The following is a 107,807-nucleotide window of genomic DNA, read 5'->3' on the forward strand; positions in this document are numbered from 1 at the left end:
ACGTGCGCGACGCTCAGCGCGCGCGGGGCGCCCGGGCAGGGCTGCGGGCGTTCGCGGTGCCGTTCCTGGTGATGGCGTTCAAGCACGCGGACGAACTGGGCGACGCGTTGACGGCACGAGGCGTGCGATGAGCGGCGGCCCGCGCGTGCTCGGCCCCACGGTGGACGACCAGACGCGCTGCATCCACTACCGGACACCGCTCGACGTGATCGCGATCCGGTTCGCGTGCTGCGGCGAGTACTACCCGTGCCACGCGTGCCATGCGGAGACCGCGGGACATCCGGCGCGGCAGTGGCCGGTCGCGGAGCGCGGCGAGCGGGCGGTGCTGTGCGGGGTGTGCACGGCGACGCTGACGATCGCGGATTATCTGGAGGCCGACTCGTGCCCGGAGTGCGGGGCGCGGTTCAATCCGGGGTGCAAGCTGCATACGGAGTTGTACTTCGAGGTGTGAAGGACCGGGGGCCCGGGCCATTCGTGCCGAATGTTGTGAAACGGCGCGGCAAAGCCGCGATTCGTGCCGAATCTGCGGGCTACAGCACCACCACGACCTTCCCGCACGCCCGCCCAGCGCCGACGTGGTCGATGGCCTCACGCGTCTGCTCCAGCGGATACGTGGTGTCGATGACCGGACGGAAGGCGCCCTCCCGGTAGAGGCGGGCGAGCTCGATCAGGTCCTCCTGGCGTTCGCGGGCCATCAGGCCGACCAGGCGCTGGCGGGAGGTCGTGTTCCTCAGGCCCGCCGCCGCGATGCGCTCCGTGCCGCCGAGGATGCTGCCGCCTGCCTCCCCGCCGACCAGGACGAGCGCGCCCTCCGGGGCGAGGCTCGCCCGCAGCGCGCGGAGCGGACGGTTGCCCGCGGTGTCGATGATCGCGTCCCAGACCCGGCCGAGGCCGAGCGGGTCGGTGGTCGTGTAGTCGATCGCGTCCGCGGCGCCCAGCTCGCGGACGAGCGCGGTCTTCGGGCCGCTGCACACTCCCGTCACCTCTGCGCCGCGCGTGACGGCGAGCTGCACGACGAAGTAGCCGACGCCGCCGGCCGCGCCCAGCACCAGCACGCGGTCGCCCTCCCCACCTCCGCCGCCGCCAGCGCCTGCAGCGCCGTGACCGCCGAGATCGGTATGGCTGCGGCCTCCGCGAAGCCGAGGCCGGCCGGGGTCGGGACCACCGCGGCACGCGGGGCGCGCACCCGCTCGGCGAGGGAACCGGCGGCCGAGCCGAACACCGCGTCGCCGGCCCGGAGGTCGTCGACCTCGGCTCCGACCTCCTCCACCACGCCCGCGAAGGCGGCGCCGCGCAGGCGCGACGACGGGCGGCGCATCCCGAAGCCCATCAGCCGCATCAGGTACGGGCGGCCGGTGGTGAGGTGCCAGGTGCCCGCGTCGATGCCGGCCGCCTCGACGCGCACGAGCACGTCGGCCGGGCCGATCGACGGGACGGGGACCTCCTCCACGCGCAGCGCAGCGGTGGTGCCGTAGGCGTCCTGGACGACGGCGCGCATCGTGGTGCTCATGACTCTCCCCTCACTCCTCGGGGTACTGGAACACATCGTCGAGCGGGACCCCGAACACCCGCGCGAGCTGGAAGGCCATCTCCAGGGACGGCGAGTACCGGCCCTGCTCGATGGCGATGATGGTCTGGCGGGTGACGCCGACGCGGTCCGCGAGCTCGGCCTGGGTCATCTCGCCCGCGCCGAAGCGGAGGGCCCGGATGCTGTTGGTCACGCGCGTGGGCTTCACCATGCCGGCAGCCCCCTGCGGTAGGCGACCAGCGAGGCGATCGAGCCGACGACGGCCGACAGCACGAACGCCGCGTAGACCGCGTTGGCGATCCAGAACCACGGGCCCTGGAACAGCGCCAGCACGAGCGCCGCCAGGGCGCCGGCGATGACGAACGCCTGGCCGACCCGCTCGCCGAAGACCTTGATCTCGCGGTCGCGCTGGTCGCGCTTGTCGGCCTCCCGCGGGTTCGCCGTGGAGATGGCGATCCGCGCGACGATGTTGGCCACGATCGAGCCGACGACCGTCCAGATCAGCAGCGGCACGTAGTCGCCGGGGCCGTTGACCGCGAGCAGGATCAGGTAGGTCGCGTAGCCGAGGACGGCGACGACCAGGTACGCCCACGCGTTCTTCTCGTCGAAGGACACCTCGCACCTCCATGTCAAAGATTATGTACATGGCGAGTGTAAAGCGAGCGTGACACCGTGTCAATGATCTTTTACACGACGAGAATCCCGGAGACGAGCGACCGCCGGGCGCCGCGTGCGCGCCCGGCGGTCGTCGTCCGTCAGGACCTTACTGCTGGTGCCCCACGGCCTTGCCGTTGGACATCTTCAGGTCGTTCCAGCCGATCACCGCGCCGGCGCTGTCCTGCGCCGACAGGGTGTAGTCGCCCTTGGCGAGCGGGTTCGGCACCGTCAGGTGCAGGACGCCGTCCGCCGGGACCTGGATCCAGCCGTCCCCGACAGGCTTGCCGGAGATCCAGACCGAGACCCACTGACCGGCGTACTTCGCGCCGACGGTGAGGTCGATCGGGTCGCCCGCGTGGTAGGCCTTGTCCTTGAAGCCGACCTTGCCCTGGAGGGACTTGGTCAGCGCGGACGCCGGCGCGGCCTTCGGGTCGGTCGTCGGCTTGCCGTCGGTCGGGGCGGCCTCCACCGTGAGCGGGATGCGCACGGTCGTGCCGGACTCCTTGGCCGTGAGCACCAGGGTGCTCGCACCGGCGGCCGAGGCCGGGACCGCGAAGGTCACGGTCGCGTTGCCCGCGGCGTCCACCGGCACGCTGCTGATGACCGCCGAGCCGCCCCAGCTCAGCTCCAGCGAGGTGTTCGCCGGGCTGCCCAGGCTGGTCAGGTTCAGCTTCTGCACTCCGAAAGTCACCTGCTGGCCGCGCGTCAGCGTCGTCGTCGGCACGTCCGTGACGGACACGCCGCGGCGGGCGAAGCTCGGCGACAGCGGGCTGTGCGCGGAGATGTAGCCGATCCACGCGTCCCGGTCGATCAGACCCGAGTCGCGCGTGTCGGTTCCGGCCGCGAACGCCCGGAAGTTGTCGCCGCCCTGCGCGAGGAACGAGAACGTGCCGATCCGGTACGACTTCGCGGGGTCGATGGGCGTGCCGTTCACGATGACGCTCGTGATGCGGTCACCCTCCGGCCGGGTGGCGTCATACGTGTAGCTGACGTTCTTCGACAGACCCAGGTTGAGGAACGGCCGGCTCGGCACGGTTCCGTCCGCGTTCCGCTGCCACTGCTGTTCGAGCGCCTGCGTGAACTGCGCTCCGGTGAGGGAGGTCGTCCACAGGTTATTCACGAACGGCAGCACGGCGTTCGCCTGCGCGTAGGTGACCGATCCGTCCGTGCCGTACAGCAGCTCGGCGCGGAGGCCGCCCGGGTTCACCACGCCGATCTCGGCGCCGCCGAGCTGGGCGGGCGACAGGGTCGACAGCAGCGAGTCGGCGACGAGGTTGCCCAGGGTGGACTCGCTCATCCGGTCGTCGCGGGCGCCGTTGATGTACGCCGTGGTGATGTCGGAGGTGACCGAGCCGACCTTCTGGTTGCCGATGACCGCCGCGTCGGCGAGCGCCTTGTCGACGATCGTCTTCACGGTCGCGACCCGCGGGTAGGCGGCGACGAGGCTCGCGTCGCTGTCCGTGGTGCGCGCCACGTTGCGGTCGGTGTGGCCGGTGACCTGCTTGCTGTCGCCGTCCACAGTCAGCGTGATCTGGCCGATGTTCTCGCCGTAGCTGCCGGTCTGGACGATCGGACGGGTCGCGCCGGCGACACCCGGGACCGGGCCCTCCCACGCGTACTGCTTGTGGGTGTGGCCGGTGAAGATCGCGGAGACCTTCGCGCTGGTCTTGGTCACGATGTCGGCGAAGGCTCCGCCGGCCGCGACCTCCTGGTCGAGCGTCGCGCCGTCCGGCGTGCCGAAGCCGGCGCCCTCGTGGTACTCGGCCACGATCACGTCGGCCTCGCCGTTGGCCGGGTCGCCGTCGGTGAGCTGGCCCGCCACGCGGTTCACGGCCTCCACCGGGTCGCCGAAGTCGAGCGTCGAGACGCCGCCGGGCGAGACCAGGGTCGGGGTCTCCTGCGTGACCGCGCCGATGACGCCGACCTTGAGTCCGTTGACGGTGAACACCTGGTACTCCGGGAGCGCCGGGGTCTTCGTGCCCTTCTGGTAGACGTTCGCGCCCAGGTAGCCGAACTTCGCGGCGTCCTTCACGCGACCGGTGAGGTCGGCGAAGCCCTTGTCGAACTCGTGGTTGCCCACGGCGCTCGTCTTCAGGTCGAGCGCGTTCAGCACGTCGATGGTCGGGACGTCGCCGGCCGAGGCCGACGCGAACAGGGAGGCGCCGATGTTGTCGCCCGCGGAGAGGAAGAGGGTGTTGCCCTCGCCGCCCTCGGCGCGCAGCTTCTCGACGGTGCCGGCGAACTTCACCGTGTTGCTGTCGATCCGACCGTGGAAGTCGTTGATGTTCAGCAGGCTGAGCGTCACCGGTGCGGCCTTGAGGCCCAGGCCGATGACGACCGGGTCGTGGTCGCTGGAGCGGTACGGGCCGGCCTCGTAGAAGTCGGTGACGTTGTAGTTGTAGCGGCTGTACTCCAGCGCCACCGACTCCACGGAGTTGATGTTCCAGACGTCCGCGCCCGTGATGGCCGCGTTGGCCGCCGGCGAGGCGAGCACGTGGTCGAGCGAGCCGACCGTGCCGCCGAAGGAGTAGGTCGCCTTCGACGTGCGGGTGCTGACCTGGTCGATGTAGCCGGCGTCGGTGAGGACCTTGATCGGGTCCTCGTTGAGGTAGGCGTTGAAGTCGCCGATCAGGAGCACCTTGTCGGAGCCCAGCGTGGCCGTGCGCTCGTTCGCGAAGGCGACGAGAGCGGTGGCCTGCTTGACGCGGGAGGCGTTGGACGCGCCCTGCCCGTCGCCCTGGTCGGCGTCGGCACCCGTCCCCGAGCCCTTCGACTTGAAGTGGTTGACGATGGCGATGAACGCCGACGAGTCCTGCGCGCCGACCTTCTTGAAGGCCTGGGCGAGGGGCTGGCGGGCGTTCGAGAACGCCGCGTCGTCGAGGATCTTCGACTCGCCGACCGGAGCCGCCGCGGCCTTCTTGTAGATGAAGGCCGTGCGGATGACGTCCTCGGAGGCCGGGAGCTTGGACGGCGAGGACACGAACGCCCAGACGTCACTGCCCGCTGCGGCGTTGAGCGCGGCGACCAGGGTCTTCAGCGCGTCGTCGCGGTTCAGGCCGAAGCGCGCCGAGTTCTCGATCTCCTCCAGGGAGACGACGTCGGCGGCGAGGGCGTTGATCGCGGCGACGATCTTGTCCTGCTGGCGCTTCAGGTTGGTCGCGTCGGCGGCGCCGCGGGCGTCGCAGCCGGAGTTGACGGTGATCTTGTTGCCGTCGCGGTCGGTGTAGAACGTGCAGCCGGTGAGCTGGTCGCCGGTGGTCGGGAAGTAGTTCAGCACGTTGAACGTCGCGAGCCGCAGGTCGCCTCCCACGTTGGCCGGGGCCGTGGTGCGGGTGTTGCCGAAGGTGACGGGCTGGAGGGTGGCCGCGTTCGCCGGCGTGAGCTCGGCGGTGGGCTGGAACTTCCAGGCGTCGTTGCGGTAGTCGAGGATGACCGGCGTGGTGAACGTGACCGGCGCGCCGACGCGGACCGGGCTGGTCAGCGACAGGTACGGCAGCGGCTTGGACTTGTTCGCCGAGCTGAGGAAGTTGGTCGAGGCTCCGTCGTCGAGGGTGACGGCGCGGGCCTTGTTGTCGGCGAGCGCCGCGGTGTACGCCGCGGTGCCGGGACGGGCGGTCTCGGTCGCCTGGACCAGCGGCTTGTCACCGGCCGCGAGGCCGATCTCGCCGTACTGGTTGGCCGAGTAGACGTCGGTGACGGTGAAGGCGCCCTGCGGTGCGATCAGCATCCCCTCCAGGCTCTCGCGCTGCGCGTCGGTGGTCGGGAGGCCGACGGTCGCGGGGGTCGGCGCGGTGACGGTGCTCTTGTCGAGCGTGTCGACCTTCGTCGCGGTGAGCTCGGTGAGGCCGTTGTACTCGCTGACGGCGCCGGTCACCTGCACGTAGTCGCCCACGGCGACGCCGGAGGCGGCGGAGGAGCCGAAGACGAAGAGTGCGTCGGACGCGGAGTGGGTCGCGAGGTCGATCGCGCCGCCCGTGCCCGGGGTCTGCAGGTAGAAGCCGTTGAAGCCTCCGGTCGGGTAGGCCGCGGTGACGACGCCGACGGTGCTGACCGTCTGGCCGGCCTTCGGGCTGGTGTCACCGGTGCCCTGGATGTCGGAGATGGCGATCGTGCCGGGCGGCCCGGGGTCGGTCCCTGTGCCGGGGTCGGTGCCTCCACCGTCGCCCGGGTTGCCCGGATCGGTGGCCGACGCGGTGTTCTGCGGGGTGATCGTCGCGCTCAGCGAGAGGTCCGCGGCGTTGTCGTCGGTGTCCGTGAAGGCGGTCCGGTTGAGGGACTTCACATCCGTGTTGCCGCTCGGGGCCGTCGCCGTCTTCGAGCCTTCGAAGGTGTTCGAGGTGCCGTAGCCGATCAGGTCGGCGACGTTGGCGTTGCCGGTGACGGAGCCGGTCGGGAGGGTCAGCGCGGTGGCCGACTTCGCCAGGATGAGGGTGCCGGAGGCGCCGGACGGGTTCAGCCCGTTGCTCGCGGCGTCGGGCGTCGGGAGGGCGGCGCCGGCCGTCCCGTTGGAAGACCCGGCGACGAGATAGTAGCCCTTGGCGGCGATCGTGCCGCTCAGCAGGACGACGCCGTTCGCCGCACCAGTGCCGGTCGCGGAGCGGTACTGGACGCTCCAGCCGGTCAGTGCGACGGGCTGGGTGCCCGGGTTGTAGAGCTCGACGAACTTGTTGGCATAGGCGGCTCCGGCGCTGCCGCCGGACAGGTACGCCTCGTTGATGACGACACCGGTGCCGTCTGTGCTGGCGAAGGCCGGCGTCGCGGCGAGGGAGCCGGCGGCGAGGCCTGCTCCGACGGCCACGGCGGTGGCGGCGCGCCACAAAGTGCGCAGTCTGGTTGACATTTCTCTCCTCGATCGGAAGGGGGAACTCGTTCGAGCCCGCGGTCACCGTAGGGATGGCGGAGAACCGCGCACTGTCTTGTGAGTGAACGTACAGAAAACTCGAACAGGGGTAGACCGCTCATTTGAGCACTCGTCCGGGGGACGGCCCGCGCCTCCCGCGGCAGGGCCGGCCCGGGTGGGCCATGATGGTGTGCATGCGGATCGACGAGATCGCCCACTTCCGGGCGCTGGCGACGGAGGGCCATCTGGCGCTGGCCGCCGAGACGCTCGGGGTCTCGCAGTCGACTCTCTCGCGCTCCCTCGCCCGGCTGGAGGCCGAGGCCGGCGTCGAGCTGTTCGACCGTCGCCGCGGGCACCTGGAGCTCAACCAGTACGGCGAGATCCTGCTGGCCCACGCGTCACGCGCGGAGGCCGAGCTGGAGACCGCCCGCGCCAGGATCGACGCCCTCCGCGACCCGGCCGCCGGGATCGTCTCCCTCGCCTACGTCTCGTCGTTCGGGAGCTGGCTGCTGCCGCGCGTGGTCAGCGAGTACCGCAGCCTGTTCCCCGACATCCGCTTCGCCCTGCGCGGCGGGACCGCGGACACCGTGCTCGACGCGCTGCGCGAGGGCTCGGCCGACCTGGCCTTCCTCAGCCCCGACCCGCGCGACGCGGACATCGAGTGGGTGCCGCTGACCGCGGAGCGACTGGTGCTCGGCGTGCCGGAGGGCCATCCCCTCGCCGCGCGCAGCGAGGCCTCGTTCGCCGACCTGTCGGCGGCGGAGCTCGTGGCGCTGCGACCCGGCTCGGGGCTGCGGACGATCGCGGACGCCTACTTCGCGGCGCACGGTGAGGTGCTGGCGCCGGTGATCGAGGTCACCGAGCTGTCGACGCTGCGCGCGCTCGTGCGCGACGGCGTCGGCGTCGCGCTCATCCCGGATACGCCTGCGGAGCCGGGGATCGTGGCGGTCCCGCTCGCCGACGAGGCGGAGCGGGTGATCGGGATCGCCCGCAACCGGACCCGCTCGCAGCCCGCGGCGGCGGAGCAGTTCGCGCGCTTCGTGCGCGAGGAGCTCACGGCGCTCTGAGGCGGCGGCACCCTCCATCGAAGGGCACGTTGTTGTCGTTTTCGGCGTTCGAAAGCGACAACAACGTGCCCCTCGGCGGGTGCGACTCAGGCGCCCGACGCGGCGAGCGCCCCCAGCACGCTCCACAGCCGGTCGATGTCGGCCGGCAGCTCGTCGAGGCGGCCGCGTTCCGCCGCGATCATGTAGGCGCCGAAGAAGCCTTGGACCGCCACCACCGCGACCTGGCGGGGGGTGAGTCCCTGGGGCAGCGACGGCTCCTGTTCGAGGTAGCCGGCGACGACGCTCACCCAGTGGTCGTAGGGGTCGGCGTCCGGAGCGGGCGGGAGGATGGTCTGCGAGAGCGCCATGGCAGCGCGCACCCGGACGTCAGACGCGAACACGGCGCCGACCCTCCTGGTCAGCTCGGCGGCGGCCGCCACGCCGCGCAGGCCGCTCGCGTCGACCTCGGAGACGATCGCCGGCCAGTTGCCGTACTTCTCCACGACGAGGGCCTTCGCCAGGTCGAGCTTCGAGCGGAAGTGGAAGTACACCGCGCCCTTGGTGAGCCCGGTGCGCTCGACGATCCGCTCCAGCCTGGCTCCGGCGTAACCGTGCTGGTCGAACTCGTCCGCGGCAGCCTCGAGGATGGTGGCGCGGCTGCGCTCGGCGCGCTCCTGACGTGGCATGCGGGGGTCTCGATCCGTTCGATGCGGCGGTCCCCCCAGCGGCCAACTCTAACCCGGGCGGACCCCGGACTGGGCACGTCGCTCGATTGCGCGGCGAGTCGTGTCGCGGCCGCCGCAGACGCGGTCGGCGCAGTCGTCCGTCGGCGCGGACGAGGACGCTGGTGCGCGGGACGGCATGCCGAGCGCATCCTGTTCTCGTAACTCTCGCGAGAGGAGGACCCCATGTCGATGCCGCCACCGCCCGCTCCTCCGCCGCCTCCGCCGTCCGGGCCGTCGCCGCTCTGGGCGCCGCTCTACGGCGCGAACATGGGCGACGCGATCCGCCGGTTCTTCACCAAGTACGCCGACTTCACCGGCCGGGCCAGCCGCAGCGAGTACTGGTGGTTCTTCCTGTTCGACGTGCTCCTGGCGATCGTCTACTGGACGTTCGTCGTCGTGATCGGCCGGCTGAGCGGGAGCCTCGGGATGACCGGCTCCACGCGCGCCGTCGGCCCGCTCTTCTGGGTGCTGCTGGCCGTCTGGATCGTGTGGGTGTTCGCGACCCTGGTGCCGCACCTGGCCCTGATCTGGCGCCGCCTGCACGACGCGAACCTGGCCGGCCCGTTGTACTTCATCTCGTTCGCGCCGTTCGGCTGGGTGGTGCTGATCGTGCTCACCGCGCTGCCGTCGAACCCGGTGGGGGCGCGCTTCGACCGGCCGCGCTAGGTCCGCCGCGTCGGGAGGTCAGCAGGAGTCTGCGAACAGTCGCCGCGGACGCTCCGGGTCGGCGTCGTCGAACAGCACGGAGGCGACCTCCCGCGGCGCGCCCAGCGGATCCTTGCGCCCGGTGGCGACGAACGACCAGTCGGCGTCGCGCTCCGGGTCGTGCTCGATCCAGACCGAGAAGTTCCAGAACCCGCGCAGGGTGTCGCCGAGGAGGCCGGGGCCGTCGACGACGAGGACGCCGTCCGGCGATGCGGTGCGGAACGGCGTCACCACATCGGTGCGGAGGCTGTCGGGGGTGGTGTGCGCCGTGGCGTGGGAGCGGTCGACCTGCTGGCCCGACGCGCGCAGGGCCTCGGCGAGCGCGTCCGCCGCCGCGGGGAGGTCGGCGCCGGCCACACCGGTGACCGCTATGAAGCGCGGCCCGCGCGTGTAGTGCTGGAGGAACTCGGCCGCGAGGCCGTCGAAGAAGGACGCGCGGTCGGTGGTGGTGCTGCCCATGCGGCGAGTATCCCACCGGGACGCCAAGGCTGCCATCCGGCAGACCGTACCGTTCACGCAGGTGCGCGGCCTACCCTGGAGGGGTTGCGGTCCTGGTGGGAGGAGAACGACATGGATGCGGGTCAGGGAGACGAGCTGCAGCCGCCCGAGGCGGTGCCGGAGCTTCCCGACGAGCGCGCGATGGGCATGATGAGCGTCTCGCCGCAGCGGGAGGCCGAGCTGGAGTCCCGGGCGCGCGAGTGGATCCGCGACCTGGCCGCCGCCGACCCGGGCAGCGAGGCCTTCCGCCGCAAGATCACCGGCTTCTCCCGCCTCGGCGACACGGAGATGCAGGAGTCGAGCGACGCCTCCCGGCAGCTGCTGAGCCGTCCGGCCACTGCACTGGCGGCGGCGCGCGGCAAGGCGGTGCGGACCGACCCGCAGTACGGCGTCCTGCGCACCCTGCAGGCGCTTCGCGCGACCGTGAGCGACTTCGATCCGCAGCACACCAGCAAGAGCTACCGGATGCTGGCGCGGATGCCCGGCGGCCGCCGCCTCCGCAAGTACGTCGAGCGGTTCGAGTCGGCCCAGAAGCAGCTCGACCAGATCGTGGTCTCCCTCGACCACGGCGAGGAGTGGCTGCGCCGCGACAACGAGGAGATCGAGAACGAGCGCACGGCGCTCTGGAAGACGACCGAGCGGCTGAACGAGTACGTCACGCTGGCCGCCGCGCTCGACCGCGCGACCGTGGAGCGCGCCGACGACCTCCGCCTCACCGACCCGGTGCGGGCCGCGACGCTGGAGAAGGAGGCGCTCTTCCCGATCCGCCAGCGCCGCCAGGACCTCACCACCCAGATCGCGGTGTCCGTGCAGGCCTACCTCGCCCTCGACGTGATCAAGAAGAACAACGTCGAGCTGATCAAGGGTGTCGAACGCGCCAAGACCACGACGGTCTCCGCGCTGCGCACGGCCGTCGTCGTGGCGCAGGCGCTGGAGAACCAGCGCCTTGTCATCGACCAGCTCGGCGCCCTCCACCAGAGCACGAACGCCCTGATCGGCCGCACCGGTGAGGTGCTGCGCGACCAGACCGAGCAGATCCAGAAGGAGCAGACCACCTCCGCCGTCGACGCGCAGGTGCTGCAGCGCGCGTTCGACGACGTGTTCGCGACGATGGACGGGATCGACGTGTACCGCGGGCAGGCCATCACGAGCATGTCGCAGACGGTGGACGCGCTGGAGCACCAGGTGGCACGGTCGCGCAGCTACCTGAAGCGGGCGCGCCCGGAGCGGGGTCAGTCCAGCCAGGCGAACCCGTAGGGCGCGAGGGTCCGGCCGTCCCAGCCGTCCGCCAGCGCCGCGTGCTGCCCGTCGCCGATCGCCACCGTCGCCTCCCGGCCGGAGAGGTTGTGCAGGGTGAGGAGGCCGTCGCGCCGCAGGGCGAGGACGGCGCCGTCGCCGGCGTCCACCGCCGTCCACCCGGCGGCGTCGGCGTGCGCCTCGCGGCGCACCCGGGCCAGCTCGCGGGCGAGCGTCAGCAGCGACCCGTCGTCGCCGTCCTGCGCCCGCGCGTTGACCGTGCGGTAGCCGAACGGGCCGTCCACCTGGGCGCCGAGCGTCAGCGGCGACACGGAGGCCGCCGTGAAGCCGCCCCACGCGGAGTCGTCCCACTGCATGGTCGTACGGGCGGCGCCGCGACCCCTGACCCGCAGGTCGTCGCCCTGGCCCAGCTCCTGCCCGGCCTGCAGCAGCGGCACGCCGGGGAGCGCGTGCAGGAGGCTCAGCGTCATCCGCACGCGGGCGGCCGGCTGGAGCATCGGCGCCCAGCCTCGGCGGATGCCGCGGCCGTAGATCAGGGCGTCCTCGTCCGGCGCGAAGCGCGCGAACACCTCCCGGCGCTCGTCGTCGCTGAGCAGCGACAGGTCGGCCTCGTCGGCGTTGCGGATGAAGTTCAGCCGGGACTCCGCCGGGATGCTGTCGTCGAGTCGGCTCAGCGCGTCGACGATCGGCTGCGCCCGCTCGCGCGCCAGGGCGAGGAAGGTGGCGTTGTTGAGGCTGAAGTCGATGACCGCGTCGAAGCGGTCGTTCTCGATGAGCGACGCCATCGCCTCCGGAGGCTCGGACGCCTCGGCGATGAGCGCGACGTCCGGGCGGATCTCCCGCAACCGCGCCCGCAACCGGTCGAAGAAGACGGCGTCGTCGACATCGGTGTCGGGCCTCCCCTTGCCCTGGACGAGCAGCAGGGCGGCGTCGATCCGGAAGCCGTCCACCCCGACACCGAGCCAGAAGGTGAGCAGCTGGACGATCTCCTCGAAGACGTCCGGGTCGGTGGCGTTGATGTCGGGCTGGAACGAATAGAACTGGTGGTGGTAGTAGCGTCCGGCCCGCTCGTCGAAGGCCCAGACGGTCTCCTCCTCGCCGGGGAACATCGGATGGTCGCCCGGCTCGGTCGAGTCGTCGTCGCTCCAGACGAAGAACTTCCCCGCGCGGCCGTCGGTGTCCTCCCGCGCCGCGAGGAACCACGGGTGCCGGTCGGAGGTGTGGTGCGGCACGGCGTCGATCAGCACCCGGATGCCGTGATCGTGCGCGCGGGCGAGGAACGCGCGGAGGTCGTCCAGATCGCCGAACCGCGGGTCGACGGCCAGGTGGTCGTCGACGTCGTAGCCGTTGTCCCGCCGCTCACTCGGGTAGAACGGCAGCAGCCAGATCCAGATGACGCCGAGGGAGGCGACATGGTCGAGGTGGTCCATCGCGCCGCGGAGGTCGCCGAACCCGTCACCGTCGCTGTCCGCGAACCGCGAGAGGTCGAGTCCGTACACGAGCGCGCCGGGGTCGGTGGCCCAGCCCGCGGGGTTGTCCGGCAGGCGTTCGTGAGTGCTTGGCATGACCCACTCTTACCCCTGTTCGCCCGACGATGGAGGGGTGCGGTCAGCTGAAGATCGCCCACTCCGTGCGGTCGAGGCGCGTGTTGAGCCCGTTGATCCGGAGGTACCAGTAGCGCTCGTCGCGGTGCAGGTACTCGCCGAGGATCGTGACGTAGCGCCAATCGCCGTCGACCCGAGTCCAATGGATCAGCGAGATGGACTGGTTGTGGCGCAGGTAGGGCACGGCGGCGAAGTCGTCCCGCGTGAAGGCGGACGACGACCGGGGCGCGTGCGCGTCCTCCGCGTTCGCTGTGCTCATGCGTGAAGGATGCCGGGTGGAGGGAGGCGGGGGTAGGGACCAAAGTCATGCGGGGGCTGCCAGCCTGTCGCTTTGCCGTTATGCTGCAATACCGCTTTCCCACAATGCCGCCTTCGTGCGAAAATGAGAGCATGACGTATCACGGCTATGTGGCGATGCAGGGACGAGGAGTCGTTTCCCTGCCGGCAGAACTGCGCCGCCGCCTCGGGCTGGATGCCGAGGGCGCGCAGATGGAGGTCACCGAACGCGAGGACGGTGTGATCGAGCTGCGCCCGACCATTCCCGTCCCGGCCGAACAGGCATGGTTCTGGGCCGACCGCTGGCAACAGCGCGAGCGCGAAGTCGATGCCTACATCGCCGCAGGAGCGGTGACGTCGCACGAATCCACCGACGACTTCCTCGCTGCTCTGGACACCCTCGCCGACAGCTCCACCGGCGAGTCGGCCTCGTGAGGTTCCAGACCACTCCCGCGTTCGACACCGACTTCAAGAGGCTCAAACCCGAGCATCAGCGCACGTTCCGCGACGTCGTGAAGAACGGTTTCGCGCCCGCCTGCGACGCGTTCGCGCTCAATCCGCCGGGAGGCTGGCCGGCCTCCCTCCGCGTGAAGTCGATGCGGGGAGCGCCAGGGATCTATGAGATGACCTGGTCGTTCGCGTCCCCGGATGGACGCGCAACCTTCGAGCTGGTCACGATCGACGGCGTGCTCTATTGCCGGTGGCGGCGGGTCGGCGACCACGGCGTCTACCGGAACCCCTGAGCCTCCACCTGGGGCCCTACCCCGCCACCGGCTCCAGCCGCACGATCACCGCCTTCGACACCGGCGTATTGCTCCCTGTCGCCGCGCTCTGCTGCGCCACCAGCACGTTCGCCTCCGGGTAGTACGCCGCCGCGCATCCGCGTGCGGTCGGGTACGACACCACCCGGTAGTTCCGCAGCACACGGTCGACCTCGTCCGCCCACTCGCTGTGGATGTCGACGCGCTGGCCGTCCACAAGCCCCAGCTCGACTAGGTCGTCCGGGTTCACGAAGATCACGTCGCGGCCGTTCTTGATGCCGCGGTAGCGGTCGTTGAGGCTGTAGATCGTCGTGTTGAACTGGTCGTGGGAGCGCAGCGTCTGGAGGATCAGCCGGCCCTCCGGGCGCTCCAGCGGCTCCAGCTCGTTGACCGTGATCATCGCCTTGCCGGTCGCCGTGTCGAAGCGGCGCTCGTCGCGCGGGCCGTTGGGGAGGACGAAGCCGCCCTTGCGGCGGACGTCCGCGTTGAAGCTCCCGAAGCCCGGGACGACGCGGCTGATGTGGTCACGGATGACGTCGTACTCGGCCTCGAAGCCGGACCAGTCGAGCTGCGGAGCGCCGTCGCGTCCCGCGAGCGTCGCCTGCGCGAGGCGGCACACGATCGCCACCTCCGACAGCAGCCCGGGCGCGACCGGCGGGATCCTGCCGTGCGTCGCGTGCACGGCGCACACGCTGTCCTCCACCGACAGGAACTGCGGGCCCCCGGCCTGGAGGTCCACCTCGGTGCGGCCGAGCGTCGGCAGGATCAGCGCCTCCTCGCCGGTGACCACGTGCGAGCGGTTCAGCTTGGTCGACACCTGCACGGTCAGCCCGGCGCCGCGCATGGCCGCCTCCGCGGCGGCGGTGTCCGAGATCGCGGCGACGAAGTTGCCGCCCATCGCGAAGAAGACGTCGATGTCGCCGCGCTGGAGGCCGGCGAGCGTCTGCAGCGCGTCGAAGCCGTGCGCGCGCGGCGGGTCGAAGCCGAACTCGGCCTGGAGGGCGTCGAGGAACTTGTCGGGCATCTGCTCCCAGATGCCCATCGTCCGGTCGCCCTGCACGTTGCTGTGCCCGCGGATCGGGGAGGCGCCCGCGCCCGGCTTGCCGATGTTGCCGCGCAGGAGCAGCAGCGTGATGAGCTCCTTGAGCGTCGCGACCGCGTTCTTCTGCTGCGTGAGGCCCATCGCCCAGGTGATGATGACCCGCTCGGAGCGGATGTAGAGGTCCGCGAGGAGGTCGATCTCCTCCAGGGTCAGCCCGGTGGCCTCCAGCACGGTGAAGTCGTCGAGCGTGGCGATGTGCGTACGGAACTCCTCCAGGCCGAGGGTGTGCTCGGCGAGGAACTCGTGGTCGAGCACGGTGCCGGGAGCCGCGTCCTCGGCCTCCAGCACGCGCTGCGAGACCGCCTGCAGGAGCGCCATGTCGCCGCCCGAACGGATCTGCAGGAAGTGGTCGGCGATCTGGGTGCCCTTGCCGATGATGCCGCGCGGCCTCTGCGGGTTCTTGTAGCGGATCAGCCCGGCCTCCGGTAGCGGGTTGACCGCGACGATGGTGGCGCCGTTGCGCTTGGCCTCCTCCAGCGCGGTCAGCATCCGCGGGTGGTTCGTGCCGGGGTTCTGGCCCATCACGACGATCAGGTCGGCCTTGCCGAAGTCGTCGTAGGCGATGGTCGACTTGCCGATGCCGATGGTCTCGCTGAGCGCCGTCCCGGTCGACTCGTGGCACATGTTCGAGCAGTCCGGGAGGTTGTTGGTGCCGAGCGCGCGGGCGAAGAGCTGATACACGAACGCCGTCTCGTTCGCAGTGCGGCCGCTGGTGTAGAACGCGGCCTGATCGGGCGAGGCGAGGCCGTTCAGGCGGTCGGCGATGAGGGCGAACGCCTCGTCCCAGCCGATCGGCTCGTAGTGGTCGGCGCCGGCCGGCTTGTGCACGGGCTCCACGAGGCGGCCCTGCATCCCGAGCCAGTACTCCGACTTGTCGAGCAGGCTGGTCAGCGAGTTCTCGGCCCAGAAGCTGGTCGGGACCGTGATCGGCGTCGCCTCCCAGGTGACGGCCTTCGCGCCGTTCTCGCAGAACTCCAGGATGTTGCGGTCGCCCGGGTCGGGCCACGCGCAACTCATGCAGTCGAAGCCGTTCTTCTGGTTGATGGCCGTCATCAGCTTCGCGGTGCGGGCCGGGCCCATGTCGCGGATGGCCGGCTCCATCGAGTGCAGGATGGCCGGCACGCCGACGGCCCACTTCTTGTTGTGGCCGACCTCCAGGTCGGGGTACTCGTCGCCGGGGTTGACGTCGGTCTTGGGCATCAGGCCATCGCTTTCTGCTTCGTCTCCGTCACCGTGATCCGCTCGCCTCCGGAGTAGACCACCATCGACGACCCGCGGAGGAACCCGACGACGGTGAGGCCGAGCTCCCGGCCCAGGTCGACCGCGAGCGACGACGGCGCCGAGACCGCCGCGAGGATCGGGATGCCGGCCATCGACGCCTTCTGGACCAGCTCGAAGCTCGCCCGGCCCGACACCATCAGCACGGTCCCGCTCAGCGGGAGGCGGTCCTCCTTGAGCGCCCAGCCGACGACCTTGTCGACCGCGTTGTGCCGGCCGACGTCCTCGCGGAGCACGAGCAGCTCGCCGGTCGCAGCGTCGAACAGCGCGGCGGCGTGGAGGCCTCCGGTCTTCTCGAACATCGCCTGCCCCTCGCGCAGCCGGTCGGGCAGCGTGGTGAGCAGCTCGTCGGAGATCGCCACCGGGTCGGCGTCGACCGGGTAGGAGGAGCGGGTGCGCACGGCGTCGATGCTCGCCTTGCCGCACAGGCCGCAGGAGCTGGTCATGTAGAAGTTGCGGTCGAGGCTCGCATCCGGCCGCGGGACTCCGGGCGCCAGCGTCACGTCCAGGACGTTGTAGGTGTTCTCGCCGTCGACCGTGCCTCCCGCGCAGTAGCGGATGGCGTTGAGCTGGTCGCCGTGCGAGACGACACCCTCGGAGACGAGGAATCCGGCGGCCAGGTCGAAGTCGCTCCCGGGTGTGCGCATGGTGATCGAGAGCGGCGATCCCGCCACCCGGATCTCCAGCGGCTCCTCGACGGCCAGCACGTCCTCGCGGCGGCTGCGCGATTCGCCGACGACGATGCGCGTGATCTGTTTTCGCGATGTCGTGCGACTCATGCCTCAGGCTTACCACGGCGTAGCGTTGTGACCCTACCGGAATGCCCGCAACGGTCATTCGAATACTGCGGGAAGAGGATCGGGAATGGGCATGGCGCGGTGAGCGGGCACCACGGACGGCCGTCCTGGCACGAGGCGCGGGCCATCGCCGCGGCGGCGGGGACCGCGCTCCCGCCCGAGACCGTCCCGCTGCACGACGCCATCGGCAGGCGGCTGGCCGCCGACCTCGTGACGTCGATCGACCTCCCGCATTTCGCGTCGGCGGCGATGGACGGCTGGCTGGTCGCGGGCGACGGACCGTGGACGCTGGTCGACGCGGACCCCGGTGGCGGTCAGGCCGCCCCGATCGTCACCGGTGCCCTCGTGCCGCCCGACGCGTTCGCCGTGCTGCGCAGCGAGAGCGGGAAGGTCGCGGACGGCCTGCTGCGCTCGATCGTGGCGGGCGAGCCGCGGCCCGGTCACCACATCCGGCACCCGGGCACGGAGGCGCTGACCGGGGAACGGCTGATCGCCGCGGGCGCCCTGCTCAACCCGGCGCACGTCGCCCTCGCCGCCGCTACCGGCGCCGACGACCTTCTGGTGGCGCCCGTCCCTCCGGTCGCGCTCGTGTTCACCGGCGACGAGGTGGTGACCGCCGGCGTGCCGGGGCCGGGGCGCGTCCGCGACAGCTTCGGGGTACAGCTCCCCGCGCTGATCGGGATGCTCGGCGGCCGGGTGACCGGCGTCGCGCGGGTGCCCGACCGGCTGGACGAGACCGTGGCCGCTCTGCGCGACGCCGACGCGGCGCTGATCGTCACGACGGGAGGCACCGGGACGTCGACGGCCGACCACCTCCGCGACGCCCTCCGTGCCCTCGGCGCGCGCCTGCTGGTCGACGGCGTGGCGATGCGGCCGGGCGGCCCGACGCGCATCGCTCAGCTGCCGGACGGCCGACTGGTCGCGGCGCTCCCCGGCAACCCGCTCGCCGCGATGCTCGCGGCGATCACCCTCGTGGAGCCGCTGCTCGCGGGGCTCGCCGGGAGGCCTTCCGTGCCGACGAGGCCCGCCGGCGGCGCCGAGGCCGAGGCCCGGGCGGGGACGACCGTGCTCGTCCCGTACTCGGAGGTCGACGGCCGGGCCGTCGTCGCTCGCTGGCGCGGCGCAGCCATGCTGCGCGGCCTGGCCGCCGCGACCGGCATCCTCATCGTCCCCCCGGACTCCCCCGCCGAGTCCCTCCCCCTCCCCTGGCGAACCAACGAGACGTGACCATTCGCGGAAATCGCGGCTGCGATTTCCGCGATTGCTCACGTCTCGGCGGAAAGGGATACGGTGGCAGCGGCCGGAACGGGCGAGAGGAGAGAGATGGACGAGATTGCGGAGGGTGCAGAGCCCGAATCGACCGAGATCACCTACGACGAACAGCTCTACCCGGCCCGGCCCCGCCGGCTGCGTCCCCGCGCGAACCTGCGCGGCGGCGCGATCCGCCGCACCGTCTCCGACCCGCGCGCCGCGAACGGGCTGAACCCCGCGTACGTGCAATGGCTGGTCCGCCAGTCGATGCTGAAGGACGCCGATGTGCTCAGCCGTCAGCTCTCCGGCTCGCCGAGCATGTGGCGCAACCCGTACGCGCGGCCCGACGCCCGCCGCGCGGTGTCGACCTCCGACGTCTGGTTCACCGCGTACCCGATCTCGCTCATCACCCGCAAGGACCAGAGCTTCCTCGCGGCCCTCGCGGACCCCGAGCTGTGGACCGTGTTCGAGCGGATCGGCATCAACGGCGTGCACACCGGCCCCGTGAAGCGCGCCGGCGGCATCCGGGGCTGGCAGGAGACCCCGAGCGTCGACGGGCACTTCGACCGGATCGGCACCCAGATCGACCCGATCTTCGGCGATGAGGAGACCTTCCAGCGGATGACCGACGTCGCGGAGGAGCACGGCGGCGTCGTCATCGACGACATCGTGCCGGGCCACACCGGCAAGGGCGCCGACTTCCGCCTCGCCGAGATGGCGTACAAGGACTACCCCGGCATCTACCACATGGTCGAGATCCCGCCGGAGGAGTGGCACCTGCTGCCGGAGGTCCCCGATCACCGTGACTCGGTGAACCTCGACCCGGCGACGGAGGCCTCCCTCGCCGAGCGCGGCTACATCATCGGCGAGCTGCAGCGCGTCATCTTCTACGCGCCGGGCGTGAAGGAGACGAACTGGAGCGTCACCGCGCCGGTCGTCGGCGTCGACGGCGTCACCCGGCGCTGGGTGTACCTGCACTACTTCAAGGAGGGCCAGCCCTCGGTCAACTGGCTCGACCCGACGTTCTCGGGGATGCGCCTGGTGATCGGCGACGCCCTCCACTCGCTCGGCGACCTCGGAACGAGCGCGCTTCGGCTCGACGCGAACGGCTTCCTCGGCGTCGAGAAGAGTGCGGAGGGCCTCCCGGCCTGGTCGGAGGGCCACCCGCTCTCGCACGCGGCCAACCACGTCATCGCGGGCATGGTGCGCAAGGTCGGCGGGTTCACCTTCCAGGAGCTCAACCTGACGGTCGAGGACATCCGCGACACCGGCGCCGTCGGCGCGGACCTCTCGTACGACTTCATCAACCGGCCCGCCTACCACCACGCCCTCGCGACCGGCGACACCGAGTTCCTGCGGCTCACTCTGCGGACCTCGCTGGAGCTCGGGGTGGAGCCGGCGAGCCTGGTGCACGGCCTCCAGAACCACGACGAGCTGACCTACGAGCTGGTGCACTGGGCGACGCTGCACAAGAACGACCTGTACCCGTTCCGCTACCAGGAGATGCCGGGCAGCGAGCTGGCCGAGCTGATCCGGTCGGAGCTGGTGGAGAAGCTGACCGGGGCGGCCGCCGACTACAACCTCGTGTTCACGACGAACGGGATCGCCTGCACCACGGCCTCCCTCATCGCCGCGACGCAGGGCCACACGACGCTCGACTCGATCACGGAGGCGGACGTCCCTACGATCCGCGACGCGCACCTGCTGCTCGCGGCGTTCAACGCCTGGCAGCCCGGTGTCTTCGCGCTGTCGGGCTGGGACCTGCTCGGCTCGCTGACCGTCCCGCGGGGGCAGGTCGCCGACCTGATCGCCGAGGGCGACACCCGCTGGATCGAGCGCGGCGCCCACGACCTCCTCGGGGTCGCGCCGGATGAGGAGCGCTCGGCCTCCGGCATGCCGCGGTCCCGGTCGCTGTACGGCACCCTCCCGGAGCAGCTGGCCCGGCCGGACTCGTTCGCGAGCGGGCTCAGGGACCTCCTGCGCATCCGTTCCCGCTACGGCATCGCCACGGCCCGCCAGGTCGACGTGCCCGATGTGGCGCACCCGGGGATGCTGGTGCTCGTGCACGAGCTGGAGTCGCTGGACGAGCAGGGCCTCCCGATCGTGCAGCTCACGGTGCTCAACATGAGCGCGGAGGCAGTGGACGGCACAGTGCGGTCGGACGCGCTGCCGCTCGGCGCGACCGTGATCGACGCGGGCGACGACAGCGAGGTGACGACGGTCGACAACCTGAGCAGCTTCCCGCTGAGCATCGGGCCGTACGGGGTGCGGTTCCTGGTGCTGCGCCGGCCGGAGGCGTGATGTGATTTAATCTGCGTATGCACGCAGATAAGCCGATATGCGGACGTCTCCCCGACAGCCAGTTCGTCGAGCTCGCGGTGGAGGTGTTCGGGATGCTCGCCGACGCCACGCGGGTGCGGATCATCCTGGCGCTCCGGGACGCGGGCGAGCTGTCGGTGAACCATCTGGCGGACATCCTCGACAAGCAGCCGGCGGCGGTGTCCCAGCACCTGGCGAAGCTGCGGCTCGCCCGGATCGTGGCGACGCGCCAGGACGGCCAGCGGGTGTTCTACCGGCTGGAGAACGAGCACGCGAGCCGACTGGTCACCGACGCGATCTTCCAGGCGGAGCACTCGCTCGGCGGGACGCCGCGGCACCACCACGAGGAGGCGTCGGCATGAGCGGGGAGACGCACACCCACCACGAGCACGCGCACGACCACGGGCACGGCCACGAGCACGGGCATGACCACGGCCACCATCACCCCACCGGCTTCAAGGGCTTTCTCTACGGCCTCTTCGTCCCGCACTCCCACGACGCCGCCGACTCCATCGACGACGCCCTGGAGGCCAGCACCGAGGGCGTCCGGGCGCTGAAGATCAGCCTGTTCGTCCTGCTCGGCACGACGCTGCTGCAGGCGATCGTCGTCGGGTTCAGCGGGTCCGTCGCGCTGCTCGCCGACACCGTCCACAACTTCTCCGACGCGCTGACCGCGGTTCCGCTCTGGGTCGCGTTCGTGCTCGGCCGCCGCGTCGCGTCCCGGCGCTACACCTACGGCTACGGCCGCGCCGAAGACCTCGCCGGGCTGTTCATCATCGCCGTGGTCGCGCTGTCCGCGGTCGTGGCGGCCTGGCAGTCGATCGACCGGTTCTTCCACCCGCACCCGCTGGAGAACCTCGGCTGGGTGGTCGTCGCCGGCGTCATCGGCTTCGCCGGCAACGAGGCCGTCGCGATCTACCGCATCCGCGTCGGCCAGCGGATCGGCTCAGCGGCCCTCGTCGCGGACGGCGTCCACGCGCGCATCGACGGCTTCACCTCGCTCGCCGTGGTGATCGGCGCGATCGGCGTCATGCTCGGCTTCCCGCTCGCCGACCCGATCGTCGGACTCCTCATCTCCGCCGCGATCATCGTGCTGCTGTGGGGCACCGTCCGCAGCATCGGCCGCCGACTCCTCGACGGCATCGAGCCCGAGCTCGTCGGGCGGCTGGAGCACGCGCTGGAGGACACCCCCGGCGTGACCGCGGTGCCGCGCGTGCAGCTCCGCTGGATCGGCCACCGGCTGCACGGCAGCGCGCGGCTGACCGTCGACGCCACGACCCTCGCCGACGCCCAGCGCATCACCGAAGCCGCCAGGGCGCACGCCACCGCGCACCTCCGCAACCTGGACGAGCTGCAGCTGGAGCTCGTCCCGGGCCCCACGCCGGCACCATGACCGACGTGCGGCTCGACCAGGCGACCCGTCGCCGCCTGATCCGCTTCGGCATCGGGCTGGAGGCGGTCACTCTCGGCTGGAACGTGATCGGCGTGGTCGTGCTCGCCGTCCTCGCCTACGCCAGCGCGTCGGTCGCGCTGCTCGGCTTCGGCCTGGACAGCCTGATCGAGATCTTCGCGAGCGTCGTCGTCATCTGGGAGCTGACCGGCGCCGGCGAGCGCCGCCAACGTCTCGCCCTGCGGCTGATCGGCGTCGCGTTCGTCCTGCTGGCCGCCTACCTCCTCGTCCAGGCCGTCATCGCGCTGATCGCCGGCCACCGTGCCGCCCCGGCCCCCGGCGGCGCGGGCTGGACGGCGGTCACCGCGCTCGTGATGTTCGCCCTCGCCTTCGGCAAGGCCCGCACCGGCCGCCGGCTCGGCAACCCGGTGCTCATCACGGAGGGCCGGGTGACGCTGGTGGACGGCATCCTCGCGACCGCCGTCCTCGCCGGCATCGTGCTCGACGGCCTGTTCGGCTGGTGGTGGGCGGACCCGGTGGCGGGGCTCGTCATCGTCGCGTACGCGGTGCGGGAGGCGGTGGCGATCTTCCGGGGCGGGGACGACCACCCGGCCGAGTAGGACCGCCGGATGGCCGGCATCGCATCCGGACGGCCATCATCGTCGGGCGCGTTGCTCTGCAGGAGGACACGTCGGGATCTCCTTCCCATAGGGCTTCTGAAGGAGTGTGCGCGGCGAGTCGGCCGCATTCTCCTGCCCGCGAGAGCGCGGGGTGGCTTACGTGGCCGGTGCGGGCTCGAGGGCCGGCGATCAGCGCGGCGTTGAGGGTGTTGAACCGTGGGCCTTTCGGCCCTCCTCCCCGACGGCGCGACGAGCGAGGCTCGACGCGAAAGCACCTGGAGGAGTCATGCCGCGCTGGACCCGCATCACCCTGAGCGTCCTCACCGCCGTCGTCGGACTCACCGCGGTCGCCGGCGGCGCCGCGCTGATCTTCGGAGCGGTCGCCTCGTCGACCCTGGGCGGGGCCGTCCCCGACCGCTCCTTCCTCGGCGGGAGCCCGTTCACCTCCTACCTGGTCCCCGGCCTGGTGCTGGCCGTCGTCGTCGGCGGGACCCAGCTCCTGGCCGCCGTGCTCGTCGGGCGCGACTCCCGGTCCGGCCCGGTAGCAGCGGCGGTCGCCGGGTTCGGGCTGCTGATCTGGATCTTCGTGCAGATGATGTTCATCCCGTTCAGCCTGCTGCAGGCCGCCTACTTCGCCGCCGGTCTGGCGGAGCTCGGGCTGGTGCTGCTCGGGCTCGGACTCCTGCGCCGCGACCGGGTCGTGACACCGTGACGGCGACCCTCCGGTTCCTCGGCGCGACGGACACGGTCACCGGCTCGCGCTACCTGGTGGAGTCGCAGGGCCGTCGCGTCCTGGTCGACTGCGGGCTGTTCCAGGGCTACAAGGTCCTGCGCGAGCGCAACTGGCGGCCGTTCCCCGTCGACCCGGCGGGCATCGACGCCGTCGTCGTGACGCACGCCCACCTCGACCACACCGGCTACCTGCCCGCGTTGGTGCGGGACGGCTTCCGCGGGCGCATCCACGCGACGCACGGGACCACCGAGCTGAGCCGGCTGATCCTTCCGGACAGCGGCCGGCTGCTGGAGGAGCAGGCCGAGTACGCCGCCCGGCGGCACAGCTCCAAGCATGCGACGCCGCGCCCGCTCTACACCGAGCGGGACGCGCTCACCGCGCTCGAACGCTTCGAGCCGCACCCGTTCGACGCCGAGCTGGAGGTCGCGGGCCTCACCGTGCGGTTCGTCCCGGGCGGCCACATCCTCGGCGCCGCGCAGGTCCTCGTGGAGGCCGAGGGCGCCCGGCTGCACTTCACCGGCGACCTGGGCCGGCCGGACGACGCGCTCATGAAGCCCCCGCGCCCGCTGGAGGCGACCGACGTGCTGGTCTGCGAGTCGACCTACGGCGACCGCCTCCACCCGGACACGGACCCGGCGTGGCCGCTCGGCGAGATCGTGCGGAACGTCTGCAGCCGAGGCGGCGTCGTCATCCTGCCCGCGTTCGCGGTCGGCCGCGCCGAGACCCTGCTCCTGCACCTCAGCCGGCTGCGGGCGCGGCACGCGATCCCGGACGTCCAGGTCTTCCTCAACAGCCCGATGGCGGTCGACGCCGCCGGGATCTACGCGCGGCACCCCGAGGAGCACCGCCTCCGCCCGGTCGAGTTCGAGGCGATGTACCGGCTGGCCACCCTGGTGCGCACGGTGGACGACTCCAAGCTGCTGAACCTGCGCGGCGGGCCGGCGATCATCATCTCCGCGAGCGGGATGCTCGAAGGCGGCCGCGTGCTCCACCACATCGCGGCGTACGGCTCCGACCCGCACAACGCGATCGTGCTGACCGGCTTCCAGGCCGGCGGGACCCGCGGCGACGCGCTGCGCCGCGGCGAGCGCAGCCTGCGGATCTACGGACGCGACATCCCGATCCGGGCGCAGGTGCACGTCCTGGACATGCTCTCGGCCCACGCCGACGCGGGGCAGATCGTGGACTGGCTCGGCACGGCGCCGACACCGCCGCGGGCGGTGTACCTGACGCACGGGGAGCCGCACGCGGCCGACGCGCTCCGCGTCCGGGTGCGCCGGACGCTCGGCTGGGAGGCGCGGGTGCCCGAGTTCGGGGAGACGGTCAGCCTGCCCGCGGGGAGCGGGTCGTGAACCGCGCCGCCCGGCGTGCCACGCGGTGCGGGTACGCCCGGCGGCGCACGGCCGGCGCCCGCGGGGCGCTCAGCCGGGCGTAGTACCAGACCTTCGCGAGCTCCACGAGCACGAGGTACACCAGCACCAGGCCGACCAGCGCGAGGAAGAACGGCGCGGGCAGCGGCGTGAAGCCCAGCAGGCCGGCCAACGGCGAGTACGGCAGCCACGCTCCCACGGCCACCACCGCGAGCACCGAGACGGCGAGCGACAGCGAGGCGCGGCTGCGCAGGAACGGTACGCGCCGCGTCCGGATCACGAACACGATCAGCGTCTGCGTCGCGATCGACTCGATGAACCAGCCGGAGCGGAACTCGGGCGGGGCCGCGTTGAACGCGAAGAGCATCAGCCCGAACGTGGCGAAGTCGAACAGCGAGCTGATCGGCCCGAACAGCAGCATGAAGCGGCGGATCGCGCCGATGTCCCAGTGCGACGGGACCCGGAGCTGCTCCGCGTCCACGTTGTCGCTCGGGATGGCGAGCTGGCTGGAGTCGTAGAGCAGGTTGTTGAGCAGGATCTGGCCGGGGAGCATCGGCAGGAACGGCAGGATGACCGACGCGATCGAGGCGCTGAACATGTTGCCGAAGTTGCTGGAGGTCCCCATCAGCACGTACTTGATGGTGTTCGCGAAGATCCGGCGCCCTTCGGTGACGCCGTCGGCGAGGACGTCGAGGTCCTTGTCCAGCAGCAGCACGTCGGCGGCGTCCTTCGCCACGTCCACGGCGGAGTCGACCGAGATGCCGATGTCGGCGCTGTGCAGGGCCAGGGCGTCGTTGACTCCGTCGCCCAGGAAGCCGACCGCGCGGCCCTTCCGGCGCAGGGCGCGGATGATGCGCGCCTTCTGCTCGGGCGAGACGCGGGCGAAGACGGTGGCGGCGCGGGCGGACTCCGCGAGCTGCGCATCGTCGAGGGCGTCGACCGCCTCGCCGGTGAGCGTGCCCGTCGCGGGCATCCCGAGCTCGGCGCAGACGCGCTCGGCCACGACGGCGCTGTCCCCGGTGGCGATCTTCACGCCGACGCCGAGGTCCGCGAGTCGCTGCACGGACGCGCGCGCGTCCGGCTTCACGCCGTCCACGAACGCCAGGAAGCCGCGCAGGGTCAGGCCGGTCTCGTCGCCGGGGGTCAGCGCGGCCAGGTCGCCCGCCGCCTTCGTGGCGATGGCGATGACCCGCGAGCCCGCGGCGTAGAGCGGCGACAGTGTCCCGGCCGCCGACGGATGCGCCTGCGCGCAGAGCGGGAGGACGGACTCCGGCGCGCCCTTGACCACGACGATCGGGGCGGAGCCGGTGGCGGCGACCAGGGCACCCGCCATCCGGCGCTCGTGGTCGAACGGCACGGCGTCCAGCCTCCGGTACGCCGAGACGGGGGCGGAGGCTGCCTCGGCGCTCTGCCACAACGCGGCGTCGAGCGCGTTCAGGCCGACCGTCTGCGGTGCGGCCGGGTCGGTGTCGGTGGCGAGGAGGCCGAGCAGCAGCACCTCGTCGGCCTCCACGCCGTCCAGCGGCACGGGGCGGTCGAACACGATCCGGCCGGTCGTGAGCGTCCCGGTCTTGTCCGTCACCAGGAGGTCGAGGTCGCCCAGGTCCTCGATGCAGACCATCCGCTTCACCAGCACGCGCCGCCGCGCGAGCGCGCGGGAGCCGGCGGCGAGGCTGGTGCTGACCACGGCGGGCAGCAGCTGCGGGGTGATGCCGACCGCGATGGCGAGCGAGAACAGCAGCGACTCGATGAGCGGCCGGCCGAGCAGCAGCGCCGCCACGAAGATCAGGGTGGTCAGGATGATCGCGACCAGCAGCAGGAAGGTCGAGAACTGGCCGAGGCCCCGCTGGAACTCGGTCTGCGGCTGCTGCGTCCCGAGGCCGACAGCGATCCGGCCGAACTCCGTGGTCCCGCCGGTCGCGACCACCACGCCGACGCCGCCGCCGGCGTGGACGACGGTGCCCATCAGGGCGCAGCAGGCGAGGTCGCCGACGCCCGCGCCCTCCGCCACCGGGTCGAGCGACTTGGCCGCCGCGTGCGCCTCGCCCGTGACGATGCTCTCGTCGCACTCCAGCCCGTCGGCCTCGATGAGCCGGAGGTCGGCGGGGACGACGGAGCCGACCGAGAGCACGACGACATCGCCGGGGACGAGCTCGGTGACGTCCACGCTGCGGCGCGTTCCGCCGCGCAGCACGATCGCGGTGTGCCGGAGCCGGTCGTGGAGGGCGTCCGCCGCCTGCTCCGCCCGGAACTCGTTGACGAAGCCCAGCCCGACGCTGACCACGAGGATCACCGCGATGATGACGGCCTCCGTCCCCTGGCCGACGAACGCGGAGACGATGGCGGTCGCGAACAGCAGGATGAGGATCGGGCTGCGCACCTGGCGGCCGAGCACGCGCCACGGGCGGGCGCGGTGGCCACGGACGGCGTTCGGGCCGACCGCGGCGAGCCGGGCGGCGGCCTCCTCGTCGCCCAGGCCGGCGGCCGTGGTCCCCTGGCCCGCGAGCACGGCCGCTGTGTCCTGGCAGGCGGAGACCCGGACCGGACTCGGCGCGGCGGACGCGAGGACCGCCGCCGTGCCCGGCGCCGCGCTCACCCGTCCTCGCGGCGCGCTCGCGCGATGACGACGGGGACGCGGACGTTCAGCAGCACGTCGTGGCCGACCGAGCCGAGCATGACGCGCTTGGCGCCGTGGCGATCGCGGGTTCCCACGATCAGCATTCTGCTGCCTACCGCCGCCTCGACCAAGCCTGGCGCGGGAGCCGCCTCGATCACGTCGGCGCGGACGTCGATGCCGGGCCGGCGTTCGCGTGCGCTCTGGGCCGCCGCGTCCACGATCCGCTGCCTCCGGTCGTCGAGCGACACCTCCGGGACGAGGCCAGCGAGCAGCGGGTTCGCGGTGTAGCCGACGCAGACCAGGCGCAGCCCTTCGCCGAGCGCCGCCGCCTCGTCCGCGGCGAACGCGACGGCCGTCTCGGCGGGCGCCTTGCCGTCCACACCGGCCACGACGCCCGACCCCTGGCCGGCCCAGCCGTGCGGGACGACGGCGACCGGACAGGCCGCGGTCGACGCGACACGGAGGTGCAGCGAGCCGGAGAATCCGTGGTCCCGCGCCGAGCGCGAGCGGGCGCCGACCACCAGGAGGTCGGCGTCGCGGGAGGCCGCCGTCAGCTCGGCGCCGACGTGGCCGTACAGGTACCGCGTCCCGACCTCGAGGCCGGGACGCCGCCGCGGCGCGGGCTCGGGACCGGTCAGAGCGGGCACCCGCGTCGACGCCTCCTCCGCGATGCGGAGCGCCGCCTCCCGCTCCGTCGCCAGCAGGGACTTCGCCGCGAGGACGAGCAGGTCGCTCGGGCCGTCCGCGTCGTCGCCCCAGGCGTGCGCGAGCACGAAGACCAGCTCCAGCCGGGAGCCGTCGCGGACCGCTCGACGCGCCGCCCACTCCAGCGCCGCCCGGTGCTCGGCCCTTCCGTCGACCCCGACCATGATCGTCCCGGTCATCGCATCCTCCAGCCCTCAGGGAACGCGACGAGTCTCGCAACCCGGGCGGCACGCGCCCAGTGCCGAAAGTCCCGAGTGACCTTCGGCCCTGCGCGCCGCGCGAAACCCGCGCGAAGGTGACGGCATGAACGACACCACACCGGCCGCCCGCGCGGCCATCGTCTACGAGTCCATGTTCGGGAGCACCCGCCGGGTCGCGGAGGCCATCGCGGACGGGCTGCGGCCGTTCGCGTCGGTGACCGTCCTGAAGGTCAAGGACGCCCCGGAGGCCTTCCCGGACATCGACCTCCTCCTCATCGGCGCGCCCACGCACGTGCACTCCCTGAGCCGGCCGTCCACCCGCGTGGAGGCGGCGAAGTGGGGAGACGACCCCGAGCGCCGGCTCACCCTCGAACCCGACGCCGAGGGCATCGGCGTGCGCGAGTGGCTGGAGACCTGCGGCGACGTGCCGGCGCGGTTCGCCGCGTTCGACACCCGCGCCGACATGACGGAGCTCTTCAGCGGCTCGGCGGCCGTCGCCATCGACAAGCGCCTGCGCCGGCTCGGGTCGCACCGCCTGCTCGCCAAGCACAGCTTCCTGGTCGACAAGGACAGCGTGCTGGAGCCCGGACAGCTCGACGACGCCCGCGAGTGGGGCCGCACGATCGGCGCGGCGCTGGGGACTCCCGCCGCGGTCTGAGGCGGCGCCGACTCAGCTCACGATCCGTGGATCACGAGCACCGGGCAGTCCGCGTGCTCGACCACGGACCGGGACACCGAGCCCAGCAGCAGCCCGGTGAAGCCGCCGAGTCCGCGGCTGCCCACGATCAGCATCTCGGCGTCCTCCGCCTCCGCGATCAGCTGGCGCGCGGCCGACCCGGAGCGGACGACGGTCGTGTACCAGGGCGGGAGCGTTGCGCCGAAGACCTCGTGCGAGGCCTCCTCGGCGATGGTGTGCGCGTCCCGCTCGGGGTCCCAGCCGCCCATGACGTAGCCCGGCCAGGACGGCGGGTACTCCCAGACCGTCACGCCGACCAGGTTGCAGCCCAGCCGTTCGGCCATCCTGGCGCCGCGGCGCAACGCGGAGAGCGACTGCGCGGAGCCGTCCAGTCCGACGACGATGCGGCCGCCGGGGTGGATGCGGTCCTCCGACTCAGCGCTGGGCTCGTCGCTCATGATGCTTCCTTCCGTGTGCGGTTCACCAGCGCTCGGGCTCCGGCTCGCGCCGGAACCGCCGGCCGGTCATCGAGTCGATGTCGATGTGGACGTAGCGGTACTTGAGGGTCGGGATCCAGGGCTGCAACGGAGCCTTGTCCGCCTCGTCGATCTCCGCCTGATGGTCGAGCTGCCTGGCGTGGCCGTGGACGACGACGCTCCAGGCCTCCGCGTCGGTCCAGCCGTCGGTCTCGAACGCCACCATGTCGTGCACGGTCAGCTCCAGCAGCTTGGTGCCGGGGGCCGTTCGGATCAGGATGCTCGACCCGTCGGAGTAGAAGTTGACCGGGTAGATGTCCGGCTCTCCGCCGACGGCCGTCGCCAGCCTCCCGACCGTCGCGCCCTTCAGGACCTCCCGGCACTCGTCGCGGTCCAGCACCTGGACCGGGTCATCGGATGACATTGCTCTCTCCTTCCGTCGTCGGCTGCTCCGCCCGCGCTCCGGCGGCCGGGGCGTGCACCACGATCGTCGGCGAGGACAGGTTGAGCAGCACGTCGTAGGCGACAGCTCCGAGGCTGCCGAGCTGCGCGTGCGCCCGGCGCGAGTCCCCGATCACGAGGAGCTCGGCACTGCGGGCCAGTTCGTTGAGTGCCGCGCCCGCGGGGCGGCGCACGACCCGGCTGCGGATGACGATGCCGGGCTGCCGCGCCCGCGCCCGCGAGACGGCCGCCGCGAGGAAGCCCCGCGCCTCGTCGTCGCGCCGGAGCTGCCAGTCGCGCCGCTCGTCGGTGTCGTCAGGGTCGAAGGGGATGTGCGCCTCCGACGAGCGGACCGTCATCAGCTCGCAGTGGTGGTCGCAGGCCAGGTCCGCCGCCAGGTCGACCGCCGCCTCCCCGGCCGGTGTGTCGTCCACGCCGACGATCACCCCGCGCCGCATCCGCGACGCCGCCTCCGGGACGATCGCGACCGGCCCGGTCGCGAGGTTCGCGAGCTGGAGGCTGCGCGAGCCGAAGGCGCGCCCGTAGTGGAAGCCGGTCTTGTGGGTGCCGACGACGATCATCGTGCCCTGGTCGCTGAACGAGGCGAGCTCCGCCATCGGGCTGCCGGTGCGGACCTCGCCGTGGATCGGCACGTCCGCCCCGAGGGACCGCGCGTAGGCGACCTCCTCCCCCAACCGCTTCTCCGCGTCCTGGTCGACCTCGTCGATGAGCAGCGCCCCCACGGCGCCCCACTCGTCGTCGGCGACGTGGACGAGTGTCACACCGAGCCCCGCTCGCGCGCCCCCGCGACCGCCCACCGTATCGCGGCGCGGGCCGGGACCGATCCGTCGACGCCGACGATGTACCTGCGGATCTCCATGATGCGGCACCTCCGACTGCAGTCTGCTCACCCGGCACGGGCGGTTCGAAGGGCCATTGGTCCCGTGGGACCTTCGGCCCGCCCGGCGGGCGGCGGCGGCGCTTGACTCGCAGACGGAACGGAGGCCCGAGATGCCGGTGATGAGAGCGTGGCGCACCACGGGGGCGAGCGGCGGCCTCGAAGCGGTCGAGGACACGGTGCCGGAGCCGGCAGCGGACGAGGTGCTGGTCGAGGTGGAGGTGTGCGGGATCTGCCGCACCGACCTCCATGTGATCGACCACGAGATCCCTGTGCACCGCCCGCGGGTGACGCCGGGGCACCAGGCGATCGGCACGGTGGTCGACGTCGGCGACGACGTGACGTCGCTGCAGCCAGGAGCCCGCGTCGGCGTCGCGTGGCTGCGCCGCACCTGCGGCGAGTGCGCGTTCTGCCGGCGGGGTGCGGAGAACCTCTGCCCGTACTCGGAGTACACCGGCTGGGACGCCGACGGCGGGTTCGCCGAGTACCTGGTGGCGCCGGCCGCGTACGTCTATCCGATCGCGGCGGACGCCGACGCGCTGGAGACCGCACCGCTGCTCTGCGCCGGGATCATCGGCTACCGGGCGCTCCAGCGGGCGCAGCTCCCGCCGGGCGGAACCCTCGGGATCTACGGGTTCGGGTCGAGCGCCCACGTGACCGCGCAACTCGCGATGGCGGGCGGCGCCCGGGTGTTCGCGATGACGCGCGGCGTGCAGAACCGCGAGCTCGCCCGGGAGCTCGGCGTCGACTTCGTCGGCGAGGAGGACGAGGAGCCGCCGGAGCCGCTGGACGCCGCGATCGTGTTCGCCCCGGCCGGCGGGCTCGTCCCGGTCGCGCTGCGGGCCACCGCGAGCGGCGGCACGGTGGTGCTCGCCGGCATCGAGATGTCGGACCTCCCGCCGCTCTCGTACACCGAGTCGCTGTTCCGCGAGCGCGACCTGCGCACCGTCACGGCGAACACCCGCGAGGACGGCGCGCGCTTCCTCGCGCTCGCGCGGAACCTCCGGCTGCGGCCGACGGTGACGGCGGTGCCGTTCGACGGGCTGGCGGGCGCGATCGACGATCTGCGGCGGGGCAGGACCGGCGGCTCGCTGGTGCTGCGCGTCGCCTCGTGAAAAGGAGAGGACGATGACCGACCGGACGGTGGTCTGCTGGGACGGCTCGACGGCGGCGGAGGCGGCGCTCGCCTGGGCGCTCCGCCGCGCGCGCGACGAGAGCTCGACGATCGAGCTCTTCGACGTGGTCGACGTGGGCGAGTTCCTTGGCGACGACGGCGCCCTCGACCGGGCGACCGAGCAGGAGGAGGACCGGCTCGACTCCCGGGTGGAGGAGCTCGCGGCCTCCCATCCCGGCGTCGTGTCCGGAGCGGAGCTGCTGGTCGGGGATCCGCTCGACCTGCTGACCGCCCAGACCAGGGCCGACACCCTCGTCGTGGTCGGCACCCGGCACCGGGTCGGACCGCGCGTCCGCTACGGCTGGTCGCTCGGGTCGCGGCTCGCGACCGCGGCGGCCGGCCCGGTGGCTGTGATCCCCGTCGAAGAGGCGGAGGCCGCGGCGGCGCGGAGGGGCGTCGTGGTGGGGGTGGACGGCTCCGCGGTGGGCCGCCTCGCCCTGGAGTTCGCAGCCCGCGAGGCCGAGGACCTGCGCCAGCCGCTGACGGTCGTGCACTGCTGGGTGGCGCCGCTGTCCGAGCAGCCGCTGGTCGTCCCCGACGACGAGTTCGTCACCTCGCAGGAGAGCGAACGGCAGGACCTGCTCGACGACCACGTGCGCACGGTGGGCGCTGCGCATCCGGGCCTCGTCGTGCACGGGGTCCTGCTCCGCCAGAACCCGATCTCCGGCCTCCGCGTCCAGTCCGAGCACGCGTCGATGCTCGTCGTCGGCAGCAGGCGGCTCACCGGTTGGAAGCGCACCTGGCTGGGCTCGGTCTCCCACGGACTCGTCCTCGACCTCGCCGCTCCCACCGTCGTGGTCGGTCAGGACACGCAGGTGTACGCGACGCCGCAGGAAGCTACACTCGGCGCGTGAGGGCATGCGCCGCTTCCGGACAGCGGCGCGCCGCCTGCTGCCGAGAGGAGGCGCGCCATCCCGAGCGACGAGCCGATCACCTTCCCCGACGCCCCCCGAGCCGAACTCGACCGCGCCCTCGGCGAGCTGGTCGAGCAGGCACGGAAGGTGCTGGACACCCAGGGCAGGCTGCGCGCGCTCGTCCGGGCGAACCGGGCGGTGGTGTCGCACCTGGAGCTGCCGGTGGTGCTGCGGACGATCATCGAGTCCGCCGTCGAGCTGGTCGGCGCGCGCTACGGCGCTCTCGGGGTGATCGCCGAGGGCGGAGGCCTGGAGCAGTTCATCCACGTCGGGATGTCGGACGACGTGGTCGCACGGATCGGACACCTGCCGGAGGGCCACGGGCTCCTCGGCGCCCTCATCGACGATCCGCGCCCGATCCGGCTCGACTCGATCGCCGACGACCCGCGGTCCTCCGGCTTCCCGGAGGGACACCCGCCGATGACGGCGTTCCTGGGCGTCCCGATCACGGTGCGGGACGCCGTGTATGGCAACCTCTACCTGACCGACCCCGTCGGGGGCGGGTTCACCGACGACGACGAGCAGCTCGTCAAGGCGCTGGCCGCCAACGCGGGCTTCGCGATCGACAACGCGCGGCTGTACGCCGAGACTGTCGCCCGGCAGGCGTGGAGCGCGTCCGCCGCCGAGATGACAGCCAGCATCCTGGGGAGCGAAGCGGAGCAGTCGCACGAGGAGCTGGCGACCCGCGCGGCGACCCTTGTCGGGGCGCGCGCCGTACTCGTTCTCTGCCTCAACGTGCACGACGGAGAGTTCCGCCTGCTCGGAGCGAGCGAGAGCGCCGGCGATTTCGACCCGACGACGAACAGCAGGATCCGCAGCGCGATCGAAGGGGCGCAGCCCACGCGGCTCGACGAGCTGAGCGGCATCCGGCTCTCCGACGGCCGCAGCTCGGGGCCCGCCCTGGTCATCCCGTTCGACGGGAAGACGGGCGAACCCGAGGTGCTGATCGCCGTCCGCGCGGCGGGCGATCCCGCCTTCTCGGCGTTCGAACTGGAGCGGACGGTGACGTTCTCGCGCCAGGCCGCCCTGGCGATGGAGCTCGCGGACGCGCGTGCCGACCACGAGCGGGTGGTGCTCCTTGAGGACCGTGCCCGCATCGCCCGCGACCTCCATGACCACGTCATCCAGCAGCTGTTCGGCGCCGGACTGGAGCTGCAGAGCATCCAGTCGGCGCTCGGCGCCGGGCTGCTGGCCGACCGGATCGACGGCACCGTGAAGTCGCTGGACGACGCGATCGCGCAGATCCGCACAGCGATCTTCTCGCTGTCGCGCCAGCAGGGGCGGCCGAGAGCCTCCGGCACCGGCTGCTCGACATCGTTCAGGAGATCGGCGAGGCCCTGCCGCGGCCGGCGACGGTCTCCTTCTCCGGCCCCGTCGACCTGGTGACCGACGCCGCGATCGCCGACGATGTCGCGGCGTTCGTGCGGGAGGGCCTGACCAACGTGGTCCGGCACGCGGGGGCCGGCAGCGCCACGGTCGAGGTCGTCGCGTCCGCTGACGAGATCACGGTCGAGGTGGCGGACGACGGCACCGGGATCGGCGGGATGAGCCGGCGCAGCGGGCTCGCCAACCTGTCCGAGCGGGCGGAGCGCCGCGCCGGCGTGCTCGACGTCGAGTCGACCCCGCAGGGGACGCGGCTGCGGCTCCGGCTGCCCGTGTCGGTCGAGAGCGTGCGATGAGCCCGCCGCCGATCCGCGTCTTCCTCGCTGACGATCACGAGATCGTCCGTCGCGGTGTGGCCGCCCTGATCGACGGGCAGGACGATATGGAGGTCGTCGGCGAGGCGGCGACGGCCGCACAGGCGCGCGCCAGGATCCTCGCCGTGCGGCCCGACGTCGCCGTGCTCGACGTCCGCCTGCCCGACGGAAGCGGCATCGACGTCTGCCGGGCCGTGAAGCAGGCGGAGCCGGGCATCCGCTGCCTGATGCTCACCGCATACGACGACGAGGATGCCCTGCGCAGCGCGATCATCGCCGGCGCGGACGGCTACGTGGTGAAGGATATCCGCGCGAGCACCCTGGTGGACGACGTCCGCGCGGCCCACCGCGGCAAGCGCCTCATCGACCCGCGCGTCGCCTCGCGCGTCTCGGCGACCCTCCGCGAGCCCGCCGACGACCCGCGCTTCGCCTCGCTCGGCCTCCGCGAGCGGCAGGTGCTCGCGCTCATCGCCGACGGGCGGACCAACCGCCAGATCGCCGAGCGGCTCGGGCTGGCCGAGAAGACGGTGAAGAACTACGTCAGCTCGCTGCTGGCGAAGCTGGGGCTGGAGCGGCGCACGCAGGCCGCGGTGCTCCATCTCGAGCATCGCGGGCACGGCTGACCGGTTCCCGACGGTCCGCAAACCTGCGGGACCTTCGACTCATCACGTGCGTCCCCGTCGCACGGATCCTGGGACCATGAGCATCAGCAGCGCACCCGAATCAGCCGCGCCGACCGGCACGGCGCGCACCTTCAGCGATCTGACTGTCCGCCGGGCCGTCGAGTCCGAACTCGCCTGGACACCGGACGTGACCGCACCCGCCATCGGCGTCTCCGTCGAGGGCGGTGTCGTCACACTGACGGGCGAGGTCGGCACCCTCCACGAGCGCATCGCGGCGGTGGACGCCGTGCAACGCGTCGCCGGGGTCCGAACCGTCGCGGACGAGCTGCGCCTGCCCGAGCCGGGCGGCGATCCGCACGGGCGCACGCTCGCCGCTGCCGTCGACGGCATCCTCGCGTGGACTGCGGGAGTCCCGCGGACGGGCATCCACGCCGACGTCCAGGGCCATCGCGTGGTCCTGACCGGCGAGGTCGAGTGGGACTCCGAGCGGGTGGCCGCCAAGCGGGCGGTCGAGCGCCTGCACGGCGTCCACCAGGTCGAGAGCCGGATCGAGCTCACCAGACGGCCGCAGGCCGACGACGTCGCCGAGGAGATCCGGAACGCCCTGGTGCGCAACGCCATCCTGGACGCCGGCAGGATCACCGTCAGCGTCGACGGCGACGAGATCGCTCTGACCGGCTCCGTCGGGTCCTGGACCGAGCACCAGCAGGCGCTCCGCACTGCGTGGTCGTCTCCGCACGTGCGCCAGGTGCACGACCGGCTCCGCGTGGAGCCGCGGGAGATCTGACGCGCGCCGGAAAGGGGTCCGCATGCATCCCTCGAAGGGGGTTCTGCCGCCGATCGTGTGCGGCGTGGACGGGTCGGAGCAGTCCCGTCGAGCCTTCCATGAGGCCGTGCGGCTGGCGCGCGCTCGACGCGCGCCTTCGCGTGGTGATGGCGTGGCAGCCCTCCACCTCGATGTACGACGCGTACTTCCCGGATCCGGAGCGGGCGCCCAAGGTGGTGGCGTTCGAGATCCTGGAGGACGTCGTCCGCGCCGAGTTCGGCGACTCACGGCCCGAGTGGGTGAGCGTGCACGCCGAGCCGGGTCACGCCGGCAAGGTCCTGGTGGACGCTTCGCGCACCGCGGAGCTTCTCGTCATCGGGAGCCGCGGGCTGAGCGAGCTTGCGTCGCCGTTCCTCGGCTCGGTGAGCCTGTACTGCGCCACGCAGGCGGAGTGCCCGGTGCTGGTCGTGCGCCCGGAGAGGACGTCGCCGAACGAGTCGAAGGAGAAGAGTTCATGACCGACAGGACGATCGTGGGATGGGACGGCTCGCCTGAAGCCGGCGTCGCACTCGACTGGGCCGTCGGGCGGGCCAAGGCCGAGCATGAATCGATCGTCCTGGTGGACATCGAGGATCTCGACGCGCTCGCTCCGGGGCAGGTGGTCACCGACGAGCTGGTGGCCCGTCGGCACCTCGCGGCCGACGCCGAGGCGCAGCGCGTGTCCGACGCGAACGGCGGGCTCCGGGTCAGCACCCATGTGATGGCCGGACTGCGGCTCGACGAACTGCAGCGCTTCTCGCGGACCGACAATCTGATCGTGGTCGGGACCGGACGCCGGCACTGGCCTCACGTCCGCTACGACTGGTCGCTGGGCGCGCGGCTCGCAGCGCATGCCCGTGGCGCGGTCGCGATCGTGCCCGAGCCTCCGGGAGCCGGACGCACGACGGTCGTCGTGGGCGTGGACGGGTCGGACGTGTCGCTGAAGGCGGCGAGATTCGCGGCGCGGGAGGCCAGGCGGCTCGGCGGCGAGCTGCGGCTCGTGCACGCCTGGCTCGATCCGCTCGTCGGCATCCCGGAGGTCCAGCAGCCGGACGGCCGCTTCGCGGTCGACCTCGAGAGCGCGCACGACGCGATCCTCCAGTCCGTCGTCCGTACTGTCCGCGCGGCGAACCCGGACCTGCGGGTGACCGCTGCCCTCGTCCGGGACGATCCGAGGCACGCCGTGCTGTCGCACCTCGACGACGCGGCCCTGCTGGTCGTCGGGACCGAGCAGGCCCGCGGGCTCGACCGGATGGTGCTCGGCTCGGTGAGCCACGCGCTCATCCTGGCCATCCGGGTGCCGACGATCGTCGTCGCCCCTGAATGCCTGATCTGAGGAGCTCCGACATGAACACTCGAACCACGCACTTCCTCCGGCTCGCCGGCGCGGCGGCCCTGGGCGGCGCGCTCATCCTGACGCTCGGCGCCTCGGCCGCTGCCACGCCGGCGCAGACCGACGGCTCCGGCGGACCGCACTTCTACAGCGGTGTCGCCGTCGACGTGTCCGGCCCGGTGAACGGAGACGTCTACGCCGCCGGGCAGAGCGTCACCGTCAGCGGCGACGTCACCGGCGATGTGATCGCGGCGGCGCAGACCATCACGATCAGCGGCCGCGTCGACGGCAACGTCCGCCTCGCCGGGCAGGATGTCACGATCACCGGCCAGGTCGCGCGCAGCGGCACGATCTTCGCCTCCGACCTCCTGGTCGCCACCGGCGGTTCTGTGCAGAACGACATCGTCGCGACAGCCACCTCGATCCGCGTCGCGGGCGACGTCGGCAGGGACCTGCTGGTCAGCGTCACCGACCTCCGGATCGACGGGACCGTCGGCGGCGACGTGACCTACGCCAGCGCCACGACGGCGCGCATCGCCGACGGCGCGGTCGCCGGCAGCGTGGAGCACGTCCAGACCCAGCAGTCCTCCGCGCCGCAGATCTCGCCGTGGGCCGCGGTGCTGGGATGGTTCCTGGGGCTGGTCTACGCCCTGGTCGCACTCAGCCTGCTCACCGTCGCCGCCGGCCTGCTCGTCCCCCGGACGCTGGTGCGCGTCACCGACCGGCTTCTGCCGTCGCCGTGGCGGGCGCTGCTGGTCGGATTCGTCGCCGCCGTCGTCGTGCCGATCGGGCTGCTGCTCCTGCTCGTCACGATCGCGGGCGCGCCGCTCGCACTCGCCGGCCTGCTGGTCTGGATCGTGCTGACGCTCGCGACGTTCCTGGTCGGCGCCCATTACCTCGGGCGCGTCGTGCTCCGCACGTCCCCGCACCCGGTCCTGCAGTCGTTCGTGGGCGGCCTGATCCTGATCGTCGGGCTGCAGATCCCGGTGCTCAACATCCTGGTGTGGCTGGCGATGGTGTTCTTCGGGCTCGGCGCGGAGCTGCTGGAGCTGTACCGGCAGCGGCCCTGGAAGGTCGACGCCCTGACTCCTGCGGCGCCGCCCGTGCCGGCGGCTCCGCAGGAGGCGCAGCCGGTCGCGGCGAGCGATCCGCCGCGGCAGTAGCTCAGGCCGTCCTCACCACGTATCCCGGTCGTCCGGCCCGCTCGGCACGACGAAGGAGTACTCCTTCGGTGTGACGAGCACCGGGCACGGGAGGTTCTGCAGCACGTCGTGGCTGACCGAGCCGAGCAGGGAGGAGACGAAGCGCCCGCGGCCGCGCGTCCCGACGACGATGGCGACGGCGCCCGCCCCGCGCTCGATCAGCGCCTCCGCGGGATTCCTGCGGAGCACGATGTCGGTGATCGGCGCCGCCCGCGCGATCGGGACGTCGGCGACCGCCTCCGGGATCACGGCCCGCTCGCGCTCCAGGAACGCGGGATCGGCGTGCTCGCCGGAGTCGAGGGCGGCGTGCAGAGCCTCCGGCACGTCCCACGCGTGGACCGCCTCGACCTCCGCACCCGACCAGCTCGCCTCCGTCACGGCGAGAGCCAGCGCGGAGCGTGCGAAGGCGGAGCGGTCGACGCCGACCACCACGACGTTCCGCTCGGGTCGCGGCGATGCCGGGATCACGGCGACGACGCAGTCGGCCTTCGCTGCGAGTGTCAGCGGGAGGGTGCCGATACGCGCACCGCTGTTCAGCGGCCCTTTGTCGGTGCCCACCACCAGGAGAGCGGCGCCTGCAGCCTCCGCGAGGAGCGCGCCCGCCGGCGGCCCCTCCACCCAGCGGACCTCCACGGCGAGGCCGGGGGCGAGCGTGCGGACGTGGCTCCGCGCCTGAGCGAGCCCGGTCTCGACCGTCGTCTCGAGGTCGAACCGCGGACCGAAGACTGCGCCGCCGAGGCGCGTGTCGATCGCGTGCACCACCTCCAGCGCGCCCCCGCGGCGGGCGACGCGATCGGTCGCCCAGTCGAGCGCCCGCCACGCCGACGGCGAGCCGTCGAACCCCACCACCGTGCGCCCGTCGATCGCCACCGTCACCACTCCCCCTCCATCCGGCCGGTCAGCGTGTGCAGGTTCACCCGGAAGACCACAGCGGCGGCGGAAGGCTGCCCGACCTGCTCCCGCGCCTCCGCCAGCCGCGGAATGTCGAGTGTCCGCATCATCCCGAGCTCGGCCCCTTGATGGCCTTCTGCAGTCGCCGGCACCAGGGGCCGGAAGCGATCGACCAGGAGCCCCATCGCCTCCCTGGCATCCCCGCCGAGGAGCTGCTCGAAGCGGCCCCACGCGATCACGCTGCGCCATCTGTCGATGTGGTCGAGCTCGTCGACCTCGAAGCAGACCTCCGGCTGGGTCCGCAGCGCCTGCACCTTCCTGCCCTGTGCGCTGTGGCAGTAGACGGCGCCGTCACGGTAGGCGAAGGAGATCGGGACGACGTACGGCTGGCCGTCGGCGATCATCCCGAGCCTGCCGATCAGGGCGGTCTTCAGGAGCTCATCGATCTCGTCGCGGGTCATCGAGGTGGGCATGGGGACTCCTCACATGGTCGGCTTCGCTGTCGAGCCTGCCCCGCCCGCGCGCCGCGGACCAGGACCTTCGACCCTTGCCGTGCCGCGGGCGCGCGCGGTCTGATGGCCGCATGAGAAACCACTACGAAGCGCCCCGCATGGGGATGCACGACGTGCCGCCCGCGGGCCGCGTCCTCGTCGTCGCGGTCGTCGCCTGGAGCCTCGCCTGGAAGGGCGCGTCGCTCTGGCGCGCCGCCAGGAACGGCAGCAAGCCGTGGTTCGTCACGTTGCTGCTCACCAACACGCTCGGCGTCCTCGACGCCGTCTACCTGTTCGGGGTGGACCGCCGCCACGGCAGGGAGGAGCTGGAGGAGGTCGCGATCCTGGAGGTCACCGGCGAGCCGGAGCAGGAGGGGCACACGCAGGAGACCTGAGCGACTCACAAGACCTGAACGGGCGGGCTGACGCATGCTGTCCATCCCCCGCCTCCTCCGCGGGCGCGTCCTCGCCGGTCTGACCCTGCGCACGCTGCCGCGCGAGTTGCTGGCCGGAGTGACGCTGCTGGCGATCTCGGTCCCGGTGAACCTCGGCTACGCCCAGATCGCGGGGCTCCCTCCGGCGACGGGGCTGTACACGCTGATCGTCCCGGCGGTGGTCTACGCCCTCATCGTCTCGTCGCGCCAGCTCGTCGCCTCGCCCGACGCCGCGGCGTCCGCGTTGGTCGCGTCGTCACTGGGCGGGATGGCGCTCGCCGGGTCGGGCGACTATCTCGCGCTGGCCTTCGCTCAGGCCATCATCGGCGGCGCCGTCTTCGTGCTCTGCGCCGTGTTCAACCTCGGCTTCCTCGCGGACTTCCTCTCCAAGCCGATCCTCATCGGTTTCGTGAGCGGGCTCGCTCTCGACATCCTGGTCAGCGAGATCGCGACGATGCTCGGGGTGCGGATCACCAGCAGCGCCGGATTCCTCACGCGCGCGGCCGAACTCCTCGCCGGGCTGGGCGAAGCGAACGGATGGGCCGTCGCCATCGCGGCCGGATCGCTGGCCGTGCTCGCCGTCGGTCGCCGATTCGCGCCGCTCGTGCCCTGGGCGCTCATCGTGCTCGTGGCCTCGACCTCGTTGGTGGCGTTCACCGGGATGGAGAGCCTGGGAGTCCGCACGCTGGGGCCGGTGGAGCGCGGCGCGCCGACGGTCTCCTGGCCCGCCATCGGCTGGTCGCAATGGCTCGCGCTCGTGCCCTCCGCGCTGTCGCTGACGATGGTCGCGATGAGCGAGGGACTGCTCGTCTCCCGGGCCTTCGGCGAGCGCCGCGGCTACCGGGTGAACCCGGATCGCGATCTGCTGGCATTCGGCGCTGCCAACATCGCGTCCGGCCTCACCGGCGGGTTCACGATCGGGTCATCGACCTCCCGCACTGCGGCCATGGACCACGCCGGCTCGCGCACCCAGCTCCCCGCGCTGGTGACGGCGGCGGGCACCCTGCTGCTGGTCGTATTCGGCACGGCTCTCCTGGAGCACATCCCGTCGCCGGTGATCGGCGCCATCGTCGCGGTCGCAGTGCTCCCGCTGCTCGACGTCCGGGAGTTCGTCTCGCTCTGGCGGCAGTCCCGGTTCGAGCTCGCGATCGCGGTCTCCTGCTTCGTCGCCGCGCTGCTGATCGGCCCGGTCGCGGGCATTGTGATCGCCGTGGTCCTCGCCCTCATCAACCTCGCCCGCCGGGCGGCGAACCCGGCGATCGACGTGCTGAGCACGACGGACTCCCCCGAGCACTCGCTGCTGCCGGTGGAGGACGAAGTCACCCAGACAGCCCCGGGCCTGATCGTGCTGCGGTTCGCGGCGCCGTTGTTCTTCGCCAACGCGGGGGTCTTCGAGGAGGCGGTGAAGACCGCCGTGGCCGAGGCGGGCCCCGACCGCCTCGAACACATCGTGCTCGACCTTGAGGCGGTCACCGACATCGACGTCACGGCAGCCGAGCGGTTCCACTCCGTCCAGGACTGGTTGAGCGAGCGCGGGATCCTGCTGCACTATTCGCGCGTGCGCCCCGACCTGGAACTGCGGCTGGAGCACTTCGGCCTGATCGGAGACCGCACGCTGTACGGGACGAATCAGGCGGCGATCGACGCGCTCGCCCCTGAGCGGCGACGTCGACACCGAACCGCGGGACCTTCGGCCCGCCCGCCGCCCCCGGCGAGGATCACGCTGGCCTCGACCGAAGGAGGCACCGTGGACATCGTCGCAAGCGCGCCGGGGATCTACCTCGGCTGGGGCGCGTTCACCATCCAGCTCGGCAATCTCATCGTCATCGTCGTCATGCTCGTCCTGTTCGCGCTGGCGCTTCTGCTGCCGTTCCCGAAGGCGAGGCGCCGGCGATGAGCGGGCCGCACGCGCCGGGCGGCCAGGACGAGGAGGTCTACACCTGGACCGGACGCGTCCGCCGCTGGCTCCTGAGGCGCCTCCCGCCGCAGAAGCTGCTGCCGCAGGACCAGCCGAGCTACGTCTCCTCCTGGATCTACGTGTTCGGGATGGCGTCGCTCGCCGCGTTCGCCGTCGTGATCCTGTCCGGCCTGGTGCTCAGCCTCAACGGGCCGGCCTGGTACCACGTCTCCAGCCTCGGGCACTTCACGAACAGCGTGCACCTGTGGAGCGTCGAGCTGTTCTTCCTGCTGATGGTCGTGCACCTGTGGGGCAAGTACTGGATGGCCGCCTGGCGCGGCGGACGGGTGCTCACCTGGATCACGGGCGTGATCGCCTTCGCCGTGTCGATCGCGGCCGCGTTCACCGGCTACCTGCTGCAGACGAACTTCGACTCGCAGTGGATCGCCTTCGAGGGCAAGGACGCCCTCAACGCGGTCGGGATCGGCGCCTGGTTCAACGTGGCCGACCTCGGTCAGATGTTCACGTGGCACATCGTGCTGCTGCCCATCGGCGTCGGCGCGATCGTCGTGCTGCACGTCCTCCTCGTGCGCGTGCACGGCGTCGTGCCGCCGATCGACGCGACCGAGGAGGACGACCAGGTCGTCCACGCCTACAACGAATCGGAGGGGCCGCGATGAAGCGCACACCGAGCATGACCTGGCGGCGCCACGACGACATCGCCGGCCGGCCGTGGCACGGACGCGTCCGCGACTACGACCTCTTCAAGGAGGTCACGATCGGCTTCGTCGTCGTCGGCGCCGTGACGCTCGGACTCGCCGCGGTGTTCGGGTCGCCGGACGAACCGGGCGTCACCTTCGCCTCCTGGTCGGCGGCGGACCCCGTCGACTTCGCGTCGACCGCGACAGCCGAGCTCGGCGGGACGAGCGACACCGCCCAGTACGGGCCGCCGTACAACGACACCCAGGGCGCGACGCAGACCCTCGGGCCGCTCGACCTGCAGAGCCTGTCGGGCGTGCGTCTCCCGGTCGACACCGCGACGGCATACGTGATCGGCCCGTTGAAGACGCTTCCGGCCGTCCCGGCCGCGGTGGCACGCTGGACGAGCGCGTCGCCCGCGCAGCAGGCGAAGTGGACGGCCGCCTACGCGAAGGCTCTGGCCGCCGACAAGGGGACCGCCCTCCCGAAGGCCTCCAGCGCAGAGGGACCCGTCCCCGCGCTCATCACGGCGCTCACCGGGATGGCGCGCAGCGGTGCGCTCGACGGCGCGCTCGCGAGTCAAGGCGGCTTCTACCCGCTGAACCACACGCCGGCGATCCTGTTCCTCGGCGACGGCCAGTACTTCCAGAACCTCGCGGCGGCCCAGCACCTCACCGGGGATCAGTGGGGGATGATGAACGAGACCGGGAACACTCCGGGCCAGGCCTGGCTGTGGCTGTTCTCGCTCTTCTACCAGGTGCAGCCGTTCGCGTCGCTCGCGAACGCCGATCTCGTGATCGTGCTGATCATGGGCGCGCTGACGCTCCTGCTGGCCCTGCTGCCGTTCATCCCCGGCCTGCGCACGTTCCCGCGCTGGATCCCGCTGCACCGGGTCATCTGGCGGGACTACTACCGGGCGACCCGCGTGAGCGCGAGCACCGGGCAGAGTGCCACGGCATCGTCCGCCGCGTCGAGCTCGTCGGCGCGCAGCGGCACGTCCGAGCGCGAGCCCTCCGCGCCGCGCAGTGAGACCGGGTAACCCCAGTCGTCCCGGGCGATGGCGCGGTCGAGGATCTCGGCGCAGAGTCCCCGGCCGTCGCACTTCGTCCAGTCGATGTGGAGGGCGTGGGAGGTCATCGTGCGCTCCGGACGCAGCGGCCGTGGGCGTGCGACCGGACGTCGTGGTCGAAGACCGTGAGCGCGCTCCGCACCAGCCGGGCGGTCCCGTCCGGGTGGTGGCAGGAGCCGCGGCCGACGACGAGGCCCGCGAGCCGGGCGAGGTCCGCGGCGTTCTCGGCGACGGCCTGCCCGGAGGCGACGGCCGCGAACCGGTCGGCCATCGTCGGCAGGCCGAACATGCACGGGCCGCACTGGCCGGCGGACTCCCCGGCGAGGTACTTCACGATCCCGGCGGTCACATCGAGCGGGCAGCGGTGGTCGCCCAGCACGTGGATGATCCCGGCACCCGGCGACGCGTCGAACGGGGCGAGGTCGAGGGCGGTCAGCGGAAGGTCGAAGGCCCGCGCCGGTACCCACGCTCCCTGGTAACCGCCGATCAGCGCGGCGGACACCGTCCCGAAGTCGAGCCCTAGAGCGGCCAGGGTCTCGCGCACGGTGGCGTCGGTGCGGATCTCGTAGACGCCCTGCGTCGGCACGTCGCCGGTGACCGTCACCAGCCGCGTGCCCGGGTCGACCGGGTCGCCCACCGACCGGAACCAGCGGGCACCGTGGCGGGCGATCAGCGCGAGGTGTGCCAGCGTCTCCACGTTCTGAACGACGGTCGGCCGGCCGCGGAGACCCGCGGTCGTCAGGCGCTTCGTGCGATCGACGGGCCGCGCGTCGTCGTTCTCGATCAGGTTGACCAGGGCGCTCGCCTCGCCGGAGACGAAGCCTCCCGCGCCCTTCACGACCTCGATCCCGCGCGCGTCCCGGCGCTCGCCGATCGCGCGCTCGACCGCCCGGAGTGCGTCTCCCTCTGCCACGATGAGCACGTTGCGTGCGCCGATCGTGCGCCCGGCGGCGAGCATCCCGTCGATCACGAGGTGGGGCGCGTTGCGCAGCAGGACGGCGTCCTTGGAGCTGAGCGGCTCGCCTTCCGTGCCGTTGGCGATGAGGATCGGCGCCCGGCCGCGGCGGCGTCCGCCTGCGTCGAGGGCGGCGGACAGTTTGCGCCAGACCGGGAAGGCCGCGCCCCCGCGCCCGGTGAGCCCCGCGGCCTGGAGCTCGGCGAGCATCGCGTCGGGGTTCCGCTGCGGCAGCTCGCCGTAGGCGCGCAGGTGCGCGTCGAGCGTGGCCCGGTGCCCGGCGGAGAAGAGCCGGCCGGCGTCGACAGCGCGCGACGACGCTCCGGAGGTCGTGGGGTCCATCGTCATCGTCATGCGTCGTCTTTCCCTCGGGAGGGGGCGAGTCCCGCGGCGAGGCGCCGCGTGTGCGAGTGCTCCACGAACCGGGCCGACAGCCGCCAGACCACAGCCGCGGCGACCAGGAGGGTGCACCCGGCGGTCACGAGCAGGAACCAGCCGCTGGTGCCGTTCGTCCCGTTTCCGATGCCGTGCAGGACGGCGATCGGCCACATCGCGTAGGTGAACCAGTGCACGAAGCGGAAAGCGCGCTGGCCGATGCGCCGGCGGAGCAGGCCGGTGATCGTGATCGCGACGACGAGGTCGAACGCGACCGTCCCGAGGCCCTGCCAGAACGGCTTGAACGACCCGGCGAACGGCACCACGATGTCGAGCACCGAGAGCTTGGCGTACGAGTCGAAGAGCAGAGTTCCGACGTGGAGCACGAGGAAGACGCACGCGAGCAGCGACACGTTGCGGTGGATCAGCGACACCGAGAACCGCGGCATCCCCGGCAGCGGGCGCCCGGAGCGCGTGACGATGCCGAGCACCAGCGTCAGCGTGAACAGCAGCAGCGCGATGAGGCCGGACGCCCGGCCGAAGGCCCACAGCAGCTCAGTCATCGTCGCTCCCCTCCGTCGGCCTTCGCATCAGGAGCCTGACGAGGTGCCGCTGGAGGTGCCGCCCTGGCTCGGCTGGACCGGGGCCGGGGCGGGAGCCGGAGCGGCGGGAGCGGGAGCCGGTGCGGCCGGAACCGGAGCGGGGGCCGCGGTCGGAGCGGGGGCCGCGGTCGGAGCCGGTGCGGCCGGAGCCGCGGTGGGGGTGGGCGTCGCCGTCGGCGTGGCCGCCGGAGTGCGCGCCGGCTGGGCTGCCGCCGCCGTGTGCTTGGTCGGCGTGCTGTCGAACAGCACTGTGCCGACGGCCGCGGCCGCGCCGACGCTCGTCACGCCGATCACGCCGGTGAGCACACCGACGATCCGCTTGCCTCGTGTCCAGGTCGCCATCCGTCCCTCCTTCGTCCGGGTCGATACCCCCACCATCCCGGCGAATTCTTGACGGATTCTTACGTCACATGGGCAGAACCTGACGATCGGCTATCCATTGCCTAGGCCGCCTGCTAGGCTCAAATATCACGTCGATATTTTACGACGTGTAAAACCTGACGAAATTGGTGAGTGAGTTTATGACTTCGGGAACGCTCAGTTCGAGCACCGCCGCCGCCGACGCCGCCGTGAACGAGTTGGTGGGCATCGACACCTCCGGGTACGCCGATCAGCAGGTCACGTTCGGTTTCACCAGGGAGGTCCCCGGGATGAGCGCCGGCCGCGATGTGACCAACCAGATGTTCCAGACCGTCCGCGCGTTCTGCGCCGCCGTGTTGGGACAGGCGAACAAGTTCCCGGAACTGGCAAGCAGCATCGAGAAGCGCGATGTCGCGGATGCCGAACGGTGGGAGAGCGCACAATGAGCGTCGACAGGAGCATGAACGATCGATGCGAGCTCACCGCTCGGATCGCGGAGGTCGAACGGCGGGAAGACGAGGTCGCCGGAGTACGGAACGAGTATCAGCGGTCACTGGAGCGGTTTCACGAAGAATTCCGGTCGGTGGGCCGGCGACGGGAGTCGTCGCTCCACGAGTCCATGCAGTCCGGCAGCAGCGGCGCGCAACGCGAACTCGAGGCCCAGCAACTGCTGCTGTTCCAGGTCGATCGCTATGTCGCGGATTCCGTCGCGGAGCTCGAGTGGACCAGTTCGCAGGCTCGGCGGTCACTCGACGATGAGCGAGAGCGCCTGATCCGCCAGAGGAACGACCTGCCGTGGGAGTGAGGTTCGGCGTCGCTGACTCCAGCAATCTCATCAGCGCGATGCGCAACAACGTCACGACCGCGAACGCGATCATCGATCGCCTTGCGTCCGGGTCACGGCATCTGATCGCTCAGCTCGACGCCGGGGTGCTTCAGGGGGCAGCCTATACAGCAGGACGCGGCCTCTTCAGCGACCTTATCCTTCCCGGGATCGCGAAGCTCAGCGAAGCGGTGGACGACATCCAGGCCGAGTTCGCGTCGTACGAGCACGCGCACTCGGTGGTGGCCGAGCTCGGCGACCTCGACCATGACGACCTCACACAGGGGTTGCGGGACGCGCGAGAACAGCTCCGCCTCATCGAGGAGCAGCTCGAACAGAACAGCAGCTTCCTGACGCAGCTTCAGGCTGTCTTCACGGGGGACGTGGCCAACCTCGTCTATCAGGACCAGGTGCTCAAGAAGCTCAGAGTCCAGGTCAAGAACGAGATCGACCAGTACAGAGACAAGATCGAGAAACTCGAGTGGTTCGTCGCCGATGTCTCCAACTACTTCTCCGACAGTCTGCAGGTCATGCAACTCGCCACCCAGGCTGCGATCGAACTCAACAAGATCGCGGTCGAGGCCGATGGCAGCTACTACACGAGCGGCGTCAACCTCACTCTCATCCGCGGACTGTTCGAGACGAAGATCTCCAACCAGGGTCACTCCTCCCTCGGAATTCGTGCCGGCGAAATCGTCTTCGACAGTCTGAAGTCGGCCTCGGGGCTCAGCTACGACAAACTCGTGGAGTGGCTCGCCTCCGACGAGTCGCAGCGACTTCACTCCCTCGCGCGCTGGAATCCCGGACTGTTCGAATCCATGCTCCGGGAGGCGATGAAGCTCAAGGCGGACGGCGACTTCTCGGGCGCCTTCGGCGCTTTCTTCGCCCTCCTGAGCGAGAACGGATTGATCGCCTTTCAAGGCGGTCAGACATTCCTCGAGAAGTTTCCCACCGGCGAGGAATGGGACATGAAACGCTACCTCGCCGAGGAGTACGACCTCACTCTCCAGTCGGGCTATTTCTACCTCCATGACGACCAGGGGAGGGTGGTGCGTTCGGACGTCTTCGGCAATCTGAATTACGGCGCGATGCTCGCCCATTGGGGTGTGGAGCTTGAGACCGCGTTGAAGGGCGCGAATCTGGACGACGAGGACATCGGCGCAAGCGTCGGGGTGACCCATGATGACTTGGATGATCGAGCGGTCGCGTTCGGCTATGAGCTGTACGGAAAGTATCCGAACGGCCTCACCAAGGACGAGTACTACGAGGAGATCGCGAATGCGAAACTATTCGATGAGGAGTAGTACGGGCCCGCTCCTCGCTGCCGCAGTCGCATGCTTGTCGCTTGCAGGATGCTCGAGCATGTTCGGCGATACCGTCGGCTGGCGGGGAGGAACCCTCTACAACGAGAAGCTTCACAAGCAAGAGCGACCCGAAAATCCGATGTCCTTGACTCTCAAGACTGACGGCACCGGGATCGCCGAAAACATTCCGCAGGGAGTTCAGGCGACCGAGGACAAAGCCTGCATCACGGTGACGCATGAGGAACGCTACAGGGGGGCCGTGAAATGGCAGCGACACTCTGACTTCAGCTTCGAGATCGAGTTCGCGGACTCCAAATACCGCGTCCTGAGCGGCAAGGGTAAATTCGCCCCCGACTGGACAGAGGCGCGCATCTACACCTGCAATTACGGGCTCGAGTATTGGCGCATGCCGATCAGTTGTGCGCGACCTGATTTCGTCGCGGTGGAGACGTGGACGTGCGATTAGCCCCGGACACCCGCGCCCTCGAACCAGCGAACTCGATTGTAAGCTCTAGGCCGCGACTGCCTCGCGCTCCCGCGACCCCACCCCCGCAACCCACGTGCGATACCCCCGTCGAGGTTCACGACGCCGTACCCGTGCTGGCTGAGGATGCGCGCCGCGGTGTGCCCGCGCTGCCCCACCTGGCAGTGCACGACGATGGGTCCGGCCGGCAGCTCGGCGAGCCGGTCGCGGAGCTCGTCGACGGGGATGTTGACCGCGCCGGGGATCGCGCCCGCCGCGTGCTCGCCCGCGCTGCGGACGTCCACCAGCGTGGCACCCGCCGTCAGCGCCGCGTCGAGCTCGTGCCACTGGATGGCGCTGGTCGTGCCGGTGCGGAGGTTGTCGGCCACGTAGCCGAGCTGGTTCACCGGGTCCTTCGCCGAGCCGAACTGCGGCGCGTACGCGAGCTCCAGGCGCGCAAGCCCGGACGCGGTGATGCCGCCCGCCATCGCCACCGCGATGACGTCGATCCGCTTGTCCACGCCCTCCCCGCCGACGATCTGCGCCCCGAGGATCGCGTCGCTCGCCGGGTCGACCAGCAGCTTCATCGACATCGACTGCGCGCCCGGGTAGTAGGTCGCGTGCGACGCCGGGTGGGTGTGGATGACGCGGTGCTCGCGGCCGGCCGACACCAGCTGGCGCTCGCTCCAGCCGACCTTCGCGGCGACGGAGTCGAACACCTTCACGATGGCGGTGCCGAGCGCGGGCGTGTTGCGCTCGTCGTGGCCGGCGATCACGTCGGCGACCGAGCGGCCGTGCCGGTTGGCCAACCCGGCCATCGTGACGAGCGCCTCCTCGCCGGACAGCGCGTCGGTCTTCTCGACCCCGTCGCCGACCGCGTAGATGTGCGGGTCGCTGGTGCGGTTGCGCGCGTCGACCGCGATGCCGCCGGTCGGGCCGAGCGCCACACCGGCTGTCTGCGCGAGGTCCACGCTCGGCACCACGCCGGACGCGTCGACGAGGAAGTCCGGGCGCAGCGCGCTGCCGTCGTCGAGGAGGACGACCCCGTCCTCGACCGTGTCGATCGTGACGCCGGTGCGCACGTCGACGCCGTGGCTGCGGAGCTGCGCCTCCAACGGCGCCACCATCTCCGGGTCGAGCGGGCTCAGGAGGTGCGGCCCGCGCTGGACGAGGGTGACGTGGAGGCCGCGCCGCACCAGGTTCTCCACCGCCTCCATCCCGATGAACCCGCCGCCGACGACCAGCGCCGACGTATTGTCGCCCGCAGCGTCCACCAGGCGCCCGATCGCGTCCACGTCGTCCACCGTGCGCAGCGTGTGCGTCGGGATGCCGGACCGTCCTGCCGCTTCCCGGGCCGAAGCGCCGACCGCGAGGATCAGCTCGTCGTAGCGCTCGGTGGACGTCTCGCCGCTCGCGAGGTCGAGCACCGTGACCGTGCGCCGCGCGGCGTCGACGTCGAGCACCTCGTGACCGGTGCGGACGTCCAGCCGGAACCGGGAGGCCAGCGACTGCGGCGTCTGCAGCAGCAGCGACGACCGATCGCGGATCACCCCGCCGACGTAGTACGGGAGGCCGCAGTTCGCGTAGGAGACGTACGGGCCCCGCTCGAAGACGACGATGTCGCGCGCCTCGTCCAGCCGGCGCAGCCGGGTCGCGGCCGACATGCCTCCGGCGACGCCGCCGACGATGATCGTTCTCACTGGGATGGTCCTTCTTCCGTACGGGTGTCAGGGGCCGGATTGTGTATACCCCCGCCGGTATCGTACTATACCTCCGGGGGTATCCCGAACCCCGAGAGAGGACCTCCCCATGTGTTATCCCGTCACCTGCTCCACCTGCGGTAAGACGACCTGGAACGGCTGCGGACAGCACGTCGCCGACGTGCGCAAGAACGTCCCGGCGGCGCAGTGGTGCGACGGCCACGCCGAGCAGGCCACGACCGCGACCGGCGCCGGCTTCCTCGGCCGCCTGTTCGGACGGAGCTGACCGTGGACCGCACGCCCGCCGACGTCAAGCCTGTGCTGAACCGCCTGCGCCGCGCGCAAGGTCAGCTGAACGCCGTGATCGCCGCCGTCGAGAGCGGCGGGAAGTGCCGCGACGTCGTGATCCAGCTCGCCGCGGTCTCCAGCGCGCTCGACAAGGCCGGCTTCCAGATCATCGCCACCGCGATGGAGAAGTGCCTGAACGACCCGGACGACACCACCGACCCGATGACCGTCGAAGAGCTGGAGAAGCTCTTCATGACGCTGGCGTAGCCCGGACGGCACCGCCCGCCCGCCGCGCCACGGCCGCCACCGAGAAGGCGGACGTCGCCAGGCTGATCAGTGCGCCGAGCAGGATCGCCCCGCCCTCCCCCGGCGCCAGCGTGTGCGTCTGGAGGCCGAGCGTCACCGCGGCGACGGGCACGCCGAGCTGACCGGCCGAGGCGACGGCCTGCGCCCACGGGAGCCCTGCGAGCCGCGAGGCCAGGTGCGCCAGCACCGCGCCGACGCCGAGCGCGACGCCGAGCAGGATCATCGCCGGGTGCGCGACGAGCTCCCGCAGATCGAGCGAGGCGCCGAGCCAGACGAAGAAGAGCGGCCCGAAGAAGCCCTCCGTCATCCCGAAGAGCTGCCGCGCCAGCCGGTGCGGCTCGCCCACCGCCGACAGCACCAGCCCGAGCGCGAAGCCGGCGATCAGGATCGAGAGCTGCGCGAACTGGGCGATGGCCGCGAAGGCGAACAGCACCAGCAGGCTGAGCCGCAGCTCCAGCGCGAACCGGCGACGCTCCGAGTAGGCGTGCAGCGCGCGGCGCCGGCCGGAGCGGACCAAGCGGGTCAGCGCCACCCACAGCCCGACGGAGAGCGCGGCGATGACCAGCACCCCGATCCCGGCGGTCAGCGCCCGCCCCGGCACGACGACCAGCGGCAGGAGGACGACGCACACGACGTCCGCGACGGCGATCTGCGCGACGAGCTGGGCGGCCGAGCGCTTGTCCACGTTCACAGACTGCAGCATCGGCAGCACGAGCGCCGCCGACGACGAGGCCAGCAGCACCCCGTAGAGGAGGCCGTTGCCGGAGTGTGCCACGGCCGCGAGCACCGCGGCCAGCACCGCGGAGGCCGCACCGACCAGCCCCGCGCCGAGCGCGCCGCGGGCGAGCACAGCGCGAACCTCCGGGTCGCGCACCGGCACGTGCGAGCCGACCACGACCATGGTCAACCCGAACCCGATGGAGGCCAGCAGTGTGAAGTCGTCGTTCGCCGGGTCGACCAGCCGGAATCCGGAGACGCCGATCAGGAGGCCGCCGAGCAGTTCCCCCGCGACGACGGGCACGCGCCAGATCGAGCGCGCGGCCGCCAGCGGGCCGAGCAGTCCGACGGCCACCACCAGCGCCAGGAGAGCGAAGCTCATGCGGAAACCGTAGCCGCACCCGGCCGCCGTGCGGCGTCGGCATCGCCGTCACGGCGCGCCCCACTCCATAGCCGATCCTTAGGCCGTTCTCAGCCGACGTAAGAATCCACAAAGATTCGACCAGCATCGTTGGAGGCATGACAGAGTCCTGGGCCGCGACGACGGCACCCGCGCGGCGGCCCCGTGCCCGCCGCGGCGCCGCGACCCGGCACCGGCGCGGCGCGCTCACCGTGCGCGTCCTGCTGGGGGCCAGCGTCATCGCCGTGCTCGGAATGTGGTGGTTCAGCGTCCCCGCGAACTTCGCCTCCACGCCCGCCAACGCGATCACCTCGCTCGGCGAGCTGAGCGGCCTGGTCGGCGCGCTGCTGGTCTGCTACCAGGTGCTGCTGATCGCCCGGGTGCCGTGGTTCGAGAACGCGGTCGGTCTCGACAAGCTGGTCTCCTGGCACCGCTCGCTCGGCGCCTCGGTCATCTTCCTCATCGTCGCGCACGTCGTCTTCATCGTGCTGGGCAGCGAGGTCATCGACAAGAGCACGCCCTGGGACGAGTTCTGGACCGTCTACTACTCGTATCCCGACATGCTCCCCGCTCTCGTCGGGACCATCGCGTTCCTGGCGGTCGGGCTCTCCAGCGCGCGCCTGATCCGGACGAAGCTGTCGTACGAGGTCTGGTACTGGCTGCACCTCACGACCTACGTCGCGATCTTCCTCACCTTCCTCCACCAGCTCAGCGCCGGTGTGCACTTCGTCGGCAACCCGGTCAACCGCGTCCTCTGGATCGGCCTCTACCTCGCCACCGCCTCTGCCGTGCTGACCTGGCGCTTCATCCTGCCGACGATGGACGCCTGGAAGGGCCGGATGCGCGTCGTCGCGGTCGTGCCGGAGGGCCACGGCCTCAACAGCGTCTGGCTGGAGGGGCCGCACGTCGACCGGCTCGGCGTCCGCGCGGGCAACTTCCTGCTGTTCCGCTTCTTCGCCTGGGGCCACCTCGGCACGGCGCACCCGTACTCGGTGTCGGCGGTGCCGGCGAACGGGCGGCTGCGCATCACCGTCGGCACCCTCGGCGACCACTCCAGCCGCCTGACCGCGCTCAAGCCGGGGACGCTCGTCTTCGCCGAAGGACCCTTCGGGCACTTCACCGCCGACCGCGCCAGCCGCGGCAAGCTGCTCCTCATCGCCGGCGGCGCGGGCATCGGCCCGATCCGCGCGCTCGCGGAGGAGCTGGTCTACCGCGGCGGCCGCCCGGTCGTCCTGTACCGGGTCAGCTCGCCCGAGCAGCTCGCACTCCTGGGCGAGCTGCAGGCGATGGAGGGCGTCACGGTGATCCCGCTCGTCGGCCGCCGAGCCCAGCTCGGCTACGACCCGCTCGGCCCCGGCAACCTGGCCAGGATCATCCCCGACCTCCACAATTGGGAGGCGTTCATCTGCGGGCCGGAGGGCATGGCTGAGCTGGTCGAGTCCTCCCTGCGCGAGCTGCGGATGCCCAAGCGTTTCATCCACCGAGAAGAACTGAGCATGTCATGAACAACAAGTCCTGGCGCGGGACCGTGCTGTTCACCATCATCCTGGTGGTGATGGGCGCCACCGTCGGCCTGAAGCTGTACGGGGTCGGCGAGCAGACCACCGCGGCGTCGTCGGTGCACGCGACCTCGACCGCGCCGTCGGCGACTCCCTCCAGCACGCCCAGCGCGACGGCGACGCCCTCCGCCTCGGCGTCGGCCCCCGCGGCTGCGCCGCCGGCGACCAAGACAGTGACGGGGACCGCCGTGGACACCCGTTACGGCCCCGTCCAGGTAAAGGTCACGTTCGAGGGCACCAAGATCACCGCGATCGACGCCATCCAGTACCCGACCGAGAGCGGCCGCGACCAGGAGATCAACTCGCAGGCCATCCCGATGCTGCAACAGGAGGCGATGTCCTCCCAGTCGGCGAAGATCGACACCATCTCGGGCGCCACCTACACCTCGGAGGGCTACATCCAGTCGCTGCAGTCGGCCATCGACCAGCGATGAGGTTCCTCGAGACGGTCATGGGCATCCCGATGTCGATCGACATCCGGGAGGCCGAGGAGAATGTCGCGGCGGCGGCCGCCGAGCGCGCGTTCCGGGTGTTGCAGGAGGCCGACGCGCGCTTCTCCGCGTACCGTCCCGACAGCGAGCTCAGCCGGGTGAACGCCCGCGGCGGCGACGCGTCCGGGGTGAGCGACGACTTCGCGGAGGTCGTCGGGCTCGGCTCGACAATGGCGGAGGCCTCGGGGGGCGCGTTCCGCATCCGGCGGCCGGACGGCACCTGGGACCTCGACGGCGTCGTGAAGGGCTGGGCGGCCGACCGTGCGGCGCGCTCGCTCTCGCGGGGCGGCCTCCGGGACTTCTGCCTCAACGCGGGCGGCGACCTCGCGGTGTCCGGCAGCCCGGGCGAGGGCCGGCCGTGGAACGTGGGCGTGCGCTCCCCGGAGAGCGCGGCGGAGGTGCTCGCCGTGCTGGAGGTCAGGGACGGCGGCGTCGCGACCTCCGGCGCCTATGAGCGCGGGGCGCACATCGTGGACGGCCGCACGGACGCCGCGGCGACCGGGCTGCGCAGCGCGACCGTGCTGGCCGCCGACCTCACGACGGCCGACCTCCTGGCGACGGCCGTGTTCGCGCTGGGCGAGGACGGCATCCGCTGGGCCATGGGCAACGGCGCGCGCGGCGTGCTCGCCGTCGACGCGGCCGGCCGGCTGCTCGGGCTCGGCGAGCTGGCCTTCGCGGGAGCGGGGCGGCCACGGTGAGCGGCGACGGGCTCGCGGGCGACCCCTCCTATACTGCGGGCATGAGTGAGCGCCGCCGGGTCCTGGTCGCCGAGGACGACACCCGTCTCGCCGGGATGCTGGAGACGCTGCTGGTCTCCGACGGCTACGACGTGGTGCTCGCCCGTGACGGGCAGCGCGCCCTCCACCTCGGCCTCACCGAGAGCTTCGACGCCGTCGTGCTCGACCGTGGCCTCCCCGCGGTCGACGGGCTCGGCGTGCTGCGCGGCCTCCGCAGCAACGGTGTCACGACGCCCATCCTCATCCTCTCGGCGCTCGGCACCGCCCCCGACCGGGTGGACGGCCTGAACGCGGGCGCGGAGGACTATCTGGCCAAGCCGTTCGACATCGACGAGCTGCTCGCCCGGGTGCGCGCGCTCATCCGCCGGGCGTCGTCGGAGGTCCCGACCGTGCGCTTCCCCGGAGGGCAGCTGGACGTCGGCAGCCGCACGGTCACGCTCGGCACCGGCGAGCGCCTGGTGCTCTCCGACCGGGAGGCCTCCCTCCTCGAACTGCTGGCGCGCCGCCCGGAGCAGGTCTTCTCGCGGGCCGTGCTGCTGGACGAGGTCTTCGCCGACGCGGACGACCCCGGCGTGGTCGACACCTACGTGCACCACCTCCGCAAGAAGTTCGGCCGCACCCTGATCGAGACCGTGCGCGGCGTCGGCTACCGGCTGGGCGGGGTCGGATGAAGGCCGACCTCCGCGAGCTGCGCACCGCGTCGGCACGGCTGGCCCTGCAGTTCGCCGGCATCATCCTGGCGCTGTTCGTCGTGCTCGGCGGCGTCGTCTACATCGTGGTGTCCACCGGCCAGACCGAGGCGGCGAAGCGGGCGCTGGCGGACGCGTCGCAGGTGGACTCGGTGCACGACGCGCCGCACGACCTCCTGGTCACCGTCCTCCTGCCGCAGGGACGAGACATCTCTCCGAACATGCCGGACGGGCTCCCCGACGAGCGCGCGCTGCAGGAGGTCGCGCAGGACGGCGGCACGATCACCGAGACCGTCGTGGCGGACGGCAGGGCCTACCTGACCCAGACGGACGTGCGGCGCGGCAAGGTGGTGCAGATCTCCTACGGCCTGGCCGAGCAGCAGGAGGAGATGGGCCGCCTGCTGACTGCGCTCATCATCTCCGGCGTGATCGCGACGGTCGCCGCCGCCCTGGTCGGCCTCCTGCTCGCCCGCCGGTCGATGCGCCCGATGTCGGAAGCCCTTGCGCTGCAACGGCGGTTCGTCGCGGACGCGGGCCACGAGCTCCGCACGCCGCTGACGCTGCTGAGCACCCGGGCCCAGCTCCTGCGGCGACGGCTCTCCCGCGGCGGCGGCGAGGCGTCCGCTGACGACGACGTGCGTTCGGGGCTGGACGAGATCGTGGACGACAGCCGGGCGCTGACCGAGATCGTGGAGGACCTCCTCACCGCGGCGGACCCCCGCCAGAACGCGGACCCGGAGCGGGTCGACATCGGCGAGCTCGCGGCCGTGGTCGCCCGCTCGGCCGAAGGGCGCGCGCACGAGCGCGACATCGAGCTGACCACGCAGGCCACGCCCGGCGCGGTCGTCGCCGGCGCTCCCGTGTCGTTGCGGCGGATGATCGTCGCGCTGGTCGACAACGCCCTCGACCACGCCGCGTCACGGGTGACGATCGACGTCTCGACCGACCGCGACGAGGTCGTGCTCGCGGTCTCCGACGACGGCCCCGGCTTCGGCCTCCAGGACCGCGCCTTCGACCGCTTCGCCACGGCGCGCGCGGAGGGCGCCACGACGGGACACGAGCGGCACTACGGCCTCGGGCTGGCGCTGGTCGCGGAGGTCGTGGACCGGCATCGCGGGCGCGTCACCGCCGCCGACCGCCCCACCGGCGGCGCCGAGGTCACCGTCCGCCTCCCCCACTTTCCGCCGAAGGGCACGTAAACGCCCCTAAAACGCGGTTTTAGGGGCGTTTACGCGCCCTCGGCGGTGATTTCAGGCGTCGGTGAGTTCGGTGGGCTCCACGATGGCGTCGACGAGGGCGCCGTTGCGCCAGACGGTGAGCTCCAGCCGGCGCCCGATCGTGCTCGCGATCATCAGCCGCTGAAGGTCCGCGACGGCGTGGATGCGCATCCGGTCGAGCGAGATGAGCACGTCGCCCGGACGGATGCCCGCCAGGTCGGCCGGGCTGTCCGTGACCACCGACATCACCTGGATGCCCGTCCGTGCTCCGGCCTTGCGGGCGATCTCCGGGTTGAGCGTGATCTCCGCGCCCGCGATCCCGAGCCAGCCGCGGCGGACGCGGCCCTCGCGCATCAGGGTGTCCATGATCTGGCGGCTCGTGGCGTTGATCGGGACGGCGAGGCCCAGGCCGGTTCCGGCGACGGCGGTGTTCACGCCGATCATGCGGGCGTTGCTGTCCGCGAGCGCTCCCCCGCTGTTGCCCGGGTTGAGCGCGGCGTCGGTCTGGATCACCTCGTCCACCACGCGGCCCGACCGGGTCGGCAGCGACCTGCCGAGCGCCGAGACGATGCCGGCCGTCACGCTTCCGGCGAGGCCCAGCGGGTTGCCGACGGCGACGACGAGCTGACCCACCTGGAGGCGCGCGGCGTCGCCGAGCTCGACCGGCGCGGGGACGGGCGCGTCCGCCCGCAGCATCGCGAGGTCGGAGAGGGGGTCGCGGCCGATGACGCGCGCCCGCACGCGGGTGCCGTCCTCGAAGGCGAGGTCCACGCTGCCCGCTCCCTCCACGACGTGCGCGCTGGTCAGGAGGTGGCCCTCGGCGGAGATGACGGTGGCGCTGCCGAGGCCGACGCCGCGGAAGGTCCGCGCGGTGACCGCGGCGACGGCCGGGCCGACGACGCGCGCGACGCGCACCACCGCCGCCGAGTAGGCGTCCAGCGCGTCCGAATCCGTCATGAGACGAGTGTGCGCCCGGCGGCGCCCGCGGTGGCCTCCCGTTCGCCGACGGCTGACGCGGGTCTGCTCAGCTGCGGGCGATCGTGTGCAGAGCCTCCGCCACGGCGTCCGCGACCAACCGCGCCGCGGGGAGGTGGCCGGCATCGGTCTGAACACTCACTCGGAAGCGTCCGGCGTAGGAGGCCGCCACGAACCCGACCCGGACGTTCGCCGAGAGCAGGGCCAGCGGCCACGCGCTCACCAGCTCGGCGCCGTCGAGGCGCAGCGTGCGCACCGGGCCGGGGAACTCCGACGCCACGGCCGCGACCGCGCGCTGGGTGCGGGCGACGCGCATCAGGAGCGCGGCCGAGCGCGGCCCCGACATCCATTCGAACGTCCCGGCGGCCCTGGCCCGCGCCTTCTCCGACCGGGACTGCGCCCCCACGCGGGCCACTGCCGCGCGCGCGTCGGCGTCGGCCACGGGCACCTGGACGAGCATGACCCCGGTCGCGTTCCCCTCCCCCGGCAGGCGCGGGAGGCGCACCGGCGACGAGACCGGCAGCGTCGCGGGCAGTTCCTCGCCCGCCGTGACGAGGACGGCGCGCAGCCCCTGCCCGACCGCGGCGAGGAAGGCGTCCCCGATCGTGCCGCCGGCCCGGCTCGCGCCGTCGTGCAGCTCAGCGAGGCCGACGTCCAGGAAGGCGACATCGCGCGTCGCGCCGAGCGGGCCGAGGAGTACGCGCGAACGCACCGTGCGGCGGAACACGGCGGTGGTCTGCGCGGCGACCTCGCGGAGCCGCCGGAGCGCCGACAGCCGTTCCGTCGGCGGGAGGGGGACCGTCGCGGCCGGTCCGCCCAAGCCCGCGCCGGCGGCCCCGTCGTCGCAGAGCGCCGCGATCAGCGCCTCCGCCTCCAGACCGTCGGCGAGCGCATGGTGGAGGCGGAACAGGACGCCGCACCGCCTCCCGTCCACGCCGGGCACCAGCAGCAGCTCCCACAGCGGCCGGTCGAGAGGGAGGCCGGTCATCAGGGTCCGCGCGCAGACCTGCTCGAAGGCGAGCACGCCCGCGCCCGCCGCGCCGTCCGCTCCCGGTCGCCAGAGCCGCACGTGCCGGTCGAGCTCCGGCTGCGACAGCTCCCAGTGCCACGCCGCGCCGGAGGCCACCGGCCGCCGGCACAGCGCAGGCGCCGACCGGACACGGTCCGCGAGCACCGTGCGCAGCCGCCCGACGTCCGGCACACCGCGAGCATCGACGAATCCGCCGGGCTCCAGCACGCCCGCCAGCGTCACCACATTGGGTTGGCCGCCCTCCAGCGCGAAGTTGGCCGCGTCCACCGCGGCGATCGCTCCGGCCGGTGCGTCACGCCCCACCATGCCGCCAGGGTAGCCGCGGCACGAGGGGATGCGCACTGAAGATTCGGACCGAATGTCGCCTCCCAGACAGCGGGAATCGGCATTCGTGACAAAACTTTGCTGCGGATTCCGTAGTCGAGTGAACATCCCATCGCATATGATCACTACGCCCACCGTCGAAGGAGACTGGATGTGAGCGAGCAGCCCGCCATCAGGCTGACCGGACTGACCAAACGATTCGGGACGGTCGCGGCCGTCGACGACCTCGACCTGGAGATCGCCGCCGGCGAGTTCTTCTCCATGCTCGGGCCGTCGGGCTCGGGCAAGACCACCGTGCTGCGCTGCATCGCCGGCTTCGAGCAGCCGACCTCCGGCACGATCGAGCTGTTCGGCCAGGACGTGACCGGCAAGCCCGCGGCCGCGCGGGACGTCAACACGGTCTTCCAGGACTACGCGCTGTTCCCGCACATGTCGGTGCTGGACAACGTCGCCTACGGCCTCCGGGTGCGCGGCGTGGGCCGGACGGAGCGGCGCAAGCGGGCGATGGACGCACTCGCCTCCGTGCAGCTGATGGGCTTCGCCGACCGCAAGCCCGCGCAGCTCTCCGGCGGCCAGCGACAGCGCGTGGCGCTCGCCCGCGCGACGGTGGTCCAGCCCAAGGCGCTGCTGCTGGACGAGCCGCTCGGCGCCCTCGACCTCAAGCTGCGCCAGCAGATGCAGGTGGAACTCAAGCAGCTGCAGCACGAGCTGGGGATCGCGTTCGTGTTCGTCACGCACGACCAGGACGAGGCGCTCACCCTCTCCGACCGGATCGCCGTCTTCAACAACGGCCGGATCGAGCAGCTCGGGACGCCGCGCGAGCTCTACGAGCACCCGAACTCCCGGTTCGTCGCGGACTTCGTCGGCACCTCGAACCTGTTCGACCGCGAGCGCGCCCGCAGCATCCTGGGCCTCGACGGCGAGTACTCCATCCGCCCGGAGAAGATGGAGCTGCACACGCTACCCGACCACTCCGGCACGCCGTCCGCGGCCGGGACGCTGGTCGAGTCGGTCTACGCGGGCACCAGCATCCGCCGCGTGGTGGACCTCGACGCGGGCTTGCGGATCTCGGTGCTGGAGAGCAACGACCGCACGCACCGCGCCGAGCTCGACCGCGGCTCGCGCGTGCACGTGACCTGGAACGACGACGACCTCCGGAGGCTCGGCGGCGACGCGCAGGACGCACCGCGCGACGCGGAGGACGACCTCCAGGACGCAGATGTACCTCGCAGCAGAGGTGTAGAAGAGAGGCAGGACTCATGATCCGTGCAACGAAGCGCGTGGCGCGCTCCGCGGCCGCTGCCGCGGCCGTCTCCGCGGCCCTCCTGGTGCTGGCCGCCTGTTCCGGTGGCGGCTCCACCGGTGGCTCGGCCGGCTCGGTTCCGAACGTCCCGATGGCGAAGAAGCTCGGGGCCAACGAGAACCAGCTCAACCTGATCGTCTGGGCGGGCTACGCCGAGGACGGCTCGAACGATCCCAAGGTCAACTGGGTGACCCCGTTCGAGCAGAACACCGGCTGCCAGGTCAACGCCAAGGTGGCCGGCACCTCCGACGAGATGGTGCAGCTCATGCGCACCGGCGACTACGACGGCGTCTCGGCCTCCGGCGACGCGACGCTCCGCCTGGTCTACGGCGGCCAGGTCGCGCCGGTGAACACCAAGCTGGTGCCGAACTACACGACCATCTCCAGCTTCCTGAAGAACAAGGCGTGGAACTCCGTCGACGGGCAGATGTACGGCATCCCGCACGGCTGGGGCGCGAACGTCCTGATGTACAACAAGGCCGCCGTGACCCCGGCGCCCGACTCCTGGTCGGCCGTCTTCGACGACGCCTCCAAGTACGCGGGCAAGGTCACCGCCTACGACTCGCCGATCTACATCGCCGACGCCGCGCTGTACCTGAAGGCCCACGACCCGTCGCTCGGCATCAAGGACCCGTACTCGCTCACCGAGAAGCAGCTCGACGCCGCGGTCTCGCTGCTGAAGAAGCAGAAGACCTCCATCGGCGAGTACTGGTCGGACTACACCAAGTCGGTGCAGTCGTTCGAGTCGGGCAGCAGCGTGGTCGGGACCTCCTGGCAGGTCATCGCGAACCTCATCCAGAGCGACGGCAAGGTGCAGGTCGGCACGACCGTCCCGAGCGAGGGCTCCACCGGCTGGTCGGACACCTGGATGATCTCGTCCAAGGCGAAGCACCCGAACTGCATGTACCAGTGGATGAACTGGATCACCTCCCCGACGGTCAACGCGCAGGTCGCGGAGTGGTTCGGTGAGGCCCCCGCCCAGACGAAGGCGTGCGAGAAGACCCAGGACCCGACGTTCTGCGACCAGTACCACGCGCTCGACGCCGGCTACGCCTCGAAGATCCACTACTGGACCACGCCGCAGACCAAGTGCGTCGACGGCAGCGGCAGCGACTGCACCGCCTACAGCGAGTGGGTGACCAAGTGGCAGGAGATCAAGGGATGACGGGAGTCCGGGGATGAAGGCGCGCCTGGGCTTCCTGCTCGGGCCGCCCCTCCTCTGGCTCGTCGTCATCTACCTGGGCTCGATCGCCGTCCTCCTGGTCTCCTCCTTCTGGACGGTGAACGGGTTCACGGGCGCGGTCGTCCCCACCTTCACGCTCGAGAACTACGCGACGCTGTTCACCGACCCGTTGTACGGGACGGTTGCGCTGCGGACGCTGCTCGTGGCGCTGGGGGTGACGCTCATCGACGCGGTGGTGGCCTTCCCGATGGCGCTGTACATCGCGAAGGTGGCCCGGCCGAGCCGGCGCGCGCTCTACCTCGTCGCAGTGACGACGCCGCTCTGGGCCAGCTACCTGGTGAAGGCGTACGCCTGGCGCATCCTGGTCGAGCCGGGCGGCCCGATCGCGGTCGCGACGGGCGGCTACACGCCCGGCTTCGGCCTGCCCGCGACGATCATGACGCTGGCGTACCTGTGGCTGCCGTACATGATCATCCCGGTGTACGCCGGCTTCGACCGCGTGCCGGACTCGCTGTTCGAGGCCAGCTACGACCTGGGCGCGTCGACCTGGCGCACGATCAGGACGGTCGCCTTCCCGCTGGTGTTCCCGGCGATCGTGGCGGGGTCGATCTTCACCTTCGCGCTGAGCTTCGGCGACTACATCGCGGTGGGGATCGTCGGCGGCAAGACCCAGCTGCTCGCGAACCTGATCTACGGGCAGCTCGTGACGGCGAACAACCAGCCGCTGGCGGCGGCGCTGTCGGTGATCCCGCTCGTCGCGGTGGTGCTCTACCTGCTCGCGGTCCGCCGCACCGGCGCATTGGAGAACGTGTGAAGCTGCTCTCGACCCCCGCACGGATCTTCGTCGGCCTCTGCATGCTGGTCGGCCTGGTGATCCTCTACGTGCCGCTGCTGCTGATCGTGCTGAACTCGTTCAACAGCTCGCGGACGTTCTCGTTCCCGCCTCCCGGCTTCACGCTGCAGTGGTGGGTGGACGCGTTCCAGTCCCGTGGCGCGGCGGACGCGCTGGCGACCTCGGTGATCGCCGGGCTCTGCGCCTCGGCGATCGCGCTGGTGCTCGGGACGATGGCGGCGTTCGCCGTGCAGCGCTTCCGGTTCTTCGGCCGGCAGAGCATCAACTTCCTGGTGGTGCTGCCGATCACCCTCCCGGGCATCGTGACCGGTATCGCGCTGGCGTCGACCTTCACGACGGTGCTCGGCCCGGTGGGCGTGACGCTCGGGATGGCGACGGTCATCATCGGCCACGCCACGTTCTGCATCGTCATCGTCTACAACAACGTGCAGGCGCGGCTGCGGCGGATGGGGACCTCCCTGGAGGAGGCCTCCGGCGACCTCGGCGCGCGCGGCTGGCAGACGTTCCTGTGGGTGACGCTGCCGCAGGTGCGCGGGGCGCTCGCGGCCGGCGTGCTGCTGGCGTTCGCGCTCAGCTTCGACGAGATCGTCGTGACGACGTTCACCGCGGGACCGGCGGTGCAGACGCTGCCGATCTGGATCTTCCAGAACCTGTTCCGGCCGAACCAGGCGCCGGTGGTGAACGTGGTGGCGGCTGTGCTGACCATCCTCGCGATCATCCCGGTGTGGATCTCCCAGCGCCTGGCCGGCGACTCGGTCACGAGCCGCGTCTAGCGCCCGGGCATTCGTGCCGAATGTCGACTCTGGTCGCTCCAGAGCCGACATTCGGCACGAATCGGGAGGCTACGCCTCGCGGTGCTTCGGCGAGCGTGTCGCCGTGTGGGAGGCGTCGCGCTCGACGGCGCCGCCGAGGACCTCGTCGATGCGGCCGAGCAACTCGGCGGGGATGGTGACGCCGGACGCTTTGACGTTCTCTACGACCTGCTCGGGACGGGAGGCGCCGATGATCGCGGTGGCGACGTTGTCGTTCTGGAGCACCCAGGCGACCGCGAGCTGCGCGGGCGTGAGGCCGAGCTCCTGCGCGATCGGGCTGAGCTGCTGCACGCGGGTGAGCACGTCGTCGGTCAGCCAGCGCTTGACCGCGCCCGCGCCGCCCTTCTCGTCGGTCGCACGGCTGCCCTCGGGCAGAGGCGCGCCCGGCAGGTACTTGCCGCTGAGGACGCCCTGCGCCACCGGCGACCAGACGATCTGCGAGATGCCGAGCTCCTTGGAGGTCGGCACGACCTCCGCCTCGATGACCCGCCACAGCGCCGAGTACTCGGGCTGGTTCGAGATGAGCTGGAAGCCGAGGTCCTTCGCCAGCGCGTGGCCCGCGCGGAGCTGGTCGGCCGTCCACTCGCTCACACCGATGTAGAGCGCCTTGCCCTGCCGCACGATGTCGGCGAAGCCCTGCATCGTCTCCTCCAGCGGCGTGAAGAAGTCGAAGCGGTGCGCTTGGTACAGGTCGACGTAGTCGGTCTGCAGGCGGGTGAGCGAGCCGTCGATGGACTCCAGGATGTGCTTGCGCGACAGCCCGACGTCGTTGTGCCCCTTCGGTCCGGTCGGGCCGAACACCTTGGTGAAGATCTCCAGCGACTGCCGGCGCTCGCCCTTCAGGGTCTCGCCGAGCACGGTCTCCGCCGCGGTGTTGGCGTAGACATCCGCGGTGTCGAAGGTGGTGATCCCGGCGTCGAGGGCGGCCCGGACGCACGCGGCGGCCGTCTCGTTCTCGATCTGCGAGCCGTGGGTCAGCCAGTTTCCGTACGTGATCTCGGAGATCTTGAAGCCGGAGTTGCCGAGGTACCTGAACTGCACTGTCGTTCCTTTCGAGGGGAGATCGAACTCGATCGTAGGCAGACGGGATTCAGTGGGGCCAACAGTGGTTGGTTCTGGGATTCAGTGGCTGAGGTGGTGAATCACCATGTCAGCCATGACCTGCGGCTTGCCGCCCTCCTGAGCGTTCTGGGTCGCCGAGTGCCCGGCGCCCGGGATCGTGCCGACTCCCGCCACGGGAAGCAGCTCCCGCAGCCGGTCGACCGCGTGCCGCAGGTACGCCGGCGACTTCTGCGCCGACACGAGCAGCACCGGACCGCGGATCGCCGCGTAGTCGCCGATGCGGTCGGCGCGCTGCGCGACGATCTTCATGTCATACGGCACCGCCAGCGCGAGCTCGCTCATCGTGGCGCCGCCCGCCGGGAGGACGCCGCCCTCCTTCGCGAGCATCTTCCGGGTGCTGGACTCCAGCATCCGCCGCGGGAAGAACCGCAGGAATGCCGGCCCCATCTGGGTGCCCAGCAGCGCGGTGACCATGTAGGCGGGGACGTCGCCGCGTGCGGCCTCCGGCTCGAAGCGGGCCAGGAAGGCGTCGAGGTCGAGGGAGCCGTCGACGACGAGCGCCGGCTCGAACAGCACGACCGCGAGCCCGGGATGCGCGAGCGCGACCTCGGCGGCGATGATGCCGCCGGAGCTGATGCCCAGGATGGTGGTGGCGCCCGTCGCGGCGACGACGGCCGACACGTCGGCCACGTCGAGCGCGAGGTCGTAGCAGTCGAGCGCGGGATACGCGCCGCTCCTCCCGCGGCCGCGGCGGTTCACCAGGTGCACGGTGAACGTTCCGGCGAGCGCCGCCGCGAGGTCGCTCTGGCTGGCCGCCGACTGCATGGTTCCGTGGACGATCACGAGGCCGGGGCCCGTGCCGGTGCTGAAGTACTCGATCGGCGTGCCATCCTCGGAGGACACCAGGTGCGAGGTGAGCGGATCGGTGGATGGTGCGGTGCTGACGGTGCGGGACATCGGATGCCCTTCCTTCCTGGTTCGCCGGCCTCGCGGCCTGGCACTGAGTTTGTCTTAGTGACTAAGATAATGAGTGACTGAGAGGATTGCAAGAGTGGATTCGACCGACCCGGACTCCGCAGCGCGTGACGAGCTGATCGCCCGCCTGACCGACCTCGGCGCGCAGTCCGCGAGCCTCACCGGCCTGTTCCAGCAGCGCGCGGCCGCGAGCTACGGCCTCGGGGTCAGCGACATGAAGGCCCTCGACGTGCTGATGCGCAACGGGCCGCAGACCGCCGGGCAGCTCGGCGCGGCGCTCAACCTGACCTCCGGGGCGGTCACCGGGATCGCGGACCGCCTGATCAAGCGCGGGCTCGCCCGCCGCGAAGCCGACGCCGCCGACCGGCGCCGGGTGCTGATCAGCGCGGACTTCGCCGCCCTCCAGTCCGGCCCCGACGTGTACCAGTCGATCGGGGAGGCCTTCCGGCGGCTGCACGAGTCGCTGACCACCGAGCAGCTCGCGTTCCTCGCGCGCTACCAGGAGGAGTCGATCGCGCTGACCCAGCAGGCGGTCGACGCGCTCGGCACCGCGCCGGAGCCGCGGCGGGAGTAGAACGCACCCCCTACCGCTGGTCCGCAGGCGCGGCTACCGTTCACGTCGTGCCGGTCACACGCATGTCGATGGCGTCACGGGAGCCCGATGTGGCCCTCGCGGTCATCCGCGGCCTCCAGCCCGGCTTCGACTTCGCCCGTGACAGCGACGACGACGCCTTCTCGTTCGCCGTGAGCCATCTCGGGGACGAGCGGCTCTCGCTCGACCGGCTTCACCTGGTCTGCACCGCCCGCGGTGTCGCGGACCCGATGACCGAGTTCAACGTCTGCGAGGCCACCCCCGGGATGCACCTGGAGGTCGGCCGCGAACAGCTCGACACCGACCGGCCGTTCCTGTTCCCCTTGGCGCCGATCGAGTCGAGCTGGGAGCACGAGGCGCGGGCGCAATCGGTGCGGGTCGACATCCACGCCGTCGATGCGCTCGCTCAGGAGTACTTCGGCCGTCCGGGGCTGCACGTCCGCTTCACCGGCAGCGCGCCCTCGACGCCGCCCGGGAGCGGCACTGGCGGAGCGTCGCGACGCACATGCGCGGACCGGGCAGCGAACCGGATGTGTTCGACAACGTCCTCCTCCGCGACGCTCTGTTCCGGACGGTCGCCGCAGCGCTGCTCTCCGACTTCCCGAACGACACGCTCGACCTCCCGCCGGCGCACGACGGCGGGGTCGCGCCGCCTGCGTCGATCCGCCGGGCCATCGCCTACATGGAGGAGCACATCTCCGAGCCGATCGGGCTGGTCGACATCGCAGCGGCGTCGCGGCTCTCGCCGCGCGGGCTCCAGGACGCGTTCCGCCGCATCGTCGGGGTGTCCCCCACCCAGTACCTCCGCTCGCTGCGGCTGAGCGCTGCGCGCGCCGACCTCCTGGCGGCCGACCTGGTGCACAGGGACACCGTCTCCGGCATCGCCCACCGCTGGGGCTTCACGCACGTGCCCCGGTTCGCCGCCGCGTACCGCGCCGAGTACGGCGAGTACCCGCACGAGACGCTGGCGCGGTGAGCGGAGGGCGCCGGATGCCCGCTGGACCGGCGCGGCGCCGAGCGTCGAGAATGGCCCCATGACCCAGGTGAACCCGGCCGAGCCCGGCGCCGAGCGCGAGCGCATCCTCCAGGCGGACGACGGGACGGCCGCCTGGCGCGACTGGGGACCGTACGTCGCCGAACGCGCCTGGGGCACGGTCCGCGAGGACTACAGCGCCGACGGCGAGGCCTGGGACTTCTTCCCGCACGACCACGCCCGCAGCCGCGCCTACCGCTGGAACGAGGACGGCATGGCCGCCTTCTCCGACCTGAAACAGAACTGGTGTCTCGGCCTGTCGCTGTGGAACGGCGAGGACGCCATCCTCAAGGAGCGGATGTTCGGCCTCAGCGGCCCGCAGGGCAACCACGGCGAGGACGTCAAGGAGTACTGGTGGTACCTCGACGGCACCCCGACGCACTCCTGGAACACCTGGCGCTACCACTACCCGCAGGCCGCGTACCCGTACGAGGACCTGATCGAGACCAACGCGCGCCGCGGCAAGCTGGAGCCGGAGTACGAGCTCGTGGACACCGGGATCTTCGACGACGGCCGCTACTGGGTGGTCACCGTCGACTACGCGAAGGAGGGGCCGCACGACCTCCTGATGCGCGTCACGATCGAGAACGCCGGGCCGGAGGCCGCGACGCTGCAGGTGCTGCCGACGCTCTGGTACCGCAACACCTGGTCGTGGGGCTACGACGTCGAGAAGCCGTCGCTGCGGTTCGAGGGCGGGCGCGTGCTCGGGTCGGGGCCGGGCGGGCCGCTGGCGTTCAGCGGGGAGGGCGACCCGGAGGCGCTGTTCTGCGACAACGAGACCAACACGGAGCGGCTGTTCGGCACGTCCGACTCGCCTGCGTATCCGAAGGACGGGATCGAGGGCCACGTCGTCCACAGCGCCGCGACCGTGAACCCGCAGCAGGTCGGGACGAAGGCCGCCCTCCACTACACGGTGACGCTCGGGCCGGGCGGGACGCAGGTGCTCCGGCTGCGGCTGACGGGCGGGGCGGGCGACCCCTCCGCCATCCCCGTCCGGGACCTCGGCCCCGACTTCGACCGCGTCGTGTCCGCGCGCAAGGCCGAGGCCGACGCCTTCTACGCCGGCCTGGACAACGCCCCAGCCGACCCCGACGAGGCGCGCGTGCTGCGCCAGGCGTTCGCCGGCCTGCTCTGGTCGAAGCAGTACTTCCACTTCAACGTCGACAAGTGGCTCGACGGCGACCCCGCCGGTCCCCCGCCGCCGCCCGGCCGTGCCGCCGTGCGCAACGGGCAGTGGCGGCACTTCGACGCGGACGACGTCATCCTGATGCCCGACCCGTGGGAGTACCCCTGGTTCGCGGCCTGGGACCTCGCCTTCCACTGCGTGACGATGGCGCACATCGACCCCGCGTTCGCGAAGGCGCAGCTCGTGCTGCTGCTGCGGGAGTGGTACATGCACCCGAACGGGCAGCTCCCGGCCTACGAGTGGAACTTCTCCGACGTGAACCCGCCCACGCACGCCTGGGCGGCGATCCAGGTGTTCCTCATCGACGGCGGCCGGGACTTCGGCTTCCTCGCCCGCATCCTCCACAAGCTACTGATCAACTACACCTGGTGGACGAACAGCAAGGACGCCGACGAGGACGACCTGTTCGAGGGCGGCTTCATGGGCCTCGACAACATCGCGCCGCTGAACCGGTCGACGCTGCCGCCGGAGGTCGGGACCATCGAGCAGGCCGACTCCACCGGCTGGATGGCGAGCTACGCGCTCGACCTGCTGGAGATCGCGCTGCGGCTCGCCCGCGAGGACGACGTGTACGAGGACGTCGCCGTGAAGTTCGGCGAGCAGTTCCTCCGCATCGCCGGCTCGGCCAACAACTCCGGCATGTGGGACGACGAGGACGCCTACTTCTACGACGTGCTGCACCTGGCCGACGGCCGGGACGTCCCGCTCAAGGTGCGCTCGCTCGTCGGGCTCGTGCCGGTCGTCGCGTCGCTCGCGTACGACGAGCCGGGCGTGCGGACGCTGCCCGAGTTCCGCCGCATCCTCAACCACTACCTGGTGAAGCATCCCGAGCTGGGGGCGGCCTTCCACCGGCGGGTGATCGGGACGGAGCAGGTCTACCTGCTCGCGCTGGTGTCGCCCGAGCGCCTGACCCGCATCCTGAAGCAGGTCTTCAACCCGGAGGGGCTGCTCAGCGACCACGGCGTCCGCGGCGTCTCCGCCTACCATCGCGAGCACCCCTTCACGGTGGAGGTCGACGGCGTGGAGGCCTCGGTGGACTACGAGCCGGCCGAGTCCACGACCGGGCTGTTCGGCGGCAACTCGAACTGGCGCGGCCCGGTCTGGTTCCCGCTCAACGCGCTGCTGGTCGCGGCCCTGGAGCACTACCAGTCGCACGGCGAGACGGGGGTCCGCATCGAGGACCCGCTGGGCTCCGGCAACTCGCTCACCCCGGGCGAGGCGGCCGACGACCTCTCCCGGCGGCTGATCGCGCTGTTCCTCCCCGGACCGGACGGACGGAGGCCGTCCGATGCGCGGTACCCGCTGCTGTCGGCGGACCCGCGCTGGAAGGACAACGTCCTCTTCTACGAGTACTTCGACGGCGACACCGGCCAGGGGCTGGGGGCGTCGCACCAGACGGGCTGGACGGCGATGGTGGCGCACCTGATCCTCACGCGCCAGCGGCGCAACACGCCGTAATCCATTCGCCTGCCAGGCGCCGCGGACGCGATTGACTGGCGCCGCTCCATCTCGATGCTCGTCACGACCTTGCTCGAAAGGACCAACCATGACCACACCGCAGAGTCCCGCCGCCGCTCCACTCGATCAGCCGCTGTACGGCGCCTCGTTCGGGGAGGCCATCCGTCGCTTCTTCAAGAAATACGCCGACTTCACCGGCCGGGCCAGCCGCAGCGAGTTCTGGTGGTGGTACCTGTTCGCCATCATTATCGGGGCCGCCTACGGGATCCTGTTGGGCACACTCGGAACCATCGGCAACGGAGGCCGCGGCCTCGGCCCCATTGGCTGGGTGCTTGTGGTCGTCTACTCCCTCTGGGGGCTTGCCATCTTGGTCCCGAGCATCGCGCTGATCTGGCGACGCCTTCACGACGCCAACCTCCCCGGCCCGCTCTTCTTCCTCGGGTTCATCCCGTTCGTCGGCTGGATCATCCTGCTGGTCTTCTACCTGCTCCCGTCGAAGCCCGAGGGCGCCCGGTTCGACCGGCGCTGACGCGGCTCAGGCTCCCGGCCGGATCCCCACGGCCGGGAGCAGCACGCCGTCGATGAGCGACAGCAGGTACGCGCGGTCGACGGGCTGCTGCAGGATGAGCACCCGGTAGGCCGTCATCGACGGCATGATCATGGACAGCGTCTCCACGTCCGTGTCGGCGGAGATCTCGCCACGCTCGATCGCGCGCTGCATGAACAGCCGGTTGAGGGAGGCACGCGGCTCCACGATCGCAGCCGTCACGGCGTCCACCAGATCGGGGTCGCGGGCGAGCATCGAGGTGAGCCCTGCCATGATCTGGAGCTTGCGCTCGCCGTCCTCGATGGTGTGCGGCTTGACCATCGCCACGAGGTCGCCGCGCAGCGTGCCCGTGTCGGGCAGGTGGTCGAAGTCGATCGCGTTCTTCTTCATGCACGCGATCGCCTCGACCACGAGCTCGCCCTTGGAGGCCCAGCGCCGGTAGACCGTCGCCTTGCCCGCCTTGGCGCGCGCGGCGACCATGTCCATCGTCATGCGGTCGTAGCCGGTCTCGGCGAGGACCTCCAGCGCGGCGTCGAGGATGTCGGCGTCGCGGGTGTGGTCGCGTTTCCGGCCGAGCTTGGGCGCGGAGTCGCTGGCGTCGAGCTGCGTCATTGCGGCCTTCCCCCTGGTTCGTCTGGTGATGTCTTGTGGACCATTCTAAGGTTAATTTTAGAACTCGGGAGATCCGAAACTGCTGAGTTTCGTATATGCTGTCCCGCATGACCCAGACTTCCCCCTCTCCCTCGGTCGCGCCCGGGGCGCCGGACGGCGGCGTTCCGCACTCGCGGCGCTGGTGGACGCTCGTCACCGTGGCGATGGCCCAGCTCATGGTCGTGCTCGACTCGACCGTCGTGAACATCGCCCTCCCGGCCGCCCAGCAGGACCTCGGCTTCTCCAACGCCGACCGGCAGTGGATCGTCACCGCCTACTCGCTCGCCTTCGGCAGCCTCCTGCTCCTCGGCGGCCGCATCTCGGACCTGATCGGCCGCAAACGCGCCTTCATCATCGGCCTGATCGGCTTCGCCGGCGCCTCCGCCCTGGGCGGCGCGGCCGGCACCTTCGGGATGCTGGTCGGCGCCCGCGCGCTGCAGGGAGCGTTCGGCGCACTGCTCGCTCCGACCGCCCTCGCGGTTCTGACCACGACCTTCACGGTCCCGAAGGAGCGCGCCCGTGCGTTCGGAATCTTCGGTGCGATCGCGGGTGCGGGGGCGCCGTCGGCCTCCTGCTCGGCGGCGTGCTGACCCAGCAGTTCAACTGGCGTTGGAACCTCTACATCAACGTCTTCATCGCGATCGCTGCGATCATCCTGGCTACGGTGTTCGTCACGGCAGGCCACCGCTCCGGCCCGCGGCCGAAGCTCGACATCCCCGGCACCATCCTCGTCTCCGGTGCACTGTTCTCACTGGTCTACGGCTTCTCGAACGCGGAGAGCGACGGCTGGGACTCGCCGCTGACCTGGGGCTTCCTTGCAGCGTCCGGCGTGCTGCTGATCGCCTTCGTGCTGTGGCAGCGCCGCGCGACCCACCCGCTGCTGCCGCTGCCGATCGTGCTCGACCGCAACCGCGGCGCCTCCTACAGCTCGATCCTCATCGCGGGATCCGGGATGTTCGGCATCTTCCTGTTCGTCACCTACTACCTCGAGACGACCCTGAAGTTCACGCCCATCCAGACCGGCCTCGCCTTCCTGCCGATGATCGTCATGCTGGTCATCGCCGCACAGTTCTCGACCAACCTGTTCCTGCCGAAGTTCGGCCCGAAGGTCATGGTGCCGATCGGAATGGTGATCGCGGGCTCCGGGATGCTGCTGCTCACCCGCCTCGGCGTGACCGCGAACTACGGCACCGAGATCCTCCCCGCCCTCATGGTGATGGGCGTCGGCATGGGTTCGATCATGCCGCCGGCCATCCAGACGGCCACCCTCGGCGTCGACCGCCACTTCGCCGGCGTCGCCTCGGCCCTGGTGAACACGAGCCAGCAGGTCGGCGGCTCGATCGGCACCGCCCTGCTCAACACGCTCGCCGCGACCGCGCTGACCGACTACCTGTCGGCGCACCTGCCGCCGACGCCGCACGTCCTCCAGGAGGCGGCGGTGCACAGCTACTCGACCGCGTACTGGTGGAGCGCGGGCTTCTTCGCCTTCGGCGCCGTGCTGTCGGCGCTGCTGTACCGGCGGCGGCGGCCGGCGGTGGCGGAAGCCGCCCCCGCACCGGCAGAGGCGGACCCGGTCGCGATCCACTGATCGAAGGGCACGTAGACGCCCCTAAAACTCGGTTTTAGGGGCGTTTACGTGCCCCTCGGCTCCTGATAGTCCGCTGGACGCCGGTGGACGTGGTGGCTCGACCGGTCTACTGTCCACCTTCGGTCTGCGTTCTCCTGCGCGCGGACCGCGGAAGGAGTCCCGTGGCCCTCAACCTGCCCCTGTCACCGCACCTCAGCGTGCGCCTCGACCCGGACGCGACCGGCGAACTGCTGGTCGACGGATCGCCGGAGTGGTTCTCCGAGCCGACCACCGAGCAGTTGCGCGAGGTCGTCCTCGGCCGGGTCGGTCAGATCGCCGCGCGCGCCGGGCACCCGGTGCAGCTCACGGTCTCCGACGAGGAGGGCGACTGGCTGCTGGTCGTGCACCCGGACGGCTCCATCGGCGACGAGGAGGAGCTGGCCGCCGAGAGCATGGCCGAGCCCGTGCCGTTCGCCGATGTGCGGGAGGCCGCACGGCATCCCGAGCCGACGGCGTTCAACGACCTTCTCGGCGCCGCCGCGCGGGACCCGGAGCCGGCGACGGCGCCCTTCAACGACCTGCTCGGCTCGCCGACGTCGACGGCGCCCGTCCCGCTGCCGTCCGCCCAGACCGAGGCCCCGTCCCGGCCGGTGAACCCGTCCCCCGTCACCCCTCCCGAGCCCGTCGAGCTGGTGCCGCGCGCGCCCGAGCGGAGGTCGTTCCTCCACGTCGAGAAGCCGCGCCCCGACCTTGCGCGCTCCGGCGTCCGCGGTGCGCTCTCCCGCGCGGGCATCCCCATGTCGCCGTCGTCGGCGGAGCTGAAGGAGCGCGAGGAGCTGGAGTCCGTGAGCCGGCACTGGGCCGGCCCGCGCACCATCGCGATCGTGAACGGGAAGGGCGGCGCCAACAAGACACCGACCACCGCCCTGCTGTCGGCCGTGTTCGCCCGCAACGGCGGCTCCGGCGTGCTCGCCTGGGACAACAACGAGACGCGAGGCACGCTCGGCTGGCGCACCGAGCAGGACGACCATGACGCCACCCTGCAGTCGTTGCTCCCCGCCGCCGATCAACTCCTCTCGGCCGGCGCCCGCAGCGCCGACATCGGCCACTTCGTGCACCACCAGAACGCGGACAAGTACGACGTGCTGCGCTCGAACCCGACGATGCTGGCGACCCAGCAGCGCATCTCCAGCGCCGACTTCGACCGCCTCCACCAGGTGGCCACGAAGTTCTACCGCCTGGTGATCATCGACAGCGGAAACGACGAGTCCGCCGAGCGCTGGCTCCGGATGATCGACCACACCGACCAGCTCGTCATCGCGACGACGGCGCTCGGCGAGCATGCGGAGGCCGGCGCCCTGCTGCTGGAGGCCCTCATGCAGCGCGACGCCCAGTCGGCCCGGCTGGCGCGCGACGCGGTCGTGATCGTGTCGCAGTCGGAGCGCACCGGGCCGGAGTCGAACGTGACCCGTGTCGCCAAGGGCTTCGAGCCGCTGGCCCGCCGCGCGGTCACCATCCCGTTCGACCCGGAGATGCACGGCGGGCGACTGGCGTTCGACACGCTCGCGCCGCGGACACGGCGGGCGTGGCTGCACGCGGCGGCGGCGGTGGCGGAGGGGTTGTAGGGCTCCGCTCCTAATCGGCCGGCAGGGCGAATTCCGCCCCGGCCGCGAGGCACAGGTCGCGCAGGTCGGCGACCGCCTGATTCGCGGCGTTGGACTCCTCCACACTCACCGGTGCGCCGCCCGGCAGATTGATGCGCTCGCCGACGTCCAGGATGCGCGTCATGTACTCGGCGATCGTCTCCCACTGACCGTCCTCCCGCGCGGCCGCCTGCGCGAGCTCGGCGGCCTTCCGCTCGTTCGGAAACCTCTCGGCCGCTTTCTGCCCGAACGTGGCCGCGAAGAGCGCGCAGGCCGTTCGAATCTGCGCGACCGGTTCGCCTCCGTAGACGCTGCCCTCGGCGTCGGGAGCCGTGTCCGCGCGGGGCTCCGTCGGAGACGCTGACTTCCCGCGCTCGGGGTGCCGGGTGGAGCCCGGTGTCGTCGTGCGGTCGCTCTGAGGAGACGTCGCGTCCGGCCCGCAGCCGGCGAGCAGGAGGCAGCTCGCGGCCACCAGGATGGTAATCATCGGTGATGCTTTATTGATATTCTTCACCAGTGAATGTTACAAAAGGCCGCCCTCGTGTGCGCAATCCACGAATCCTCGCCGCCAAGCTCCTCGGAGCGTTCGGAGTCGCGATCCTGATGATCTGCGGGTTCTTCGCCGTGCCCGTCGCGGCGTCGGCGGACTGCGACATCGCGTGCGCGACGCGCGACCTCCCCGCAACGCCGCAGGCCGCGGCGAGCGCCCTGATGGAGTACCACGCCGCCGGAAGGCTGACAGAGGCGACGATCACCACCGGCTCGATCATCCGCGATGAGATCCAGCCGTTGGCCACCGGCACGCTCAGAGAGGAGTGCCGCGTGGACAAGCGGGCCCTGCAGACCCTGATCGCTGTCATCAAGCACACGGGCAGCGTGCGGGTGACCGACCTGAACCGCGCCTGCGCGCACGACGGCTCGAACTTCTGCCCGTCGGACTCGCCGCACTGCGTGAAGACCTGGGACAGCGACGGCTACATGTCCACGACAGCCATGGACATCGACCGGACCGGAGACGGGAAGGTCAACGGCAACGACACGGCGACGTTCCGGCTGCGCGCCGTCATGAAGGCGATCGTGCCGCAGGTGAACGCCGGCGCCCATATGGGACAGAAATTCTGCAGTTCGGTCAATCTCGACTCGCCGTACTTCGTGACCTTCGACGATACCTGCAACCATCAGCACGCCGACTACCGAGGCCACTCCCACGGCCTGAACGTGACGAGCACACCACCTGCGCCTCCCGCGGACTCCGATAAGGACGGGATACCCGACTCGTCCGATGCGTGCCCGTCCGACGCCGGTTACGCGATCTACGACGGCTGCCCGATTCCCCGCACGGCCAACAGCACCGATTTCACCGGCGACGGCGCGGCCGACGTCTTCTTCGCGCACCCGAACGGCAGCTGGCAGATCTCGGCCGGCGGGACCAGCGGGTGGCGTTCGCTGGCCACGGGCAACATCCCGCTCGATCGGATGCAGTTCGCCGACTTCAACGGCGACGGGGTCGCCGATGTGTTCTGGCCGGACGATGCGGGCCGCTGGCGGGTCTCCTACTCCGGGACCTCGTCGTGGACCACCCTCGCCGACGGTGGGGGCGCACGCGGCGAGGACCTCCAGCTCGGCGACTTCGACGGCGACGGCAAGGCGGACGTGTTCTGGGCCCACCCGGACAAGGCCGAATGGTGGGTCTCCTCCGGCGGCACCTCCGCATGGAAGCGGCTGCCCGTGGCCGGAGTGCCCAACAAGGACATCCGCATCGGCGACTTCAACGGCGACGGCAAGGCCGACATCTTCTACGCGCACCCGGATGGCTCGTGGCTGATCTCCGACGGCGGGGCGAGCCCGTGGCGCAGGACCGTGAAGGCCGATGTGCCCGTGGCGCAGCTGAAGTTCGGCGACGTGGACGGCGACGGCACGACCGACGTCCTGTGGCCGAGCTCGACGGACGGACGCTGGTGGGTCTCGTACGGCGCCGCATCCTCGTGGGACAAGGGTGTGCTGGCGGACGTCCCCGCCGCCGAGTTGCAGCTCGCCGACCTGAACGGCGACCGCAAGGCGGACGTGATCTGGCCCCGCGACAGCGGCGCGTGGCTCATCTCGTCCGGCGCTCGCACGTCGTGGACCGCGGGCGCGAGCGGCAACGTCTCCCACTCGTTGCTCGTGGCGCGCTAGGGGCGAGGGCGGTGGCGCCCTACCGTTCTCCGAAGCGCGCCACCGCCTCCGGCGTCACCGGGGTGAAGAAGTTGATCACCGTCCCGTCCGGGTCGCGGAACAGCATGGAGCGGTTGCCCCAGGGCAGGGTGGTCGGCTCCATGACGAGGCCGCCCGCCAGTTCCGCGATGCGGTCGCGCTGGGCGTCGACGTCGTCGACCAGGAATTCCAGCATCAGCCCGCTGTTCGAGCGCGGGGTCACGGACGCGGCGGCGAAGCGGTCCGTCAACGCGGTGGCGCTGATCGCGATCGTGCCCCGGGAGGTCACGAGTTCGGCGAACTGGTCGTTCGCCCACTGCGCGGGGATGCCGAGGGCCTGTTCGTAGAACGCGACGAGGCCGGGGACGTCGTCGGTGGGGAAGCGGACGGATGCGAAAGTCATGGCGAGCTCCTGTCTGTATCAGCCAACTTATATAAGTTGACTGATACAGTGTAAGCCATGCCCGAGCAGAACCTCCACGGCCCGCGCGACTTCGGCGACCGGCTGACCTATCTCGTCCGCCGCATCGACGGCGCGCTCGCGCAGCGGCTCGACCAACGCCTGCGCACGTACGGGCTCACCCCCGCCCAGCTCTCCGCGCTCGCCCAGCTCGACGTCGAGCACCCCGGCACCCTGACCGGCGCGCAGCTCGCCGACCGCTCCGGCGTCACCGCGCAGTCGATGTCTGCGGCGATCGCACGCCTCCTGGAGCGCGGGCTGGTCAGCCGCACGCAGAGCACCGTGCACGGGAGGCGGCTCGACGTCTCCCTCACGCCGGCCGGCGCCGAGCTCCTCCACACGGTCCAGCGCGAGACCCTCGACGCGGAGGCCGCGGTCGACTTCGGGCTGGACGACGCGGAGCTCGACCAGCTCAAGCAGACACTGCGGCGCGTCGCCCGCGCGCTCGGCGTGTTCCTGCCGGCCGACCGCGCGAACTGAAGCGGAGACCAGCCCCGGCCGTGGAGCCGCCGCCGTCCGACGTCGGCAGGGTCAGCGGTAGTCGTACACCCGCTTGTACTTGCCCTCGCTGCGCGGCAGCTCGCCCGGCTCGGCGAGCACCACGTCGACGGTCGTGCCGATGTGCACCTTGATCTTCTGCCGGAGCACCTGCGCAGCGGCCTCGCAGACCTCGCGGTCGAGCTCGGGATGACGCTCGATGCGCACGGTGAGCGCGTCCATCCGGCCGTCCTTGCGCAGTTCGAGGACGAAGTGCGGCGTCAGCGTCTCGATGCCGAGCACCAGCTCCTCGATCTGCGTCGGGAACAGGTTGACGCCGCGCAGGATGATCATGTCGTCGTCGCGGCCGGTGATCTTCTCGATGCGGCGGAGCGCCGGGTATGCGCTGCCGGGCAGCAGCCGGGTGAGGTCTCGCGTGCGGTAGCGGATGACCGGGAACGCCTCCTTGGTCAGCGACGTGAAGACCAGCTCGCCGGTCGTCCCGTCGGCCACGGGCAGGCCGGTCTCGTGGTCGATGACCTCCGGCAGGAAGTGGTCCTCCCAGACGTGCGGGCCGTCCTTCGTGACCACCGACTCGCTCGCGACGCCCGGCCCCATCACCTCGCTGAGCCCGTAGATGTCGACCGCGTCGAGGCCGAGGCGGTGCTCGATCTCGCGGCGGAGCTCGTTCGTCCAGGGCTCCGCGCCGAGGATCGCGACCTTCAGCGACGTACCGCGCGGGTCGAGCCCGGCGGCCTCGATGGCGTCCGCGATGGTCAGCAGGTAGCTCGGCGTGCACATGATGGCGTCCGGCTCGAAGTCGTGGATGAGCTGCACCTGCCGCGCGGTCTGGCCGCCGGACATCGGGATGACCGTCGCGCCGAGCCGCTCGATGCCGGCGTGCGCGCCGAGGCCGCCGGTGAACAGCCCGTAGCCGTAGGCGTTGTGGACCCTCCAGCCGGCAGCGACCCCCGCGGCCTGGAGCGAGCGCGCGACCAGGCCGGCCCAGCGCTCGAGGTCGCCCTGCGTGTACCCGACCACGGTCGGCCGCCCGGTCGTCCCGGACGAGGCGTGGATGCGGCGCACCTCGTCCATCGGCACCGCGAACATCCCGAACGGGTACGTCGAGCGCAGGTCCTCCTTCGTCGTGAACGGGAGGCGCACGACGTCGTCGAGCGTGCGGATGTCGTCGGGGCCGACACCGGCGGCGTCGAACTTCGCGCGGTAGAGCGGGACGTTCTCGTAGGCGTGCCGCACCGTCCACTGCAGCCGCTTCAACTGGAGGTCGCGGAGCTCGTCGCGGCCGATCGCCACGGGGTCGATCTCGGTCAGGTCGGGGGCGGCGGGGGCCGGTGTCGTCGTCGACATGGTGTCCTTACGGGGTCATTCGGCGGCGTTGCCGTGCTCGACGGCCGACCGGTTGGTGGTGAGCGAGCGGCCGCGGAACTCCGCGACGACGTCGCCGGTCTCGTCGGTCACGGTGACGTCGTAGACGCCGTTGCGGCCGACCACGGTGCGGCGCACGGCGCGCGCGGTGAGGGTCTGACCGGCCCGGGTGGACTTGAGGAAGGTGATGTCGGCGCCGGCGGCGACGGTCACCCGCTCGTCCTCGTTGCAGGCGATGGCGAAGGCGGTGTCGGCAAGCGCGAACACCAGGCCGCCGTGCGTGATGGCGAAGCCGTTCGTCATGTCCTCGCGGACCGTCATGGCGACGACCGCCTCGCCCGGCTCGTCCTTCTCGACCACCATGCCGAGGGCCGCGGAGGCGCGGTCCCGGAGCATCATGGGCCGCAGCGGCTCTGAGCTCATGTGCGCACCACCCACGGAACCTCCTCGTTCCTTACCGATCGTTCAGTAAATAGTGGCATCGAGGGTGCCGCGGCGCAACAGCCGGGCGAGAACTTCACCCGCGGGCGGTGCTACGACACGGGAAGGACCCGGTGCCCACGCGCCGGAAGCACCACGGGCCCGGCGCTTACCGCGACGCCATCGAGCACAGGACGAAGCGTCACCGGGTACGGCGCGACGTTGACCACGACCACCGCGGCCGCCTCCTCACTCGCGATCGGGACGCCGATCGCCCCGGGCCGATCGGCCCCGAGCTCCAGCCGCGGCTTCACACCGAGCGACTCCAGCAGCGACCGCCAGAACCCGGCGTGCACCGGGTAGTCGGCCCCGAGCACCACGCCGACCCCGCCGCCGGGCGCCTCGACGCGCATCGCCGCTGGAAGCCCGCTCCCGGTCTCCCGGAGCAGCGGCTCGCCTTCCCCGGCGAGGAGCTGGGCGCGCGTCACGCGGACCTCCCGCGCTCCGTGTTCGACGAGCGGACCGGCCGCGCGCACGCTCGGGAAGTACGGCCGGTCCGCGTGCATGCTCTCCACCACGACGCCCGCGCTGCTCAGGCCGAGCGCGTCGGCGAGGACGGTGCACGCCGAGCCGTCCGCGTCCTCGGCGGGGAGGTCGCCGGCGAGCAGCAGCCGGCCTCCCGTCGCGAGGTGCCGTGCCAGGAACTCCTGCACGCCGCGGCCGAGCTCGCGTCCCGTCGCCAGGACGATGAGTTCGCGGTCCCGCCCGTCGCGGCTGTCGGCAGGCGCGCCCGCGCTCCACGCCTCGTCGCTGCCGGCGGCGGCCTGGAGGTCGAGCGCCCGGAAGCTCCAGCCGCCGAACACGAGCGCGCGGGCGAGGGTCTGCCGCACGCCGAGGCCGCGGTGCAGCTCGCGGTCGCGCACCTGCTCCGCGCGACGGGTGGCCGCCGGATGCCGGTACTCGGTGAGGTAGTGGTCGGCGACGAAGCCGAGCACCAGGTCGTCGGTGAGCTGCGTCGCCGTCGCGAACAATCCGGCGTGCTCCGTCACGGTGCGCGCCGCCTCCACGACGCCGTCGAGGCCCGCGGACGGTGCGCCCTCCGGCCCGATCGGCGCGGCGAACCCGTGCCGCTCGCCCGTGAAGGAGATGCGGTCGTTGCCGTCGCCCACCGGCTCGTCGAGCAGCGGGTTGATCCCGCCCGCGAACAGGTAGTAGTTGATCAGCCGGGTGCCCTGCGCCACGTCGAGCAGCGTCTTGAGGACGGTCGCCTCCGGCGAGACGAGCCGCGCGAGGTCCTCGCTGTAGTCCCCGCTGCCCGCGTCGAACTCCAGCGCGGTGAGCGGCTGGTCCGAGTCGTTCACCGCGGCGGTGAACGCGTTGGCGACGTAGAGGTCGGCGGCGTCGGTCACAGTGAGCTCGCCCAGGTACATGTCGGTCCCCGCGGCGACGCCGGGCCGGCCGCGGTAGGCCTGCGCGAGCTGGCTGACCCCGATCGGGAACGTCAGCCCGCGGCCGGCGTCGGTGCCGTGGATGTTGACGAGCAGCGGCGCGGTGATCCCGGCGTCCCGCGCCCAGCCCTCCAGGCGCTGCAGGTAGGCGGCGTAGCGGCTGCGCACGAACCGGCCGAGCTGCTGGTGCAGCGCGAGCTCCGCATCGGTGTGCGCCGCCCCCGTGCGCGGGTTCGTCGTCTCCCCCGACCACTGCGCGAACGCCCGCAGCGCGTCGTCGGTGAGCGTCGGGGTGTTCGACACCCAGTCGAGCATCCCGACCTCGTTGTCCACCTGCACCGCGATCACCGGGCCGCCGTGCTCGCGCAGCCGCGCCGCGATCACCGGGAGGACGGCGTCGAACCAGGCCGACGACTCGGCCAGGAACGCCGGGGCCAGGTAGTCGAGCGAGTGCGTCGATCCGGGCTCCCCGTCCCAGCCGAGCTGACGCAGCTCGGGATGCTCGCGCAGCACGCGGAACGGGATGCCCTCGTTCTTCAACTCCGCCATCTGGAACGGTCCCGGCCGCGCGATGAACCACAGCCCGTGCTCGGCGCAGAGGTCGATGAAGGCGCCCAGGTCGCGCTCGGGCCGGGTCGCCCCGGTCAGGTCGATGGTGCCGTCGGGGAGCTCGTGCCAGATCCACGGGATGTACGACGCGACGGCGTTGAGGCCGGCCTCCCGGGCGGCCACGAGGCGGTCCGCCCACTCGTCCCGGGGCACCCGGAAGTAGTGCACCTCGCCGGCGAGCACCATCCGGGGCTCGCCGTCGATCAGGATGCGCGAGCCCGCCAGCCGGGTCGGGAGCCCGGGCACCGCGCTCACAGCCCGTTCTGCCGCGCGATCGAGCCCAGCCGGCCGAGGGACGGCTTCGGCGTGCGCTCGAAGGTCTCCAGGTCGACGCCGATGAGCCCGAACGTCGGCCGGTACCCGCTGGCCCACTCATAGTTGTCGAGGGCGCTCCAGTGCAGGTAGCCGCGCACGTCCACCCCCTCGGCGATGGTCTCGTGGATGGCGCGCAGCGACGCCTCGGTGTAGTCGATGCGGCGGCTGTCGTCGGAGGTCGCGATGCCGTTCTCGGTCACCATGATCGGCGTGTGCCCGCTCTTCTCCCACGCCGAGCGGATGCCGTCGGCGGCGGCCTGCGGGAAGTACTCCCAGCCGGTCAGCGTCGTCTCGGCGTCCTCCGCCACCGGGCGGGGACCCTCCGGCCCGATGAAGGTGCGGGTGTAGGCCTGAACCCCGACGAAGTCGTCGTCCGCGGACTCCTCCAGGTACCAGTCGTCGCGCGGGTAGCCGTACTCGTGCAGCATCTCGGCGGAGCCCGGCTCGTCGGTCGGGATGAAGTCCTGCGTGGCGATGGTCCAGCCGCTCTGCAGGCCGGGGACCGACGACAGCACCTCGCGGGAGCGCCTGTGTGACGCCAGCAGCGCGTCGGCGACGTGGAGGTCGGGGTTCGGGAGGCCGTAGGCGACCAGGTTCTCCGCCTTCTCCCCTCCGGCCAGCATCGCCGCGATGTTCGGCTCGTTGATCGTGCACACGTAGCGCACGCCGTCCTCCAGGATCGGCAGCACGGTCTCGGTGTAGCGCGCGAACAGGTCGGGCGCCTCCGGGTTGCGCCAGAATCCGGCCTGGTCCATCCAGCGCGGCACGGTGAAGTGCATCAGCGTCACGACCGGCTCCAGGCCGACGTCGAGGCAGGCGTCGATCATCCGCCGGTAGTGGTCGAGGTTGGCGCGCGAGACGAAGCCGCGCTCCGGCTCGATGCGGGCCCACTCCACCGAGAAGCGGTAGCTGTTCAGGCCGGCGTCGGCGAGCAGCCGGAGGTCCTCCGGGTAGCGGTTGTAGTGGTCGGCGGCGTCGCCGCTCGGCTCCACGATCGTCGTGCCGGGGGTGTGCTCCATGACCCACCAGTTGCTGTTGACGTTGTTGCCCTCCACTTGGTGCGCGGCGGTCGCGGCGCCCCAGAGGAAGCCGTCGGGAAAGGTGAGCACAGAGTTCTCCTTCGTCGTTGTGGATGGAAGTCGGGGATCGGTCAGCCGCGCGACGGCGTCGGCACGGCGTCGAGCAGCCGCACCGTGTAGTCGTCCTGCGGGCGCTGCAGCACCTCGGCGGTGTCGCCGCGCTCGACCACGACGCCCTTGTCGAGCACCATGATCCGGTCGGTGACGAGCCGCGCGCTGAGCAGGTCGTGGGTGATGTAGAGCATGGACACGCCCCGGGTGCGGCGCAGCTCCTCCAGCAGTGCGAGGACGCCGGCGCGCAGCGACATGTCGAGCATCGAGACCGGCTCGTCGGCGATGATCACCTGCGGGTCGCTGGCGAGCGCGCGGGCGATGACCACCCGCTGACGCTGGCCGCCGGAGAGCTGGTGCGGCAGCCGGGTGGCGAACTTCTCGACCGGCGTGAGGCCGACCGTCTCCAGAAGCTCCAGCACGCGCATCCGGGCGGCGTTGCCGCGCAGGCCGGTGAAGTTCTCGACCGGCCTGGTCAGGATGTACTCCACGGTGTGCAGCGGGTTCAGCGCCGCGTACGGGTCCTGGAACACCATCTGCACCTCGGAGTGGAGCTGCTTCAGCGCGCGCCGGCCGCGGAGGGTGTCGATGCGGGCGTCGCCGAACTGGATCGTCCCGGAGGTCGGCCCCTCCACGCCGGTGATCATCTTGGCGATGGTGGACTTGCCGCTGCCGCTGGCGCCGACGAGCGCCATCGACATGCCGGGCTCCAGGGTGAACGACACGTCGTCGACGGCGCGCGTCGCACTGCCGCGGCGACCCTTCGGGTAGACCTTCGTGAGGTTCGAGACCACGATCGGCGAACGCGCGCCGATGCGCTGCCTGGCCGCGTTGCCGGCGGCGCGGGCTCCCGCGACCGCGCTGGTGACCGGCGCCGGCCGAGCCGCGCCCTCCTGCCGCCGCTCCAGCCCGGGCACGGTCACCTCGGCGGCCCGAGGGTCCCCATAGTGGCTCAGCAGCATCTGCGTGTACGGGTGCTCCGGCGCGTTCAGGATGCGCTCGCTCGGGGCGTCCTCCACGATCACGCCGTCGTGCATGACGAGCACACGCTGCGTCGCCTCCAGCACGACGCCGAGGTCGTGGCTGATCAGGATCGCGGTGAAGTTCTCCGACGCCTGGAGCTGGCGGATGGTGTTCATCACGGCGTGCTGCACGAGCACGTCGAGCGCCGTGGTCGGCTCGTCGAACACCATCAGCCGCGGCTCCAGGGCCAGCGCGAGCGCGATCGAGACGCGCTGGCGCATCCCGCCGGACAGTTCGCCCGGGTAGCGGGAGAGCGTCGACTCCGGCAGCTCCACCTTCGCGATGAGCTCCTCGGCGCGGGCAACGCGCGCCCGCGGTGGCACGTGCCCGTGCGCGGCGAAGATGTCGAGGAAGTGGTTGCGGATGGTGCGCACCGGGTTGAGCGCGTTCATGCCCGACTGCAGCACCATCGCGAAACCGCCCTGGCGCTGGGTGCGCACCTCCTCGATGGAGAGCGCGGCGATGTCGGTGCCGTCGAACAGGATGCGGCCTCCCGCGATCCGCGCCGGCGGCTTGGACAGCCGGGTCAGCGCGAACCCGAGCGTCGACTTGCCGGAGCCCGACTCGCCGACGAGCCCGACGAACTCGCCCTGGCCGAGCTCGAAGCTCACCTTCTTCACGGCCTCGAACGACCGGCCCTTGCCCTCGTCGTAGACGACGGACAGGTCTTCGACCTTCAGCAGGCTCATCGTGCGGCCTTCCTCTCACGCAGACGGGGATTGCTCAGCCCGTCGACCCCGAAGTTGATGAACGTCATGGACACGGCGAACAGCGCGATCATGAAGCCGGGCGCGAAGAGCTGCACCCACTGGCCGGTGAGCAGCACGTTGCTGTTCTGCGCCCAGAAGAGCATCGTTCCCCAGCTCACCGTGTTCGGGTCGCCGAGGCCCAGGAACTCCAGGCCGGCCTCCGCGAGGATGGCCGCGGTCGCCGCGCCGAAGAAGCTCGCGACGATCAGCGAGGTCATGTTCGGCAGGATCTCCCGGAACACGATCCGGCTCGGGCTCTCGCCGCTGAACTTCGCCGCGGTGACGAAGTCGCGGGAGCGGAGGGTCTGCGTCTGCGAGCGCAGCACGCGGGCTCCCCACGCCCAGCCCGTCACCACCACGACGAACACGATCACGGCGATGCCGCCGTTGTGCAGGTAGGCGGCGATCACGATCATGAGCGGCAGCGACGGGATGACGAGGAACAGGTTGACGACGAAGCCGACCCCCTCGCCCCAGAACGCGCGGACGTAGCCCCAGCTCAGCCCGACCAGGATCGCGACGATCGTGCTCAGCACGCCGGCGATCAGCGCGACCGAGACGGACACCCTGGCGCCCCAGATGAGCTGGGACAGGACGTCCTGGCCGACGCCGGTGGTGCCGAGCAGGTGCGCGGCGCTGCCGTCCTGGCTGTGCGGGAACGACGTGTCGTGCGGGTCATAGGGCGCGAGCAACGGCGCGAAGATCGCCATCAGGATGAAGAGCGCGAGCAGCACGATGCCGAAGCGCGCCTTGGGCTCGGACCACACCGTCCCGAACGCGCGGCCGACGACGCGCAGCGGGTTCCAGCCCTTGCGATCGTTCTCCGCAGCGGCAAGCTCGGTGGCCCGGACGTGCGAGGTCGTCGGAGTCTGCGTCATGGTGGGTTCCTTCTGCGTCATCGTCTGGTCCTCGGGTCGAGCACGCCGTACAGGATGTCCACGAGGAAGTTCGCGATCAGGACGCTCACCGTGATGATGAGGAACAGCGCCTGCATCAGCGGGTAGTCCTGGTTGGTCACCGCGTGGAAGAGGAGGAGGCCCACGCCCGGGTAGGCGAAGACGGTCTCCACCAGGAGGGAGCCGCCGACCACGCCGCCGAGCACCATGCCGAACGACGTGAACTGCGGCAGCAGCGCGTTGCGGGCGGCGTAGCGCAGGGCGACGGTGCGCGTGCGGAGCCCGTTGGCCTCCGCGAAGGTCACGTAGTCCTCGCCGAGCGTGTTCACCATCGTGTTGCGCATCCCGATGATCCAGCCGCCGAACGCGGTCAGCAGGATCGTCAGGCCGGGGAGGATGCCGTGGTACAGCGCATCGGTGAAGAAGTCCCAGCTCCAGTTCGGCGTCGCCGTCTGCGAGTACGCGCCGCTGGTGGGGAACCAGCCGGCCACGTAGCCGAGGAAGAACAGCAGCAGCAGCGCGATCCAGAAGTACGGGAACGCGGAGAGGAACTGCCCGCCGACGGTCGGGATGGTGTCGAAGGCGGTCCCGCGCTTCCACGCCGCCAGCACGCCGAGCAGCGTGCCGAGCACGAACGCCAGGATCGTCACCGTGCCGACCAGGACGAGCGTCCAGGGCAGCGCCGCGCCGATGAGGCTGGAGACGGACTGCGGGAAGTAGCTGAACGACGGCCCGAAGTCGAAGTGGACGATCTGGCCCAGGTACGTCACGTACTGGTCCCACAGGCTGCCGGTCGGCACGCCGAGCTGGGCTTCGATCGAGGCGCGCATCGCGGGCGACACCGGGCCGTTCTGGCTGAGCTTGGCGATCGCCGCGTCCGCGGGCGAGCCGGGCATCAGTCGCGGCAGGATGAAGTTGACCGTGACGGCCGCCCAGAGGGTGAGGACGAAGAGTCCCAGCTTTCCGAGCAGATAGCGCACGACGACCTCCTTTCCGTGTTCGGGCTGGCGGGATCGGGGCCGGTCGCGGACATCGCCCGCGACCGGCCGGCGATCACTTCGCCTTCGTGAGGTGGGTGAGGATCAGCAGCGAGTTCTCGGTCCAGGTGGCCGGGGTCGCGTACGGGTCGCTCTCGCTCGGCCAGCCGGTGAAGCTCTTGTCGCTGAACAGGCCCCACAGGCCGCCGTAGAACATGCTGATGACGGGCATCTTGTTGTACATGACCTCCTGGAGCTGGTCGATGTACTTCTTCTGGTCGCTCGTCGAGGTGGCCGAGCGGAGCTGCTGCAGCAGGCTGTCCGCCTGCGGGTCGCTGAACCGCTCGAAGTTGCCGGAGGCCGACGTGCCGACCGGCTTGGCGAACTCACTGCTCATCAGGGTGTTGAAATCCTGGTAGACGCTGCCGGCGCCGCCGAACGCGCCCATCAGGAGCTGGAAGTCGCCGTTGTTCTGCGCCTGCGTGTACGCGGCCGGCTGCGGCTGGTCGATCGTCACGGTGATCCCGATGGCCTGCAGCTGCTGCTGGACGGCCTGCACTCCGCGCAGCCAGTCGGTGTAGCCGTTCGGCGTGGTGATCGTGACCTGGAGCGGCTGACCGGAGGCGTCGACGAGCTTGCCGCCCTTCTGCGTGTAGCCCGCCTTGGCGAACGACGCGAGCGCCTTCTGGGTGTCCTGCGAGATCATGCCCTGGTTCGGCAGCGACGAGTTCAGCCACGACTGCGCGTTCGGCAGCAGCAGGCCGTTCTGGCCCGCGGCCTTCACGTAGCCCTCCTCGGCGTCCTGCGCGATCTTGTCGCGGTCGAGGGAGTAGCTGAGGCCCATCCGGAAGTCCAGATTGTTGAACGGGGCCTTGGTCAGGTTCGGCATCAGCGAGATGGTGCCGCCGGGCGGGAACCAGTACTTGTTGTGCTGCTTGTTCGCGCCGACCCAGGTCTTGTCCACGTTGTCGATGAACGAGTAGGCCCAGTCGTAGCCGCCCTTGACGAGCTGGAGGCCGGTGTTGGAGGCCGGCAGCACGAGCTTCTCCGCCGCGACCTTGTCGGCCTGCCAGTACTTGGTGTTCTTCACCATCGTGTACTGGTTCGGCGCGAAGGTGCCGACCGTGTACGGGCCGGTTGCGACCGGCTTCTCGTTGGCCCAGGTCACCGGGTCCTTCACGGACTTCCAGATGTGCTCGGGAACGATGATCTGCTGGTCGATGATGCCGGCGGCCGGGACGTTCGGCGCCTTGAGGTGGAACGTCACCGTGTCGCCGGACGAGCTGATCGTGTCGATGTTCTGCCACTGGCCGAGCAGGTCGAGCGCGGAGGTCTTCTTGATGAGGTCGAACGTGTAGACGACGTCCGCCGGGGTGAACGGCGTGCCGTCCGACCAGTTCACCCCCTTGCGGATCGTGTACTGGATCGTCTTCGGGTCGACGACCTTGTCGCCCGTCGCGAGGAACGGCGTGGCCTTGCCGTCGATGGAGTTCACGACCTGGAGGGGCTCGTACATGTAGTGCGCGCCGGTGCGCGTGTTCGGCGAGAACGGGTTGAAGTTGCGTACGAACGTCGGGTTTCCGCCGTCCGCCCCGAAGAGCAGCGAGCCGCTGGCTCCCGAGTTGCTGTTCGACCCGGAGGTCTGGAGGCTGCAGGCGCTCATCGCGAGCAATGACGCGGCGGCGGCGAGGGCGACGAGCGAACGCTGGAGGCGCGTCCTGGACATTTTCATCGCGGTGTGGTCCCTTCAGTCGACGATGACTTGGTGCTCCGTCACTGTAAGCGCATACGGAACGTCTTTCAACCCCACCCGAAACAAGTTTCCCCGTGTCACAATGAGATCCTGACAACGGATTCACAGACGAACTCGGGGGGAAACGTGGCGAGAAAACCGACGGTGTATGATGTCGCCGCGCACGCGGGAGTGTCCATCGCGACGGTGTCCCGCGTCCTCACCCGACCCTCCGATGTACGCGCTTCCACTCAGGAGCGGGTGCTCGCCGCGGTGCGCGAATTGCGGTACGTGCCGAGCGGAAGCGCCCGCGGTCTCGCGGCCCGCCGCACCGGTGTGCTCGGGCTGTTCCTGCCCGGCGTGGACGCGGTCCAGGACCTCAGCGACCCGGTGGTCAGCGACACCGGAACGGTGGAGGTCCGGCGCGACCCCGCCACGCCCGACCACGGCAACGCGGCCAACCTGTACTTCGAGGAAGTGCTGCGCGGCTGCGAGCTGGAGGCGTGGCGGCAGGGCTTCTCGCTGATGATCTGCGTCGGCCGAGGCCGCACGCCCGAGGGGCTCGAGCTCACGCTGAACGATCTCGCAGGGAAGGTCGACGGCCTCGCCGTCATCGCGCAGAGCGCACCGCACGACGTCCTGAAGCGGATCGGCGACACCATCCCGGTCGTCTACCTGGCCGGGCAGCGCCGCGGCGACGACTTCGACCACCTCACGGTGCGCAACCGGGAGGGCATGCGCGCCCTCACCGAGCACCTGATCGACGACCACGGCATCCGCGACCCCGTGTACCTGACGGGCCCGTTCGACTCCCCCGACGACGCCGAGCGCTACGGCGGCTTCGCGGACGCGCTGGAGGGCCGCGGCATCAACCCGACGGCGCTCCCCGTGCTGCACGGCGAGTTCTCCCGCGAGCGCGCCCGCGCCGTCGCCGAAGACCTGATCGCCCGCGGCAGCCTCCCCGGGCCCTGGTCTGCGCCAACGACCAGATGGCGCTCGGCGTCCTGGACGCGCTGCGCCCGGCCGGCGTGCGCGTCCCGGAGGACATCATCGTCACCGGCTTCGACGGCATCGACGAGGGCGCCCGATCGGAGCCGCGCCTGACGACGGTGATGCAGCCGATGCTGGAGCTCGGCCGCGCGGCGGTGCGCGCGATGGTCGCCCGCCTCACCGACCCCGACCTGGACCCGGTCAGCACGGAGCTGCCGGTGACGGTCCTGCTGCGGGAGAGCTGCGAGGGGCCGCTGGGCTGAACGGATCGGGTCGCCCGATCCTCCTTCGCCCGGCGTACGGTACTTCCATGAGCGGGAGAGCCCTGGCCGCGTGCGCGCTCGCCGGCGTGCTCGTCCTCGCCGGGTGCGTACCTGGCGCGGCGCCCACGCCGACAGGCGCGCCCGCCGCGACCCCGGCGCCCACGCGCCCTGCGCCCTCCACGCCACCGGCCGCCGTCGCGACCGCGATTCAGCACATCGTCGTCATCGTGGACGAGAACAAGCCGGCCGGATCCGTCATCGGCGACCCGCAGGCCCCCTACCTGACCTCGCTCGCGCGGACCGGCGCGCTCGCCACCGCGTACTCGGCGATCACGCACCCGAGCCTCCCGAACTACCTGGCGCTCACGAGCGGGACGACCGCGGGGATCACGACCGACTGCCCTCCCGGCGGCTCCTGCCTGGTCACCGGCCCGAACCTCGCCGAGGAGCTGGACCGCGCCGGCCGCTCCTGGCGGATGTACGCCGAGAGCATGCCGTCGCCGTGCACGACGGCGAACACCAGCCTGTACGCGGTGAAGCACAACCCGTTCCTGTACTTCCCGAGCGTGACGGGCTCCGCGTCGTACTGCGCGGCGCACGACGTCCCGTATTCGCGCTTCGCCGGCGACCTCGCGTCGGCTGCGACGCTTCCGGCGTTCTCCTTCATCAGCCCGAACCTCTGCGACGACATGCACGACTGCTCGGTCGCGGCGGGCGACGCGTGGCTGAAGGCGAACGTCCCGGCGATCCTGGCGTCGCCGGCGTTCACGACGCAGCGCTCGCTCCTGGTGGTGACGTTCGATGAAGGGGATTCGTCGGACAACGTGGTCGCGTGCGTGCTCGCGGGGCCGGCGGCGCGAGCACACACCGTCGTCGGGACGCCGTTCACGCACTACTCCCTGCTGCGGACGATCGAGGAGGTATGGGGGCTGGCGTCGATGACCGGCGCGGACGACGGGGCGGTGGGTATGAAGGGGATGTTACGGTAAGGGACGAGTCTCCCTAAAACATCGACTTATACATATTGACACAAGATCGTGAAACGTGACAGTGTCGAACAAGCCGGAACCGGCATCCGCCCACCTACGAACATTGCCGGCAGAGACCGGCGTGTTGGAGTAACGTGCTTCGCGATCAGCTCACACCGCACCGAAAGCGGGCGATCGTCCTCGTCGGAGGCGCGGCCGGCCTCCTCACCGTCGGGATAGGGGCATCGATCGGCATGAGCAGCGCGACCGCCGAAAAGTACGCGTCCAACGGCCCCGAGCCGCGCTCGGTGATCGGAGCGCTCGGCCCTCCGACAGAGGTGTTCCCCGCGGGCGTCGACACTGAAGGGCTGATCGCGGGAGGAATCGACCGAAGCACGCTGCGGAAGCTCGGGTCGGACGGACCGAAGTCGTTCTGGACAGGCGTCGATCACGCGGGCGACATCTGCCTTGTCACCGTCCTCGACGTGCAGGTCACGACCGCGGCGGCGTGCAGCGCTCCGAAGGACGTGGAGGCGAACGGGCTCGACCTTTCCGCTGCCGGCGCCAGCACTCGGCTGGACGACGGCCCCATCGTGGCCGTTCTGCTCCCGGACTCGGTCGACGCCGAGCCGATCACGGCGGGGAAGCATCCGTGGACGAGGTACGGAGACAACTTGCTCGTCGCCAAGCAGTCCGAGATTCCCGAGGACGTGACGTACGAGTTCGGCCGCAAGCGCGGTCATAGCGGACCGAAGATCAACTACCCCGGGTAGCGCGAATCGCCCCCATCCCCTCTGGCGTGTCGCCCACCCGCGTGCTTCCGTGGGACGCATGGCAGCGGTGAAGCGCGTGATCGTCTTTATCCAGGAGAACAAGACAACCGACTTCTACTTCCCCTCCCTCGCGGAGTGGGGCGCCGAGGTCGCCAATCATGGGAATCTGCGCACCAGCGCCCCCGACTTCGACCAGCCCCACGACCGGAACGCGTGGGTGCACTACGCGATGGGCGACTATCCCGCCGAGCCGATGCAGCTCGACAACGACCAGGTCATCCCCTATTACAGCTGGCTCGCCAAGAACTTCGTGTTCAGCGACCACCACTTCGGCTCCGGATCGAACTCGACGCCCGGCCACATGCTGGCCGTCGGCGGACAGATGCCGACGCTCAAGAACCCGCCGTTCGTGGGCGCGCACCCGGTGTGGGACCTGCCCTCGATCTTCAGCGTCGCCGAGAAGGCCGGCGTGAGCTGGGGAGCGTTCCCCGACCAGGACGGCTACCCGGTCAAGTTCTACACGACCACGTCCACGGCGCCGGGGTCGAGCGAGGTGCACCCGCCGTCGCAGTTCATCCCGATGGCGAAGGGCGGGACGCTGCCGGACGTCTGCTACGTCTGGTCTCCCGGCGGCTACGACGAGCACCCGCCCGCGACGCCCGCACCCGACTACGTGACCAAGGGCCAGGGCCTGGTCTGGCAGCGCGTGCAGGCGGTGATCGATGGCGGCGGCTGGGACGAGACGGTCTTCATCCTGACCTGGGACGACTGGGGAGGCTACGCCGACTCAGTGCCGACGCCGGCGATCGAGACGGCGCCGGACGCGCTGCACCCGGACGGCTTCCAGGTCATCGGCGGATCGCGCATCCCGCTGCTCATGTTCGGCGGCGCCGTCACCCAGGCGATCGACCCGGAGTGGCACTCGCACGCGTCCATCCCGAAGACGATCTGCGACCTGCTCGGGCTCGGCACGTTCGGGGTGCCGCGCGTGGACGACGCGCCCTCGCTCGCGCACCTGGTGCAGCCGGGGCTCGGGAGGCCGGTGCCGCCGGCCCCGGGCAGCACGATCACGCAGCCGACCCCGCCGAGCCCGCGGCCGGCTCCGGTGGCGCCGAAGCCGTGGCCGGGGCCGTTGGGCCAGCCGCTGCCGGCGCTGGTGACGCTCGACGGGAGCACCGTGCCGGCGCCGGTGGACGGGAAGGTGAATGCGAAGCCGCCGAAGGCGCCGGTGGCGCCGCCGGCGTGAGCGATGATCCGCTAGCTGTACGCCAGGAACCGCCCCGGCTTCCCCGGCTCCACATACTCGAACCCGCGCACGAGCCCCGCACCCTCGATCAGCCCGACCTGCTGTGCGAACGGCTCGCTCGCGACGAACACCGTCCGCTCGACCGGCCACTCCTCCGCGAACCAGGCGCGCAGCGCGGCGAGCACGCGGGCGTCCAGCCCGTCCGCCATGCGCGAACGGCGCACCCAGAAGAACACGACCGCCTCCACGTCGGTCCAGGAGTCACCGCCGAGGGCCGTCACCGCCGACTCCGCCAGGAACTTCGCGCTCGTGTCGAACACGTACACACAGCCCAGGCACTCGGTGTCGTCCGGGTCGCGCACGGTGTAGCTGAACGCCTTGTGGTCGCGGTGCCGCTGCTCCATGCCCGCCAGGTCCTCCCGGTTCGCCGCGACGGTGAAGTCGTCGGCGGGCCAGGAGGACTGCTCCCACAGCCGCAGTTCATCACGCGTGTCCATCAGGGCCGCATGGTCGTCCGCCGCGTCGTCCGCGGTGATCGGGCGCAGGACGAACTCCGCCGTCCGCAGCCCGGACGGGATCGGCACGGCCGGGTCGGTCAGCCGCACGCGGTCACCCCGCCGTCCGGCAGACCAGCACCGTCATCCGCTTCCGCCGGGTGAACCCGAGCCGCTCATACACGGCGACCGCCCGCTCGTTCACCGTCTCCACGTGCAGGAACGGCCGCTCGCCGCGGTCCAGGATGCCGCGCATGACGGCGAGCATGACCTGCAGCGCGAAGCCCCGCCCGCGCCACTCCGGGTCGGAGCAGACTGCGCTGACCTCGCACCAGCCGTCCGGGCGCATCCGCTGGCCGGCCATCGCCGCAAGCCGGTCGCCGACGCGGACGCCGTGGTAGCCGCCGAAGTCGATCGTGCGCGGGAGGAACGGGCCGGGCCTGGTCCGCTCGACCAGGTCCAGCGCCTCCGCGACGTCGGCCTCCCCGAGCGCGACGAGGCGTGCGTCGTCGCCGAGCGCCGGCGGCGCGGGGAGGTCGGCGGCCTCGAACACGTACTGGTAGCAGTCGTAGCCGGCGACGGCCTCCCAGCCCTCCGGCGCCGCGTCGGCGAACACGCCCAGCGTCGCGCCCGGCCCGACGAGGTCGGCCAGGCGGTCCCAATCCGCGGCGCTGCCCCGGTCGGCGACGGACGCGAACGGCGACATGTCCGGCGGGTAGCGGCGGGCCCGGTCGTCCCCGACGGCGAGCGCGGCGTGCGGACCGGTGAGTGCGTTCCAGGCGGGGTCGTCGAGCACATGCATCCCCTCAGCCTCGCACACGCCGACCAACTCAGGCGTACTGTCTGGGGCAGCGTCGCGCCGCCCGAGCACGACGCGAGAAGGAGACGCATGAGCAGGGCCGCGATCGTGGTCAACCCGGTGAAGACCGACCCGGAACGGCTGCGCGAGGCCCTCGCGGCCGCCGAGCGCCGGCATGGCTGGGAGGACACCCTCTGGCTGGAGACGACCGAGGACGACCCGGGCACGGGCCAGACCCGCGAGGCGCTGGAGCAGGGGGTGAACGTGGTGATCGCGGCCGGCGGCGACGGCACCGTGCGCACGGTCGCCGAGGAGCTGCGCGGCACCGACACCGCACTGGCGCTGCTGCCCTCCGGCACCGGCAACCTCCTCGCCCGCAACCTCTCGCTGACCCTGGACGACGCCGAGCACGCCCTCGACACCGCGTTCGACGGAGCCGACCGGGCCATCGACGTCGGCCTCGCCGAGCTGCGCGACGGCCGCGACAGCACAGAGCGCCGCGCGTTCCTCGTCATGGCCGGGCTCGGGATCGACGCCAAGATGATCGCGGCGACCGACGACGACCTCAAGGCCAAGGCCGGGTGGATCGCGTATGTGCACGCGATGAGCCGGGTGCTGCGCGACAAGAACGAACTGCGCCTGCGCTACCAGCTCGACGGCGGCCGCCCCCACACCCTGCGCGCGCACACCGTCATGATCGGCAACTGCGGGTCGCTGCAGGCGGACATCCTGCTGCTCCCGGACGCGGCGGTGGACGACGGCATCCTCGACATCGTGGTGCTCCGGCCGGAGAGCATCGTGGGGTGGGCCCGGATCGTCGTCAAGATCTTCTGGGAGAACGGCGTGCTGCGCCGCACCAGCGTCGGTCGCCGTCTGATGCGCGACGACCGCGAGGTGCACGCGATGAACTACCTCAAGGGCAAGGAGTTCGTGCTCACCTCCAGCCGGCCGGAGCAGGTCGAGCTGGACGGCGACCTCTTCGGGGAGGTGACCTCGATGCGCGTCCGCGTCGACCCTGGCGCGCTCCGGGTGCGCGTTCCCCGCGAGTGAGCGGCGGCGTATGCTGATGGTCCCCGTAGCTACGGGTATGGGGAAAACACGCCAGAGCCCGGCCGAGCGATCGGTCGGGCTCTGGTGCGTTCAGGCCTAGGCTGCCCCGCTGAGCGCCTTGGCCTTGAGCGTCTCGAACTCGGCCGGCGTGATCGTTCCGGCGTCGAGGAGCTGCTTGGCCGACTCGATCTCCGCGGCGGGCGAGGTCGTCCCCGTCCCCGCCACGGAGCGGATGTAGTCGGCGGAGGCGGCCTGGGCCTGCATCGACCCTGCCGCGCTGCGCTGGGCCATGCGACCGCCCCGGGCGATCAGGTAGATGAATGCGGCCAGGAACGGCACCACCACCAGGAAGATGCACCAGAGCGCCTTGGCCCAGCCGTTGAGCTCAGGGTCGCGGAAGAGGTCGATGAACACCCGGATGAAGATCGTGATGCAGACGAACACCAGGTAGAACCAGAACGACCAGACGAGGAAATCCCAGAAAGTCACGGCGACTCCGATCGGTTGACGAGAGCGGCCATCGCCTCGTGTGGCCGAACGGTACGACGCCGCGGCCCGGCTCGGCAAGAGGTCAATCCGGCCGCGGAGGCAGGGCGAAAACCCGCTGTTGCCAAGTACACGTTTTAGATGCATCATGCAGCCGAAAGCACCACACAGAGCGAGGGGACGGCACCATGACTCAAACACAGTCCCATCCTGGAGCGCAGCGGACCGGCTGGGTCGGATGGGTGTTCTTCGCGGCGGTCATGCTCCTGATCGGGGCAGCGATCGACATCTTCTACGGGATCATGGCGATCATCGGTCCCAACACCGCCTACTTCGTCGGCCCCAACGGCAGGGCGGCGTCCTTCGACGTCGCCGGCTGGGGCTGGTGGTCGCTGGTCATCGGAGTGGGCTTGGCGCTGGCCGCCTTCTCGCTGCTCACCGGCCGCACCTGGGCGCGCATCTTCGCGGTCGTCGTCGCGGGGCTGAACGCCGTCACCCAGCTCATGTCGCTGCCCGCGCAGCCCTGGTGGTCGATCGTGATGGTCGCCGTCGACATCCTCGTCATCTACGCCGTCACCGTCCACGGAAAGGAAGTCCGAGCCTGACCGCCGTTCGCGCGCGGCTGCCGGATTCCCGCTGTTACGGGGGTTTCCGCGGACGCACCGGGGTCGCGCGCGAGCCCTCGTCCGCGCCCTCGTGCGCGCATGGGTGGGTACCATGCGTCCCATGCCCATCACCCTCGACAACGTCGGCATCGCCGTCCGCGACCTGGAGGCGGCGATCGCCTTCTTCACCGACCTCGGCCTGGAGGTCGTGGGCCGCGACACGGTCAGCGGCGAGTGGACGGACACCGCCGTCGGCCTCGACGGCAACCACGCGAACATCGCGCTGCTGCAGACCCCGGACGGCCGGGGCCGCCTGGAGCTGTTCGAGTACCTCCACCCCGACGCGATCGAGACCGAGCCGACCCTCCCGAACGAGATCGGCATGCACCGCGTCGCGTTCCAGGTCGACGACATCCAGCGCTCCCTGGAGGTCGCCGCCGCACACGGCTGCCATCCGCTCCGCGGCGTGGCCAACTATCGCGACCTCTACAAGCTGACCTACCTCCGCGGCCCCAGCGGCATCCTCGTCATGCTCGCCCAGGACCTCACGCGCGCCGAGACGTGAGTAATCGCGGGAATCAGGTCGTGGATTCCCGCGACTAATCACGTCTCGGGTCAGTTGCCTGCTTGGAGGGCGGCGATCTGGGCTCGGGCGGCGGCGACCAGCTCCTCGTTGGTGTTGGCGTGGCCGGCGAGGCCCCAGCCGCCCTCGACCGCCTCGGTGAGGAGGACCCAGGTGCGCTCGGCGAGCGTGGGGTCGCCCGCGGCCTCCGCGACGATGGCGGTGAACTGCTCGACCACCGCGAGCTGCTTCGGCCGGTCGAGCGCGCCGGCGTTGGTGAGCACCTGCACGCGCACGTAGTCGGAGTCCCCGTCGACGTTCGACAGCGCACCCTCGGCGAGCTCGTGGACGAAGGCGGCGGTGTTCTTGCGGAACATCGGGATGTCGGGCACTTGCTCGATCACCTTGAGGGTGTCGGCGAGGGTCGCGGCGAGCGCGTGCGGGTCGGCGAAGGTGCCGGCGGTCGCGTAGACGTCGATCATGGGCATGGGACTCATCTCCTCGGTTCCGGGGTGGCGCGTCCAGTGTGGATTATGATGAGCGTCATAGTCAAGGATTCTCGACGGAAAGGTCCACGGATGGTCTCGGATGCGAAGGCGCGCATGATCGAGGGCGCGGCCAGGCTGCTGGCCGAGAAGGGGCTCCAGGAGACGTCGTTCTCCGAGGTGGTCGCCCTCACCGGAGCGCCGCGCGGATCGATCTACCACCACTTCCCCGGCGGCAAGGCGAGCCTGGTCGCGCAAGCCCTCGACCTCCAGCGCGCCAGGTCGATCGCGGTCATCGAGTCGGCCCGCGGCCTGCCCGCCGTGGAGGTCGCCGCGACGTTCCTGGACGGCTGGCGACGGCTGCTGCTGGCGTCGCACTTCACGATCGGCTGCTCGGCAGTGGCGGTCGCGGTGGCCGCCGACTCCGACGACCTGCTTCAGCAGTCCGGCGCGGTGTTCCGCGGCTGGGCCGACCTCCTCGCGGAGCTGCTGACGCTCGGCGGCGTGCCGGCCGGCGCCGCAGGCGGCGCGGCCGCGCTGCTCGTCGCGGGCAGCGAAGGCGGCGTCATCCTCAGCCGCGCGCAGTCCAGCATCCAGCCGTTCGAGGCGGTGGCGGAGCAGTTGATCGCGCACGTGCGCGGGCTGAGCCTGCCGGCCGGTCAGCCGCCCACCCGCTCCACCGCCGGCGGCGCCCACGTCCCGTCGAGGATCGACCCGTCCGGCCAGTAGGCGCGCAGGTAGACCGAGAACGCGTCGGCCGGCGCCGGCAGCCAGTTCGCCAGCGTCGCCGGTTCGGTGGGCGCGTCGCCGCCGACCGTCAGCGTGAGCGAGCCGTCGTCGGCGAAGGTGAGGTTCTTGTTCTTCGTGCCGAGCGAGAAGCGGTCGAGGCCGTTGGCGTGGAAGAAGTGGTGCTTGTTGTAGACGGTGAGCGACCAGAAGCCCTGCACCGGCGGCAGCGCCCCGCCTCGAAACGGATCGAGTAGGTCTGCGTGCCGTCCAGCCGGGCTCCGTCCGCGTCGAGGTCCTGGTAGAAGTACGTCGTCTCGTTGGGTGTGTTGACGAAGATGTTCGACTTCCCGACCGCCGTCCGCATCAGGTAGTCGGCGCCGAACCGTGCTCCCGAGCGCTGCGTGGTCCAGTTCGCCCCGACCGGGATGCCGTAGTGGCGGAACTCGAACAGCTCCTTCACGGTCGCATCCGCTTCGATCGCCGCCGCGCGGCAGGCCGCCGCGACCTCCTCGTCCCGTTCCGCGGCCTCCAGAACCGTGCGGAACCAGTCGTACAACGCCTCCTCGCCCGGCAGCGGAGGCACCTCGTCCAGGATCTCCCCGAACGACGCGAAGAACGTGCCGGGGTCGACCCACTGCGTCTCCTGCTCGCCGGAGGTCGAGCCGGCCGCGCCGAAGGTCGGCACGGACGACCAGTCGACGACCTTCATCGTCCCGTCGAACTCCGCCAGCGGGTACACGCTGATCCGGTTCACGATGGGCTGGATGGCGGCGCGGTCCTCCGCCGTATCGTCCAGGAACACCCGCGGGATGACCACGGCCGAACGGGTCGCGTAGCGGAACACCCCGGCGATCCCGTCGGGCACCTCGCCCTGCCAGGACTCCGGGGCGAGCAGGTAGTGCCCGGGCGCCGTGCCGTACATCTTCCCCAGCTCCACGAACGAGTCCGTGCGCTGGTCCACCGCCTGGTAGACCCAGAACCTGTCCCCGAAGTCGGGCACCTGGACCACCGCTGGGCCGAGCGGCGCGTCGAGCGTGCCGAAGCCGTACGCCACGTCCTGGTTCGGGCACGCGACCACGCGCTCCTCCGGCCGGATGTAGTCGTGCAGCATCCCGATGCGGTTCGGCGGCCCGGCGGGGACGATCCCGGCCAGCAGGCCCGGCCCGGGGAGCTGCTCCATGAAGACGCGGCGGTTGTGGATGTTCACCAGGGGCCAGCCCCAGAGATACGCGGTCCGTGCGACCTGCGCCGCGTAGTCCGCCGCCACCCGCTGCCCCGCGCCCATGAGCTCCCCCGATCGTCCGTGCCGCTCCGGCCGGAGTCTAGGGAGGGCGCGCGCGGGCTGGCTAGGCCCGGCTTCCCGGGTACGGGGCCAGCTCCGCGAGCACCTCGTTGAGCGCCTCGGTGCTGGAGGGGTGGGTCCAGATCCCGTTCAGCAGCGCGTCGACCGTGACGCCGGCGCGCATCGCGAGGGCCACCAGGTTGATCACCTCCTGGGAGTCGACGCAGAACAGCGTCGCGCCGAGCAGCTGCCGGGTGGCGGCGTCCGCCGTGAAGGTGATGATCCCATCCGCGTCGCCCAGGATCTTCGGCCGGGGCATCGCGGCGATGTCCGCGACCTTCTTCGCCGCGTAGAGGACCTCGTGCCCGCGGCTCACCGCTTCGGCGGGCGTGAGCCCGACCTGCGAGAGCGGCGGCGTGATGAATGTCGTGTTCGGCACGGCCACCCGATCGGTCGTCGTGCGCCGGCCCTCCCCCGCGAGCTGGTCCCACACCACGCGGTTGTCGTCCAGCGAGATGTAGGTGAACTGCGGGCCGCCGTTGACGTCCCCGACCGCGTAGACGCCCTCGGCCGAGGCACGGAGGCGCTCGTCCACGCGGATGAAGCCCCGGTCGTCCGTGGCGACTCCCGCCGCCTCCAGGCCGAGCCCGGCGGTCACCGGCGTGCGGCCGGTCGCCACCAGCACGGCGTCGGCGTCGACGACGCCGTCCTCCAGCATCACGCGCAGACCCTCCGCGGAGCGCTCGATCGCGCGCACCCGGGTGCTCGTCCGCATTGTCACACCGCGCGCGCCGAGCACGTCGCGGACGGTGGCGACCACGGCCGGCTCCAGCCTCGGCAGGAGCTCCGTGCGCGGGTCCAGCACGGTCACCTGCGACCCGAAGAGCTGGAACATGCTCGCGAACTCCAGGCCGACGAAGCCCGCGCCGATGACCGCGAGCCGCCGCGGGAACGCGTCGGCGTGCTGGATGGCCGTGGAGTCGTACACGCCGGGGAGGTCGAGGCCGGGGATCTCCGGCCGCGCCGGGATCGTCCCGGTCCCGATCACCACCGTCGCCCCGCGGATGGTCAGCGTCTCGCCGTCGGAGGTGCGGACGGCGACCTCCCGCGGGCTGGTGAACCTCGCGGTGCCGTCGACCAGCGTGGCGAGCCCCTCCAGCATCCGGTGGTTGGCGCCGTTCAGCCCGTGCACGAGGTCGTCGCGCCCCGCGACCGCCCGCGTGAAGTACTCCTGCGGGTCGTCGTCGGGCCTGCGCGCCTCCGCCGCGACGACCAGGTCCTTGGTCGGGACGCAGGCGACATTGATGCAGGTGCCGCCGTACATCGCCGGGTCCCGCTCGACCAGCGCGACGGAGCGCCCGGCCGACGCATATCTCCTGGCGAGCGTCTTGCCCGCCTTGCCCCAGCCGACGACGAGCAGGTCGACGTCCAGTTCCGAATCGCTCACGGTGCCTCCTCGGTCGCTCGGTGTCACCCTACGACCGAGGAGGCAGTGGCGTTCAGGCCTCGACGGAGCGTTCCGCCAGGAAGGACGCGAGCTGCGCGGGGTCCGGATACGACGCCTGAGCGCCGGGATGAGCGGCCGCGTAGCCGCCGACACCGACCGCGAACCGCGCGGCGTCCACCAGCGCGTCGCCCTCCGCCAGCCGGACGAGCAGCGAACCCATGAAGGCGTCGCCCGCGCCTGTCGTGTCGACGGCAATGATCCGCACCGCGGCGACGTGAGCGGGAGCCGCGTCGCCGTCCACGATCAGGCAGCCGTCCGCCCCGCGGGTGACGACGGCGCGGGCGATCCCGAGCGTGGCGAACCCGTCGCGCACGGCGGTGGGGTCGGAGGCGACCGCGCCCCCCGCCAGGCCGAGGAGTGCCTGCGCTTCGCCCTCGTTGACGAGCAGGACGTCGGCGAGCGGGACGAGGTCGCGCGCGGCCTCCCCGAACGGCGACGGGTTGAGCACGACCGTCGTGCCGGCCGCGCGGGCACGCTCGGCGGCGGCCCGCACGGTCGCGGCCGGCACCTCCAGGCAGAGGCCGAGGACGGCCGCGCCGTCGAAGACGCTGTCCGGGAGGTCGTCCGCGGCGAGCGTTCCGTTGGCGCCCGCGGAGACCACGATCGTGTTCTCGCCGTCCGCGGCCACGGTGATGAGAGCGGTGCCGGTGGCCACGCCGTCCCGGACGGTCACGTGGGACGTGTCCACCCCGGCCGCGGCCACGGCCGAGCGCAGAAGCTCGCCGTTCGCGTCATCCCCGACCGCGCCGACCATCGCGACGTCGCCGCCGATCCGGCCGGCGGCGACCGCCTGGTTGGCGCCCTTGCCGCCCGCACCGACCAGCAGGTCGCCTCCGGAGACGGTCTCACCCGCACGAGGGAAGCGTTCGGTGCGCACGACCAGGTCGGCGTTCAGCGAGCCGACGACGACGATCCTGCCCCCGCTCACCGCCCGGCCTCCTGCGCCACCTCGGCCGAGGCGGGACGCGGGATCAGGAACGACACGGCGAACGCCGCAGCCGTGATGACGGCACCGAGGACCATCCCCGCAGAGTATCCGGTCGTCGAGTGCCCCGTCGCGCCGGTCGCGATCTGGATCGCGGGCAGCAGCGCGAAGCTCAGGCCCGCGCCGAGGTTGAACGCGCCCGCGTTCAGTCCGGGCAGGAAGCCGGGGTTCGCGGCGGGCGAGAGCACGATGCCCAGCCCGTTCAGCATGATGTTCGCGATGCCGGCGTAGGTGATGCCCAGCAGCACGGTGGCCGCGATCAGCACGGGGAGCGAGTGCACGCCCACGAACGCCATGACCAGCGTCCCGATCACGCTGCCGGCCAGGCCGATCCGGAGGATGCGGCGGTAGCCGAGCGTCGGGGCGAGGCGACCGGCGAGCGGGCCGACCACCCAGCCGACCAGAGCATACGGCGTGAGGAAGGCGAGCGAGGCGAGGTCCGGCGCCATCCCGAACCCGGCGTCCGGGTTCTGTGCGATGGAGGTCACCAGGCCGTTGACGACGGCGAAGACGCCGGTCATCGTCAGCAGCGTGGTGAGCAGCAGCGCCCAGGTGGACCGCGGCTTGAGCAGCGGGGTCGGGATGAGCGGCTCGCTCCGGCGGTTCTCGATCGCCCAGAACGCGGCGAACGCGAGCACGGCGACCAGCAGCGCCCCGATCACGAGCGGCCAGTTCGCGGCGGCGAGCTTGCCCGCCTCGTTGAGGCCGGTCAGCAGGGCGGCGAGCGACAGGGCGAGCGGGAGCACGCCCCACCAGTCCATCCGCACGCCGGCGGACGGCCGCGACTCGACGCCCCAGGCGGCGAGCATGACCACGGCGACGACCGTGACCGCGGCGATCACCCAGAAGACCGAGCGGAAGCCGAAGGCCGTCGCGAGCCAGCCGCCGGCGATCGCGTCGATGCCGGCGATGCCGCCGTTGACGGCGGTCAGCAGGCCCATCGCGGCGCCGTAGCGTCGCGGGTCGGAGATCTCCGAGCGCAGCATGAGCAGGCAGATCGGGACGACCGGCCCGGCGACGCCCTGCACGATGCGGCCGACGAAGAGCATCTCCACGTTCACCGCGAGAGCGGCGACGACGCTTCCGGCGAACATCACCACGAGCATCCCGAGCAGGACGCGCTTGCGGCCGGCGATGTCGCTGAGGCGAGGGAGGAACAGCGAGAACACCGCGGCGACCGTGAAGAACAGGGTCTGCGACAGGCCGATGGTGGCGTCGTCGCTGTGCAGCTCGCGCGCCATCGTCACCAGGACGGGGCTGAGCATGCTCGCGTTGAGCTGGAACGCGACGCACGCGGCGAGCAGGGCCGCGGTGAGGGCGGCGATGCGGACCGGGCGGCCGGTCGGGGCGGAGGTGGCGACGGGGGCGGTCACGCGACGGCTCCGTTCGCGGCGGCGGTCGCGGCCTCGGGGTCCCCGATCCGCTCCAGCGCGTCCACCACGAGCCCCCAGAAGCGCTCGCGATCGAGCTCGAGGGCGGCCCAGGTCACACAGTCGTCCGGCGCCGGCCCGCGGCGGTCGGCCACGGTCATCCCGGTGGTCAGGCGCCCCTGGGTCTCGATCGCGATCGGCATGCGCTCGGCGCGCACGATCGTGGGGTCGATGACGTACGCGACAGCGCACGGGTCGTGGACGGGCGGGCTGTCGAAGCCCTGCGCCTCCGAGTAGGTGTGCCCGAAGAAGTCGAGCAGCTCGCCGACGAAGCGGGCGGGCGCGGTGCCGACGGCGGCGATGCTCTCGCGCACCTCCGGGGTCGCGAGCGCCTGGTGCGTCAGGTCGAGGCCGACCATGACGACCTTCCAGCCGGCGCTGAAGACGATGTCGGCGGCCTCCGGGTCGATGACGATGTTGAACTCGGCGACCGGGCTCCAGTTGCCGACGTGGACGCCGCCGCCCATCAGGACGACCTGCTTGACGCGCTCCACGATCCTCGGCTCGCGGCGCACCGCGAGCGCGATGTTGGTCAGCGCACCGGTCGGGACGAGCGTGACCGTGCCCGGCTCGTGCGCCATCACGGTCTCCACGATGAGGTCGACCGCGTGCCGCCCGTCGAGCTCGATCAGCGGCTCCGGGAGGACGGGGCCGTCCAGGCCGGACTCGCCGTGGATGTCCGGCGCGACCTCGATCGGCCGCACCAGCGGTCGGTCGGCGCCCGCCGCGAACGGGACGCCGGCGATCCCGGCGACGCGCGCCACGGACAGTGCGTTGCGGGTGACTTTGTCGAGGGTCTGGTTGCCCGCGACGGTCGTCACGGCGAGCAGCTCGATCTCCGGGTTTCCGTGAGCGAGCATGAGCGCGATCGCGTCGTCGTGACCGGGATCGCAGTCGAGGATGATCTTCTCCATCGGATGGAGCCTCCGCTTCTTCGAGGAACGTAAAACGTTTGACACGATAGGCCTAAAGCGCTTTACGCGCAACCGGACCGGCCCTCGGTATCATGGGCGGGTGTCGACGCCGCCCCTCCCCCGCCGCGCAAGCGGGTGACCGCGGCGATGGTCGCGGAGCGCGCGGGCACGAGTATCGCGGCCGTGTCCCTCGTGGTCAACGGCAAACAGGCCGGCCGCATCTCGGACGAGAACGCGGAGCGCGTGCGCGCCGCCGTGCGGGAGCTCGGCTACGTGGTCGACAGCACCGCCAGCGCGCTGGCCCGCGGCACGAGCGACGTCGTCGTGCTGCTCGCCCCCGACCTCCCGAACCCCTTCTTCGGCCGCGTGATCAACGCGGTGCAGGAGACCCTCGGCCCGCGATTCCAGCTCCTGCTCTTCGCGTCGCCGACCGGCGAGCAGCCGACCGTCGCCGACGTCCAGCGGCTCGCGGCGCTGCGGCCGGCGGGCCTCCTCGTGTCGGCCCCGACCGCGGAGTTCCTGGACGACGCTCCTCCAGGCGTCCCGCTGGTGCTGCTGGACGCTCCCGGCCTCCAGGACCGCGCCCCCACGGTCAACTACGACCTCGCCTCCGGCGTCCGCGCGCTGATCGCCCACCTAGCCGAGCGCGGCCACACCACGATCGGCTACCTCGACGGCTCCACCCCCGCCGCGACCTACGAGCTGCGCCGCACCCTGCTGCAGGCGGAGGCCGAACGGCGCGGGATGACACTGCTCACGACTCCGCCGGTCCGCAGCCGCCCGGACATCGCCGAGGCGATGGCCGCGACCGAGGCCGCCCTCCCCGGCTGGCGGGCCGCGGGCGCCACCGCGGTGATCGCGGCCTCCGACACCCTCGCCCACGGCGTCCTCGCGGCGTGCGCGCGGGCGGGCCTGCGGGTCCCGGAGGACATCGCGGTCGCCGGATTCGACGACCTGCCCGCCTCCTCCGTCACGGCCCCGGCGCTGACCAGCGTCGCCCTGCCGGGCGACCTCCTCGGCTCGGTCGCTGCACGCCTCCTGCTGTCGCTCATCGAGGGCGGCGAGGCGCCCGAGACCCACGAGCTCCCGGCCGAGCTCGTCGTGCGCGCGTCGACCGGCTGACGGCCCGCGTCATACTCCCCGGCTCCGGCGCTCTCTCAGGGGCGTCGGCGACACGAGGAGAGAATCATGACGACACACGATGACCCGCTGGCGGAGCCCCGCGACAGCGTCAGCTTCCGGGTGTCCGCCGCACGGGCGGCGCGAGGAGCTGCACAACGCGGGAGGTCGCTACCCGGTCGCCGACGAGCGGCTGCGGCCCGGTCGCGGCATCCGGCAGCCCTCACCCTCCCGGACGGCGAAGCGTGACTGCGCGCCGCGTCCGCGCCCTGCTGTCCCGGCTCACCGGCCGCGGCCGCTCCCGAGGAGGCGGTCGGCGCCCCTGCGCACGATCCCGGCAGACCGGCCGAGGTCGAACGCCGCGGGTGGCACTTCTGGGCCTCCTGCCGGGTGTGCCCGTGGGAGGGCGACGATCGCCTCATCCACTTCGACGCCGAAGCCGACGCCGCGCAGCACAACGACTCCGCGCACCTCCCGCGGCCGGCGGCCCGGCTCGCCGCCGACTGACGGCCGGCTCAGAACCGCGCCAGCCAGGCCCGCGCGATGTTGTACACCCCGGATGCGATGAGCCCGAGGCCCAGCACGACGATGGCCGCGCCGCCGAACGGGAGCTCCTGCAGCGCGGTCAGCCCGCCCGCGAGGCCCGTCGCGGTCGCGGGCTGGGCGCGGACCGCCGCGAGGATGAAGGCGACGCCCGCCAGCGCGACCACGACGCCCTTCGCGATGTAGCCCACCATGCCGAGCACCACGATCCCGTGGCCGGCGACGCCGCCCGGCACCTCGATGTCCCGCCGGAACCGGCGCCGGATGCCCTTGACGACGAAGTAGCAGCCGACGGCGCCGGTCACCAGGCCGAGCACGCCCAGCCCGAGCTGGCCACCCGGTGACGCGAGGATGCCCGCGCTGACCTGACGGGTCGTGGTGCTGGCGTGCGTCGGATGGCCGTCGGCGAAGGCGATCGCCGTGAAGCCCAGCACAGCGTAGGCGACAGCCTTGCTCACGTGCTCGGCGCGCGCGATCCAGCGGTCCGCGGTCGACCCGGCCCTGACCAACACGGCCTCGGTCAGCAGCCAGAGCGCGAGGGCGAACAGCCCGATGGCGGCGATCCACAGCACGATGAAGCCGCCGGGGATCTTCGTCACCTCGCCCAGGGCGCCGGTCTGGTCCGCCTCCCCCACGTGCGCGGCGCCGAGCTGGATGGCCAGGCCGCCGAGCAGCAGCTGGATGAGCCCGCTCGCGGCGAACCCGACGCGCGCCGGAATCTCCAGCAGCTTGCTGTCGCCCGCCGTGCGCGCGGCCTTCCGGAGCTGCGCCTTGCCTTCGGCTGCTGTGCTCATGGTGCGAACCCTGTGCTCATGGCTCGGCCTAGGCGTCCTCGACGCTGCTCAGCACCGTCCAGCCGTCGCCGGGGGCGATGGTGAGCTCGCCGTCAGACTGAGGGGAGTGCGCGAAGAACACCGCGGAGCCGGACTCCTCGCCCGGACCGCCATAGGTGGAGAGCAGGTCGTCGCCGGAGGGCGAACGAAGCACGTAGGCGCGTTTCGGGAGGAGGTCGCTCCAGTCGGTCACGACCTCTTCTGCGTCGTCGGTCATGCGCGGCGCAGCCACCCGAACAGCCCCGTCTTCTGCGGCCGGAACCAGTTCGCGTAGACCGCGAGCTTGGCCTCGGCGAGAGTCGTGCACGCACCGACCGTCCGTCCGTCGGCGGCCGACGCGGTGAAGCCCGTGTCCGTCTGCTCGATCATTCCGAGGTAGGCGGACGGGGTCTCGGCGACCCAGAGCCCGGCCACCGGCTGGCGCCACGCGAGGTGCTCGCTCTGACCCGGCGTCGCGGCCTGACGGATGCTGCGGCGCACCCGCGTCTCGCTGCGGTGCTGAAGCGGTCGTGCTGCCTTAACCGCGATCGTCATGGCGTTCCCTTCGGCCGGGCTGGTGCGGTGAGTGAAGAAGTAACTAGAGCTTCTAGCTAATCGACGGTCTCGGCAAGTTTTGCCCGGGGGGTTGATTCGCCGACGTCGACCTGCTAGTGCCATGGCGATCGAGCATCTAGAAATTCGTGTAGCTAGACGCACTAGCGATCCGCTAGGCTCATCCCGCACGGCCGACGAGGAGGGACGACGCAATGGGAACACTCACCTACGACGGTGACACCATCACCTTCGAGGACCGGACGCTGGCTCACCTGCAGGCGGCCATCACGACCAAGCTGCGGCGGCGGGAGCCCTTCCTGATGAGCTGGAGATGCGACGAACCGGGCCTCCCGGCGCGGAGGTCGCTGTGGATCGACAACTCCATCCCGATCCGCTACGAGTTCGACAGCTCCGAGCTGGGCCGCCTGAACGCCGCGTGGCTCAACAGCATGATCGAGATGGCGGGACGCACCAGCGGGCTGCTGGTGACGGAGGAGCCGAAGGATCTGAGCGAGTACCGCGACCGTCGCGGCCGCGCCGGCGAGCGAAGCGTCGCGGCGAGCTAGTCTCTAGGCTCTCTAGCTTGTAGATGGTCTATCATCTACTGCATGACGACGGACAGCACGCGTCCGGCGCCCCACTACTGGTACAGCGCCGAGACGGACCGCGAGCGGGCGATCGACGTCCTGGAGCACCTGCGCGCCTACGGCGCCGCCGACAGCGCCATGCAACGCCGGTCCGAGAAGGCCATGCGGATGAACGAGAACGACATCTCGGCGCTCCGCTACCTGCTCAGGGCGAGCGAGCAGGGGACGACGGTCGGGCCGCGCGAGCTCGCGGAGTACCTGGGCATCCAGAGCTCGTCCATCACCGTCCTCCTCGACCGCCTCGAGAAGTCCGGCCACATCCGCCGCGTCCCGAGCCCGTTCGACCGCCGCGCGCTGATCATCGTGCCGACGGTCCCGACCGACCAGCTCCAGCGCGCCATCCTCGGCGACGTCCGCGAGGAGCTGGTCGAGGTCGCGTCGAACCTGACCCCGGAGGACGCGGAGACCGTCGTGGACTTCATCGACCGCCTCCGCGACGCGGTCGACCGGATCGACACCCCGGGCGGCGACACCGCGACCGCGACGAAGGCGTCCACGAAGGCGGCCTCGCACTAGGATCGACCCGATGAGCGAGGCACCCTGGTACGACACGGCGCCCGCGCACGCCG

General features: G+C 71.3%; 113 protein-coding genes and 2 pseudogenes (2 of these 115 only partly in view). 62 read left to right on the plus strand and 53 right to left on the minus strand.

The window, feature by feature from the left end; genetic code table 11:
• Nucleotides 1-131 carry the end of a CbiQ family ECF transporter T component gene (locus ACQ86L_RS08265; RefSeq protein ID WP_434318443.1) on the plus strand. 481 nt of this gene lie to the left of the window's left edge, so only the last 131 of its 612 coding nucleotides appear in the window; the start codon falls outside the window, past its left edge; it ends in the stop codon at nucleotides 129-131.
• Nucleotides 128-451, plus strand: a complete 324-nt coding sequence (locus ACQ86L_RS08270; protein ID WP_434318444.1) for a CHY zinc finger protein — start codon at nucleotides 128-130, stop codon at nucleotides 449-451. Before ACQ86L_RS08265 ends, ACQ86L_RS08270 begins: the two co-directional genes overlap by 4 nt.
• Nucleotides 452-530: 79 nt before the next feature.
• Here the strand turns inward: ACQ86L_RS08270 and ACQ86L_RS08275 are convergent, their stop codons facing one another.
• The 5 genes from ACQ86L_RS08275 to ACQ86L_RS08295 form a co-directional block, all read right to left on the minus strand.
• Entirely contained in the window at nucleotides 531-1,055 is a 525-nt protein-coding gene (locus tag ACQ86L_RS08275; protein WP_434318445.1) for an NAD(P)-dependent alcohol dehydrogenase, read from the minus strand.
• On the minus strand, nucleotides 980-1,510 hold the full coding sequence (locus tag ACQ86L_RS08280; RefSeq protein WP_434318446.1) for an alcohol dehydrogenase catalytic domain-containing protein: 531 nt from the start codon (nucleotides 1,508-1,510) through the stop codon (nucleotides 980-982). Before ACQ86L_RS08280 ends, ACQ86L_RS08275 begins: the two co-directional genes overlap by 76 nt.
• Nucleotides 1,511-1,520: 10 nt before the next feature.
• Nucleotides 1,521-1,739 carry a helix-turn-helix transcriptional regulator gene (locus tag ACQ86L_RS08285; RefSeq protein WP_179604939.1) on the minus strand — a complete coding sequence of 73 codons (219 nt, stop codon included), beginning with the start codon at nucleotides 1,737-1,739 and terminating at the stop codon, nucleotides 1,521-1,523.
• The gene (locus ACQ86L_RS08290; protein WP_434318447.1) at nucleotides 1,733-2,143 is read right to left on the minus strand and encodes a hypothetical protein; all 411 of its coding nucleotides are present in this window, start codon (nucleotides 2,141-2,143) and stop codon (nucleotides 1,733-1,735) included. The genes ACQ86L_RS08285 and ACQ86L_RS08290 overlap by 7 nt, the downstream gene beginning before the upstream one ends.
• 148 nt (nucleotides 2,144-2,291) lie before the next feature.
• Entirely contained in the window at nucleotides 2,292-7,025 is a 4,734-nt protein-coding gene (locus tag ACQ86L_RS08295; RefSeq protein WP_434318448.1) for an ExeM/NucH family extracellular endonuclease, read from the minus strand.
• A 194-nt stretch (nucleotides 7,026-7,219) separates the two neighbouring features.
• On the opposite strand from ACQ86L_RS08295, the gene ACQ86L_RS08300 reads away from it, so the two are divergent.
• Nucleotides 7,220-8,092, plus strand: coding sequence for a LysR substrate-binding domain-containing protein (locus tag ACQ86L_RS08300; protein ID WP_434318449.1), 873 nt, complete (start codon nucleotides 7,220-7,222; stop codon nucleotides 8,090-8,092).
• Nucleotides 8,093-8,178: 86 nt separating this feature from the next.
• On the opposite strand, the gene ACQ86L_RS08305 is transcribed toward ACQ86L_RS08300, so the two are convergent.
• Nucleotides 8,179-8,757, minus strand: coding sequence for a TetR family transcriptional regulator (locus ACQ86L_RS08305; protein WP_434318450.1), 579 nt, complete (start codon nucleotides 8,755-8,757; stop codon nucleotides 8,179-8,181).
• Between the two features lie 222 nt (nucleotides 8,758-8,979).
• Here ACQ86L_RS08305 and ACQ86L_RS08310 point away from each other — a divergent pair, with 222 nt between their 5' ends.
• Complete coding sequence (locus tag ACQ86L_RS08310) at nucleotides 8,980-9,462, plus strand: DUF805 domain-containing protein (protein ID WP_434318451.1); 483 nt, start codon at nucleotides 8,980-8,982, stop codon at nucleotides 9,460-9,462.
• Nucleotides 9,463-9,480: 18 nt separating this feature from the next.
• Here the strand turns inward: ACQ86L_RS08310 and ACQ86L_RS08315 are convergent, their stop codons facing one another.
• Nucleotides 9,481-9,960: a hypothetical protein gene (locus tag ACQ86L_RS08315; RefSeq protein WP_434318452.1), complete on the minus strand. Its 480-nt coding sequence runs from the start codon at nucleotides 9,958-9,960 to the stop codon at nucleotides 9,481-9,483.
• A gap of 111 nt (nucleotides 9,961-10,071) precedes the next feature.
• Here ACQ86L_RS08315 and ACQ86L_RS08320 point away from each other — a divergent pair, with 111 nt between their 5' ends.
• Entirely contained in the window at nucleotides 10,072-11,256 is a 1,185-nt protein-coding gene (locus ACQ86L_RS08320) for a toxic anion resistance protein (protein WP_434318453.1), read from the plus strand.
• Here ACQ86L_RS08320 and ACQ86L_RS08325 read toward each other — a convergent pair.
• Nucleotides 11,232-12,821, minus strand: a complete 1,590-nt coding sequence (locus tag ACQ86L_RS08325; protein ID WP_434318454.1) for an alpha-amylase family glycosyl hydrolase — start codon at nucleotides 12,819-12,821, stop codon at nucleotides 11,232-11,234. The genes ACQ86L_RS08320 and ACQ86L_RS08325 overlap by 25 nt on opposite strands.
• Before the next feature lie 43 nt (nucleotides 12,822-12,864).
• On the minus strand, nucleotides 12,865-13,119 hold the full coding sequence (locus tag ACQ86L_RS08330) for a hypothetical protein (protein ID WP_434318455.1): 255 nt from the start codon (nucleotides 13,117-13,119) through the stop codon (nucleotides 12,865-12,867).
• Between the two features lie 131 nt (nucleotides 13,120-13,250).
• Here ACQ86L_RS08330 and ACQ86L_RS08335 point away from each other — a divergent pair, with 131 nt between their 5' ends.
• Both ACQ86L_RS08335 and ACQ86L_RS08340 read left to right on the plus strand, forming a co-directional pair.
• Nucleotides 13,251-13,571, plus strand: coding sequence for an AbrB/MazE/SpoVT family DNA-binding domain-containing protein (locus ACQ86L_RS08335; protein ID WP_434318456.1), 321 nt, complete (start codon nucleotides 13,251-13,253; stop codon nucleotides 13,569-13,571).
• Complete coding sequence (locus ACQ86L_RS08340; RefSeq protein ID WP_434318457.1) at nucleotides 13,568-13,879, plus strand: hypothetical protein; 312 nt, start codon at nucleotides 13,568-13,570, stop codon at nucleotides 13,877-13,879. Before ACQ86L_RS08335 ends, ACQ86L_RS08340 begins: the two co-directional genes overlap by 4 nt.
• A 16-nt stretch (nucleotides 13,880-13,895) precedes the next feature.
• Here ACQ86L_RS08340 and ACQ86L_RS08345 read toward each other — a convergent pair whose 3' ends face one another.
• Entirely contained in the window at nucleotides 13,896-16,199 is a 2,304-nt protein-coding gene (locus ACQ86L_RS08345; RefSeq protein ID WP_434318458.1) for an FdhF/YdeP family oxidoreductase, read from the minus strand.
• On the minus strand, nucleotides 16,199-17,056 hold the full coding sequence (gene fdhD, locus ACQ86L_RS08350) for a formate dehydrogenase accessory sulfurtransferase FdhD (protein WP_434318459.1): 858 nt from the start codon (nucleotides 17,054-17,056) through the stop codon (nucleotides 16,199-16,201). Before fdhD ends, ACQ86L_RS08345 begins: the two co-directional genes overlap by 1 nt.
• A gap of 99 nt (nucleotides 17,057-17,155) precedes the next feature.
• Here fdhD and ACQ86L_RS08355 point away from each other — a divergent pair, with 99 nt between their 5' ends.
• The 7 genes from ACQ86L_RS08355 (at nucleotide 17,156) to ACQ86L_RS08385 (ending at nucleotide 24,739) form a co-directional block, all read left to right on the plus strand.
• Nucleotides 17,156-18,301: a molybdopterin molybdotransferase MoeA gene (locus ACQ86L_RS08355; protein ID WP_434318460.1), complete on the plus strand. Its 1,146-nt coding sequence runs from the start codon at nucleotides 17,156-17,158 to the stop codon at nucleotides 18,299-18,301.
• A gap of 96 nt (nucleotides 18,302-18,397) precedes the next feature.
• Nucleotides 18,398-20,626, plus strand: coding sequence for a maltose alpha-D-glucosyltransferase (gene treS / locus ACQ86L_RS08360; protein ID WP_434318461.1), 2,229 nt, complete (start codon nucleotides 18,398-18,400; stop codon nucleotides 20,624-20,626).
• 17 nt (nucleotides 20,627-20,643) lie between these two features.
• Nucleotides 20,644-21,006 (plus strand): ArsR/SmtB family transcription factor, encoded by a 363-nt coding sequence (locus tag ACQ86L_RS08365; RefSeq protein WP_434318462.1) that lies wholly within the window; start codon nucleotides 20,644-20,646, stop codon nucleotides 21,004-21,006.
• Nucleotides 21,003-22,037, plus strand: coding sequence for a cation diffusion facilitator family transporter (locus ACQ86L_RS08370; protein WP_434318463.1), 1,035 nt, complete (start codon nucleotides 21,003-21,005; stop codon nucleotides 22,035-22,037). The genes ACQ86L_RS08365 and ACQ86L_RS08370 overlap by 4 nt, the downstream gene beginning before the upstream one ends.
• Nucleotides 22,034-22,654, plus strand: a complete 621-nt coding sequence (locus ACQ86L_RS08375) for a cation transporter (RefSeq protein WP_434318464.1) — start codon at nucleotides 22,034-22,036, stop codon at nucleotides 22,652-22,654. Before ACQ86L_RS08370 ends, ACQ86L_RS08375 begins: the two co-directional genes overlap by 4 nt.
• 286 nt (nucleotides 22,655-22,940) lie before the next feature.
• Nucleotides 22,941-23,366 (plus strand): hypothetical protein, encoded by a 426-nt coding sequence (locus tag ACQ86L_RS08380; RefSeq protein ID WP_434318465.1) that lies wholly within the window; start codon nucleotides 22,941-22,943, stop codon nucleotides 23,364-23,366.
• Nucleotides 23,363-24,739, plus strand: a complete 1,377-nt coding sequence (locus ACQ86L_RS08385; RefSeq protein WP_434318466.1) for an MBL fold metallo-hydrolase RNA specificity domain-containing protein — start codon at nucleotides 23,363-23,365, stop codon at nucleotides 24,737-24,739. The genes ACQ86L_RS08380 and ACQ86L_RS08385 overlap by 4 nt, the downstream gene beginning before the upstream one ends.
• Here ACQ86L_RS08385 and mgtA read toward each other — a convergent pair.
• Nucleotides 24,711-27,353, minus strand: a complete 2,643-nt coding sequence (gene mgtA / locus ACQ86L_RS08390; protein WP_434318467.1) for a magnesium-translocating P-type ATPase — start codon at nucleotides 27,351-27,353, stop codon at nucleotides 24,711-24,713. The two genes, ACQ86L_RS08385 and mgtA, sit on opposite strands and share 29 nt — an antisense overlap.
• A complete protein-coding gene (locus ACQ86L_RS08395) occupies nucleotides 27,350-28,258 on the minus strand; it encodes a universal stress protein (RefSeq protein WP_434318468.1) in 909 nt (302 codons plus the stop codon). Before ACQ86L_RS08395 ends, mgtA begins: the two co-directional genes overlap by 4 nt.
• A gap of 124 nt (nucleotides 28,259-28,382) precedes the next feature.
• Here ACQ86L_RS08395 and ACQ86L_RS08400 point away from each other — a divergent pair, with 124 nt between their 5' ends.
• Nucleotides 28,383-28,937, plus strand: a complete 555-nt coding sequence (locus ACQ86L_RS08400; protein WP_434318469.1) for a flavodoxin family protein — start codon at nucleotides 28,383-28,385, stop codon at nucleotides 28,935-28,937.
• Nucleotides 28,938-28,954: 17 nt separating this feature from the next.
• On the opposite strand, the gene ACQ86L_RS08405 is transcribed toward ACQ86L_RS08400, so the two are convergent.
• Genes ACQ86L_RS08405 through ACQ86L_RS08415 form a run of 3 tightly spaced genes read right to left on the minus strand, consistent with a single transcriptional unit; the run spans nucleotide 28,955 to nucleotide 30,654 of the window.
• Nucleotides 28,955-29,413, minus strand: coding sequence for a universal stress protein (locus tag ACQ86L_RS08405; protein WP_434318470.1), 459 nt, complete (start codon nucleotides 29,411-29,413; stop codon nucleotides 28,955-28,957).
• 22 nt (nucleotides 29,414-29,435) lie between these two features.
• Nucleotides 29,436-29,855 carry a pyridoxamine 5'-phosphate oxidase family protein gene (locus tag ACQ86L_RS08410; RefSeq protein ID WP_434318471.1) on the minus strand — a complete coding sequence of 140 codons (420 nt, stop codon included), beginning with the start codon at nucleotides 29,853-29,855 and terminating at the stop codon, nucleotides 29,436-29,438.
• A complete protein-coding gene (locus ACQ86L_RS08415; protein WP_434318472.1) occupies nucleotides 29,842-30,654 on the minus strand; it encodes a universal stress protein in 813 nt (270 codons plus the stop codon). Before ACQ86L_RS08415 ends, ACQ86L_RS08410 begins: the two co-directional genes overlap by 14 nt.
• Before the next feature lie 229 nt (nucleotides 30,655-30,883).
• On the opposite strand from ACQ86L_RS08415, the gene ACQ86L_RS08420 reads away from it, so the two are divergent.
• The 9 genes from ACQ86L_RS08420 (at nucleotide 30,884) to ACQ86L_RS08460 (ending at nucleotide 38,479) form a co-directional block, all read left to right on the plus strand.
• Nucleotides 30,884-31,885: a zinc-binding alcohol dehydrogenase family protein gene (locus tag ACQ86L_RS08420; RefSeq protein WP_434318473.1), complete on the plus strand. Its 1,002-nt coding sequence runs from the start codon at nucleotides 30,884-30,886 to the stop codon at nucleotides 31,883-31,885.
• A 13-nt stretch (nucleotides 31,886-31,898) separates the two neighbouring features.
• A complete protein-coding gene (locus ACQ86L_RS08425) occupies nucleotides 31,899-32,798 on the plus strand; it encodes a universal stress protein (protein WP_434318474.1) in 900 nt (299 codons plus the stop codon).
• 147 nt (nucleotides 32,799-32,945) lie between these two features.
• Entirely contained in the window at nucleotides 32,946-34,244 is a 1,299-nt protein-coding gene (locus ACQ86L_RS08430) for a GAF domain-containing protein (RefSeq protein ID WP_434318475.1), read from the plus strand.
• Nucleotides 34,241-34,537 carry a sensor histidine kinase gene (locus ACQ86L_RS08435; protein ID WP_434318476.1) on the plus strand — a complete coding sequence of 99 codons (297 nt, stop codon included), beginning with the start codon at nucleotides 34,241-34,243 and terminating at the stop codon, nucleotides 34,535-34,537. The genes ACQ86L_RS08430 and ACQ86L_RS08435 overlap by 4 nt, the downstream gene beginning before the upstream one ends.
• Nucleotides 34,534-35,178 (plus strand): response regulator, encoded by a 645-nt coding sequence (locus tag ACQ86L_RS08440; protein WP_434318477.1) that lies wholly within the window; start codon nucleotides 34,534-34,536, stop codon nucleotides 35,176-35,178. Before ACQ86L_RS08435 ends, ACQ86L_RS08440 begins: the two co-directional genes overlap by 4 nt.
• A 76-nt stretch (nucleotides 35,179-35,254) precedes the next feature.
• Nucleotides 35,255-35,965 (plus strand): BON domain-containing protein, encoded by a 711-nt coding sequence (locus tag ACQ86L_RS08445; protein WP_434318478.1) that lies wholly within the window; start codon nucleotides 35,255-35,257, stop codon nucleotides 35,963-35,965.
• Nucleotides 35,966-36,063: 98 nt separating this feature from the next.
• Nucleotides 36,064-36,462, plus strand: coding sequence for a universal stress protein (locus ACQ86L_RS08450; RefSeq protein ID WP_434318479.1), 399 nt, complete (start codon nucleotides 36,064-36,066; stop codon nucleotides 36,460-36,462).
• On the plus strand, nucleotides 36,459-37,319 hold the full coding sequence (locus tag ACQ86L_RS08455) for a universal stress protein (protein ID WP_434318480.1): 861 nt from the start codon (nucleotides 36,459-36,461) through the stop codon (nucleotides 37,317-37,319). The genes ACQ86L_RS08450 and ACQ86L_RS08455 overlap by 4 nt, the downstream gene beginning before the upstream one ends.
• A gap of 11 nt (nucleotides 37,320-37,330) precedes the next feature.
• Nucleotides 37,331-38,479, plus strand: coding sequence for a hypothetical protein (locus ACQ86L_RS08460; protein WP_434318481.1), 1,149 nt, complete (start codon nucleotides 37,331-37,333; stop codon nucleotides 38,477-38,479).
• Nucleotides 38,480-38,491: 12 nt separating this feature from the next.
• Here ACQ86L_RS08460 and ACQ86L_RS08465 read toward each other — a convergent pair whose 3' ends face one another.
• Both ACQ86L_RS08465 and ACQ86L_RS08470 read right to left on the minus strand, forming a co-directional pair.
• Nucleotides 38,492-39,394, minus strand: coding sequence for a universal stress protein (locus ACQ86L_RS08465; RefSeq protein ID WP_434318482.1), 903 nt, complete (start codon nucleotides 39,392-39,394; stop codon nucleotides 38,492-38,494).
• Nucleotides 39,391-39,882 carry a pyridoxamine 5'-phosphate oxidase family protein gene (locus tag ACQ86L_RS08470; protein WP_434318483.1) on the minus strand — a complete coding sequence of 164 codons (492 nt, stop codon included), beginning with the start codon at nucleotides 39,880-39,882 and terminating at the stop codon, nucleotides 39,391-39,393. Before ACQ86L_RS08470 ends, ACQ86L_RS08465 begins: the two co-directional genes overlap by 4 nt.
• Nucleotides 39,883-39,992: 110 nt before the next feature.
• Between ACQ86L_RS08470 and ACQ86L_RS08475 the strand changes: the two genes are divergently transcribed.
• Genes ACQ86L_RS08475 through ACQ86L_RS08485 form a run of 3 tightly spaced genes read left to right on the plus strand, consistent with a single transcriptional unit; the run spans nucleotide 39,993 to nucleotide 42,911 of the window.
• A complete protein-coding gene (locus ACQ86L_RS08475; protein WP_434318484.1) occupies nucleotides 39,993-40,295 on the plus strand; it encodes a DUF5652 family protein in 303 nt (100 codons plus the stop codon).
• 34 nt (nucleotides 40,296-40,329) lie between these two features.
• Nucleotides 40,330-42,231 carry a SulP family inorganic anion transporter gene (locus ACQ86L_RS08480; RefSeq protein ID WP_434318485.1) on the plus strand — a complete coding sequence of 634 codons (1,902 nt, stop codon included), beginning with the start codon at nucleotides 40,330-40,332 and terminating at the stop codon, nucleotides 42,229-42,231.
• Entirely contained in the window at nucleotides 42,228-42,911 is a 684-nt protein-coding gene (locus ACQ86L_RS08485; RefSeq protein WP_434318486.1) for a cytochrome b N-terminal domain-containing protein, read from the plus strand. The genes ACQ86L_RS08480 and ACQ86L_RS08485 overlap by 4 nt, the downstream gene beginning before the upstream one ends.
• A 928-nt stretch (nucleotides 42,912-43,839) precedes the next feature.
• Here the strand turns inward: ACQ86L_RS08485 and ACQ86L_RS08490 are convergent.
• The 4 genes from ACQ86L_RS08490 to ACQ86L_RS08505 are packed head-to-tail and all read right to left on the minus strand — an operon-like array spanning nucleotide 43,840 to nucleotide 46,273.
• A complete protein-coding gene (locus tag ACQ86L_RS08490; protein ID WP_434318487.1) occupies nucleotides 43,840-44,067 on the minus strand; it encodes a ferredoxin in 228 nt (75 codons plus the stop codon).
• Entirely contained in the window at nucleotides 44,064-45,308 is a 1,245-nt protein-coding gene (locus ACQ86L_RS08495; protein WP_434318488.1) for an NADH-ubiquinone oxidoreductase-F iron-sulfur binding region domain-containing protein, read from the minus strand. Before ACQ86L_RS08495 ends, ACQ86L_RS08490 begins: the two co-directional genes overlap by 4 nt.
• Nucleotides 45,305-45,892 (minus strand): ferric reductase-like transmembrane domain-containing protein, encoded by a 588-nt coding sequence (locus ACQ86L_RS08500; RefSeq protein WP_434318489.1) that lies wholly within the window; start codon nucleotides 45,890-45,892, stop codon nucleotides 45,305-45,307. The genes ACQ86L_RS08495 and ACQ86L_RS08500 overlap by 4 nt, the downstream gene beginning before the upstream one ends.
• Before the next feature lie 27 nt (nucleotides 45,893-45,919).
• On the minus strand, nucleotides 45,920-46,273 hold the full coding sequence (locus ACQ86L_RS08505) for a hypothetical protein (protein WP_434318490.1): 354 nt from the start codon (nucleotides 46,271-46,273) through the stop codon (nucleotides 45,920-45,922).
• A 179-nt stretch (nucleotides 46,274-46,452) separates the two neighbouring features.
• Here ACQ86L_RS08505 and ACQ86L_RS08510 point away from each other — a divergent pair, with 179 nt between their 5' ends.
• The 4 genes from ACQ86L_RS08510 to ACQ86L_RS08525 are packed head-to-tail and all read left to right on the plus strand — an operon-like array spanning nucleotide 46,453 to nucleotide 48,884.
• Nucleotides 46,453-46,737, plus strand: a complete 285-nt coding sequence (locus ACQ86L_RS08510) for a hypothetical protein (RefSeq protein ID WP_434318491.1) — start codon at nucleotides 46,453-46,455, stop codon at nucleotides 46,735-46,737.
• Nucleotides 46,734-47,096 (plus strand): hypothetical protein, encoded by a 363-nt coding sequence (locus ACQ86L_RS08515; protein ID WP_434318492.1) that lies wholly within the window; start codon nucleotides 46,734-46,736, stop codon nucleotides 47,094-47,096. Before ACQ86L_RS08510 ends, ACQ86L_RS08515 begins: the two co-directional genes overlap by 4 nt.
• A gap of 38 nt (nucleotides 47,097-47,134) precedes the next feature.
• Complete coding sequence (locus ACQ86L_RS08520; protein WP_434318493.1) at nucleotides 47,135-48,418, plus strand: polymorphic toxin type 44 domain-containing protein; 1,284 nt, start codon at nucleotides 47,135-47,137, stop codon at nucleotides 48,416-48,418.
• Nucleotides 48,419-48,476: 58 nt separating this feature from the next.
• Nucleotides 48,477-48,884, plus strand: coding sequence for a hypothetical protein (locus ACQ86L_RS08525; protein ID WP_434318494.1), 408 nt, complete (start codon nucleotides 48,477-48,479; stop codon nucleotides 48,882-48,884).
• On the opposite strand, the gene ACQ86L_RS08530 is transcribed toward ACQ86L_RS08525, so the two are convergent.
• A complete protein-coding gene (locus tag ACQ86L_RS08530) occupies nucleotides 48,881-50,581 on the minus strand; it encodes an FAD-dependent oxidoreductase (protein ID WP_434318495.1) in 1,701 nt (566 codons plus the stop codon). The two genes, ACQ86L_RS08525 and ACQ86L_RS08530, sit on opposite strands and share 4 nt — an antisense overlap.
• Before the next feature lie 109 nt (nucleotides 50,582-50,690).
• On the opposite strand from ACQ86L_RS08530, the gene ACQ86L_RS08535 reads away from it, so the two are divergent.
• The gene (locus ACQ86L_RS08535; protein ID WP_434318496.1) at nucleotides 50,691-50,867 is read left to right on the plus strand and encodes a hypothetical protein; all 177 of its coding nucleotides are present in this window, start codon (nucleotides 50,691-50,693) and stop codon (nucleotides 50,865-50,867) included.
• 2 nt (nucleotides 50,868-50,869) lie between these two features.
• The gene (locus ACQ86L_RS08540; RefSeq protein ID WP_434318497.1) at nucleotides 50,870-51,136 is read left to right on the plus strand and encodes a metal-sensitive transcriptional regulator; all 267 of its coding nucleotides are present in this window, start codon (nucleotides 50,870-50,872) and stop codon (nucleotides 51,134-51,136) included.
• Here the strand turns inward: ACQ86L_RS08540 and ACQ86L_RS08545 are convergent.
• Nucleotides 51,120-52,274 carry a cation:proton antiporter gene (locus tag ACQ86L_RS08545; protein ID WP_434318498.1) on the minus strand — a complete coding sequence of 385 codons (1,155 nt, stop codon included), beginning with the start codon at nucleotides 52,272-52,274 and terminating at the stop codon, nucleotides 51,120-51,122. The genes ACQ86L_RS08540 and ACQ86L_RS08545 overlap by 17 nt on opposite strands.
• Nucleotides 52,275-52,411: 137 nt before the next feature.
• On the opposite strand from ACQ86L_RS08545, the gene ACQ86L_RS08550 reads away from it, so the two are divergent.
• The 5 genes from ACQ86L_RS08550 to ACQ86L_RS08570 are packed head-to-tail and all read left to right on the plus strand — an operon-like array spanning nucleotide 52,412 to nucleotide 56,967.
• On the plus strand, nucleotides 52,412-53,797 hold the full coding sequence (locus ACQ86L_RS08550) for a ferredoxin reductase family protein (protein WP_434318499.1): 1,386 nt from the start codon (nucleotides 52,412-52,414) through the stop codon (nucleotides 53,795-53,797).
• Complete coding sequence (locus tag ACQ86L_RS08555) at nucleotides 53,794-54,285, plus strand: FMN-binding protein (RefSeq protein ID WP_434318500.1); 492 nt, start codon at nucleotides 53,794-53,796, stop codon at nucleotides 54,283-54,285. Before ACQ86L_RS08550 ends, ACQ86L_RS08555 begins: the two co-directional genes overlap by 4 nt.
• Nucleotides 54,282-55,040 carry an FAD:protein FMN transferase gene (locus ACQ86L_RS08560; RefSeq protein WP_434318501.1) on the plus strand — a complete coding sequence of 253 codons (759 nt, stop codon included), beginning with the start codon at nucleotides 54,282-54,284 and terminating at the stop codon, nucleotides 55,038-55,040. Before ACQ86L_RS08555 ends, ACQ86L_RS08560 begins: the two co-directional genes overlap by 4 nt.
• A gap of 41 nt (nucleotides 55,041-55,081) precedes the next feature.
• Entirely contained in the window at nucleotides 55,082-55,750 is a 669-nt protein-coding gene (locus ACQ86L_RS08565) for a response regulator transcription factor (protein ID WP_434318502.1), read from the plus strand.
• Nucleotides 55,747-56,967, plus strand: coding sequence for a sensor histidine kinase (locus ACQ86L_RS08570; RefSeq protein ID WP_434318503.1), 1,221 nt, complete (start codon nucleotides 55,747-55,749; stop codon nucleotides 56,965-56,967). Before ACQ86L_RS08565 ends, ACQ86L_RS08570 begins: the two co-directional genes overlap by 4 nt.
• A 51-nt stretch (nucleotides 56,968-57,018) precedes the next feature.
• On the opposite strand, the gene ACQ86L_RS08575 is transcribed toward ACQ86L_RS08570, so the two are convergent.
• Together ACQ86L_RS08575 and ACQ86L_RS08580 are read right to left on the minus strand one after the other, a co-directional pair.
• Nucleotides 57,019-57,942: a S1C family serine protease gene (locus ACQ86L_RS08575; protein WP_434318504.1), complete on the minus strand. Its 924-nt coding sequence runs from the start codon at nucleotides 57,940-57,942 to the stop codon at nucleotides 57,019-57,021.
• A 67-nt stretch (nucleotides 57,943-58,009) separates the two neighbouring features.
• Entirely contained in the window at nucleotides 58,010-59,296 is a 1,287-nt protein-coding gene (locus ACQ86L_RS08580; protein ID WP_434318505.1) for a wax ester/triacylglycerol synthase domain-containing protein, read from the minus strand.
• Between the two features lie 171 nt (nucleotides 59,297-59,467).
• Here ACQ86L_RS08580 and ACQ86L_RS08585 point away from each other — a divergent pair, with 171 nt between their 5' ends.
• Genes ACQ86L_RS08585 through ACQ86L_RS08600 form a run of 4 tightly spaced genes read left to right on the plus strand, consistent with a single transcriptional unit; the run spans nucleotide 59,468 to nucleotide 63,426 of the window.
• On the plus strand, nucleotides 59,468-60,577 hold the full coding sequence (locus ACQ86L_RS08585) for an ABC transporter ATP-binding protein (RefSeq protein WP_434318506.1): 1,110 nt from the start codon (nucleotides 59,468-59,470) through the stop codon (nucleotides 60,575-60,577).
• Entirely contained in the window at nucleotides 60,574-61,782 is a 1,209-nt protein-coding gene (locus ACQ86L_RS08590; RefSeq protein WP_345833939.1) for an ABC transporter substrate-binding protein, read from the plus strand. The genes ACQ86L_RS08585 and ACQ86L_RS08590 overlap by 4 nt, the downstream gene beginning before the upstream one ends.
• 13 nt (nucleotides 61,783-61,795) lie before the next feature.
• The gene (locus ACQ86L_RS08595; RefSeq protein WP_345833938.1) at nucleotides 61,796-62,614 is read left to right on the plus strand and encodes an ABC transporter permease; all 819 of its coding nucleotides are present in this window, start codon (nucleotides 61,796-61,798) and stop codon (nucleotides 62,612-62,614) included.
• Nucleotides 62,611-63,426, plus strand: coding sequence for an ABC transporter permease (locus ACQ86L_RS08600; RefSeq protein ID WP_345833937.1), 816 nt, complete (start codon nucleotides 62,611-62,613; stop codon nucleotides 63,424-63,426). The genes ACQ86L_RS08595 and ACQ86L_RS08600 overlap by 4 nt, the downstream gene beginning before the upstream one ends.
• Before the next feature lie 69 nt (nucleotides 63,427-63,495).
• On the opposite strand, the gene ACQ86L_RS08605 is transcribed toward ACQ86L_RS08600, so the two are convergent.
• Both ACQ86L_RS08605 and ACQ86L_RS08610 read right to left on the minus strand, forming a co-directional pair.
• Nucleotides 63,496-64,506, minus strand: coding sequence for an aldo/keto reductase family protein (locus tag ACQ86L_RS08605; RefSeq protein WP_434318507.1), 1,011 nt, complete (start codon nucleotides 64,504-64,506; stop codon nucleotides 63,496-63,498).
• 81 nt (nucleotides 64,507-64,587) lie between these two features.
• Complete coding sequence (locus tag ACQ86L_RS08610; protein ID WP_434318508.1) at nucleotides 64,588-65,484, minus strand: alpha/beta fold hydrolase; 897 nt, start codon at nucleotides 65,482-65,484, stop codon at nucleotides 64,588-64,590.
• Between the two features lie 94 nt (nucleotides 65,485-65,578).
• Here ACQ86L_RS08610 and ACQ86L_RS08615 point away from each other — a divergent pair, with 94 nt between their 5' ends.
• Nucleotides 65,579-66,076, plus strand: coding sequence for a MarR family winged helix-turn-helix transcriptional regulator (locus ACQ86L_RS08615; RefSeq protein WP_434318509.1), 498 nt, complete (start codon nucleotides 65,579-65,581; stop codon nucleotides 66,074-66,076).
• A gap of 74 nt (nucleotides 66,077-66,150) precedes the next feature.
• On the opposite strand, the gene ACQ86L_RS08620 is transcribed toward ACQ86L_RS08615, so the two are convergent.
• Nucleotides 66,151-66,483: a hypothetical protein gene (locus tag ACQ86L_RS08620; RefSeq protein WP_434318510.1), complete on the minus strand. Its 333-nt coding sequence runs from the start codon at nucleotides 66,481-66,483 to the stop codon at nucleotides 66,151-66,153.
• Between the two features lie 143 nt (nucleotides 66,484-66,626).
• Here ACQ86L_RS08620 and ACQ86L_RS08625 point away from each other — a divergent pair, with 143 nt between their 5' ends.
• From ACQ86L_RS08625 to ACQ86L_RS08635, 3 genes are all read left to right on the plus strand, one after another.
• Nucleotides 66,627-67,070 carry a helix-turn-helix domain-containing protein gene (locus ACQ86L_RS08625; protein WP_434318511.1) on the plus strand — a complete coding sequence of 148 codons (444 nt, stop codon included), beginning with the start codon at nucleotides 66,627-66,629 and terminating at the stop codon, nucleotides 67,068-67,070.
• Between the two features lie 58 nt (nucleotides 67,071-67,128).
• The gene (locus ACQ86L_RS08630; protein ID WP_434318512.1) at nucleotides 67,129-69,771 is read left to right on the plus strand and encodes an MGH1-like glycoside hydrolase domain-containing protein; all 2,643 of its coding nucleotides are present in this window, start codon (nucleotides 67,129-67,131) and stop codon (nucleotides 69,769-69,771) included.
• Nucleotides 69,772-69,859: 88 nt separating this feature from the next.
• The gene (locus ACQ86L_RS08635; RefSeq protein WP_434318513.1) at nucleotides 69,860-70,300 is read left to right on the plus strand and encodes a DUF805 domain-containing protein; all 441 of its coding nucleotides are present in this window, start codon (nucleotides 69,860-69,862) and stop codon (nucleotides 70,298-70,300) included.
• Between the two features lie 6 nt (nucleotides 70,301-70,306).
• Here the strand turns inward: ACQ86L_RS08635 and ACQ86L_RS08640 are convergent, their stop codons facing one another.
• On the minus strand, nucleotides 70,307-70,930 hold the full coding sequence (locus tag ACQ86L_RS08640) for a TetR/AcrR family transcriptional regulator (protein WP_345833929.1): 624 nt from the start codon (nucleotides 70,928-70,930) through the stop codon (nucleotides 70,307-70,309).
• Nucleotides 70,931-71,145: 215 nt separating this feature from the next.
• On the opposite strand from ACQ86L_RS08640, the pseudogene ACQ86L_RS08645 reads away from it, so the two are divergent.
• Both ACQ86L_RS08645 and ACQ86L_RS08650 read left to right on the plus strand, forming a co-directional pair.
• A pseudogene (locus ACQ86L_RS08645) lies at nucleotides 71,146-72,557 on the plus strand (MFS transporter).
• A gap of 161 nt (nucleotides 72,558-72,718) precedes the next feature.
• Nucleotides 72,719-74,161 (plus strand): AAA family ATPase, encoded by a 1,443-nt coding sequence (locus tag ACQ86L_RS08650; protein ID WP_434318514.1) that lies wholly within the window; start codon nucleotides 72,719-72,721, stop codon nucleotides 74,159-74,161.
• A 10-nt stretch (nucleotides 74,162-74,171) separates the two neighbouring features.
• Here ACQ86L_RS08650 and ACQ86L_RS08655 read toward each other — a convergent pair whose 3' ends face one another.
• Nucleotides 74,172-74,666 carry a hypothetical protein gene (locus ACQ86L_RS08655; protein ID WP_434318515.1) on the minus strand — a complete coding sequence of 165 codons (495 nt, stop codon included), beginning with the start codon at nucleotides 74,664-74,666 and terminating at the stop codon, nucleotides 74,172-74,174.
• Between the two features lie 56 nt (nucleotides 74,667-74,722).
• On the opposite strand from ACQ86L_RS08655, the gene ACQ86L_RS08660 reads away from it, so the two are divergent.
• The gene (locus ACQ86L_RS08660; protein WP_434318516.1) at nucleotides 74,723-76,354 is read left to right on the plus strand and encodes an FG-GAP repeat domain-containing protein; all 1,632 of its coding nucleotides are present in this window, start codon (nucleotides 74,723-74,725) and stop codon (nucleotides 76,352-76,354) included.
• A 19-nt stretch (nucleotides 76,355-76,373) separates the two neighbouring features.
• On the opposite strand, the gene ACQ86L_RS08665 is transcribed toward ACQ86L_RS08660, so the two are convergent.
• A complete protein-coding gene (locus tag ACQ86L_RS08665) occupies nucleotides 76,374-76,775 on the minus strand; it encodes a VOC family protein (protein ID WP_434318517.1) in 402 nt (133 codons plus the stop codon).
• A gap of 57 nt (nucleotides 76,776-76,832) precedes the next feature.
• Here ACQ86L_RS08665 and ACQ86L_RS08670 point away from each other — a divergent pair, with 57 nt between their 5' ends.
• Entirely contained in the window at nucleotides 76,833-77,312 is a 480-nt protein-coding gene (locus ACQ86L_RS08670; RefSeq protein ID WP_434318518.1) for a MarR family winged helix-turn-helix transcriptional regulator, read from the plus strand.
• A gap of 51 nt (nucleotides 77,313-77,363) precedes the next feature.
• Here ACQ86L_RS08670 and paaK read toward each other — a convergent pair whose 3' ends face one another.
• From paaK to ACQ86L_RS08710, 8 genes are all read right to left on the minus strand, one after another.
• Nucleotides 77,364-78,677: a phenylacetate--CoA ligase PaaK gene (gene paaK, locus ACQ86L_RS08675; RefSeq protein WP_434318519.1), complete on the minus strand. Its 1,314-nt coding sequence runs from the start codon at nucleotides 78,675-78,677 to the stop codon at nucleotides 77,364-77,366.
• 15 nt (nucleotides 78,678-78,692) lie between these two features.
• Complete coding sequence (gene paaI / locus ACQ86L_RS08680) at nucleotides 78,693-79,118, minus strand: hydroxyphenylacetyl-CoA thioesterase PaaI (protein WP_434318520.1); 426 nt, start codon at nucleotides 79,116-79,118, stop codon at nucleotides 78,693-78,695.
• A gap of 110 nt (nucleotides 79,119-79,228) precedes the next feature.
• Nucleotides 79,229-81,427, minus strand: coding sequence for a beta-galactosidase (locus tag ACQ86L_RS08685; protein WP_434318521.1), 2,199 nt, complete (start codon nucleotides 81,425-81,427; stop codon nucleotides 79,229-79,231).
• A complete protein-coding gene (locus ACQ86L_RS08690; protein ID WP_434318522.1) occupies nucleotides 81,424-82,596 on the minus strand; it encodes a glycoside hydrolase family 1 protein in 1,173 nt (390 codons plus the stop codon). The genes ACQ86L_RS08685 and ACQ86L_RS08690 overlap by 4 nt, the downstream gene beginning before the upstream one ends.
• Before the next feature lie 41 nt (nucleotides 82,597-82,637).
• On the minus strand, nucleotides 82,638-84,329 hold the full coding sequence (locus tag ACQ86L_RS08695; protein WP_434318523.1) for an ABC transporter ATP-binding protein: 1,692 nt from the start codon (nucleotides 84,327-84,329) through the stop codon (nucleotides 82,638-82,640).
• Nucleotides 84,326-85,267, minus strand: a complete 942-nt coding sequence (locus tag ACQ86L_RS08700) for an ABC transporter permease (RefSeq protein WP_434318524.1) — start codon at nucleotides 85,265-85,267, stop codon at nucleotides 84,326-84,328. The genes ACQ86L_RS08695 and ACQ86L_RS08700 overlap by 4 nt, the downstream gene beginning before the upstream one ends.
• Nucleotides 85,268-85,284: 17 nt before the next feature.
• Nucleotides 85,285-86,265 (minus strand): ABC transporter permease, encoded by a 981-nt coding sequence (locus ACQ86L_RS08705; RefSeq protein WP_434318525.1) that lies wholly within the window; start codon nucleotides 86,263-86,265, stop codon nucleotides 85,285-85,287.
• A 73-nt stretch (nucleotides 86,266-86,338) separates the two neighbouring features.
• Nucleotides 86,339-87,988 (minus strand): ABC transporter substrate-binding protein, encoded by a 1,650-nt coding sequence (locus ACQ86L_RS08710; RefSeq protein ID WP_434318526.1) that lies wholly within the window; start codon nucleotides 87,986-87,988, stop codon nucleotides 86,339-86,341.
• A gap of 509 nt (nucleotides 87,989-88,497) precedes the next feature.
• Here ACQ86L_RS08710 and ACQ86L_RS08715 point away from each other — a divergent pair.
• The 4 genes from ACQ86L_RS08715 to ACQ86L_RS08730 all read left to right on the plus strand — a co-directional run bounded on the left by ACQ86L_RS08715 (nucleotide 88,498) and on the right by ACQ86L_RS08730 (nucleotide 92,234).
• Nucleotides 88,498-89,247, plus strand: coding sequence for a substrate-binding domain-containing protein (locus ACQ86L_RS08715; RefSeq protein ID WP_434318862.1), 750 nt, complete (start codon nucleotides 88,498-88,500; stop codon nucleotides 89,245-89,247).
• Nucleotides 89,248-89,294: 47 nt separating this feature from the next.
• Nucleotides 89,295-90,236, plus strand: a complete 942-nt coding sequence (locus ACQ86L_RS08720; protein ID WP_434318527.1) for an alkaline phosphatase family protein — start codon at nucleotides 89,295-89,297, stop codon at nucleotides 90,234-90,236.
• Between the two features lie 233 nt (nucleotides 90,237-90,469).
• Nucleotides 90,470-90,988, plus strand: coding sequence for a hypothetical protein (locus tag ACQ86L_RS08725; RefSeq protein WP_434318528.1), 519 nt, complete (start codon nucleotides 90,470-90,472; stop codon nucleotides 90,986-90,988).
• 58 nt (nucleotides 90,989-91,046) lie between these two features.
• Nucleotides 91,047-92,234 carry an alkaline phosphatase family protein gene (locus ACQ86L_RS08730; protein WP_434318529.1) on the plus strand — a complete coding sequence of 396 codons (1,188 nt, stop codon included), beginning with the start codon at nucleotides 91,047-91,049 and terminating at the stop codon, nucleotides 92,232-92,234.
• A gap of 11 nt (nucleotides 92,235-92,245) precedes the next feature.
• Here the strand turns inward: ACQ86L_RS08730 and ACQ86L_RS08735 are convergent, their stop codons facing one another.
• Nucleotides 92,246-92,839 (minus strand): GNAT family N-acetyltransferase, encoded by a 594-nt coding sequence (locus tag ACQ86L_RS08735; protein ID WP_434318530.1) that lies wholly within the window; start codon nucleotides 92,837-92,839, stop codon nucleotides 92,246-92,248.
• 4 nt (nucleotides 92,840-92,843) lie between these two features.
• On the minus strand, nucleotides 92,844-93,530 hold the full coding sequence (locus tag ACQ86L_RS08740; RefSeq protein ID WP_434318531.1) for a GNAT family N-acetyltransferase: 687 nt from the start codon (nucleotides 93,528-93,530) through the stop codon (nucleotides 92,844-92,846).
• 87 nt (nucleotides 93,531-93,617) lie between these two features.
• Here ACQ86L_RS08740 and ACQ86L_RS08745 point away from each other — a divergent pair, with 87 nt between their 5' ends.
• Complete coding sequence (locus tag ACQ86L_RS08745; protein ID WP_434318532.1) at nucleotides 93,618-94,577, plus strand: diacylglycerol/lipid kinase family protein; 960 nt, start codon at nucleotides 93,618-93,620, stop codon at nucleotides 94,575-94,577.
• A gap of 96 nt (nucleotides 94,578-94,673) precedes the next feature.
• Here the strand turns inward: ACQ86L_RS08745 and ACQ86L_RS08750 are convergent, their stop codons facing one another.
• The gene (locus tag ACQ86L_RS08750; protein ID WP_434318533.1) at nucleotides 94,674-95,066 is read right to left on the minus strand and encodes an SHOCT domain-containing protein; all 393 of its coding nucleotides are present in this window, start codon (nucleotides 95,064-95,066) and stop codon (nucleotides 94,674-94,676) included.
• Between the two features lie 185 nt (nucleotides 95,067-95,251).
• Between ACQ86L_RS08750 and ACQ86L_RS08755 the strand changes: the two genes are divergently transcribed.
• Nucleotides 95,252-95,668 carry a DUF7144 family membrane protein gene (locus ACQ86L_RS08755; protein WP_434318534.1) on the plus strand — a complete coding sequence of 139 codons (417 nt, stop codon included), beginning with the start codon at nucleotides 95,252-95,254 and terminating at the stop codon, nucleotides 95,666-95,668.
• A 121-nt stretch (nucleotides 95,669-95,789) separates the two neighbouring features.
• Nucleotides 95,790-96,233, plus strand: coding sequence for a VOC family protein (locus tag ACQ86L_RS08760; RefSeq protein WP_434318535.1), 444 nt, complete (start codon nucleotides 95,790-95,792; stop codon nucleotides 96,231-96,233).
• Between the two features lie 50 nt (nucleotides 96,234-96,283).
• On the opposite strand, the gene ACQ86L_RS08765 is transcribed toward ACQ86L_RS08760, so the two are convergent.
• Entirely contained in the window at nucleotides 96,284-96,718 is a 435-nt protein-coding gene (locus ACQ86L_RS08765; RefSeq protein WP_434318536.1) for a tautomerase family protein, read from the minus strand.
• A 90-nt stretch (nucleotides 96,719-96,808) separates the two neighbouring features.
• Here ACQ86L_RS08765 and ACQ86L_RS08770 point away from each other — a divergent pair, with 90 nt between their 5' ends.
• A complete protein-coding gene (locus ACQ86L_RS08770) occupies nucleotides 96,809-97,444 on the plus strand; it encodes a TetR/AcrR family transcriptional regulator (RefSeq protein WP_434318537.1) in 636 nt (211 codons plus the stop codon).
• On the opposite strand, the gene ACQ86L_RS08775 is transcribed toward ACQ86L_RS08770, so the two are convergent.
• The 6 genes and pseudogenes from ACQ86L_RS08775 to ACQ86L_RS08800 all read right to left on the minus strand — a co-directional run bounded on the left by ACQ86L_RS08775 (nucleotide 97,375) and on the right by ACQ86L_RS08800 (nucleotide 103,562).
• Complete coding sequence (locus ACQ86L_RS08775) at nucleotides 97,375-97,662, minus strand: DUF1214 domain-containing protein (protein WP_434318538.1); 288 nt, start codon at nucleotides 97,660-97,662, stop codon at nucleotides 97,375-97,377. The genes ACQ86L_RS08770 and ACQ86L_RS08775 overlap by 70 nt on opposite strands.
• 524 nt (nucleotides 97,663-98,186) lie before the next feature.
• A pseudogene (locus ACQ86L_RS08780) lies at nucleotides 98,187-98,729 on the minus strand (DUF1254 domain-containing protein); the annotation flags it as partial.
• A gap of 61 nt (nucleotides 98,730-98,790) precedes the next feature.
• Nucleotides 98,791-100,173 (minus strand): FAD-dependent oxidoreductase, encoded by a 1,383-nt coding sequence (locus tag ACQ86L_RS08785; RefSeq protein WP_434318539.1) that lies wholly within the window; start codon nucleotides 100,171-100,173, stop codon nucleotides 98,791-98,793.
• 52 nt (nucleotides 100,174-100,225) lie between these two features.
• Nucleotides 100,226-101,161, minus strand: coding sequence for a ribokinase (locus ACQ86L_RS08790; protein ID WP_434318540.1), 936 nt, complete (start codon nucleotides 101,159-101,161; stop codon nucleotides 100,226-100,228).
• Nucleotides 101,158-102,591, minus strand: a complete 1,434-nt coding sequence (locus ACQ86L_RS08795; RefSeq protein ID WP_434318541.1) for an MFS transporter — start codon at nucleotides 102,589-102,591, stop codon at nucleotides 101,158-101,160. The genes ACQ86L_RS08790 and ACQ86L_RS08795 overlap by 4 nt, the downstream gene beginning before the upstream one ends.
• Nucleotides 102,588-103,562 (minus strand): nucleoside hydrolase, encoded by a 975-nt coding sequence (locus tag ACQ86L_RS08800; protein ID WP_434318542.1) that lies wholly within the window; start codon nucleotides 103,560-103,562, stop codon nucleotides 102,588-102,590. The genes ACQ86L_RS08795 and ACQ86L_RS08800 overlap by 4 nt, the downstream gene beginning before the upstream one ends.
• 135 nt (nucleotides 103,563-103,697) lie before the next feature.
• On the opposite strand from ACQ86L_RS08800, the gene ACQ86L_RS08805 reads away from it, so the two are divergent.
• Entirely contained in the window at nucleotides 103,698-104,684 is a 987-nt protein-coding gene (locus ACQ86L_RS08805) for a LacI family DNA-binding transcriptional regulator (RefSeq protein WP_434318543.1), read from the plus strand.
• 512 nt (nucleotides 104,685-105,196) lie between these two features.
• Here ACQ86L_RS08805 and ACQ86L_RS08810 read toward each other — a convergent pair.
• From ACQ86L_RS08810 to ACQ86L_RS08820, 3 genes are read right to left on the minus strand one after another with little or no spacing between them, the layout of a single operon-like run.
• A complete protein-coding gene (locus tag ACQ86L_RS08810; RefSeq protein WP_434318544.1) occupies nucleotides 105,197-106,018 on the minus strand; it encodes a DUF1206 domain-containing protein in 822 nt (273 codons plus the stop codon).
• A gap of 28 nt (nucleotides 106,019-106,046) precedes the next feature.
• Entirely contained in the window at nucleotides 106,047-106,274 is a 228-nt protein-coding gene (locus ACQ86L_RS08815) for a hypothetical protein (RefSeq protein ID WP_434318545.1), read from the minus strand.
• On the minus strand, nucleotides 106,271-106,591 hold the full coding sequence (locus ACQ86L_RS08820; RefSeq protein ID WP_434318546.1) for a hypothetical protein: 321 nt from the start codon (nucleotides 106,589-106,591) through the stop codon (nucleotides 106,271-106,273). Before ACQ86L_RS08820 ends, ACQ86L_RS08815 begins: the two co-directional genes overlap by 4 nt.
• A 212-nt stretch (nucleotides 106,592-106,803) precedes the next feature.
• Between ACQ86L_RS08820 and ACQ86L_RS08825 the strand changes: the two genes are divergently transcribed.
• The 3 genes in view from ACQ86L_RS08825 to ACQ86L_RS08835 are tightly spaced (at most 42 nt apart) and all read left to right on the plus strand, a layout consistent with a single transcriptional unit that may run on beyond the window.
• Nucleotides 106,804-107,157, plus strand: a complete 354-nt coding sequence (locus ACQ86L_RS08825) for a hypothetical protein (RefSeq protein WP_434318547.1) — start codon at nucleotides 106,804-106,806, stop codon at nucleotides 107,155-107,157.
• A 42-nt stretch (nucleotides 107,158-107,199) separates the two neighbouring features.
• Nucleotides 107,200-107,754, plus strand: a complete 555-nt coding sequence (locus ACQ86L_RS08830) for a MarR family winged helix-turn-helix transcriptional regulator (protein WP_434318548.1) — start codon at nucleotides 107,200-107,202, stop codon at nucleotides 107,752-107,754.
• 10 nt (nucleotides 107,755-107,764) lie between these two features.
• On the plus strand, nucleotides 107,765-107,807 hold the start of the coding sequence (locus tag ACQ86L_RS08835; RefSeq protein WP_434318549.1) for a MarR family winged helix-turn-helix transcriptional regulator. The gene runs 443 nt beyond the window's last position; the window shows 43 of its 486 coding nt (coding positions 1-43); it begins with the start codon at nucleotides 107,765-107,767; the stop codon falls past the right edge of the window.

Source organism: Leifsonia sp. P73 (assembly GCF_051059105.1).
GTDB lineage: Bacteria > Actinomycetota > Actinomycetes > Actinomycetales > Microbacteriaceae > Leifsonia.

What these genes read in the sequence shown, in the direction of transcription:
- ACQ86L_RS08325 (WP_434318454.1), bottom strand. Translation starts at nt 12,821, where the DNA reads ATGCCAAGCACTCACGAACGCCTGCCGGACAACCCCGCGGGCTGGGCC.
- ACQ86L_RS08765 (WP_434318536.1), bottom strand. Translation starts at nt 96,718, where the DNA reads ATGCCCATGATCGACGTCTACGCGACCGCCGGCACCTTCGCCGACCCG.
- paaK (WP_434318519.1), bottom strand. Translation starts at nt 78,677, where the DNA reads ATGTCGACGACGACACCGGCCCCCGCCGCCCCCGACCTGACCGAGATC.
- ACQ86L_RS08720 (WP_434318527.1), top strand. Translation starts at nt 89,295, where the DNA reads ATGAGCGGGAGAGCCCTGGCCGCGTGCGCGCTCGCCGGCGTGCTCGTC.
- ACQ86L_RS08345 (WP_434318458.1), bottom strand. Translation starts at nt 16,199, where the DNA reads ATGCCCAAGACCGACGTCAACCCCGGCGACGAGTACCCCGACCTGGAG.
- ACQ86L_RS08320 (WP_434318453.1), top strand. Translation starts at nt 10,072, where the DNA reads ATGGATGCGGGTCAGGGAGACGAGCTGCAGCCGCCCGAGGCGGTGCCG.
- ACQ86L_RS08820 (WP_434318546.1), bottom strand. Translation starts at nt 106,591, where the DNA reads ATGACGATCGCGGTTAAGGCAGCACGACCGCTTCAGCACCGCAGCGAG.
- ACQ86L_RS08730 (WP_434318529.1), top strand. Translation starts at nt 91,047, where the DNA reads ATGGCAGCGGTGAAGCGCGTGATCGTCTTTATCCAGGAGAACAAGACA.
- ACQ86L_RS08280 (WP_434318446.1), bottom strand. Translation starts at nt 1,510, where the DNA reads ATGAGCACCACGATGCGCGCCGTCGTCCAGGACGCCTACGGCACCACC.
- ACQ86L_RS08400 (WP_434318469.1), top strand. Translation starts at nt 28,383, where the DNA reads ATGAACGACACCACACCGGCCGCCCGCGCGGCCATCGTCTACGAGTCC.
- ACQ86L_RS08315 (WP_434318452.1), bottom strand. Translation starts at nt 9,960, where the DNA reads ATGGGCAGCACCACCACCGACCGCGCGTCCTTCTTCGACGGCCTCGCG.
- paaI (WP_434318520.1), bottom strand. Translation starts at nt 79,118, where the DNA reads ATGAGCTCAGAGCCGCTGCGGCCCATGATGCTCCGGGACCGCGCCTCC.
- ACQ86L_RS08410 (WP_434318471.1), bottom strand. Translation starts at nt 29,855, where the DNA reads ATGTCATCCGATGACCCGGTCCAGGTGCTGGACCGCGACGAGTGCCGG.
- ACQ86L_RS08515 (WP_434318492.1), top strand. Translation starts at nt 46,734, where the DNA reads ATGAGCGTCGACAGGAGCATGAACGATCGATGCGAGCTCACCGCTCGG.
- ACQ86L_RS08505 (WP_434318490.1), bottom strand. Translation starts at nt 46,273, where the DNA reads ATGGCGACCTGGACACGAGGCAAGCGGATCGTCGGTGTGCTCACCGGC.
- ACQ86L_RS08310 (WP_434318451.1), top strand. Translation starts at nt 8,980, where the DNA reads ATGTCGATGCCGCCACCGCCCGCTCCTCCGCCGCCTCCGCCGTCCGGG.
- fdhD (WP_434318459.1), bottom strand. Translation starts at nt 17,056, where the DNA reads ATGAGTCGCACGACATCGCGAAAACAGATCACGCGCATCGTCGTCGGC.
- ACQ86L_RS08500 (WP_434318489.1), bottom strand. Translation starts at nt 45,892, where the DNA reads ATGACTGAGCTGCTGTGGGCCTTCGGCCGGGCGTCCGGCCTCATCGCG.
- ACQ86L_RS08440 (WP_434318477.1), top strand. Translation starts at nt 34,534, where the DNA reads ATGAGCCCGCCGCCGATCCGCGTCTTCCTCGCTGACGATCACGAGATC.
- ACQ86L_RS08670 (WP_434318518.1), top strand. Translation starts at nt 76,833, where the DNA reads ATGCCCGAGCAGAACCTCCACGGCCCGCGCGACTTCGGCGACCGGCTG.
- ACQ86L_RS08725 (WP_434318528.1), top strand. Translation starts at nt 90,470, where the DNA reads ATGAGCAGCGCGACCGCCGAAAAGTACGCGTCCAACGGCCCCGAGCCG.
- ACQ86L_RS08755 (WP_434318534.1), top strand. Translation starts at nt 95,252, where the DNA reads ATGACTCAAACACAGTCCCATCCTGGAGCGCAGCGGACCGGCTGGGTC.
- ACQ86L_RS08695 (WP_434318523.1), bottom strand. Translation starts at nt 84,329, where the DNA reads ATGAGCCTGCTGAAGGTCGAAGACCTGTCCGTCGTCTACGACGAGGGC.
- ACQ86L_RS08365 (WP_434318462.1), top strand. Translation starts at nt 20,644, where the DNA reads ATGCACGCAGATAAGCCGATATGCGGACGTCTCCCCGACAGCCAGTTC.
- ACQ86L_RS08525 (WP_434318494.1), top strand. Translation starts at nt 48,477, where the DNA reads ATGTTCGGCGATACCGTCGGCTGGCGGGGAGGAACCCTCTACAACGAG.
- ACQ86L_RS08745 (WP_434318532.1), top strand. Translation starts at nt 93,618, where the DNA reads ATGAGCAGGGCCGCGATCGTGGTCAACCCGGTGAAGACCGACCCGGAA.
- ACQ86L_RS08635 (WP_434318513.1), top strand. Translation starts at nt 69,860, where the DNA reads ATGACCACACCGCAGAGTCCCGCCGCCGCTCCACTCGATCAGCCGCTG.
- ACQ86L_RS08655 (WP_434318515.1), bottom strand. Translation starts at nt 74,666, where the DNA reads ATGATTACCATCCTGGTGGCCGCGAGCTGCCTCCTGCTCGCCGGCTGC.
- ACQ86L_RS08815 (WP_434318545.1), bottom strand. Translation starts at nt 106,274, where the DNA reads ATGACCGACGACGCAGAAGAGGTCGTGACCGACTGGAGCGACCTCCTC.
- ACQ86L_RS08640 (WP_345833929.1), bottom strand. Translation starts at nt 70,930, where the DNA reads ATGACGCAGCTCGACGCCAGCGACTCCGCGCCCAAGCTCGGCCGGAAA.
- ACQ86L_RS08565 (WP_434318502.1), top strand. Translation starts at nt 55,082, where the DNA reads ATGAGTGAGCGCCGCCGGGTCCTGGTCGCCGAGGACGACACCCGTCTC.
- ACQ86L_RS08485 (WP_434318486.1), top strand. Translation starts at nt 42,228, where the DNA reads ATGAGCGGGCCGCACGCGCCGGGCGGCCAGGACGAGGAGGTCTACACC.
- ACQ86L_RS08380 (WP_434318465.1), top strand. Translation starts at nt 22,941, where the DNA reads ATGCCGCGCTGGACCCGCATCACCCTGAGCGTCCTCACCGCCGTCGTC.
- ACQ86L_RS08770 (WP_434318537.1), top strand. Translation starts at nt 96,809, where the DNA reads ATGGTCTCGGATGCGAAGGCGCGCATGATCGAGGGCGCGGCCAGGCTG.
- ACQ86L_RS08370 (WP_434318463.1), top strand. Translation starts at nt 21,003, where the DNA reads ATGAGCGGGGAGACGCACACCCACCACGAGCACGCGCACGACCACGGG.
- ACQ86L_RS08450 (WP_434318479.1), top strand. Translation starts at nt 36,064, where the DNA reads ATGAGGCCGTGCGGCTGGCGCGCGCTCGACGCGCGCCTTCGCGTGGTG.
- ACQ86L_RS08490 (WP_434318487.1), bottom strand. Translation starts at nt 44,067, where the DNA reads ATGACCTCCCACGCCCTCCACATCGACTGGACGAAGTGCGACGGCCGG.
- ACQ86L_RS08270 (WP_434318444.1), top strand. Translation starts at nt 128, where the DNA reads ATGAGCGGCGGCCCGCGCGTGCTCGGCCCCACGGTGGACGACCAGACG.
- ACQ86L_RS08555 (WP_434318500.1), top strand. Translation starts at nt 53,794, where the DNA reads ATGAACAACAAGTCCTGGCGCGGGACCGTGCTGTTCACCATCATCCTG.
- ACQ86L_RS08810 (WP_434318544.1), bottom strand. Translation starts at nt 106,018, where the DNA reads ATGAGCACAGCAGCCGAAGGCAAGGCGCAGCTCCGGAAGGCCGCGCGC.
- ACQ86L_RS08285 (WP_179604939.1), bottom strand. Translation starts at nt 1,739, where the DNA reads ATGGTGAAGCCCACGCGCGTGACCAACAGCATCCGGGCCCTCCGCTTC.
- ACQ86L_RS08420 (WP_434318473.1), top strand. Translation starts at nt 30,884, where the DNA reads ATGCCGGTGATGAGAGCGTGGCGCACCACGGGGGCGAGCGGCGGCCTC.
- ACQ86L_RS08335 (WP_434318456.1), top strand. Translation starts at nt 13,251, where the DNA reads ATGACGTATCACGGCTATGTGGCGATGCAGGGACGAGGAGTCGTTTCC.
- ACQ86L_RS08570 (WP_434318503.1), top strand. Translation starts at nt 55,747, where the DNA reads ATGAAGGCCGACCTCCGCGAGCTGCGCACCGCGTCGGCACGGCTGGCC.
- ACQ86L_RS08395 (WP_434318468.1), bottom strand. Translation starts at nt 28,258, where the DNA reads ATGACCGGGACGATCATGGTCGGGGTCGACGGAAGGGCCGAGCACCGG.
- ACQ86L_RS08535 (WP_434318496.1), top strand. Translation starts at nt 50,691, where the DNA reads ATGTGTTATCCCGTCACCTGCTCCACCTGCGGTAAGACGACCTGGAAC.
- ACQ86L_RS08330 (WP_434318455.1), bottom strand. Translation starts at nt 13,119, where the DNA reads ATGAGCACAGCGAACGCGGAGGACGCGCACGCGCCCCGGTCGTCGTCC.
- ACQ86L_RS08475 (WP_434318484.1), top strand. Translation starts at nt 39,993, where the DNA reads ATGAGAAACCACTACGAAGCGCCCCGCATGGGGATGCACGACGTGCCG.
- ACQ86L_RS08300 (WP_434318449.1), top strand. Translation starts at nt 7,220, where the DNA reads ATGCGGATCGACGAGATCGCCCACTTCCGGGCGCTGGCGACGGAGGGC.
- ACQ86L_RS08710 (WP_434318526.1), bottom strand. Translation starts at nt 87,988, where the DNA reads ATGTCCAGGACGCGCCTCCAGCGTTCGCTCGTCGCCCTCGCCGCCGCC.
- treS (WP_434318461.1), top strand. Translation starts at nt 18,398, where the DNA reads ATGGACGAGATTGCGGAGGGTGCAGAGCCCGAATCGACCGAGATCACC.
- ACQ86L_RS08295 (WP_434318448.1), bottom strand. Translation starts at nt 7,025, where the DNA reads ATGTCAACCAGACTGCGCACTTTGTGGCGCGCCGCCACCGCCGTGGCC.
- ACQ86L_RS08825 (WP_434318547.1), top strand. Translation starts at nt 106,804, where the DNA reads ATGGGAACACTCACCTACGACGGTGACACCATCACCTTCGAGGACCGG.
- ACQ86L_RS08610 (WP_434318508.1), bottom strand. Translation starts at nt 65,484, where the DNA reads ATGTCCCGCACCGTCAGCACCGCACCATCCACCGATCCGCTCACCTCG.
- ACQ86L_RS08375 (WP_434318464.1), top strand. Translation starts at nt 22,034, where the DNA reads ATGACCGACGTGCGGCTCGACCAGGCGACCCGTCGCCGCCTGATCCGC.
- ACQ86L_RS08760 (WP_434318535.1), top strand. Translation starts at nt 95,790, where the DNA reads ATGCCCATCACCCTCGACAACGTCGGCATCGCCGTCCGCGACCTGGAG.
- ACQ86L_RS08595 (WP_345833938.1), top strand. Translation starts at nt 61,796, where the DNA reads ATGAAGGCGCGCCTGGGCTTCCTGCTCGGGCCGCCCCTCCTCTGGCTC.
- ACQ86L_RS08545 (WP_434318498.1), bottom strand. Translation starts at nt 52,274, where the DNA reads ATGAGCTTCGCTCTCCTGGCGCTGGTGGTGGCCGTCGGACTGCTCGGC.
- ACQ86L_RS08445 (WP_434318478.1), top strand. Translation starts at nt 35,255, where the DNA reads ATGAGCATCAGCAGCGCACCCGAATCAGCCGCGCCGACCGGCACGGCG.
- ACQ86L_RS08405 (WP_434318470.1), bottom strand. Translation starts at nt 29,413, where the DNA reads ATGAGCGACGAGCCCAGCGCTGAGTCGGAGGACCGCATCCACCCCGGC.
- ACQ86L_RS08425 (WP_434318474.1), top strand. Translation starts at nt 31,899, where the DNA reads ATGACCGACCGGACGGTGGTCTGCTGGGACGGCTCGACGGCGGCGGAG.
- ACQ86L_RS08700 (WP_434318524.1), bottom strand. Translation starts at nt 85,267, where the DNA reads ATGACGCAGACTCCGACGACCTCGCACGTCCGGGCCACCGAGCTTGCC.
- ACQ86L_RS08800 (WP_434318542.1), bottom strand. Translation starts at nt 103,562, where the DNA reads ATGGAGAAGATCATCCTCGACTGCGATCCCGGTCACGACGACGCGATC.
- ACQ86L_RS08665 (WP_434318517.1), bottom strand. Translation starts at nt 76,775, where the DNA reads ATGACTTTCGCATCCGTCCGCTTCCCCACCGACGACGTCCCCGGCCTC.
- ACQ86L_RS08590 (WP_345833939.1), top strand. Translation starts at nt 60,574, where the DNA reads ATGATCCGTGCAACGAAGCGCGTGGCGCGCTCCGCGGCCGCTGCCGCG.
- ACQ86L_RS08830 (WP_434318548.1), top strand. Translation starts at nt 107,200, where the DNA reads ATGACGACGGACAGCACGCGTCCGGCGCCCCACTACTGGTACAGCGCC.
- ACQ86L_RS08495 (WP_434318488.1), bottom strand. Translation starts at nt 45,308, where the DNA reads ATGACGATGACGATGGACCCCACGACCTCCGGAGCGTCGTCGCGCGCT.
- ACQ86L_RS08460 (WP_434318481.1), top strand. Translation starts at nt 37,331, where the DNA reads ATGAACACTCGAACCACGCACTTCCTCCGGCTCGCCGGCGCGGCGGCC.
- ACQ86L_RS08575 (WP_434318504.1), bottom strand. Translation starts at nt 57,942, where the DNA reads ATGACGGATTCGGACGCGCTGGACGCCTACTCGGCGGCGGTGGTGCGC.
- ACQ86L_RS08510 (WP_434318491.1), top strand. Translation starts at nt 46,453, where the DNA reads ATGACTTCGGGAACGCTCAGTTCGAGCACCGCCGCCGCCGACGCCGCC.
- ACQ86L_RS08560 (WP_434318501.1), top strand. Translation starts at nt 54,282, where the DNA reads ATGAGGTTCCTCGAGACGGTCATGGGCATCCCGATGTCGATCGACATC.
- ACQ86L_RS08550 (WP_434318499.1), top strand. Translation starts at nt 52,412, where the DNA reads ATGACAGAGTCCTGGGCCGCGACGACGGCACCCGCGCGGCGGCCCCGT.
- ACQ86L_RS08740 (WP_434318531.1), bottom strand. Translation starts at nt 93,530, where the DNA reads ATGCATGTGCTCGACGACCCCGCCTGGAACGCACTCACCGGTCCGCAC.
- ACQ86L_RS08580 (WP_434318505.1), bottom strand. Translation starts at nt 59,296, where the DNA reads ATGGTGGGGCGTGACGCACCGGCCGGAGCGATCGCCGCGGTGGACGCG.
- ACQ86L_RS08470 (WP_434318483.1), bottom strand. Translation starts at nt 39,882, where the DNA reads ATGCCCACCTCGATGACCCGCGACGAGATCGATGAGCTCCTGAAGACC.
- ACQ86L_RS08520 (WP_434318493.1), top strand. Translation starts at nt 47,135, where the DNA reads ATGCGCAACAACGTCACGACCGCGAACGCGATCATCGATCGCCTTGCG.
- ACQ86L_RS08480 (WP_434318485.1), top strand. Translation starts at nt 40,330, where the DNA reads ATGCTGTCCATCCCCCGCCTCCTCCGCGGGCGCGTCCTCGCCGGTCTG.
- ACQ86L_RS08630 (WP_434318512.1), top strand. Translation starts at nt 67,129, where the DNA reads ATGACCCAGGTGAACCCGGCCGAGCCCGGCGCCGAGCGCGAGCGCATC.
- ACQ86L_RS08305 (WP_434318450.1), bottom strand. Translation starts at nt 8,757, where the DNA reads ATGCCACGTCAGGAGCGCGCCGAGCGCAGCCGCGCCACCATCCTCGAG.
- ACQ86L_RS08455 (WP_434318480.1), top strand. Translation starts at nt 36,459, where the DNA reads ATGACCGACAGGACGATCGTGGGATGGGACGGCTCGCCTGAAGCCGGC.